We start from the raw sequence: 115,343 nt of genomic DNA, 5'->3' as shown, positions 1-115,343 counted from the left end.
TTTTTGATTAACGATTTTTGAAGTTTTGGCAGCAACTTCATTCCACACTCAAAACTAATATCGAATATCGAACGCTGAATACTGAATGCTGAAGTTTTGATTGTGACTTCGATTTCAAAAGGCAACTGCGACTGAAAACTGAGGACTGAAGACTGCCGACTGCCGACTGCCGCCTGAGTTTTTGATTAACGATTTAAGATTAACGATTTTTTATTGCTGAAGTTTTGGCAGCAACTTCATTCCACGATCAAAACTAATATCGAATATCGAACGCTGAACACTGAATGCTGAAGTTTTGATTGTGACTTCAAGTTTAAAAGGCAAGTGAGGCTGGGACTGTAAACTGCGGACGGAAGACGGAAGATGGGAGACGGAATATCGAATATCGAATTTTGAACGCTGAATGCTGAAGTTTTGATTGTGACTTCGATTTTAAGTGTAACTGTGACTATGACTGCGGACTGCAAACTGAGGACTGAGGACTGAATTTTTGATTAACGATTTAAGATTAACGATTTTTGATTTTTGAAGTTTTGGCAGCAACTTCATTCCACACTCAAAACTAATATCGAATATCGAACGCTGAACACTGAATGCTGAAGTTTTGATTGTGACTTCAAGTTTAAAAGGCAAGTGAGGCTGGGACTGTAAACTGCGGACGGAAGATGGGAGACGGAATATCGAATATCGAATTTTGAACGCTGAATGCTGAAGTTTGGATTGTGACTTCAATTGTAAAAGGCAACTGCAACTGCGACTGAAAACTGAGGACTGAAGACTGCCGACTGAATTTTTGATTAACGATTTAAGATTAACGATTTTTGATTTTTGAAGTTTTGGTAGCAACTTCATTCCATGATCAAAACTAATATCGAATATCGAATACTGAATACTGAATACTGAATACTGAAGTTTGGATTGTGACTTCAATTGTAAAAGGCAACTGTGACTTTGACTGCAAACTGAGGACTGAAGACTGCCGCCTGAGTTTTTGATTAACGATTGAAGATTAACGATTTTTGATTGTTGAAGTTTTGGTAGCAACTTCATTCCACAATCAAAACTAATATCGAATATTGAATATTGAATGCTGAAGTTTTGATTGTGACTTCAAGTTTAAAAGGCAAGTGAGGCTGGGACTGTAAACTGCGGACGGAAGACGGAAGATGGGAGACGGAATATCGAATATCGAATTTTGAACGCTGAATACTGAAGTTTTGATTGTGACTTCGATTTTAAATGCAACTGTGACTGCAAACTGAGGACTGAAGACTGCCGACTGAATTTTTGATTAACGATTTAAGATTAACGATTTTTGATTGCTGAAGTTTTGGTAGCAACTTCATTCCACACTCAAAACTAATATCGAATATCGAACGCTGAACACTGAATGCTGAAGTTTTGATTGTGACTTCAAGTTTAAAAGGCAAGTGAGGCTGGGACTGTAAACTGCGGACGGAAGACGGAAGATGGGAGACGGAATATCGAATATCGAATTTTGAACGCTGAATGCTGAAGTTTTGATTGTGACTTCGATTTCAAAAGGCAACTGCGACTGAAAACTGAGGACTGAAGACTGCCGACTGCCGCCTGCCGACTGAATTTTTGATTAACGATTTAAGATTAACGATTTTTGATTGCTGAAGTTTTGGCAGCAACTTCATTCCATGATCAAAACTAATATCGAATATCGAATACTGAATACTGAATACTGAAGTTTGGATTGTGACTTCAATTGTAAAAGGCAACTGCAAATGCGACTTTGACTGCAAACTGAGGACTAAAAACTGCCGACTAAATTTTTGATTAACGATTTAAGATTAACGATTGATGATCTCTGAAGTCTTGACTCTGCTTCGGTTCCAGATTCGATCTTGGGTTCAATTTCATCTTCAAGTTCAAGTTCAAGTTCATCTTCATCTTCATCTTCATCTTCATCTTCATCTTCATCTTCATCTTCAATTTCAAGTTCAATTTCAAGTTCAAGTTCAACGTCAACTACTCCTTCATAAACCGCTCATCCTTTAATTCCTTTAAACGTTTTTTGGCAAATTCGCTAAACATCGCGTCTTGGTGTTTCTTTAAAAAATCCTCGTACAGCTTCACTTTGGCGTCATAATCGGCGTAGTATTTATCTTTGGTAATGAGCAGGTAGAATTCCGAAGCCACATTTTCAGGGTCTTCTTTAATGGATGTTTGGAAGGCTTTTATGGCTTCCTTGAATTTATTTTGCCGGTTCAACACAAAACCCAGTTTTTGATATTCAAAATCCAAAGGCACATCCTTGAGCTTTAGGGATTGCTGGATATAGCTTTCCGCAGTGGCGAAATCCTCCAACTTTTCGTAATAAGTACCAATCACAAATAAGGCAGTGGCATCAAGCGGATTGAACTTTAGCGCCAATTTACGCTGTTCAATCGCCTTTTCGAACTCTGAGAATTCCGCGTAGACCATACTCAGTTTTTCATGGATGAATTCTGAAGATTCGCCCATTTCCAGCAGCTTCTCAAACCAGATCTGCGCATTTTTATAGTCATAATGGTAATAATAATTCTGCGCTTTTAGGCTAATGAGTTCCAAATTATTGGCATAGCTCTCCAGACCTTTGTCAATGTATTGGTTGGCAATCTCGTGCTTGCGCTTTTTTAAATAATATTTTCCGATTTTGAAAATGGCCTTTTGGTGGGTATCGTCTAATTTATAAGCGGCGATAAAACGGTCTATGGCGGTGGAATCGTCCATGCGGTCCAAGGCCAAGCCCATTTCATAATGGTAATTGGGATTGCGAAAATCGATATTCATCAAGGTATTGAACTGCGCAATGGAAGCCTCGTAATGCTTTGTTCGCGAAAGCAGTTTGGCGTACTCGTAGATGCTGAGCGCATCGTCGGGATGCGCTTCCACCCTTTGTTTGTAATAATTTAAAGCGGCATCGTAATTACCGATGGCCAGGTAGGATTTTGCAATTTTATCGGCCACCAAATCTTGGTCTTCAAGCGTTTTATAAACATAGATTGCCTTCGTGAAATTACCATGGCCATACAGGCTGTCGGCGGTGGACATGACCCCCATTTGCGCCTGGGAAGCATAACCTAGCAACAGCACTAAGAGCCTAATAAAAAATCGTTTTCTCATGGCATGAAATTGAGTTATTGCTCCACGAAAATAACTGGCAAACTGTAAGGCACTACCACTGGTTTACCCTTTTGTTTTCCAGGCATAAATCTTGGCAACATCTTGATTACCCGCTCAATTTCACGCTCTAAAATTGGGCTTTGCGCTCTGGATCTGATGCCAATCACATCTCCATTGGTATCGATCTTAAATATGACGTTGATGCGTTGCTTGCCCGTCAATCCAGCAGTTTTAGCCAGCTTTGTATTGAAGTTTTTGTTTACAAAAGCACTTATGGCATCACTGGTACAGTCTTGAACTGCTTGATTATCAAATAGATTTTCGCAGCCTTCAAAACGCGGTGCTTCCTCTACTACGGAAAAAGGGACTTCAACGAGATCACGATCTGTGTTGAACCTTATTTTTTCAACATACATAGTTTCGTTGGTATTGCTTTCTTCTGGAGCAGTATTGATATCATCAGTATTAACCTGAAAAAGTATTGGCAAGGAATAAGGCACCATAACCAGTTTTCCTTTGTGTTTCCCAGGAATGAATTGAGGCAGGGATTTAAGAACCCTAATGGCTTCTTTCTCCAAGGCTGGATGCGGCGCTCGTGCCATTACATTCACAACATCGCCTTCTGTATTGATTTTGAAGATCACGTGGATGCGCTGTCTGCCGGTTAAGCCCAATTGGGTAGCAAGGTTTATGTTGAAGTTTTTGTTCACATGACTTGCCACAAAATCTGAAAGACAATGTCGGCGGTCTTCATTACTGTTGTTGTTCTCAAAACAATCTTTGGTGGTAGGCACCTCATCGATTACTGAAAAAGGAACTTCCTCCGCGCCGTCATAATCATGATTAACTGAAATTTCTCTTTCAACCTTAGAGTTTCCAATTGGACGGAAATTCATGTAGGAAATATATGTGCTTCCATTTGGAAACATATATCCCATTTCAGTATAACCTTCTGGAACTTCGTCATCAACAGAATGCACTGAATATGAAACAACATCATCTTGTTCATCGATTTCAGCCCAACCCACATACTCCGGGTGGTTGATTAGAAAATCTTCGTAGGCGTCGTGTACCTTTTGAATCTCGGGACTCTTCTCGCCACCTTTTTCCAAAGAATAGGAATATTGACTCAAATCAAAAGCAGCGGGGTCATCATCCATCAAGGACTGTTTGCTGCAAGAGACATAAAATAGCATCCCAAAAACCAGTGGAATGAGCAGTGCGTATTTTAGCAGATTGATTTGTTTGGATTTTGATTGACTTAACATGAGAATTCGTTTTTTGATTAATGATTGCTTGAAAAACGGATTGACAAAAGAGAATTGCTGGGTCTCAAAGACCTGTGCCAGCAACTGGTCGTAATACTGTGATTTACTCTGGTGTTTCACTGCTTTGGCATCGGCAATGTATTCGTGCAAGGTGGCCACCCTGTTTTGATACATGTACACCAAAGGATTGAACCAAAATACAATGCGCAGCAACTCAAAAAATAGCAGGTCCCAAGTGTGCTTTTCTTTAACGTGTACCAACTCATGCTCCAAAATCGCACTGCGGTCTTGCTGCTGTATGCGCTCTCCCAAAAAAACATAGTTGAAAAAAGAAAAGGCTGCACTGCTATTGATTAGGTCGATAATGCGCAAATTCCCGCTCCAGCGTTTGGGATGCTTCAAGTATAGCCCCAATAATTTAACAACTTTAAATAAAAGTAGCGCTGCTGCGATACCCATGCCAACGAAAAAAATGGGGCTCCACATGGAAATCGGTTCTGGCGCTATGCTAATGCCCGCCAAATTGGCGACTTCCGGATCAATTATAGGCGCTTGCCGGGTGTTGCCGATAATGACTGCGGGCAATTGCACCACAAATTGATGGGAGACCATGGTTTTAATGCCATCAATCTTGATGAAAGGAATAACTACGGAAAGCACTGTGGTGCCCAACAGATAGGCACGGTTTCCATTGAAAAAGGTTTCCTTCCGAAGAAAAAAATCATAGATGATGAGGAAGAACAACTGAAACGCGACGACTTGTAAGATGTAATGTATCATGATCAATCTTTGTTTTTAGTGATTTCTTTGAGCATGGCCTCAACATCTTTGAGATCGACATCGTTTTTCTTCACAAAAAACGAAACCATACTTTTAAATGAGCCTTGAAAATAATTATCGACAAGCGTATTTAGGCTTTGATTGCTATACTCCTGTTTGGGCATTAAGGGAAAATACAGATGGCCCTTGCCCTGCTTTTCATAATCCACAAAACCTTTGTTTTCTAATATTCTCACGATGGTGGACACGGTGTTGTAAGCGGGTTTTGGTTTAGGCAACAGCTCCATCATCTCTTTTACTGTGGCTTTTTCCAATTGCCAGAGCACTTGCATGATTTCTTCTTCGGCCTTGGTAAGTTGTTTCATTTGTGAATAGTATTAAGTATAGCGTACTAAGTAGTAAGATTCAAATATAACTAAATTATTAGTTTGAACTAATGATTTAGTTGTTAAAATTTATAGCGATGGCGATTTCATGGCTGAATTCAATTTCGATATGTGAAAACAATGCCGGTTGGCAACGGACACCTTCCGAAGAAAACATTTAAAGAATGACCACTAAATTACATGATGGAACCTTGGAAATACCGCACAAAAAAACCCGATCATAATGAGATAATGTCGGGTTTTATTCTGCTATTAACGCAACAAAACATTTAGAGGGACTAAAAGGTTGTTGAATACTCAAATATAAGTTTAGTGATTCGATTTCATTTACGGTTTTACCGTAACAAGATTACGGTAAAACCGTAGTCTCTAGGCCTATCGATAGCTGAGCGCTGCTTGAAATCTCTGGTTTTAACTAAATTTTAACATTTTTTTAAATGAATCCTTTGGCTCGAGCTGCTTCAATAAGCGTTTCGTCCCTTGCATCGCTTACTGAAAATAACATTTTGAGCTGTTTCTTTCGTTTTTCTATCGCACTCAAGGACAAATCCAAATGTTCCACCAAATTCTTGGTCTTGACCCCTTGAGATAATAAAAAGAGAATTTTGCGATTGTGCTCGTCAATGTAGGTCTTGTCTATGACTGAAGTTTTGAGAACATTGTTAACGGTGGTACTGTAATAGGGCGGATTTGTTAGAATGACTTGAAAGGCTTCTGCCAGCTCCATTGAAGTCAAGTCACTTTTAATTAGAAATCCGTCTGGCTTGATGTCCTTTACGATACTGTAAATCCTATAAGACTCATTAAACATGGTCAATACCACCACTTTTGTATTTGGCATGAGATCGCGGCAAATCATTGCCAGATCTTCGCCCGATTTTATCTCCCCATCGGCAGAAGGTGGCAAACTGATATCGAAAAAACAGATATCGTAAGGTTTTTCTGCTGCTGCCTTTTGCAGCAGAACATTCGCAGCGTCACAATTGTTGGCCGTATCTATAATTAAAGTTTGGTCCTCATTTTTTGTAGCCATCAAGGTGTTTTGATAGCCTTCAATAATAATGGGATGGTCGTCTACCATTAAAATGTAAATGTTTTTCATTGGGTTAAGATTTATATGGGATGTTGATTATAACGTTCGTGCCTTTGCCTATATCAGCATCAAAGCGTAAACTTCCTTTCAATTCTGAAACTCTTGATTTGATGTTTTTGAGTCCGATGCCTTTCTTGCTTTTTTTGACGTCAAAGCCTTTACCGTTGTCACTGATTTGCAGGCCAACACTTTTACTTTCTAGAGTGAACCTAACTTCAACGCGCGTAGCTTCAGCGTGTTTATAGATATTTTGAAGGCTTTCCTGGATGATTCTATAGATGTTTATTTTGGTTTTGTTGGATATACTTTCCCAATCCACAGCATCGCTAAAATCGAAAAGGTACTCCAGCTTGTAAGCTTTGGATTGTTTCTCGATAAGTTCTGAAACGATGGTCATAAAGTTGGAGCCAGAGACAAAATCACTATTGAGGTCATGCGAGATTTTTCTAATATCTTCTTCAATCCCTTTTAGTTCAACAATATAATTTGCTCTTGATCTAATGGCATCCTTTCCTTCGGAAAAATTTAGACTGTCCAAGCTCAACCGCGTCCCGAAAAGCCGCCCGAGAATACCATCATGCATGTCTTGGGAAATCCTTTTTTTCTCGTTGGCTCTTGCCTCATCCACTTTATCCTGTTGCGACAGCATGAGATTATAGATTTCCTCGTTGGCCTTTTGCTGGTCTTTCTCGAATTTGAGCTGCTTATTTTTTGCACGTTGATTTACCACAATATACAATAAAAACAGCGCCAACAAAAGTGTGATGGATACAATTGATAACCAGATACGCTGCTGGGACATACGCTGATTTTCATCTTCAATTTTATCGGTTTCATAGCGAATACGTGCAAATTTGTTTCTTACAGATCTTTCGATCTTCAACAAACTATCCGAAAGTTGTATATGCTCCTCCAAATAAGATTGGCTATCTTCTCCATTGTTCAACCTTGCCAATAGGAGCATGGACTCCAAATAGAGCTCGTTTATTGGGATGTCTTTGGAGATGGTGTAGCTCTCTTTAGCAAAAGGGATGGCAAGCTGTTTTTTATCATTTGCCAAATAAAATTTAGCCACGTCTATGGCCGCTGAAAGCTTAGTGTACCTGTCATCAATACTATCTGACATTTTATAGGTCTTTAGAAACTCGGTTTCCAATTCCCTAAAATCGTAATCACCAGTCATGAATTTCGTGGTGTTGAAATTTATGATCACCAGCGCGTAGAAGGATGGGTCTTCACGAAGTATTTCAGTACGTTCGAGCATGTCTTCATAAATGGCCAATGCTTTTTTAAAGTTACCGTCGGCCCTGTAGGTTATGGCCAAGTTATTCTCTGTTTGCAAGCTCAACATGTCCTTTTCAGACAAATACTTGGTAAGGCCAGCAGCTTGCTGGTGGTATTTTATGGATTGCTCATAATTCTCTAACTTCAAGGTCACAACTCCCAAAAGGTTCAAGCAAATGTATTCGTCTTCATATAATGCTTCGCCCGTTTGATTCTGGAGCGTGTTGAGAATATTCAAGACCTCAATGGCATTTTCCTCACAGCCCAAATAGTCCTTTTCATCATATTGAATCGTTGCAATACTTGATAATGCGATTGCCTTCTGCTGTAGATCATTCAAGGCATCAAAATATTTATGTGCTCTTAGATAAAAATCGTAGGCTTTGAGATTGTCACCTTCAATTGCATAATTATACCAGCCTAAATTCTTGCTCGTGATAGCGATGGCCAATGAGTCGTTTAACTGGATCGCAAGATCCAAATTATCCTGACTCACCATTGCAAATCGGTCGAACTCGCTGTTGATTAAGTACGAATATGCCAAAATGCGGTTGCTATTCAAAACGGTTGAATCCTGATTTGTTTTGCTGGACAACTCACTGGCATTCAATGCGTTTTTCAACCGCTCTTCTGGAGACAGCGTTTTGTTGTTCGCCAATTCCCTTAGTTCAAGGATGCTGTCCAAGATGGGTTTTGATTGCTGTGCGCTCATAGCAAAACAAATGCACAAGCAAAGTGAAAAAATAAAATGAAAGTATTTCAAAGGTTCAAGTCATAAGGTACTCAAAGTTATCGTTTTTTATCGATTTAAGGTACCACATGGAAGAAATCAAAAAATAAGTCCATAACGCTTTCGAGTTATGGACTTTACATGAAATGAGTATGGAAATCCTATCCTTGTCCAGGAATCTTCACGCCCTTTTTAATGTGTGCCACAAAATCGATTTGCTTGTAAGACTCCACCTGAGGCTTCTCGGTTTTGGTAACCGCGTCACTGGTTTGTCCGGAAACAGTTAAAAATAGCATTGAAATAGAAAATAAAGTAATTTTTAGAACTTTCATAAAATGTGATTTTAGGGTTTAGTATTGGTCAGTTGTTAATATTTAGTAATTGCAAGGCACAAAAAAGCACCAATCGAGGGAAGAATGGATTATGACTATAGGGCATAAAAATGCCCCAACTATGTTAATGGTTGAGGGAAGACAGACGCCGAATGACGCGCTGTGCAAAAAATGGATTGATTAATTATCTTAACAAGTGATGCTTAGGGGCTTGCTAGGAATGTCTAAATTACAACAAATTGAGTTGAACTAAAAATTTATATCGGTTAAATGCTATATTACTTCGACGAAATGCATAAACTGGCAAGATAATTGTCCATAAGCTGTTGATAAAATTAATTTTGAGCAGTACAATTCTCGTTATAAGGGTTTGGTAGTTGCTCAACCTAAGTCTAATTTCCTCGAGAAACCGAAAATATGCATTTAGAAACAGATAATAATGGCTCTAGTTTAAACCAGGTATTATAACTGGGCATTACAATTTTAGGCATCATGTCGCCCTCTAATCCCTGTATCTATCGGGAGGGGCAAGAACCTGATGCCGAAAATTCAATTAATTTTGCCCAGACCCTAAGGTGAATAATTGAATGTTCTAGAATTGAGACAGCTCAAATATCTGGATTTAAAATTGAATTTAAAGAATCTACAGTTGATTAAACTAGAGCCATAACAATCAATACAGTATTAAAAAACATCAGCTCATTGCTTACATTATGGCAAAGAGGATAAGTCACTGATAAAACGTTTTACAAAAGAAGAAAAACCGCTGTGTATTTACCAAATCACTTCCGAAGTTATTCAGAATAATTGCCCGTATAAAAAGGCATATTTATACACTAATTTATCAAACCAATCATTGGCATTTAAGGCACCACCATGGCCTGCCCCAGGAATCTGGTACAACAAGAACAGCGATTCGGCACTGGCTTTTTCTTGAAGCGTTGCTAAAAATTTATAGGTATGAAATGGAGGCACGCGATCATCGCCATCACCTGTAATCAATAGCATATTAGGGTATTTTACATCTTCCATTATATGATGTAGTGGCGAATACGATTTTAGATTTTCATAATCCTCCTGATTAGTTACCGTACCAAATTCATTGATGTTGGTATTGACAGCGCCTACGGTATAATTGCCAAATCTAAGCATATCATAAGGGCCAGCTTCTGCCACAACCGCTTTAAAAAGGGCTGGTCTTTGCACTGCGGCTGCCGAAACCAACAGTGCGCCATGTGAGCCTCCATTAGCACCCAATTTACTGCTATTGGTGTAATTTTCTTCAATAAGATATTCTGCCGCAGCGATAAAGTCGTCGATCGTATTTTGTTTATTCAAACGGCGTCCCTGTAAACCCCAATCCAAACCTTCAGCACCTCCACCCCTAACATTTGGAACCGCTAATATACCACCCTTAAGCAACCAAAGCGCCTTAGACGCATTATAGCTGGGCTCGACAGTTATGCCGTAGCCACCGTAACCATATAATAAGGTGGGATTCTCCCCGTTCAATTCCACGTCCTTCAAACAGGTAATGTACATTGGGATTTCGGTACCATCCTTGGATGTGTAGTTCACAAATCGGGTCTCTAAAGCCTCAGGGTCGTAGGGTACCGATAAGGCTATTGTTGGTTCAAAGGTTAAATCTTCCAAAGACAATTGGTACCAAAGTTCAGGGTGGTAAAATGATGAAACGCTAAACTGCGTAGAGGTAGCAGTTTTGCTATTTTCATAGAGGTAATTTACCTTTTTGCCTTCAGGGAACTCTATTTTTCTTAGCAGCTTTCCTTCCAGATCAAATATCAGAGCCAATTCACTATTTCCGTTTTTGTAAACGCACACAAATTTATCTTTCCCAAGACGTCTGAGATATTTGAGCATCACGTCATATTCTGGAACCAATTCGACTGGTTGATTGGGCGTGTTCAAATCTGCAAGCAATACGCGGCCATTTGGAGCATTCCAGTTGGTTTTGATTAAGATCTTATCACCAAAAAGGGCTTCTACTGCAAGATCTAATGAGCGCTCATTAGGATAGATGAAAGCATTTTTAAAATCGATGGCCATGTCATCTACCGTTGCGATTGAAACAGATCGATACACAACCTGTTCATGCAGGTATGGTTTATAGAACAACAATTTGTCATTGAACTTTCCAAAAGTGAAACCATTGGTGCCGGTGTTATCAGGGTTGACATAAAGCAAATGATCATTTGATTGGGGCTTGCCAAGCTCGTGATAAAATAGTTTTTGTCCGGTCGCCATATCCAAGAGTTCTCGCCCCTCAATTGCTGCCTCATAGCGATCATAGTACATGTTCTTGTCATCCCAAACCAGGTCACCGCCTTTTCTGATGTATTTTAGGTGGTGCTCAAACTGCTCTCCATTTTGTAAATTGAAAAAGTAGAGTTCGCACCAATCGCTACCATTACGTGCTATTTTTATAGCCACTAGGTCTTCGTCCTCATTGACATTCCTACTTACGATTTCGATATTCTCATCCTTATCTGTGGTAAAATCCTTGATATCAACTAATCTTTTATAATTGCCTTGATCCCTTAATCGATACAATAGGTTTGGGGAACGGTTTAGGTTTTGGTATTTATACTTAAATTCATATTTAGATTTCTCAATTTTGTCATCGCCCGGGCTACCCTCAATATCGTCTTCCCTTACGCCGTTGTACATGGTGGTAATTTGTGTTCTTAGATCCATCACTGGCAATTTCCGTTTAACCTTTCTCACCAATTTGCTTTGAGCATCGAACCAGGCTGTCAAGCGCTCGTCATTCACATTCTCCATCCATTGGTAAGGATCATTAATTACCGTACCGAAATAAGAATCGCTGGTAGAATCTTTTAAAACAACTGGATAATCGTAGGTTTTTTGTGCGAAGGCTTTTCCTATGATTACAAAACATAGGATAGTTAGGGTAAATTTGGGCATACATTTTTAGTTTTTGTTGGCTCATTTTGTTTGAGCTTGCAAACTATCCCATTAAACGATAACATGCAAAAAGAATAGAGTACAATCGACAAGTTGCAGTAGGATTTTATGATTTTGACGCCACCTTAAAACAAAAAAGCATCCCGATTCTGTTATAAAACAGAAAAGGAAAGCCTTTCATTGGTAAGCATCCAGCTTGACTGGATATCTTACAACTACGTCCCAACTTTCATCGGAACAACACAACATCATAATATTGCTAAAAAAAAGCCCCAATTTACATTGAAGCTTTTTAGCAATTGAGCGGTCTGGACGGGACTCGAACCCGCGACCTTCGCCGTGACAGGGCGACATTCTAACCAACTGAACTACCAAACCGTTGCCTTATTGCGGTTGCAAATATACACCCCATTTTCAATACCGCAAATATTTTTACTAATAATTTGACCGATCTCTAAATAAATTTTTGCCGCTCTACCAGGTAGGTGGTTAGTATACGATCGAAGCTCTTGTTGATATCTGCCTCTACATACTTGATTTGATATTGACTACACTTTAATCTTATGGTCTTAAAATAATCTTTTACCGCAGTTTCATAACCTTCCTTAATGGTGTCTGGGTAAACGTTGATAAATTCATTGGTCTCCACATCTATAAAACGTCTGGGCCTGTTGTCAAAATCAAATTTGAGTTCCTTTTGCCCATCAAACACGTGAAACAGCACCACTTCGTGCTTATTGTGTTTTAAATGTCGCAAAGCCTCATACAATTTGGCATCGTTTGATGTGGTTTGAAGCATATCTGTAAAGTAGAAAATCAAGGATCGTTTATGGATTTTCTCAGCTATTTGATGCAGATAGGTATAAGTTTCTGTTTGTTTGTTCTCCACTTTGGTACTCGCCATTGCACTTAGCTGGGACAACAACATTTGATGGTGGCGCTCACTGCCCTTTTCGGGTGCGTAATAATCGTAGGCATCACTGTAAATACTCATCCCAACAGCATCGCGCTGCTTTTTTAAAATCTGCATCAATGCTGCGGAAGCTAAAGCGGAAAAAGCAATCTTGTTTAAATTACTGATGCTAAAGGCCTTCAAATCTGGATAATGCATAGAACTGCTGTTATCAATGATGAGATGGCACCTCAAATTGGTCTCATCGTCATAGCGCTTGGTGTACAGCTTATCGGTCTTGGCAAAAAGCTTCCAATCAATATGCCTGGTGCTTTCACCTTGATTGTAGATTTTGTGTTCAGCAAATTCCGCAGAAAACCCATGAAACGGACTCTTATGCATCCCAGCAACAAAACCCTCGACCACTTGTTTGGCAAGTAAGTCGAGGTTTTTAAATCCGCCTGTTTTATTGAGTTCTGCTTGTAAATCCATCCTCTCTAGGTCTCCCCAAAGGGGAGAAGTATTAATTTTGCTGTGAACAAGACTCTTATCGTTTTGGGACGCTTTTAGAACCAGTACTTAATGCTCTCGCTCAAAGTAAATTCTAATTATCCTAAAGTTTAAATTCAACGCTTAGTCTTTTCCTTGTATATATCGCTATGTACTATTTTCTTACGACCATAAAATTCCGGTGCAAATAAATGTATTGATCCTATTCAGCCACATTCCCCCTTTGGGGGTTAGTGGGCAATTTAGGAGGCAACACCATCCACAATCCCGTAAGCCACAGATTCTTCAGCATCCATCCAATGGTCACGGTTGAAATCTTTCATGATTTTCTCATAGGTTTGATCGCAGTTCTCTGCCAAAATCTTGGCGCTCAATTCCTTGGTTTTTAAGATTTCCTGAGCGGTAATCTCTATATCACTGGCTGGGCCACGCGCACCGCCACTTGGCTGGTGAATCATGACTTTGGCGTTGGGTTGGATAAAACGTTTCCCTTTTGCGCCTACCGACAATAAAATAGACCCCATTGATGCCGCCAAACCGGTACAAATGGTGGAAACCTCACTGTTGAGTGATTTAATACAATCATAAATTGCGAATCCCGCGGTCACATACCCACCAGGACTGTTGATGTATAAATGGATATCCTTAGTCTCTAAGCTGTCTAGATACATCAATCGGTCCACAACGTGCTTGGCCGATTTGTCATCCACTTGTCCCCAGAGAAACACCTTGCGGTCTTCCAATAATTTACCATCTATAATGTCTTGTGCTTTTACTTGCTTGCTCATGTTTAATTTGTTTGCTTTAAAAATAAAAAAAGGTTTACCATAATGGCAAACCTTTTATCATTTCTTTTGGTTTATCTACTACAATAACGCGTCAATCGCATCAGTGTACGCATTTTTAGGTGCTACGCCAACTTGACGGCCTACAACCTCTCCGTTTTGGAATACCAAAACCGTAGGGATGTTACGCACGCCATATTTGGCAGCAAACTCTTGATTTGCATCAACGTCCATCTTACCTACAATTGCTTTTCCTTCATATTCGGTGCTGATCTCATCAATGATGGGTCCAACCATTCTGCAAGGTCCACACCAAGCCGCCCAAAAGTCAACCACTACGGGCTTATCACTTTTTAATACGGTTTCCTCAAAGGTTGCATCTGTTATTTCTAATGCCATAATTATATGTTCTAAATGTTTAACTTCTGTTTAAGTCACAAAATTAGGTAAAATTTTCACTAAAACTTGTAGGCTTAACATTTGTTTTGGTTATGACTGAATTGGTGGAGTTTATGAGTGTTATTGCGTTTCTCAAATTGAATCATGACATAGCGATTAATCAAGACAACAATTCTATGGGCAACACATTTACTTTTTCCAATCTAAAACCAAATTCCTTATTGCCAAACATTCATCTCGGCAATGCATGTTAATTTTGATCTCAATTGAATTCACAAATTAGATTTCATTTGAGCGGTAGTTGTAACGGCCCTAAGGAGGATTAGTTGCGTATTTCAAGCACTAACATAGCAAATAAAAGGAACTATAAAATCCGAAAGGATTTTCAGGATTAGGACAAGCTTAAGCCATTAATTATACACGGCTTGTTGTGCGTACTTATATTGTCCGAATGCTGTTCAAATATTCTTCCGCTGTCATCACTGGAATTAAAGATTTTTTAAAATCTTTTCCGTTTCTTGTAATAATTATATCGCAATTTGAATCTACAGCACTAAAATATTGAAGTGAATCTTCAAAATCTTTAAATGGAGAATTTAAGCCTTTTTCAATTGTTTGCTCGTCTAATTTGCAGATTTCACTGATTATTTTAAATTTTCTAAGTTTTTCCTTCGCTATCTTTGAACTTTCACTTTTTGCTAGAAAATAATTTACTGTTGCAAACGAAATTGGGGAGACCAGCATTTTAACTTTTCCTTTGTCCGCTAAAGTTGCCAATTTCGCAATTGGCTCATAAAACGGATGTCTCTCTCCAAGGAAATCCAACATAATATTTGTATCGATGAAAAGTCTGTTTTTCATTTGTGTTTTTCCAATAAGTAGTCTGAATATCCTTTTTTATGGTCTAAATCAGCAGGAATGCTTGTTCCGGTTGAAATACTTTTCACAAAAGGAGAGATTTCGAAATCATCTTTTTTATTTTCAGTTGTTAAGGCTTGAAGATAAAACTCAACGATTCTAGATAGGCTTATTTTTTTATCGGAAGCATATTTTTTAGCTTTCTCGATAATTTCTTGATTTAGCTTCAATGTCAGTTTTGTATCCATAATATTTTAGTTATACGTACAAAATTAATTAAATTATCCGTATTTCTGGGTTTTGCAATGACTTTTGTTGGTAGGATAATTACGCACAACTCATTTTATATGCCACAAGGTTGGTCTTATTTTTTTGGCACATCCCCGAAGTATCGGGGACCGGGCTGTTCGCTGTATCTTTTTATTTGGTGGCTTCGACAAGCTCAGCCACCAAATAAAAAGGATGCCGCTTCCATCCCTTGCGCAAATTCGTATTTGGAATATTCAATTTTAGTAATAATTGAATGTTCGTCCTTTGGGCACCGCGAGGAGGTGAATTGCAAAAAACCAATAAACTGAAGACTATAAATCCACAATAAGATTTGTCTAGATATTTACAGCGCTAAACTCTCGATTTCGCAAGTAATATATATGATAATCTAGATGCGAAGTGCAGTGCCGATAAGTAACTTTCGGCATGTGATAAAATTATTAATTGAGTTTATAAGGAAGGTTATGTTGTTCCAGTTGATCTAAAAATGGCTGTGAAATATGCACTTTTTGCTTTCTGCTCGGCATGTTGAGTTTTATCTTTTCATCATTGTCGTACACTACAAAACTCAATGCTTTTTCGCCTTCGTGTAATTTTACAAGACGATTAATCAATTCAATATGATCTTCTCTCAAATCCCTGATGTCCAATTTTATGGAAAGCTTTTTAGCATACGTTTCCATGACATCGTGCAGCAACTGAAAACTATTGAACTGCAATCGCGGGTCGCTTTTTTTACCGGTCTCTCTATTGACCCAGCCTTCACGAATAAAGGATTTGACGTACACAAAGTTATTCTGCACCAAGAAGTGACGGTATTTTAAATATTCCTCTCCAAAAATCCTGAATTCGTAACTATCTGTATAATCTTCCACCATAAAAATGGCCCAGCCTTTACCCTGCTTGCTTACCCGATGTATCACATCGGTTACCACGCCACCAAAGGTCACTTCCCGATTCACATAGTTGCCCATCTCATTGAACATTGCCAAAGTACCACTGCAGAAGGTTTTCATTTCGGTTTTGAAATCATCTAAGGGGTGGCCAGAAATATAGACGCCCACCACTTCTTTTTCCTGCGCCAATTTTTTCATGGTGCCCCACTCTTCACAAGCTGGCACCATGGGTTCTGCGATTTGCACATCACTGGCTGCACCAAATAAACTCACTTGGGCTGAATTTTCATTCTCTTGGTGTTTGGCGCCATATTTAATGGCTTTTTCCAAAAAGGTAATTCCATCGCCTTCATCTAAAAAATATTGAGCCCGATGGGTGGTTCCAAATCCGTCGAAGCCTCCTGCGAGTGCCAAATTCTCAAAGGCTTTTTTATTGGCGGCCCGTAAATCAATACGTTTGGCCAAATCAAAAATGGATTTGTAGGCGCCTTCTTCCTTGCGATGTGCCACAATGGTTTTAACCGCACCGTGACCAACACCCTTGATGGCTCCCATCCCAAAACGGACTGCCCCGGCTTGGTTTACCGAGAACTTATAGTAAGACTCGTTCACATCTGGCCCCAAAACAGGAAGGCGCATGCGCTTGCACTCTTCCATGAAAAAGGTCACTTGCTTGATATCATTCATGTTGTTGGATAGCACCGCTGCCATATATTCCGCAGGATAATGGGCTTTTAGGTAGGCGGTTTGATAGGCAATCCAAGCGTAACAGGTGGAGTGGGATTTATTGAAGGCGTAACTTGCGAAGGCTTCCCAATCTTTCCAGATTTTCTCAAGTTTATCGGCATCGTGGCCTTTGGCAGCGGCCTGCTCAATAAACTGCGGCTTCATCTTATCCAAAACCGCAATTTGTTTTTTCCCCATGGCCTTCCGCAACACATCGGCTTCACCTTTGGTAAATCCTGCCAGCTTTTGGGAGAGTAACATCACCTGCTCTTGATAAACGGTAATCCCGTAGGTTTCCTGCAAATATTCCTCCATTGCAGGCAAATCATAGGCGATCTCTTCATCGCCATGCTTTCTGCGTACAAAACTCGGGATATATTCCATGGGTCCCGGGCGGTACAATGCATTCATCGCAATGAGATCCTCAAAAACAGTGGGTTTTAAGTCCTTGAGGTGTTTTTGCATTCCCGGCGATTCATACTGAAAAACACCTACGGTTTCTCCCTTTTGAAAGAGTTCATAGGTTTTTTCATCATCTAAGGGAAAACTGTCTGGATCCAACAAAATATCGTGCTTCGCCTTCACGATTTTCACAGTGTCTTTGATTAAAGTCAGCGTTTTTAAGCCGAGGAAATCCATCTTCAGCAACCCTGCATCTTCAACCACGGAGTTGTCAAATTGGGTCACATACAAATCGGAATCCTTTGCCAAGGCCACGGGCACAAACTTGGTAATATCATCTGGCGTAATAATCACACCGCAGGCATGGATTCCCGTATTTCTAACCGAGCCTTCCAAGATTCTGGCGAGGTTAACGGTTTCCGCATCGAGGCCGCGACCTTGAGAAATACTGATCAATTCATTGACTTTCTCGAGATCTTCAGCCCTAAATTTACTGCCCAATTCTTTTTCTGAAAAACCAAATATCTTGTTCAGCTTAGACATGGTGGGGATCAACTTTGCGATGCGATCGGCCTCAAACAATGGCAAATCCAGCACACGAGCCGTATCCCGAATACTAGACTTGGCAGCCATGGTACCGTAGGTAATGATTTGCGCCACTTGATTGGAACCGTATTTCTGGATCACGTAATCCATGACCCGGCTGCGCCCTTCATCATCAAAATCGATATCGATATCTGGCATGCTCACACGGTCTGGATTTAGAAAACGCTCAAAAAGCAAATCGTACTTTAAGGGATCAATATTGGTAATCCACAAACAATACGCCACCACCGAGCCTGCTGCCGAACCACGACCAGGTCCCACGGAAACGTCCATGTTTCGGGCTTCACGGATAAAATCTTCCACAATGAGGAAGTAACCGGGATAGCCAGTATTTTCAATGACACTAAGCTCAAAATCGAGACGCTCTTTGATGTCGTCGCTAAGATCACTGTAGCGTTTTTCGGCACCTCGATAAGTGAGATGTCGCAAATAGGCGTTCTCACCGCGTTTGCCCTTGTCCGCTAAATCGGCATGGTCCTTAAATTTATCAGGAATATCAAACGCTGGCAGGAGCACATCGCGCGCCAACTCAAAACCTTCAATTTTATCAACCACTTCCTGAATATTACTTATCGCTTCTGGCACATCCTTAAACAAGGATTTCATTTCTTCTGCCGATTTAAAGTAATACTCTTGATTTGGCAAGCCATAGCGATACCCGCGACCGCGACCAATTGGCGTGGCCTGTTTTTCGCCGTCCTTAACACATAATAAAATATCATGGGCGTTGGCATCTTCCTTTTTGCAATAATAGGTGTTGTTGGTCGCCACCAATTTCACATCGTGTTTTTTGGCGAAGTCGATGAGCACAGGATTCACGCGGTTTTCATCTTCTTGATTGTGACGCATGATCTCCATATAAAGATCTTCGCCAAATTCCTGCTTCCACCAAAGCAAGGCTTCTTCGGCTTGATTTTCACCAACATTTAATACCTTGCTTGGCACCTCGCCGTAAAGGTTTCCGGTCAATACAATGAGGTCTTCCTTATACTTTTGAATCAATTTTTTATCGATTCTTGGCAAATAGTAAAACCCATCCACAAAAGCGTGCGACGAGAGTTTTGCCAAATTGTGATAGCCATTTTTGTTCTTGGCAATGAGCACGATTTGATAGCCATTGTCCTTCCGGCTTTTATCGGTATGGTCTTCACAAACAAAAAATTCACAGCCAAGAATGCCTTTGATTTCCTTGTCTTTAGGAAGTTCACCGCGCTCCTTGGCCTCTTTATTTTTTGCGCCAACTGCCCTATTGTGGCTGTTAATGGCCTTCACAAAATGGAAAGCCCCCATCATGTTGGCATGATCGGTCAAAGCTACCGCTGGCATTTTTTGTTCTGCAGCTACAGAAACCAAATCGGCGATACTAATGGTGGATTGCAATACCGAAAACTGCGAATGGTTATGCAAATGCACAAAATCGACTTGTTTTAATTCGGAAATATTCTCCTTGATCTCTGCTTCAGAGATGCCATCATTTTGCAACTTCTGAAGCCGCGCGTTGATTTTGGCACTTTCTTTTTTAAGATTGATGTGTTTTAAACCAATGAGCTGAATTGGCTGCGGGTTCTCCTTATGGAATCGCTCAAAATAATCGGGCTGAACGTCAAGTTGTTCTTTGGTATACTTTCTTAAACGGATGAGCTCGAGGAAACATCTCGTGGTGGCTTCCACATCGGCAGTGGCATTGTGTGCTTCAGAGAAAGGCTTATGAAATAAAAATTGGTGCAGCTCGGTTAGCGTTGGCAATTTGAATTTCCCGCCTCTTCCGCCAGGGATTTGGCAAAGACTGGCCGTATGCTCGGTGCAGGTGTCTAAAACTGGTAATTGCTGAAGCTTATTTTCGATGGCTTCCCTCACAAATTCCGCTCCCATGATATTGAGGTCGAACTTGACATTCTGTCCCACCACAAATTTGGTTTTCGCTAAAGCTGTATTGAATTTTTCCAAAACCTCATGTAGCGGCAAGCCTTGTTCTTTGGCTAATTCCGTAGAAATTCCATGGATTTTCTCAGCATCATAGGGAATATTGAAACCTTCGGGTTCAACAAGATAATCCTGATGCTCGATACAGTTGCCCATCTCGTCATGCAATTGCCAAGCGATTTGGATGCATCTCGGCCAATTTTCAGTATCGGTAATGGGGGCGTCCCATCGTTTTGGTAAGCCTGTGGTTTCGGTATCGAAGATTAAATACATATTTCCCCTCTTAGTCTCCCCCAAGGGGAGAAATTAAATCGTTATAAAAAAATGTTGATTTACTTTCTGAAGAATTTTTCAAAAAAAGTAAGTTTATAAAATTACGAAGAACCGCTGTTTTTGTAAAGCCAATTCTTCAGGAGTTGTAAACAAAAAACCCGGACCGTTTGGTCTGGGCTTTCCGAAGAAAAATAGGTTATTAGTATTATTCCGCATCCAAATAATCGGGAATACCATCTCCATCACTGTCTAAGGCGTCCTCTGGATTGCCGTCCATATTAGGATCGGCATTTTCATCAATGGTTAAAATAGTATCGCCATCATCGTCATTATCTAAATAATTCACGTCGCCATCGCCATCGGTATCGGCTGGGTTGCCGTCTTCGTCCTTGGCTTCATAAAGGGTCAAAACGCCATCGCCATCATCGTCGTTATCCAAATAATTAGGCGTACCATCATTATCCAGATCGTCGTCCAATAAATCGCCATTGCCATTGAAATCCTCAAAATTATCTGGAATGCCATCTGCATCGGCATCGCCACAAGTCAAGGCATCGATTGCATTTTGAATCGCGCCATTTGCATCGCCACAAACCTCTTTTTGCTGTTGCAAATAGAACTCATAATTGGCACAGGCATCAACATATTGACCAATAGAAGCTGCATTGAATGCGGCTTCAGCGGTATTTCGGTTTACCAAAGCAAAATCACAAGGAAATGCACAGCTGTTTAAGGCCTCAATATCGGATGCGACACTGCCATCGGCATCTGAGCAAAATGTAAGTTTTCGGTTCAATGCCACGCCATAGGCCTGACAGGCATTAATAAAGGTCTCACGATCTATATAAGCCAATTCAGAAGAAAAAGAATCGAAGTAAGCTAATTTTGTACTGGAAACCGCCGCCTCTGTATCTTCACAGGTTACGATTTCAGTAGGAAAGTTGCCAGAGACCAAAGGCACCCGATAAAAAATCCCCTCGTTGTAGCCGATGGAGTTAAGCCCAGATTCATCAAAAACCAAAAACTCAAAAGTCCCGGTAAAGGTATTATTGCTGATTTCATCAATCTTCACAAATCCCAATTCAGGATATAAAGAAATACTATCTGCTGGCCTATTGTTGGTGGAATACACAGTGCCGTCCACTGTAACTACTTGGGCTTCTCTAGCATTCACTTCGCCCAGCACATAAGTACCTACTTGAACCGTTGGCACCCTTAGATTCACAGTCTCAACATTGTTGCTGCCAGTGATCGTTAAAAATCCGTTATCATCAATACTGGCGCTAAAAGCGTCTGCTCGCCATAACACATAATCCTTATTGCCTTGAAAGGCGGGGTCGTTGAATTCGGTGTCGTCGCAACTCACTAAGCTAATGGCAATTATAAAAAGTAATGCTAGTTTTTTCATTTGGTATGTTGTTTTTTCTACACTAAGAAGAGGTAAAAATTGGTTAAGACTTAGGCTATGAAGGTTCAAAAGTATGATAAAATTTCAAAACATTGTTGTTAGTTAGATACATATGAAAAATTAGAAGCGTATCTAATAAAAATAAAGTATCGCAAATTGAATTATTGTAGTACCTTTGCGCCTTATTAATAACAAAGGTCGCGAACCTTACAAATTAATTATTTATGCCAGTAAAAATCAGATTACAAAGACACGGTAAAAAAGGGAAACCTTACTACTGGATCGTAGCAGCAGATGCACGAGCAAAAAGAGACGGTAAATACCTAGAAAAAATAGGTTCTTACAATCCAAACACCAATCCAGCAACTATTGATCTCAACCTTGATAGTGCTGTAAAATGGTTACAAAACGGTGCACAACCTACAGACACAGCTAGAGGAATCCTTTCTTACAAAGGTGCCATGCTAAAAAATCACTTAGCTGGTGGCGTTAGAAAAGGGGCTTTGACTGAAGAGCAAGCAGAAGAGAAATTCAATGCTTGGTTAGACGAAAAAGGCAACAAAGTTCAAGCTAAAACCGACAATCTTTCTCAGGCCGATGCAAAAGCGAAAGCAGATGCACTTGCTGCAGAAAAAGCAGTCAATGAAGCAAGAATTGCAGCTGCGACTCCTGTAGAGGAGCCACAAGCAGAACCTGCCGCTGAAGCTGAAGAAGCAAAAGCTGAAGGCGACGCTGAAGCAACACCAGAAGCAGAAGCAACTGAAGACGCAACTGCCGAAGACAAAAAAGAACCGAAAAAAGAAGCCTAAGACCTCCTTTTTTATACTTTTAAACTCCGATACACATGTACCGGAGTTTTTTTTTGGCCTTTCGCCAAGCAATGAAACCAACTATCACTTGAGAAAACGCAAGAAAATTTTCATTCTCTTAGTCACTGTATTGATAATTGGGTTACTGATTCCGAAAAAAATCAATAACCTCGGTAAAAGCCCACGACGTATGAACTGAAAGATGTTCTTTGTATTTAGAGACAAGCCTAGGGAATAAAACCCTCAGGAGGGATTTAGGAATGCCTGTGCAAGGTGCAAACAGCTCAGATTATAACCCAAAATCCTTTTGGTTCTATCGCTGGGGGAAATCGGTCACCCATAAAGGCGTGGATATTTTTGCGAAAAAGGCAGCAAAATCAATGCATCAACAGCGGGATTGGTTTTATACGCGGGCAACATACGTATGGGTGGCAATGTGCTGCTCATATTGGGTCCCAAATGGCGCTTGCATTACTATGCACACCTGGACACTTTGCGATCAAGCGCTCTTTCGTTTGTGAATCAAGAAACTGTGATAGGCACAGTGGGTGCTACCGGCAATGCTGCTGGAAAATCGCCTCATTTGCATTATTCCATAATGACAGTGATCCCTTATGTTTGGCGAATTGACAGCGACAAACAAGGTTGGCGTAAACTGTTTTATCTCAATCCAATGTCTTACTTTTAAGTCCATTAAAAATGGCTTAGTACTCTAAACCCGCAGTTCAAACTTGAATCTAAATCATGAAAAATCGCGATTTTATCTGTTTGTATCCTCTCGGTTTGGCTTTTGCTATATAAAAGGACACCAAAGATTCCGTTGATGGCGCATAAGTCAAACAAGAAATGCAATGCGATAAAGCCAAATCAAAACGCTTTCTTAAATTTGCACCAATGCTATACGTTTTATTTAGAAACCATTTATTAGCTGTTTTCGATAGTTCGGAAATTAAAAACCATTTCACATGAACAAGAAAGATTGCTTCTTCTTAGGGAAAATCGTTAAGAAATACAGCTTTAAAGGCGAGCTGATGATCAAATTGGATACCGATGAGCCTGAGCTATACGAAGACCTGGATTCGGTTTTTGTGGACCTTCGCAATAACCTCGTTCCCTTTTTCATCGCGTCCTCACAGCTGCATAAATCGGAATTGTTGCGCGTCAAGTTTGAAGATGTCGATACCGAGGCTGATGCCGATTCACTACTCAAATGCGGACTCTATCTTCCCTTGGAATTCCTGCCGAAACTGGACGACGATAAATTTTATTTCCATGAAATCATAGGGTTTACTGTCGAAGACAAACATTTTGGAACCGTTGGCATTATTACGGCAGTCAATGACTCTACCGCACAATCCCTATTTGAAATTGATCGCGATGGCACCGAAATCCTGATCCCAATGAACGATGCTTTTATTGAAAAAGTGGATAAAAAGAACAAAACCATTTTTGTGGATACGCCAGAGGGATTGATTGATTTATATATAAGCCCATCCTAAATCCTTCCCTAAGGGAAGGACTTTCATTCCAATGAAAACAGCATTTAAATTCAAACAATTTAGTGTCAATCAAGACCAATGTGCCATGAAAATCGGTACCGACGGAGTGCTTTTGGGTGCTTGGGCAACGATTGCGCATCATCCCTTTTCTATATTGGATATTGGCGCTGGCACTGGTGTTTTGGGTTTGATGCTGGCGCAGCGAAGTGACGCTGAAATGATAGACGCGATTGAAATCGATGATGCTGCTTACGAGCAATGTGTTGATAATTTTGAAAGCTCGCCTTGGAGTGACCGCTTGTTCTGTTACCATGCCGCTTTGGAAGAATTTGCTACCGAGACTGATGACACTTACGACCTCATCATTTGCAACCCGCCATTTCATTTGGCCACCTTAGATTGCGAAGTTTCAGCAAGCGAAAAAATGTCCAAATCTCGTGAAACCGCACGCTTTCAGGACGCCATGCCTTTTGAACATTTACTGGAAAGCGTAGCAACATTACTTTCTGAAGAGGGTCGGTTTTGTGTGGTTATTCCTTATTCCGAAGAAGAAAAATTCAAGAGCTTGGCCAAGACCTTTTCACTTTTTCCGCAGAAAATAGGTCGCTTACGCGGAACGCCTTCCGCAGAAATCAAAAGAAGTCTTATTGATTTTTCGTTCGCTGAAACCTTGCCTGAAATCTCCGAACTCATCATTGAAACCACACGCCACAATTATACAGCCGATTACATTCATTTGACCAAGGATTTTTATTTGAAGATGTAGCCCTTCGCCAATGTTTGTGATATTCTTAGAAATTTTGGGCTATTTATTCGGAAAAACCCTTCCTATAAATCTGGATCGTTTCTTTTTAAATGGCTCCTATTTAAATTTATAACAAACTAAAGCTTCCGCTTTGTCAAATTTTGACGTAGTTTTATACTGTCTAACCTTTTATACCCTCGCGCTTGAACACTGAAAAAATAGATATTTCCGCAGTTAACTTGATAAAGATGCTTTTCATTATTGGCGGTCTGCTGGCATTATTTTACTACGGAAAAACCCTCATCATGCCCTTACTGGTTGCTGCCATCATTGCAATTTTGCTCGACATTCCTGTAAAAAAGCTCAAAAGCCTGGGATTGCCAAACTGGCTCTCCATAACCTTATCGGTTCTATTTATGATTGTGATCTTTTCGTTGCTATTTTGGCTTCTAAGTTCTCAAATAAATAACATGGCACAAGACTGGTCAACGATTAGAGACAAAGCGACCGAAAAACTGAACTCACTATCACAATGGGCAAACAAAAGCCTCAATTGGGATTACCAAGATTACATTGAAAATAATAAAAAGTTGGTTAAAAATGCTGAAGATTTTGCCGGTGCATTTTTATCTTCCCTGATGACCCTACTCTCGCAATCGCTCATCATTTTTGTATATATCATTCTTTTTTTAATGCAAAAGCAGCAGTTTGTGAATTTTTTCAAAAAACTGTTTTCAGATCAAAAAGCGATAAGCTCCCTGTTGAAAACTGCCGCTAAAATCACAAAAAGCTATTTCGTGGGAAAAGGAAAAATCATGTTGTTCCTTTTTGGCATTTACTATCTTGGGTTTATGCTCGGCTCCGTCCCTTACGCTTTGTTTTTAGCCTTGTTCGCAGCACTATTTTCCATAGTACCCTTCGTGGGGAACATCATTGGAGGTGGGGTTGCGGTAATTCTTTCCTACCTCTATGCAGGTTCAACGCCGGCACTCATTGTAATTGGCGTGGTTTCGGCAGCCCAGCTCGTTGAGAATTATGTGCTAACGCCTTGGATCATTGGAGACGAAATCAATTTGAACCCTTTCATGACCATCTTCGGCATCATTTTGTTCTCCGCATTGTGGGGTGTTGTAGGCGCCATAATCGCTTTGCCTTTGATAGGCGTGTTAAAAGTGATATTTGACCACACCAAAAACATGGAAGCTTATGCCTATTTATTAAAAAAAACAGACTGACACCGCGCTTTTCAAAACCAGTTTGCTTTGTGTCACTTCTAAAGTATTCACAAAAATTAAAGCCTTTCAAACTTCGGAAAAAGAAGCATTAAATTGTTAACTGCAATCGTTTTCGTTATTTTTGCAAACAAACAAATTCACGCCATAATGAAGCCAGATCTTTTTGAAGCCCCAGATTATTATAACTTGGACGATTTATTTACAGAAGAACATAAATTAGTGCGCAATGCCGCTAGGGATTGGGTAAAACGCGATGTCTCTCCCATCATAGAAGAATACGCCCAAAAAGCCGAATTCCCGAAACAGATCATTAAAGGTCTTGCGGAAATTGGTGCTTTTGGCCCGTACATTCCTGAGGAATACGGTGGCGCAGGGCTCGACCAAATTTCTTACGGCCTCATCATGCAGGAGATTGAACGTGGCGATTCTGGTGTAAGGAGTACAGCATCTGTGCAATCTTCACTCGTAATGTATCCCATTTGGAAATACGGTGACGAAGCGCAACGTAAAAAATACCTGCCAAAATTAGCATCTGGAGAATGGATGGGCTCTTTTGGTTTGACCGAACCCGATCATGGTTCCGATCCTGGTGGAATGACCACCAATTTCAAGGATATGGGCGACCATTACCTTTTAAATGGCGCAAAAATGTGGATCTCGAATTCCCCATTTTGTGATGTCGCAGTGGTTTGGGCGAAAAATGAAGAAGGTCGTATTCACGGCATCATCGTTGAACGTGGGATGGAAGGTTTTTCAACTCCCGAAACACACAACAAATGGTCGCTTCGTGCCAGTGCAACGGGTGAATTGATTTTTCAGGATGTGAAAGTGCCTAAGGAAAATCTGTTGCCCAACAAATCGGGACTGGGTGCGCCTTTGGGTTGCTTGGATTCCGCGCGCTTTGGGATTGCTTGGGGTGCTATTGGTGCTGCGATGGATTGCTACGATACTGCTTTACGCTATTCTAAAGAACGTAAACAATTTGGAAAACCCATTGGACAGTTTCAATTACAACAAAAGAAATTGGCGGAGATGATTACCGAAATCACCAAAGCCCAATTATTGGCCTACCGATTAGGGCAGTTAAAAAATGAAGGCAAGGCAACCTCAGCACAAATCTCCATGGCCAAACGCAACAATGTGGATATGGCGCTAACAGTGGCCAGAGACGCAAGACAGATGTTGGGTGGTATGGGCATCACTGGAGAATACAGCATCATGAGACACATGATGAACCTTGAAAGTGTGGTCACTTATGAAGGGACTCACGATATTCACTTATTGATAACTGGATTGGATATTACAGGCCTCAGCGCCTTCAAGTAATTCCTGCGAAGGCACGAATCTTTAAGCAAATACAGCAAGGACATTAGAGCTGAAATAATAATAAAAATACTTCCAAACTTACGGAAGTATTTTTTTGTTTCAGAAATTGAATCTTCAAAGTCATGAAAAAAAATCTTCTTATAATTTTCACAGTCGGTCTTATCAGCTCTTGCAGCAGCAGTGGCGTTGTTGTGAAAGCGCCTATTGCACCCACCGACATTAGCATTGACCTTCTGGCTTTGGGAGACAGCTACACCGTTGGAGAAAGTGTTTGCGATAGTTGTAGCTTTCCAGAACAACTTAAGGATAGTTTGCTAGCCAATATTACATCTGATCGACCGGTTAACTTACGAGTCATTGCCAAATCAGGTTATACTACAACTAAATTAAAAAACGCAATTGCTTCAGCAGAAATCGCAAATTCCTATGACATCGCAACCCTAATGATCGGTGTGAACAATCAGTATCAAGATAAGTCTCTATCCATCTATAAAAAGGAATTTTCAGATTTGGTGCAAACTGCCATTAGGGCCACAAAGGGCGATAAAGATAAGGTCATCGTGCTTTCCATACCTGATTATGGTTTTACACCTTACGGTCAAAATAGCGGTAATGCTAAAACGATATTTAAAGAACTCAATGTCTATAATACCATTGCTGAAAATTACTGTGAAGCTCAAGGGGTCACTTTCTTAAACATAACCGATATCACGCGACAAGGAATCCAAAATCCAGATTTAGTGGCTTCGGATGGTTTGCATCCTTCAAAATTGGCATACGCTAGATTTGTAGCGCGAATGATTCCAATTGTACTGCAGAAGCTTGATTAGGCCTTAGGTAGTAAGCAGTGGGTAGTGGGTAGTGGGTAGTGGGTAGTGAAAACTAATTATTAAAATTTGGAGATTTACTGAAGTGATTTTTTTTTCAGCTCGCTTTCTTGAGATAACCTGCAGGCAAGCAGGCTCATTTTATTTCGATTAAGACTCAGGCGCCAATTCTACTTCCAAACCTTCTAAATCTTTGGTAATCCGGATTTGGCAGCCAAGGCGGGAATTGTCCTTCACATAAAAAGCCTCGCTCAACATAGCCTCCTCTTCATCCTGCATTTCTGGCAGTTCGTGATTGGATCGCACATAACATTGGCAGGAGGCGCACATGGCCATCCCACCGCAAATGCCGATGCTGCCTTCTGGAGCCAATTCGTAAGAGCGAACCACTTCCATTAAGTTCATGGCCATATCGGTTGGAGCTTGAATTTGGTGTTTTATGCCTTCTCTATCTATGATAGTTATGTTTATATCTTGTTCTTCCATATTTATTACGCAGAGATTCACAGAGGTTTCGCTGAGATTGTAAGAGTTAAGTTAGTTGTTTCTAAATCTAGCTACCTGTCCTAATTGAAAGCCTGTAATTTTAGTTGTTCTCCTATTAGAGCTACCTGGCTTTTTAAACCTTGAAGGACGCTTAAACGAATCTACTAGTCATGTCTTTAATCAGAATTGATTGAAGCAAATATAATTCAGCTTTTAGTTGACTTTAAACTAAACCTACAAGGTTTTTGAAACCTTGCAGGTTGCTCAATTAAAGCAACTGCCAACTGAGACTGAGACTGAACACTAATTTAATCTATCGCCTTAACCACCGCCTTGGGCGACTCCTTTCGTGTGCCATCAAAACCATCTACACCACTTACGGTTGTGTATTTTAAGACATAGCGCTTACCAGGATTTATGATTTGATAGGCTGCTTGGCACATCAAGGTCGCTTCGTGAAAACCACAAAGAATCAGTTTCAATTTGCCAGGGTAGATGTTCACATCACCAATGGCGAAAATACCAGGGATGTTGGTTTGATAGTCCAATGAATTATTAACTTTTATGGCGTTTTTCTCAATCTCCAAGCCCCAATTGGCAATAGGCCCGAGTTTTGGAGAAAGACCGAACAAGGGGATGAAATGATCACATTCCACCTCAAATTCCTTTTCGATGTTTTTGGCTTGAGCGATTACAACCGCTTCAACTTTATGATGACCAACCACATTGGTCACTTCTGCTGGGGTAATTAGAGTGATCTTACCCTGATTTTTAAGTTCCTGAACTTTTTCAACGGAATCCAAAGCCCCACGAAATTCGTTACGTCGGTGTACCAAAGTCACACTCTTGGCGATAGCGCTTAAAAAGATACTCCAATCCAATGCGGAATCTCCTCCTCCAGCAATGACCACGCGTTTGTCTCTGTAGACTTCTGGATCCTTGATAAAATACTCGACCCCCTTATCTTCAAAGGATGCAATATTGGGAATCAATGGCTTTCTGGGCTCAAAGCTTCCCAAACCGCCAGCGATAGCGACCACAGGCGCTTGATGCTTTGTGCCTTTGTTGGTAGTCACGATGAAGCTTCCGTCCTCTTGTTTTTCAATCGTTTCGGCACGTTCCCCCATGGTAAAACCTGGTTTGAACTGCTTGCATTGCTCCATCAATTTATCGGTAAGATCGCCCGCAAGGATTTCTGGATAAGCTGGAATATCATAAATGGGTTTTTTAGGATAAATTTCCGAACATTGGCCGCCTGCTTGAGGCAGGGCATCTATTAAATGGCATTTTAACTTAAGCAAACCCGCTTCAAATACGGCAAAAAGTCCGGTGGGTCCCGCTCCAATAATAAGTATATCTGTTTTAATCATATTTTCCTGAAAAGGCAGGAATCTCAAGATTTCTACCTGAATTTTTTTTTAATTTGAACGCAATTGGCGTCCTATTCCTCTAATTTCTGCACAAGCTAAATGTAATCCTGAATTTTAATTTTAAAAATTGAAGTCCGAAATATTGGGCACTTCAGCTCAAAAGCTCCGGTTTAATTTGCATCAAAGTTAAGCGCTATTTTCATCAAGTTTTATGACTATTGTCATTTTAAACAAGTGCCTGTTCATAGATGACTAGACATTTTGATTATCTAGATGGAAATCCTGCTTGCGCAGGCCTTAAGCCTCAATATTGATGACTTGTTCAATCTGGGGTGCGTACTTTTTAATGGTCATCTCAACGCCAGATTTCAGCGTCATTTGATTGACACTGCAACCTACGCAAGCACCTTGTAGCTGGACTTTGACTATCCTGCCATCTTCAATAGACAGCAGTGAAATATCACCGCCATCACTCTGTAAAAACGGACGGATCTCATCCAGCGCTTTTTCTATATTGTTTCTTAATTCTTCTATGTTCATTATTTATAAATTTCACATTTATTCATGTTCCGAAGAAATGACCGTTGTCTTAAAATTCAAACGAATGGTTTCGTAGTCTATTTTTTATTTACCGCAGCGCAACCTGCCATGGTGGTGATTTTAATCGCTTCCGTTGGTGGCAACTTATCATTACGCCTTACCACTTCCTGAACCACATTTTGGGTTATGGTCTCAAAAGCTTTTTCTAAGGTTGTTCCTGTTTGCATTGCTGCCGGACGTCCCGCATCTCCAGATTCCCTGATACTTTGCACCAATGGCAGTCCTCCTAAAAAGGGGACTTTTAAATCGGAAGCAAGATTTTTAGCTCCCTCTTTTCCGAAGATATAATATTTGTGATCTGGCAATTCTTCTGGTGTAAAATAAGCCATATTTTCAATAATCCCCAAAACCGGAACATTGATACTCTCTTGCTGAAACATTGCCACTCCCTTTTTAGCATCGGCCAAAGCCACATTTTGAGGGGTACTCACCACCACAGCGCCCGTAATTGGCAAAGACTGCATGATGCTCAAATGGATGTCGCCAGTGCCTGGAGGCAAATCAATCAATAAGAAATCGAGCTCGCCCCATGCGGCATCAAAAATCATTTGGTTGAGTGCTTTTGCTGCCATAGGCCCACGCCATACCACCGCTTGATCCTGCTTTGTAAAAAAGCCGATGGAAAGCATTTTGACCCCATAATTTTCTACGGGTTTCATTTTTGACTTGCCGTCGATGTTGACTGCAACGGGTCGCTCCAACTCCACATCGAACATAATTGGCATGGAAGGTCCGTAGATATCTGCATCCAGAACACCCACCTTAAAGCCCATTTTGGAAAGGGTTACCGCCAAGTTAGCGGTCACCGTGGATTTACCCACGCCACCTTTACCTGAGGCAACTGCGATGATATTCTGTATGCCAGGAATTTCTTTCCCTTTGATGGTATTGGTTGCCGATTTTTCGGGCGCATCTACCTTGACATTGACCGTGATTTTGGCTTTTTCATAAACCTTATCATGAATGATTTTCATGATTTCCACTTCGGTTTTTTTCTTGGCCTGCAAACTTGGATTGTTGATCGTAATATCTACAATGACCTCATCTGCAAAAGTGACCACGTTTTTAACCGCACCGCTATCCACCATATTCTGACCTTCTCCAGGCACAGTGATGTGTTCAAGCGCTTTTAATATATCCTGTTTATTTAATTTCATGATGTATAAAGACTAATATTGATGGTTTCTTGCTACTGAAAACCCTCGTTGTTTTATTAAGATTAATTCTAAAGAACAAAGATAACTAATAAAGATTGAAGCGGAAAGAAGATGAAATTGAAATTGACGAAGATGAAGATGAAGACGAAGATGAAGATGAAGTTGAAGTTGAAGTTGAAGATGAAGATGAAGACGAAGACGAAGATGAAGTTGAAGTTGAAGTTGAAGACGAAATTTGGAATTTTATAAATTTCGCAGTTCTTCCGAAGGATTCCAAAACACCTTGTCAAATTCTTGAATCTGGTTCTCCACAACCACAATGCCTTCACTTTCCAAAAGCTGCTGCATGAGGTTAGTGCCTTCAAAGTGGTGTTTTCCTGTGAGCAAGCCTTTACGGTTAACCACGCGATGTGCAGGCACATCCTTACCGTGGGAATTATTCATGGCGTAGCCCACTAACCTGGAACTTTGTTTGGCACCCAAATAATTGGCGATTGCACCGTAACTGGTCACTTTTCCGTAAGGAATTTGACGCACCACTACATAAACGCGCTCAAAAAAACTCGGGGTTTCTGGTAACATTTAAAGTTCCATTAAGATATTTATAAATGTAACGATCGCGATAATACATGTTATAGCGCCAATCATGCGATTCATGTTCCTTTGCGAGGTGAGTTTCCTGGCTTTTATCTTATCGAAGAAAAACATATACATGTATAACATCACAAATGTTCCGGTGGTGGCACCAGAGCAATAGGTCACAATACTGGTGGTGTCAAAAACAAACCAGCCAAAAGAGGCAATGGTAATGGTCATGTAAGCTTGATAGGGAATGGGAAACACATTAATGGCCGATAGGAAAATCCCCTGAAAGAATCGGCTATGTTTGCTTCTGGCATGTGGCTCCACATCTGGTTGTGCATCACCTTTTGCAACACAAAGAAAATAAATGGTAATGAGCACAAAAATCACAAAAGCGACACGTTGCAAGATCTCAACCACATCTTGATGATTGGTCATATACCGAGCAAACATCGCCGCAATATACGTTTGTAAAAAAACCACCAAACACACACCCAAAGAGAATACTATGGCACTAGGATGCCCATCCTTTAAACTGATTTTTGCTGCCGTCATATTGAGTAAGCCCGGCGGGATCACCCCAATGAGTGCTATTAATAAACCTAGAAAAAAGATGACAGTAATGCTCAAAATCTACTTTATTTTAAACCGAATATACGTAATTGGTTTATCTTGGTTTAAATATAAAGACTCATAATAGGTTTGGATGCTGGTGACCTCGTCTGGACTTCCCTCCTGTTTGTAGACATTATGATTGGCGTACAACACTTCGTGACCTCCACCATGCAACAAGCCCAAGGTATAACCGTGCATAAACTCACTATCTGTCTTGAGATTGACCACGCCCTCAGGTTTTAGGATTTTTTTATACCGCTCTAGAAAAATAGAATTGGTCATTCTATGTTTGGTACGTTTGTATTTGATCTGTGGGTCTGGAAAAGTGATCCAAATTTCATCGACCTCGCTTTTTCCAAAAGCCTCATCCACCAATTCAATCTGGGTCCTTAAAAAGGCCACGTTGGGCAAACCCTCTTCAAGGGCAGATTTGGCGCCACGCCAAAAACGTGCTCCCTTGATGTCAATACCAATAAAATTCTTGTTCGGAAATTTCTTGGCCAATGCTGTAGTGTATTCTCCTTTGCCACAACCCAGCTCCAGCACCAAAGGGTGATCATTCTTGAACACCTTGGCATTCCATTGCCCCTGCAATTCATAAGCTGCATCTACCAGATCCTCCCGTTTTGGCTGAAACACATTGTCAAAGGTTTCATTTTCCCTGAATCTCTTAAGTTTATTTTTACTTCCCACCTTACAAATTAACGATTTTCGGTATTAGATTTAAAGCGGTAAAATTAAGGAAACATTTTTAGCTTTATATTTGTTTTGACAAAAGACTCTTCCAAAATGGCTAAGTTGTGACTTCCACCTCCCAAAAACGTATTCTTATAGCTCCCTTAAACTGGGGCTTGGGTCATGCCACGCGCTGCATCCCAATCATCAAAGCTTTGGTGTCGCAGGGTCTTACGCCTATTATTGCAAGCGATGGTGCTGCATTGGCATTGCTGCGGAAGGAATTTGAGACACTTACCTGCATCGCGTTGCCATCTTACCAGATTCGCTATTCAAAAAATGCCGGTTTCTTCAAGCTGAAAATGCTTCAGAACACACCCAAAATCTTGAGAGCCATCAAAAAGGAACACCGTTTGACTTCAGAACTGGTAAAAGCACATCAGATTGACGGAATCATTTCCGACAATCGATTTGGTGTTTACCACGAAGACATCCCTTCCGTTTTTATAACGCATCAACTTCAAGTCCTGAGCGGAAACACCACTTGGCTGAGCACGCGCATACAACATAAGCTCATCAAACGTTTTGATGCCTGTTGGGTGCCCGATGTTGAAGACAGTTCAAATTTGAGTGGTAGGCTAGGTCATGGTTCTACCTCGGGCTTGAATATCAAATATGTTGGGCCCTTGAGTCGATTTAGCAAAAAAAACACCGACTTCGTTTATGATCTTTTGATTTTGCTTTCTGGGCCTGAACCACAACGCACCCTGCTAGAGGAAAAACTATTAAAAGAACTGGCAAACCATGAGGGGCAGATTTTGCTCGTTAAAGGTAAAGTTGAGGAAGCGCAGGAGGTTTCCGAAGAAAAAAATTGGACCAGCTATAATTTTATGACCAGTTCGCAATTGGAGCAAGCCATAAATGCGAGTAAGCTGGTGGTTTCGCGATCTGGTTACACAAGCATCATGGATTTGTCAAAGCTTGATAAAAAGGCTTTTTTCATCCCCACTCCTGGGCAGTTTGAACAGGAATACCTAGCAAGACGCATGGCCAAATTAGGCTTGGCCCCATTTTGCAAACAAAGCGAATTTAATGTTGCCATGCTGGTTGAAGTTGAACGATATAAGGGCTTAAGCCATTTAGATTGTCCTACAGATTTTAAATCGCTATTTAGCCTTTTCGAGCGTGAATGAAAATTCACTCCCCACGGCCAATTCGCTTTCGAGATAGATGCGCTCATCGTGTGCTTCAATGATATGTTTCACTATGGAAAGCCCAAGACCAGAGCCTCCTTCTTTTCGAGAACCACTTTTATCCACACGGTAGAAACGCTCAAACAAGCGCGGGATATTGTTGTTTGCAATGCCCTCACCATTATCGGTTACCCGCACAATAACTTTGTTTTTGATGAGGTTTTCTATACTTATTTCGGTAGTGCCTTTTTCTTTGCCGTATTTTATGGAATTTGTGACAAGGTTAGTGAGCACTTGTTGGATGCGCTCCCGATCGGCCATGACCATGATGGGCTCTGAGTAGTCCCTATCAAAAATTAGGGAGATTTTTTTCTTGGCAGCCTTCATTTCCAAAAGCTCAATCACGCTCTGCACTAAATCTACAATATCAAACGCTTTGATGTTTAGGCTTAAATCACCCACCTCTAATTTGGTGATCATGTCTAAATCCTTGACTATATAAATGAGCCTCTCCACACCTTTGTTGGCACGCATAAGGTATTTATCTAATAAGGCTTTGTCATCCTTAGCCCCATCCAATAAGGTGGATATGTAGCCTTGTACGGTAAAGAGCGGTGTTTTTAACTCATGCGAAACATTGCCTAAGAATTCCTTACGGTATTCTTCACGTACTTTGAGGGTTTCAATCTCTATTTTTCTCTCTTTGGCATATTTATCAATTTGGCGAGTCAAGGTTGCCATATCGGTGGTTATGGGCTGCCTGCGCAGAGAGGTGGATTCTAACAAGGTGAGATCGTCGTAGATTTTTTGAACTCTTCGATAGATAAAACGCTCCACCCGATGTTGTATGGTCAAAAAGGAAACGAAATAAGTTGCAATTGCAAAGACCAGCATGTATATAATGTCAAAGGCCTGCAATAGATATAAAAAAACGCCCAAGATGAGCGTCATAAATAAAGTGAGATACAAAGACGTCTTGTATGCGAACTTATAGGTTTTTTTTAATTTCTTATTCATTAATCTACAAACTTGTAGCCAACACCTTTAATGGTTTTAAAACGTTTATCGCCAATTTTTTCTCTGAGTTTTCTAATGTGGACATCGATAGTGCGCCCGCCAACAACCACTTCATTGCCCCAAACTTTATCCAAAATAACTTCGCGTTTAAAAACTTTGTTTGGCTTTGTTGCTAGCAAAGATAGCAATTCAAATTCTTTTCTTGGCAAGATGATTTCTTTCCCTTTTAGGATGATTTTATATTCTTCCCTATTGATCACAAGGTTGCCTACTTTGATGATGTCTTCTTTAACTACATCTTCCTTTAATCTTCTAAGGAGCCCTTTAACTTTACTTACCAATACTTTTGGTTTGATGGGCTTGGTTATATAATCGTCTGCTCCAGCGTCAAATCCAGCCATTTGCGAATAGTCCTCACCCCGAGCTGTTAAAAAAGCAATAAGCGTTTCTGCTAATTCAGGTATTTTTCTAATATTCTCACAGGCTTCAATGCCATCCATCTTTGGCATCATGACATCTAAAATAATCAATTGCGGAAGCTCCGCTTTTGCCATTTTAATTGCCTCCAGACCATTTTTTGCAGTGATGACCTTATAGCCTTCATTTATTAGGTTATATCCAACAATCTCTAAAATGTCTGGTTCATCGTCGACCAAAAGGATTTTTATGTCTGTTTTTTTCATGAAATTGCGCGCATCAATATGTATGTAAAGGTAAAGGTAAATTGTAAAGTTTAGAACGAAGTCATGCTTTAATAACCTTAAGTTAACTTTAAAACCCTGATTTTTAAAATGTCTTTTTCGATGAAACACCAAATCTTTAACATTGAATTATTAGGAGCGATAGCAGTTATTCACTATTTTTATTTCAAATTAATTCTATGGAATGAAAAATTACGTCTTCATTATTTTCTTCACATTCACGCTAGGCTTTAGTTCAATTGGTTTTGCGCAATCTTCTGATTTGCAACAATCACCAAAAACTGAAACAATTGAAGGGCTATCCATCTACCCCAATCCCGTGAGCAATGGTAAACTTTACATCACTACAAAAAGCAACCTTATTAAATCTGTTGACATATTCGATGTTTTAGGTAAAAGAATCGTCAGCACTTCTCTATTTGGGAAAGAACTCAACATTTCCAAATTAACCCCTGGAGTATATATCATAAAGATTGAGGAAAACAACGTTACTGCGACTAGAAAACTGGTTGTAAGGTAACTTTAACTCAATGTTATATAATCGTAAAATCCTTTGTTTAGGCTAACTTTTCTCGCTTAAGCTCGAAAATGTATCTATATTTACGGCTCATTCAATATACTCATTTAACTAAATACTTATGAAAAAACTTTACTTTTTAGCTTTAACATTTATGATTGGTTTTGCTTCATTTGGGCAGAATCCTATCATCACTTCTATTGTAGATGGTGATTGTAGTGGTGGAAACCCGAAATTACTTGAAATCTATGCCAATGGTACTGTTGATTTTGCAGACTATAGCTTAGAGAATCAAACCAATGCCAACGTCACATGGGGGAACGCTCAAGACCTCTCAAGTTTTGGGGAAGTCACAAATGATTTTGTTTATATTAGCATTTCAAGCAGTACTGACGCCATTGCTACAGAATTTCCTTCATTGGCTTCTGCCCCAGTGTTAATTACCAATACCATGAGTGTTAACGGAGACGATAGAGTTAGAATCATCTTAACAGCCAGCACAACGGTAATTGATCAATATGGCGTTGATACAGTAGATGGTTCTGGAGAATCCTGGGAATACGCCGATTCTTATGCTAAAAGAGTAAATGGCACCGGTCCTGATAGCAGCTTTAATGCAGCCAATTGGACCTTTGGAGGCGCAGGAGCTTTGAACGGATTAGGAACATGCCAAGGTGGTGCAGATACTTTTGAAACCCTTATTGGTGGCGTTGGCACTTACACAATCACACAAAACACTGAACCTGCCATCAACATTTTATCACCTGCAAACGGCGCAACATTGGCACCTGGAACTACCACGGTTAATGTGGAATTTACAACCAACAATCTTTCAGGTACTGAGACCGTCAATATCACAGTCAATGGATCTACTACAAATGGCGTAACAAGTCCTTTTGAGATTACTGCTACTGATGGTGAGTCTTACGACGTCACTGTTGATTTGGTAGATGGCGGTATATTGGATTCTGATACAATTTCCTTTAGTGTATTATCATCAAACACGGTGGCTAACATAGCTGCTCTTAGAGCTGGGGCTTCAGGTGAAGTATATGAACTTACTGGCGAGGTCCTGTTGACTTACCAACAAAGTTTTAGAAATCAAAAATTCGTCGAAGATGCTACAGGCGCTATCTTGATTGATGACCCTTCAGGTGTTATGAGCACTGCTTATAACATTGCAGATGGGATTACTGGTATCGTAGGTACGCTTTCTGAATTTGGTGGCACGCTTCAATTTACACCAATTGAAGATTCTGCTGCAGCGAGCTCAACCGCTAATGCGCTTACACCACAAGCTGTAACTTTAGCCATGCTAAGCGCAAATGCTGAAAACTATGAGTCGGAGTTGGTTACGATTACTGCGGTTACGATGGATAACACTGAGCCTACATTTGTTACAGGTACAGAATATGAATTAACCCAAGGCCAAGGCGCAGAAACTTTCAACTTTAGAACTGCTTTCTTCTCTGCAGATTATATTGGTGCAAATGTACCAACCATGGTTACAGATATTACGGGGATCCTCACGGAAAGATCTGGTAATGCATACTACATTACGGCTAGAGATGCTGACGATTTTAGCGTGGCCGTTCTTTCTGTAAGCCAATTTGATGCGACTTCAGTCGTTGTGTATCCTAACCCAACTTCAACAGGATTCGTGAACATTACTAGTGCTAATAATGATGCCATTTCTGTCACAGTATTTGACATTTTAGGAAAAAGCGTCATCAATCAAACTTTGACTCATGATCGCTTAAATGTATCTGCTTTAAACAGTGGGATTTATATTTTAAAGATTTCTCAAAATAAGGCATCAGTAACTAAAAAGTTAGTGATTAAGTAAAGCTTGTTTTTTAAACAACAGCATAAATTCAATATTAGACCTGTGAGCTTATAAAAAGCTTTCAGGTCTTTTTTTATGACTTGTATTGACGATTTGTGAGATCCCAAAATGCTGGCATTTACGCATGAATCCCATTCTTTATGGAGGCATTATAGTGGCTTCGGAAGCTAAACATAGAACGATTAGGATGTAAAATGTATAATTCGTTGGCAAAAGAAAAAGTCAGTTCGAGTTCTTTGGTTATTTTTGTAAAGATGATTGAGCCAACCCGCATTTTTTCGATTGCTTCGGAAGCAGAATTTACACGTACTGCCTTAGACGTTTTCAAATTTCAGTTTGAGCACAATAAGGTCTACCGTTCCTTTTGTGATTTGCTATGTAAACATCCCAGTGATGTGAAAACTGTGGCAGATATTCCATTTTTGCCTATCCAGTTCTTCAAGAGCCATGAGATTAAGAGCTCAACACTCCCCATTCAAGCCACTTTTTCCAGTAGCGGAACCACAGGCAGCAGCACCAGTAAACATGGGGTTACCGATTTAACTGTATATGAGGCCAGTTTCCGTAAAGCATTTCAGCAGTTCTACGGAAACATTACCGACTACGTCATCTTGGCACTATTGCCAAGCTATTTAGAACGCCAAGGGGCGTCACTCATTTATATGGTTGACGATATGATCAAGCATTCCCAACATCCAGAAAGCGGTTTTTATTTGGATACTATCAATAAATTGAAATCAAAACTACTGGCATTGGATCGTGAAGGCAAAAAGGTATTGCTCATAGGCGTGTCCTTTGCTTTATTGGATTTGGTGGAGCAGTATCAATTCAGCTTAAAACATACCATTGTCATGGAAACAGGTGGCATGAAGGGCAGACGTAAGGAACTGGTGCGCGAAGAGTTGCATCAAATCCTAAAAAACGGATTTGGTGTTGACACCATCCATAGCGAATATGGCATGACCGAATTGCTCAGCCAGGCCTACTCCAAAGGAGATGGGATTTTTGAATGCCCCAATTGGATGCGCATTCTTACGCGAGACCCCGAAGATGCTTTAACACTGCAACAAGCAGGGAAAACCGGAGGCATTAACGTCATTGACCTTGCCAATGTGAACTCCTGCGCCTTTATTGCCACGCAAGACCTTGGTCGCGTTCATGAAGACCATAGTTTTGAAATCATCGGCCGATTTGATACCAGCGACATTAGAGGATGCAATTTGATGGTGCTTTAGCTTAAGATCAAATAGCGCCTATATCACTTGGGGTTCTGTACAAGTCGCTTCAAGACAAAATCAATTACCTCGGGGCAAGCCCACAAGGTATGAATTGAAAAATGTTCTTTGTATTTCGAGGCAAGCCTCGGGGAATAAAACCCCATGGAGGGATTAAATAAGACCTCTCTATAATTTTGCTCACGGATCATAAAATCGCATGTCATCACTTTCTATATAGGCGACCACAACTATTTCTGAATTTTTTTAGCAATACTTTAACATCTAAGTCATTAAAACGGCGAAAGTTATGAAGAAGCTTCACGACTAAGCGGGAGAAGCTATGAATTTAGAATAGTAGTTTTTTAGAGTTCTATGAAAAAGAAGGATTAGCTTCGTTATAATAGTTGATTGGTTAATGTTGAACGTCCCGCTACTTGCGGGACGTTTTTTATGTTCACTTTTTACTTGCGGCAAATGCGTTTGCAAGCCCTAAAGCCTCGGGATCACTCCTTTATTATTTTGCCATCTTACAATGCTGATGCGCACAGTACTATTATTGAAATCTATTGCTTTAGGACACCTTAATGATATAAGTATGCTTCTTCCCCTTATTTAAAATGATGTATTTATTGTTTATCAAATCGTCTTCGCTAAGCTGATAATCTTCCGTCACCTTTTCCTTGTTTACCGAAACTGCGTTTTCCTTAAGTGCCCGTCGCGCTTCACTATTGGATCCCAAGAAATTGGTTTCGGCAGCCAAAGCGCCAATCATATCCAAGGAGCTAAAAGTCTCTCGCGAAATTTCCACCAGCGGCACACCTTCAAAAACATCTAAAAAGGTCTGCTCATCCAAAGTTTTGATATCGGCTTTGAAGCTTTTGCTGAATAAGATCTGCGAAGCCTTTTCTGCATTTTCAAACTCCTCTTGAGAATGCACAAACGTAGTGACCTCTTGCGCCAAACGCTTCTGCAATAAACGCAAGTGTGGATTTTCATTATGCGTAGCAATGAAGGATTCAATGCTGTCCCTATCTAAAAAAGTAAAGATCTTGATGTATTTTTCAGCATCGGCATCACTGGCATTAAGCCAAAACTGGTAGAATTTATAAACCGAGGTCTTATCGGCAGTCAACCAAATATTTCCACCTTCGGTCTTTCCAAATTTAGAACCATCGGCTTTCGTGATCAATGGGCAAGTCATTGCATAGGCTTTGGCTTCCTCGCCAACATGCATGCGCCTTACCAACTCAGTACCTGTGGTAATGTTGCCCCATTGGTCGCTTCCGCCCATTTGCAATACACAATTATGGTGCTTGTACAAATGGTAAAAGTCATAACCCTGAATGAGCTGATAGGTAAATTCTGTGAAGGACATACCAATATTACCTTCTTCCCCACTCAATCGTTTTTTAACCGAGTCTTTAGACATCATGTAATTTACGGTTATGCGCTTCCCTACGTCCCGAGCAAAATCAATGAAACTGAAATCTTTCATCCAGTCGTAATTATTGACCAAGACTGGCGCATTTTCTGTAGTGCCATCAAAATTTAAAAACCGCGATAGAATCGCTTTTATGCCAGCAACGTTGTGGTTGAGTGTTTTTTCATCCAAAAGATTGCGCTCATCGCTTTTACCGGACGGGTCGCCAATCATCCCCGTAGCGCCACCAACCAAGGCAATAGGTTTATGGCCCGCTTTTTCAAGGTGCACCAATAAAATGATAGGCACCAAACTGCCAATATGCAGCGCATCTGAGGTGGGATCAAAGCCAATATATGCGGTGGTCATTTCCTTGTTCAATTGCTCTTCAGTGCCAGGCATGATGTCATGTAACATACCTCTCCAACGTAATTCTTCAACAAAATTGGTGTTCATAATGGGTGCTTTTTTAAACTTGAACAAAGATAGGTTTATAGGCATAACCACAAAAAATACAATCGGTAAAAAAAGCTTAAATTTAGCCCATGATTTTAGTCACAGGAGGTACAGGATTGGTAGGGTCGCATTTGTTATATGATTTGCTCAGCAAGAACGAATGCGTAAAAGCCATTTACAGGCGCGAACACACCCTTGAGCGCGTAAAAACCGTGTTTGCCTATTATAATGAAAACGTTGCCGAACTTTACAATCGCATTGAATGGATTGAAGCAGACCTCAACGACATACCCTTATTGGAACTAGCTTTTAAAGATGTCACTCATGTATATCATTGTGCAGCCTTCGTGAGTTTTGAACCTGATAAATACAACCAACTTCGTAAAATCAACATCAAGGGCACCGCTAACATTGTGAACCTTTGCATCGCCAATAACATTGAAAAGCTGTGCTACGTAAGCTCAATTGCTGCATTAGGAAATGCACCCCACCCAGAAACGCCCATCACAGAGACTAGCGACTGGAACCCAGAGCAAGACAACAGTGTTTATGCCATTACTAAATATGGCGCAGAACTTGAGGTTTGGCGTGGCACACAAGAAGGCGTGGACGCGGTTATTATAAACCCTGGAGTTATCTTAGGACCTGGTTTTTGGAAAAGTGGTGGTAGCGGGAGCTTGTTCACATCCATATATAATGGGCTTCGCTACTATCCTGAGGGCAGCACGGCTTACGTGGACGTTTGGGATGTTGTGAGTGCCATGCAACAACTTATGATGAGCAGCATTAAAAACGAAAGTTTTATTTTAATCGCTAAGAACCAAAGCATCCAAATCTTTCAAGAAACGGTTGCCGCAGCTTTAAATGTGAAAAAACCCAATAAAAAGGCGAGTCCGTTTTTGCTGGCTGTGGCTTGGCGTTTGGATTGGCTCAACCACAAAGTCTTTGGCAAACGCCGGAAACTTTCCAGACACATGGCAAATTCGATTACTAGTGAGACCCTTTATGATAATTCGAAAATCAAGGAAGCTTTGGGATTTGAGTTTACAGGTTTGGAAGACTCCATCAAAAATGTGGGATCCTATTTTCTGAAGGATTTTAAAGAAACTCATTGAGTCGTATCGGTCTTTGCTTTTACGTCGGGCTTGATCAAGGCTTGGTTCACACGGTCGCTTAACTTACGTATGGAGTCTTTTTTGCGTTGTTGACGTTTGGCTTCCTTGTCTACTTTATCCTCATAAATTTTCCTTTGGGCTTCGATCTTGGCGTTCACTTGATCTATGATTTCTTCATAAGTGGATACGTCATAACTGTAATAATCATTGCTCTGTGCAAACTGCAAGCTATCAATCTTGTGCTTTTCAAAAAGGTACTTTTGCGGATAAATACCTTCTTCTTCTAGAACATTCTTAAGGGCTCCCTTGGCCGCATTGAGAATAGCGATATCATACAACACATTGACCATTTGCTCTTTCGCGATCAAATTATCAGGCTTTTTTGGTCTAATGTCCTTAGCGCAACCCATGCCCAAACCTAATATCAAAAGTAACATTAGATATTTCATCGGTTAAAAGTTAATCGTTTTGCAGCTTTGACATCCATAAACTTAAAATTATTATAGACCAAGCTTCCATTTAAAAAGGTGTGGGTAACTCTTGATTTAAAAGTGGTGCCTTCAAAAGGAGACCAACCACATTTATAGAGTATATTTTGGCCATTCACAGACCATGGACTATTAGCATCCACTATTACCAAATCTGCAAAATAGCCAGCTTTTATAAAACCGCGTTTCTCTACCTGGAATAAAATTGCAGGATTGTGGCACATTTTTTCAACGATTTTTTCCACAGAAATTTTGCCTTTGTGGTGCATTTCCATCATGGCCACCAAAGCGTGTTGAACCAAGGGTCCTCCTGAAGGTGCATTGAGATATTTGTTGTTTTTTTCTTCTAAGGTGTGTGGTGCGTGGTCTGAAGCAATCACGTCAATTCTATTATCCAATAAGGCTTTCCAGAGTTGATCCCTGTCTTTAGGTGTCTTAACCGCAGGATTCCATTTAATGTGAGTGCCTTTCTTCTGATAATCTTCATCAGAAAACCATAAATGATGAATGCATACTTCCGAAGTGATCTTTTTATCTTTTAAAGGTAATTTATTGCTGAACAATTTGGTTTCCTTCCCAGTTGATAAATGAAACACATGCAAACGCGCTCCCGTTTTTTTAGCCAATTCAATAGCCTTGGAGGATGATATGTAGCAAGCTTCCTCACTCCTAATAATAGGATGTTTCTCAATAGGAATATCCTCACCGTACTTAGCGATATGGGCTTCGAGATTTTTCTTGATGGTGGCTTCATCTTCACAATGCACTGAAATGACCATATTGGTACTACTGAATATTTTTTCGATAACCTTAGGATCATCCACCAACATATTTCCTGTGGAAGAACCTAAAAACAATTTCAATCCCGCAACGGTTTTAGGATCCACTTTTAAAATCTCATCCAAATTATCATTCGTGCCACCAAACATGAACGAATAATTGGCAAAAGAACTCTGTGCAGCGATGGCAAATTTTTCCTCCAATTTTTCAACCGTCGTGGTTTGAGGTAAGGTGTTTGGCATCTCAATATAAGAGGTTATCCCACCAGCTATGGCTGCCTTAGACTCTGAAGCAATATCTGCCTTATGCGTTAAACCTGGCTCCCTAAAGTGTACTTGATCATCTATCACGCCTGGAAACACGTAGTTGCCTTCAGCATCTATAATAATTACTTCAGAGGATTTTGCACTTATGGAAGTTGCCACTTCCTTAATATAATCTCCTTCAATATAGATGTCGCCTTCAGTAATCTTGCCTTCGTTAACGATTTTGGCATTTTTGATAAGTATGGTCTTTCCTTCCATTTTAAGATCTAAAAAAACTATTAAATTTCATTTTTATAACACCGAATATCGCTTCGGAAATAATGCCGCCGCTCATTTTTGATTTGCCTCTAACCCGATCTGTGAAAATTACAGGCACCTCCACGATCTTGAAGTTTTTCAAATAAGCCTTAAATTTCATTTCTATTTGAAAGGCATAGCCCACAAACTTGATCTCCTTGAGATTGATAGTTTCTAAAACTTTGCGTTTGTAACATACAAAACCTGCTGTGGTATCGCAAATGTTCATGCGTGTGATAAACCTTACGTATTTTGAAGCCCCATAAGACATTAAGACTCTACTCATTGGCCAATTTACCACATTCACACCATTAACATAACGAGACCCTATGGAGAGATCTGCACCACCCACCGCACAGGCATGATATAATTTGCTGAGATCATTGGGATCATGGGAAAAATCGGCATCCATCTCAAAAATATATTGGTAATCTTTCTCCAAGCTCCATTGGAACCCCGCGATGTAGGCGGTTCCCAAACCTGTTTTTCCTGATCGTGAAAGTAGGTGCAACTGCCCCTTAAACTCATTTTGCAAAAACCGGACTCTTGCCGCGGTTTGATCGGGTGAGCTATCATCTACCACCAAAATATCGAACGCTTTTTTCTGTGAAAATACTGCTCTTACAATGGCTTCAATATTCTCAATCTCATTGTAGGTTGGTATGATCACTACAGCGTCCTTCATCAAAAAATAATCTTAGGTTTTAAGCTTGGTTTCAAGGCAAAAGTAAGCGTTTTAAATATTTATTTTATGCTAAATCTCATAAACAATGTTAATATGTGATTTGCTCAACAATTCTTCATAATTTTAGGCCATGCTAAGAGAAGTTGTTTCAAACGATTGGTTCACGATTGCCTTGACTGTGGGCTTGGTTGCAGTGGCATTGTCCAAATATTTGTTTGCGCATCGCTACAGCGATTTTATTTCTGTACTGGGCAATTCTAAATACCTCAAGATTTATTCTAGAGACCAAAAGTTCATCGATGGTTTTGATGCGCTTTATTTTGTGAATTTCATTATTTCGGTAGCAATCTTCGCTTATGTTTGTTATTCTACCTTGGTACATCCATCAGCATTTGATCTCGACCAATTTTTCAAGTTGCTGTTTGGTGTGGGCGTGCTGTTTCTAAGTAAGGTGCTTTTAGAGCGCTTAATTGGCAGCCTGTTTGAAATTGATACGATCATTGATTCTTATTTGTTTCAAAAAACAACATTTAAAAATTATACGGGATTTATACTGTTGCCCGTTAATTGTATTTTGATCTATACTTTGACTCCATCAAAATCACTAATCTATGGCATTTTAATAGTGATTGTTATAATAAATCTAGTTGGGTTTATCTCCACCTTTAAAATGTATCAAAAATTACTGCTCAACAACATATTCTATTTTATTTTGTATCTTTGCGCACTTGAAATTGGACCCTATCTAATTTTATCTAAGTTAATTATAGACAGCAACGCCTAAACTACTTCAAAGGACTATGACGAAAGTGAAAACCATTTTAGTATCTCAGCCTGAACCTAAAATAGAAAATTCGCCTTACTTCGATCTACAGGAAAAGCAAAAAGTAAAAATAGACTTTAGACCATTCATTCATGTTGAAGGCGTGGATGCTAAGGAAGTTAGACAACAAAAAGTAGATTTAAGCCATTATACCGCTATTATTTTAACCAGCAGGAATTCTGTGGATCACTTTTTTAGGGTTGCCGATGAAATGCGTTTTAAAGTACCAGACTCCTTAAAGTATTTTTGCCAATCGGAAGCTGTTGCTTACTACCTTCAGAAGTATGTGGTCTATAGAAAACGTAAAATCTACGTTGGCAAGCGCACATTTTCAGATTTGACCTCGCTAATCAAAAAGTACAAGGATGAACACTTCCTTTTGCCTACCACAGATAAGCTAAAACCTGAGGTTCCTGAGACTCTGGATGGTTTAAATGTGAAATGGAAACAAGCCGTGTTTTATAAAACAGTGATAAGTGATCTTTCCGATCTTGAGAACGTTACTTATGACATATTGGTGTTCTTTAGCCCGTCTGGGATTGAGTCGCTCTTTCATAACTTTCCTGGTTTCAAACAAAACGAAACGCGTATTGCAGTTTTTGGCAACACCACCATCAAGGCGGTTGAAGACCATGGGTTGCGAGTGGACATTGCTGCGCCAACACCTGAAACACCTTCCATGACCATGGCTTTAGACAAATACATTGATAAGATGAACAAGCGGAAGTAATGCGAGAAGTTAGAAGTTAGAAGTTAGAAGTTAGAAGTTAGAAAAAAATTACTTATAAAAAGTGCGACCTCAATGAGATCGCACTTTTTTTATAACACTATTTTTAAATTTAGAATACTAAGCTTTAGAAGGCATAACGCTGTGGGCCGCCTCTTCTTGTGGCTTCACTTGCATCGGCTTCAAACTTTTTAAAGTTTTCACGGAAGGCATTTGTTAATTTAAATGCTGTCTTGTAATAATTCTCATCGTCGTTCCAGGTTGTTCTTGGACTCAAAACTTCATCAGGAACTCCCGGACAGGTTCTTGGCTGTGCCACCCCAAAAACGGAATGGATGTGGTAGTGGTCATAATCATAAAGTCCTAATTCGCCATTGAGCACCGCATTGATCATCGCTCGGGTATATTTCAATTTCATACGCGTACCAACACCGTAAGGGCCACCGGTCCAACCCGTGTTGACCAACCAAACATTTACGCCAGATGCTTTCATTTTTTCACTCAGCATCTCTGCGTATTTTGCGGGATGCAAAGGCATGAATGGCGCTCCAAAACACGCTGAAAAGCTAGGAACGGGCTCAACAACACCAGCTTCAGTGCCTGCAACTTTAGCCGTATATCCAGAAATAAAGTGATACGCTGCTTGACTTGGCGTTAGCTTGGAGATTGGAGGTAGAACGCCAAAAGCATCGGCCGTCAAGAAAAAGATATTCTTAGGATTTTTACCAATGGAAGGTTTCCTAATGTTATCAATATGATAAATAGGGTAACTCACCCTTGTGTTTTGAGTAATCGATGTATCCTCAAAATCAACCTCTCCTTTTCCATTGAGAATCACATTCTCCAAGATGGCTCCTTTTTTTATGGCTCCGTAAATTTCCGGCTCGTGCTCCTGTGACAAATTGATCACTTTAGCATAACAGCCACCTTCAAAATTGAACACGGTATTTTCCTTGGTCCAACCATGTTCATCATCGCCAATCAAACTGCGATTGGGGTCTGTAGATAAGGTGGTTTTTCCTGTACCAGACAAACCAAAGAAAATAGCGGTATCACCATCCTTACCAACATTGGCGCTACAATGCATGGGCATGGTTTCTTTAAAAACAGGAAGGATAAAATTAAGCGCAGAGAAAATGCCTTTCTTGATTTCACCGGTGTACCCTGTACCTCCAATAAGCGCTATTTTTCTAGTAAAGTCTAAAATAGCGAAGTTGTGTTGACGCGTGCCATCCACTTCTGGATCTGCCATAAAACCCGGTGCGTTAACAACGGTCCATTCTGGCGTGAAGTTTTCCAACTCTGCTTCCGTTGGACGCAAAAACATGTTATAAGCAAACATATTACTCCAAGGATGCTCGGTAATCACTCTAATTTTTAACTTGTAATTTTCATCGGCACAAGCGAAGCTATCCCTTACGAAAACTTCCTTTTCAGATAAGTAATCCGCTACCTTGTCATATAATTTCTGAAATTTATCAGACTCAAATGGAATATTTATATTGCTCCACCAAACGCGATCTTTTGTAATATCGTCCTTAACTATAAAACGATCTTGAGGCGACCTGCCGGTAAATTCTCCAGTATTAACCGCCAGCGTTCCGGAGGCGGTTTCAACTCCTTGCCCTTTATCAACTGTGATTTTTTGAAGTTCGTCTGGCGGTAATTGATATCTTACCTTGGCATTTTTGATGCCATAGTGTTCCAGCGCAATCGTTTTCGTAGTTTGTGTATGGTCTACCATAATTTGTTGTTTTTGTTTAGGCGACAAAATTACACAATATTTTAAAGTAGCTGCTCTATTTTAGGATTTATCGGTCTTCATTTTGAGAATATTTACAAACAATATTACCCAAGCCACTATCAACAATAATCCACCTATAGGCGTAATGAAGCCGATGGCTTTAAAATCAAAACTGCTCAGATTATTTGTCGCCAAAGCATAAATTGAACCAGAAAACAAAAGCACACCAAGCGTTACCAAAATACAAATGCTGCGTTGGGATTTTGAGCTGAGTGCACCAAAACTTCCGATAAATAGTAGAAAAATCGCATGGTACATTTGATACCTAACCCCTGTTTCAAAAGTGAGTTGTGAGGCGACAGGAATCAACTCCTTTAGTCCGTGGGCACCAAATGCGCCTAATGCGATGGCAACAATTCCTAAAAAAGCAGCAATAAGGAGACAGATTTTATTCATAATATTTGCGGTTTTGGTTTTTATAACCCTGAGTATTTAGTAATTTCGTAATGAAGTTGCTCAACTTCATTACGAAATTACTCAACAAAACCCATTATGCGAAAGATTTTAATCATAGGTTCAGGGAAATCGACCTCCTACCTTCTCAAATATTTATTGGATAAATCTGAAGAAGAGGACCTCCACATCATTGTTGCCGATAAAGACATTCAAAACGCCAAAAATTTACTCAATGATCATAAAAACTCTCAAGCCATTGCTTTGGATGTTTTTGACAGATCTGCTCGAGAAAAAGCCATTGAGAATGCCGATATTGTGATTTCCATGCTTCCTGCACGCTATCACATTGAAGTGGCCAAAGACTGTATTAGCTTCGGAAAAAATATGGTCACTGCTTCATACGTGAGCAGTGAAATGGCCGATTTGGATAAGGCGGCAAAAAATAAAGGACTGGTTTTCATGAACGAAATTGGCGTGGATCCAGGACTTGATCATATGAGCGCCATGGACGTTTTGGACCGTATTCGAGAAAAAGGCGGCAAAATCATCTTGTTCGAATCCTTTGCTGGCGGCTTGGTAGCTCCAGAAAGCGACAATAACCTTTGGAACTACAAATTCACTTGGAACCCAAGAAATGTGGTGGTTGCCGGTCAAGGCAGCGCGGCAAAATTCATTCAGGAAGGCACTTATAAATACATCCCCTACCACCGTTTGTTTAGACGTACCGAGTTTTTGGAAATCGATGGCTACGGAAGATTTGAAGCCTACGCCAATCGTGATTCGCTCAAATACCAATCGATTTATGGTCTGGATAGCATCAAGACACTTTATCGCGGTTCTATGAGACGTGTGGGTTACAGTCGTGCCTGGAACATGTTTGTGCAACTGGGCTTAACCGACGATAGCTACACCATTGACGACAGCGAAAACATGAGTTACCGAGATTTTATGAATGCGTTTTTAGCTTACAGCCCAACAGATTCTGTGGAGTTGAAATTTAGAATGGCCTTAAAAATCGATCAAGACGATATTGTCTGGGACAAGTTGATAGAGCTAGACATCTTCAGTAACAAGAAAATGGTGGCACTTAAAAAAGCAACCCCTGCAGAAATCCTTCAGAAAATATTGATGGACAGCTGGCAATTGGGTCCAGACGATAAGGACATGCTGGTCATGTACCACAAATTTGGATACGAACTCGACGGCAAAGAATATCAAATCGACTCGACCATGGTCACTATTGGCGAAGATCAAACGTATACCGCCATGGCAAAAACCGTTGGCCTACCCGTTGCAATCGCCACATTGGCCATCTTGAACGAAAAAATTACCACCCCTGGTGTTCAAATCCCTATCAATAAGGAAGTGTACCAACCCATCTTAAAAGAGTTACAAGAATTTGGTATTGTGTTTACTGAAAAGGAAGTGCCTTATTTGGGGTATAATCCGTTGAATGTTTAGAATGAAGGTTGAAGATGAAGTTGAAGTTGAAATTGAAGTTGAAGTTGAAAAAAGAATATAGAGCATAGAGCATAGACTAATTGCAGTTGAAGACGAAGTAGGGGTCGGTCGCGAACGACCCAAACAGGAATGTAATCCGTTGAAAGTTTAGAATGAAGATGAAATTTTTACAATACTAATTTAGTTAATAACCGAAGATTCCTGCTTTCCTGCCTGCCGGCAGACAGGCGCGAGAACTGAGATGAAAGTAATCAATCAAAATATTCAAATTGACGGGATTGATAAAAAAATCCTACGTGCCTTGATGGAAGATGCGCGAACGCCAATTCTGGAAATTGCGCGTAACGTTGGGATTTCTGGGGCTGCCATACATCAGCGCCTGCGGAAATTGGAGAAATCGGGTTTGATCTCGGGTTCTAAATTTGTCATCAATCCGAAGATTTTGGGCTACACCACGATGGCTTTTATCGGGATTCACTTGGATAAGGCGATGAGCAACCCAGAAGCGGTCAAGCAACTTCAAAAAATCCCCGAAGTTTTGGAATGCCACTACACCACGGGTAATTGGAGTATTTTCATCAAAATACTGTGTAAAGACAATGAGCATTTGATGCAAGTGCTCAACAAGGATATTCAATCCATTACCGGCGTTTCAAGAACGGAAACATTTATTTCCTTAAACCAACAAATTGATAGGCAGATTAAGATTTAGGTTTTTTTCTGCGGAAAAAATTGTTTTATCAAATATGTTTTAGACTTCTCTTCAGAAGGCCAACGTTCTAAGAACCGTTTGAAACGGTTTAAACCAAAAAAAGCAGCCCAAAATAAGGATGCTTTTTCTATTTTTTATTTCTTCGGAAGTATTTATATTTTTTCACCATCTTACCTGATAAGGATAAGTTTCATAAATAGCATTATCCTCATTAAACGAAAATCCTTCTTCAGCGTGTTCTTTGGCTGTTTTTAATAACGCTTGGCATTCATCAAACCTACTTAAACGGTATAAGCAAAGTGCTTTATAATACTCCACATCTGAGAACATGGGCGCAATTGCTAATGACTTATTGAACTCATAAAGGGCTTCTTCCCATTTGCCTTGTTCGTATTTACTAATGCCATAATAAAACAAATCAAGATAGTGGGCTTCACCCCATTCTTCTTCCTGTTCACTAATATCTTTTTTAAAGATTGCTTCGGCTTTTTCAAATTCATTCAACTGTAGATAAGACAAAGCAATGTGAAATTGATAGGTATGGTCCATGACATAAGTATTGCCTTCCATTTCTATACAGGCCTCAAAATCTGTAATGGCGTCCTTATAGGTTTTGGCAAAAATACATTTGATAAAAGCTCTGTAGCTTAGATATCTTTTACGGTCGTACTTAACGGCCTTGTCGATATATACCATACCAACCTCATATTTTCTTGCTTTAAAATATGGCATTGCCTTTAGTTGCCAAAAATAGGCTACGGTACTGTCAACTTTTAAACCGGCATCAAGGCATTGTTGCCATTCAGGCATTTGCGACTTATAATTATAAGTTTTAGCACAATTTGTAACATATTTTTTAATGATTGAATCCTGCCGTACTCTTTTAGCTTCGGCCGTTTCTGTCGGCTCGCGATTTTGACCTGAGCATTGCATAAAAAAAAAGGGACAGTATTATTACAATTGGTTTAATCGTTTTTAGTTGCATTGTATTGTAATTTTTGATTGCCGCCTTTTTCAGTACAGCTTGAAGATGTATTTCTCATTCCACTATAAGAAAGCATTCCAGATTAGGATACCTGTGTTTTTTTCCTTCGGAAGAATTTTTTAAGAAGTCTCAATCTCTTGACATAAATATCGAAAGTACATACCAAAACAACAACATCAAAGACGCAAACAAGCCCAAGGATGCTGGAATGTATTCATCTACCGCATATTTATTGATCAAATTAGAGGTTTGGTATAAAATCGCGGCTCCCGCCAGCAAACACATCCCCACAGAAAACCAAAGCCCCAGATTAAATCCGAAGAGCGAACCAGCAACGATGAGACCAATGGCGATGAAAAAGCCAATGGTCAATCCGGTTTTTAAGAAAGAGAAGTCTCTCTTGGTCACAAAAACTACAGCGGTCAAGCCTGAAAACAAAGCCAAAGTCACAATAGCCGCTTGGTTAAGGATTTCTGGACCAGACTCCATGTAATAGGCTGCAATATATATCAAAGGCACAAAAATAAAGGCTTCCGCGAGAATGTAGAGTCCGAATGCGAGGTATTGTTTGTTCTTGTCTTTGGTTTTTAGCGCCATGCCTTCAGCATAATTGGTAATGAACATAAAGCCACCAAGCATGATGAGCCAACGCCAGCCTTGAGTCAAGGATAAGGTAAAATCGACAATGGTTTCGCTTTGCAGCAAGAGCCACTCAAAAAGAATGAATACCAAAACACCGCCTGCGACGTGGGCGTAGGTCTTTTTGTAAAAGGCAACACGGGCGTCGGTCGCTAATTGGCTTACCACTAATTTACCATCAAATTGTCCCGGTTGGTCAAATTGATTTTGATTGGTATTTTCCTTAAGTAAGTTTTAATTTGAGTGGACTAAAATAGCAAAAAAACCGAAAGCTCTATGAAATATAGGCTTTCGGTTTTAGTGAATCAAAAGTTAAAATGTATTAGTCGCGACCACCAAAAACGGCCATTGCCCAATATAGTAAAGACGCCAAGGCGCCAATGGCTGCCACGAGATAAGTTCTTGCCGCCCATTTGAGCGCATCTTCAGAGCTTTTATATTCTTCGGGCGTAAGCATATTTCCAGTTTTCAACCACGCCAAAGCGCGATTACTGGCATCGTATTCCACAGGCAATGTGATAAAGCTGAATAAAGTCGCAAACGACATAAACACCAAACCTGCCACTGCAATCCAATACCCAAAACCTGCACCCGCCGCAGCGCCCAAGATTAAACCACCAATCACCAACCATTGTGACATGCCAGAAGTTACTGAAACTACGGGCACCAAAGCCGAACGCATTTTTAAGGCGCTATAAGCTTGGGCATGTTGCACCGCATGACCGCACTCATGTGCTGCCACTGCTGCAGCGGCTGCGTTACGTTGGTTGAAAACGGATTCACTTAAGTTAACTGTTTTGTTTTTAGGATTATAATGATCGGTCAACTGTCCTTTTACCGAAATGACCTCAACGTCTGAAATGCCATTATCAGCAAGCATTTTTTCGGCAATTTCTTGTCCGCTCATGCCATTGCGCAAATGGACTTTTGAATATTTTTCAAATTTCTTTTTCAATTTGTTGCTTACCAACCAACTCACAAGAGCGATGGCACCAATTAAGATCCAATACCCAATTCCTATTCCTCCCATAATTATTTTTCTTTTTAGAATTAGTCTATAGCAAAAAACAAGCCATTCTGATTTCTAAAATATAAAACGGAAGAAGTGTCAGTCTTGGTATTATAGGCAATTAAGCAAAAGCCTCAGCGATACCATCATACACAATTTCGCCATGCACAATATTTAAACCTTTAGCCAGAGTAGCATCTGCCTCACAGGCAGCTTCCCAACCAGTATTGGCTAACTTTAAAACATAGGGCAAAGTCACATTGGTAAGGGCTAAAGTGGATGTATAAGGCACTGCTCCTGGCATGTTGGCCACACAATAATGCACGACATCATCAATAATGTAAATAGGATCTTCATGGGTTGTGGCCTTCGTTGTTTCAAAACAGCCTCCTTGATCAACAGCTACATCAACAACTACCGTTCCTGGCCGCATCAATTTGAGCATATCCCTGGTAATCAATTTTGGGGCTTTTCCACCTTTTACCAATACACCTCCAACCACGAGATCGTGGGTTTGGATGTGCTTTCTAATGTTATATTCACTAGAAAACTCTGTAGTGACGTGACTTGGCATAACGTCATTAACGTATCTGAGCCGTTTCATATTAATATCCATGATGGTGACATGTGCGCCTAATCCTGCAGCCATTTTTGCAGCTTGCACGCCAACAACACCTGCCCCAAGAATCAACACTTTCCCTGGCGGAACTCCAGGAACCCCACCCAATAAAACGCCTCGACCTTTGATTGGTTTCTCAAGGTATTTAGCGCCTTGCTGAATGGCCATACGACCTGCAACTTCAGACATTGGAGTCAACAAAGGCAAGGTACCATCTTCATCTTCAACAGTCTCATAAGCAATACAAACTGAATTACTCTTGATCATGGCCTCGGTCAAGGTTTGGCTTGATGCAAAGTGAAAATACGTAAACAGCAATTGGTTTGATTTAATCAAGGGATACTCATAAGCAATAGGCTCCTTTACCTTGACGATCATGTCGCTTTTAGCGTAAACCTCTTCAATGCTATCAACAATTACAGCACCAACCTCGGTATACAACTTATCTGGAAATCCGCTGCCCTCTCCCGCTGTACTCTGTATAAAAACACTGTGCTTTTTTTTAGTGAGTTCAAATACGCCTCCGGGAGTCATCCCGACGCGGCTTTCATTGTTTTTGATTTCTTTTGGGATGCCAATAATCATAAGGTTACAATTTTATGAGAAGTAAAGTACAATGAAAAACAGGCTTGACCAACTAAAACCGTGGGCACTGAAAATTTTTACAGAATTCGTAGAATTTAAAGCATTGATTATAGATTTATCAAAATCAATCTAGCTAAGATCATTCATTTGCCAAGGCCACACTCACAACCATGTTTTTTTCAAAAACGATGAAAAGCTGCTCGCGTTCCGGTTTGAAAAACGAAGGAGGTGTTCCCAATCGATAGCGAAAAATATCTCGATTTTTATCAATATCCGAATATGGCTCACCTAAAAGCATTAGCACCTCTTCTTTCGATTTTTCTACTAGAATTTCGGAATCAAGCAGGTCGTCAACCATTTCATGACGCTTTGATGGCGCTCTTTTCCAGTCTTCCGCGTTAAATTGCCATTCATTAAAATAAAAGAATGACGTGGAGATCACAAAAGCAGCGAAAAAGATCACACCAACTACATCATACGGTCCCCACCTTGGGATTTTGACAATTTTATCCCACGATATTGACAATTTTTCCCGGTACGACGATGACCTTTTTCGGTACACGTCCATCGAGTTGTGCTTGGGTTTTTTCATGTGCCATTACAATTTTTTCGACCTCTTCTTTGGTAAGGCTTAATGGGATCTCCAAAGTAAATCGCGTTTTCCCATTAAAGGAAATGGGATAATTCTTGCTGCTTTCTACCAAATACTGTTCTTCAAACTTAGGGAAAGGAGCTGTTGAAATACTTTCGGCATGTCCAAATTTATTCCATAATTCTTCAGCAATATGTGGCGCATAAGGCGATAGCAGAATGAGTAAAGGCTCAAGAATGTCTTTGTGATTGCATTTTTGCGCAGTGAGCTCGTTTACCGCAATCATAAAAGTAGATACTGAAGTATTGAACGAAAAGTTCTCAATATCCTCCTCTACTTTCTTGATGGTTTTGTGCAAGGTCTTAAAAGCCTCAGCTGAGACCTCCTCTAGCCCCTCCAAGGGAGGTGAACTGATGACGCTGAAGCTTGCGTTTTCGCCTTGGTGGTAAAGTTTCCAAAGTTTTTTAAGAAAACCGTGTACTCCTGTGATGCCTGCGGTATTCCATGGTTTGGCTTGTTCTAAGGGGCCGAGAAACATTTCGTAGAGACGAAGACTGTCGGCACCATATTGCTCACAAATTGCATCGGGATTAACCACGTTGTATTTGGATTTGGACATTTTTTCGACTTCGCGACCAACGATATATTTCCCATTTTCATTAGTTACAAACTGCAATGTCTTAAAATTTTCTTGCCAACTTTTAAATTTATCAATATCGAGTTCATTGGATGAGTTAACCATTGTTACATCGACATGAATAGGAACAAATGGCGACAACTCTAAGTCCCACTCAATATTTACGTTTCCAGCATCCTTATAATGACTCAAATGTTTTTCCACTAAACTTAATATAAGCTCATCATAATTGCCCTCTATTCCCTTGAGGTATGATTCTCTAGGAATAATGTAACGCTGTATTTTATTAAGAGGCACTTCCAATTTAGGATTTATATTTTTTATTCCAACGCTGAATCCATAAACAAAAGCACTAGTCCCCAAAATCATCCCTTGATTGATCAACTTTTTAAACGGCTCTTCAATGCTTACAAATTCGCGATCCTTAAGGAACTTGACCCAAAAACGAGAATACAACAAATGGCCTGTGGCATGTTCGCTTCCGCCGATGTATAAATCGACGTTTTCCCAGTAGCTCAAGGCTTCTTCACTTGCAAATGTTTCTTCACGCTTGCTTTCCCCGTCTGCCGAAAGGCCAGGTTCCATATAGCGGAAAAAATACCAAGAGCTTCCTGCCCAACCTGGCATCGTATTCAATTCTAAAGAAAAGATAGTGGTATCATTCACTTGATCATTAGAAACCACTTGATTCGTTTCGGTACACCAAGCCCAAACATCTGCTCTTCCTAAAGGCGGCTCGCCTTCTTCGGTGGGGAGGTATTTTTCAACTTCCGGTAGGCGTATGGGCAAATGTTTAGGATCAATCATTTGTGGCATCCCGTTGACGTAATAGACTGGAAACGGTTCGCCCCAATACCGTTGTCTTGAAAACACCGCGTCTCGCAATCTGTAATTGGTCTTACCTGTACCTTGACCCAGTTTTTCAAGTTCAAAAATGGCGCGTTTAGCTGCCTTTTTATAGTTCATTCCGTTAAGGAAATCACTGTTGGTAATCACTACATTATCCTTAGAGCTGTAGGCGGCTTCGGAAATATCAACCTTATCAAAGATGTTCGGTATCGGGATTCCAAAATGTTTTGCAAAATCGTAGTCACGTTGATCCCCGCAAGGCACAGACATGACTGCACCCGTACCGTAGCCGGCCAAAACATAATCGCCAATCCAAATGGGAATGGGTTCTTTTGTAAACGGATGCTCGGCATAAGCGCCTGTGAATGCCCCAGAAATGCTCTTCACATCTGCCATGCGCTCACGTTCACTGCGTTTTGCTGTAGATTTGATATAGGCGTCAACTTCGGCTTTTTGCCCTTCTGTAACAATTTGGGAAACCAAGTCGTGCTCGGGAGCGAGGGTCATAAAACTAACACCGAAGATAGTGTCTGGTCTAGTTGTAAATACAGCAATATCCCATCCTAAATCCTTCCCCAAGGGAAGGACTTGCTCACTCCAATGCTGCTCACTCTCGTGTTTTTTATCTTTTACAGATTCCAATTGTTCTAATTCTGCGATAATAGTTTTGAGAACTGCATCGGTATTACCGAGCACTTCTTCATTGGAAAATCGAACCACTTTATAAAAATCGTTTTCCAATCGCTCAGTTCTTTTCTGATCTTCTTCTATTTGATTTTCATGGATTTTTCCATCAACCTCAATAATCAAACCTTTATCCAAACACACAAAATCAACGATAAAATCGCCAATGAGATGTTGCTGTCTAAATTTAGCCTCGATTTTTTTACTTCTCAAACACTCCCATAGTGCAGCTTCAGCCTGAGTAGGGTTTGCTCGCATTTCTTTGGCACGTTCAAGTAATAAATGAGAATTATTACCACCCGTCATATATCCAGGTCGATTATCAGAGCCCGCTTTCGCTTCCCCTTGGGGGAAGGATAGGATGGGGAATTTAACCTCAGAACCCACCGATTTCCCGATCCAGTTTTTCTGACTTTCTTTTAGACTTTCGGTCCAGTCAATGGTTTCCAAACCTTGCAGCAAACGCTCAGCATAGGCCGAGATACGCATGCTCCACTGGGTCATTTTTTTTCGCACTACGGGATGTCCGCCACGTTCTGAAACCCCGTTCACGATTTCATCATTCGCCAAAACCGTTCCTAGTGCTGGACACCAGTTTACTTCGGTTTCTGCGAGATAGGTCAATCTGTATTTAAGTAAAATCTCTTGCTGTTTTTCCGAAGAAAATTGTTGCCATTCTTCCGAAGAAAAAGTAGCGATATCATCATCGCAAACTGCCTTCACATCGGCATTGCCTTCCGAAGTAAATTTTGTGATGAGCGTGTCAACCGATTCTGCTTTATCGGTTTCGAGGTTGTACCAGGATTCGAATAATTCAATAAAAATCCATTGGGTCCATTTATAATAGTTGGGGTCGCTGGTACGCACTTCCCTACTCCAATCGAAAGAAAATCCGATTTGATCCAATTGGCGACGGTAGGTCTTGATGTTGGTTTCGGTAGTGATCGCAGGATGTTGACCGGTTTGGATGGCGTATTGTTCCGCAGGCAAACCAAAACTATCGTAACCCTGCGGGTGCAACACATTGAAGCCTTTATGCCGTTTGTAACGCGCATAAATATCACTGGCAATGTAACCCAAGGGATGCCCAACGTGCAAGCCCGCACCGCTGGGGTAAGGGAACATATCGAGCACGTAATATTTAGGTTTATCGCTGTGATTGCTGGCCTTAAAGGTTTGGTTTTTGGCCCAATAGTCTTGCCATTTTTGTTCGATATTATTAAAATCGTAATTCATTTTGCTTGCTTTTGGATCCTTTTCAAATACTGGCGACGAGCGCCATATTAATTGCGTTATGCACACAGATTGATCGCGCAAATTTAAAGGTATTACAACACATTTAAAAGTTAATCGTTCTAATACTGTGGATGAACAATTTGTTTCATAATTTCTGGTTAAAATATTAGACCGCTTTGCTTATAGAACATATAATCTAGACTAAATCGCAACTAACTGACTCGCAGAGTACATGTTTTATTTGAGCTTTGCCTGTTTAAATTATCACGAGCAGTAAAAATCTAGGTCCAAATCCAAAATAATTACAAAACTCAAAATTACTCAAACCAATATCAAATTGTATGTGTTTTTGCTCAACTATACTGTTTTGTTTTTTATTTTTACAGCGTTAATCCAAATCCTTTATGGCGTCCACTTTTGACCAGTACCAAAAACGAAAGTTAATTTCCTCGTACGTTTCCGTAGTGATCAGTATCGCTTTGGTCTTGTTTTTATTAGGCTGTTTGGGGCTTTTGGTCTTAAACGCCAAAAAAGTCGCCGATCATTTCAAGGAACAGGTGGTTGTGACCATTTATCTCAACGAATCGGCCAAGGAAGTGGAAATCAACCAGCTTGAAAAGAGCCTTGCCATGGCAGAATACACAAAAAAGACTGAATATGTCTCCAAAGAAGAAGCTGCCGAGTTGATGAAAGCCGAAACCGGGGAAGATTTTATGGATTTTGTGGGTTATAATCCGCTACAGAATTCCATAGATGTTTATCTGAAGGCAGACTATGTGACCAACGAAACCTTAGACGGAATTACAGAGGAGCTAGCCAACAAGAAATTTATTGAGGAAATTCGTTACGACAACGACTTGGTAGAACTCATGAACGACAATGTCAAGAAAATCACATTTTGGGTCTTGATCCTGAGCGGACTTTTTACCTTGATTGCCGTATTGCTCATCAACAGTTCCATAAGATTGCAGGTGTATTCCAAACGTTTTATCATCAAGACCATGCAAATGGTGGGCGCCACCAAATCGTTTATTAGGAGACCATTCATTGGTAAAAGCGTACAACTGGGCGTTGTTGGTGCTATCGTCGCACTTTTGGGGATGGGCGTTGTGCTGTATTATATGGACAAAACCTTCCCAGAACTGCAATTGCTGCAGAGCCCTGTGTTAATTGCTTCGCTTTTTATAGGTATTTTGCTCTTGGGCATTTTGATCACTGGGATCAGCACCTTTATCGCTACACAGCGTTACCTTAATTTAAAAACCGACCACCTTTATTATTAATTTTCATTTTTGTCCGATTAAGCTTTTATAAACAAAGATTTTGTTAACAGCAGCAAGCTCCTAGGCAAATTTCAAATAAAATAGCTTGCTCAAACTCTAAAAGATATTTTAAGTTTTGAAGTTAAAAATGAAAATCAGATAGGCTTAATTATCAAATGTTTACGAATCAAGTCTTATGTCTTGCAGTCCCGATAGCTATCGGGACGGTCTTAAGTCTTTGACGGACAATATTGATTAATTTTATGTTTCTATGCTGAAAAAACTCGCATGTGTACTGGCTTTGGTTTCCATTTTAGGCTGTAAGCAAGACCAGAAACTTCCAAATAATTTTGACTACGGAAGCATTAGCAATGGCGTTTATACCAACGCTTATTTTGACATGCGTTTTGCATTTGACGATTCTTGGAACGTGCAAACGCCCGAAGAAATGAACGATATTGCCAATCTTGGCACTGAACTCATCACCAACGAGGGCACAAAGCAGGCTGTAAAGGCTAATGAAATCAATACCGCCAACCTGTTTGCTGCCTATCGCTATGAAATGGAAGCTGCTGTAGCCTATAATTACTCCATCATCATCGTTGCCGAAAACACGAATATGTACCCCAAAGTGAAACGCGGTCGTGACTATCTGGATGAAGCAAAAAAAATGATGCAACAAACCGTCGTTAATTACACTTTTGAAGACGACTACAGCTCAAAAAACATTGGCGGAAAAGACTTTGACGTCATGACCGTTTCTGGGAATTATATGGATGCCTCTTTCAGCCAAAAATATATGACCACCATTTACAGAGGCTTTAGCGTATCTATCATTATCTCTTACGATTCTAACGAGCAGCTGCAAACACTTGAAAATTTAATTGATCAAATTGCCTTTACAGAAGGCAGCTCAAAAAATAAACAATGAGATTGACAAAACCTTAACGGAATTGTCCCAACAAAATCGTTACTTTGCAGCGCTTTAGTAACATTTTATTACAGAAAACAAGAGAATCATGGGAGAGCAGAAACGCAAAGAAACTTTAAAAAACGATTTTATCTTCGGTGCCAAAAACTACAAGTTCATGCTTATTGGTTTGGGTTGCATCGCGCTGGGTTTTGCCCTCATGGCAGGTGGAGGCAGCGATGATCCCAACGTGTTCAATCCTGAAATATTCAATTGGAGACGTATTAGATTAGCACCAACCTTGGTCTTACTCGGTTTTGGGATTCAAGTGTATGCGATTTTGCTAAACCCGAATAAAGACGCCGATTCTAAAAAATAGTGTGACAGTTCAGCGTTTACCTCGAAATTAACCAACCTCGAAATTAGTATTTATGAATCTCATTGAAGCTATCATCCTAGCCATCATCGAGGGCATTACTGAATATTTGCCTGTATCGTCCACCGGTCACATGATCATCGCCTCTTCATTCATGGGGATCGCTACCGACGATTTTACCAAACTCTTTACCATCGTCATTCAATTGGGCGCTATTATAGCGGTCGTGGTGTTGTATTGGAAACGCTTTTTCCAAAGTCTGGATTTTTATTTTAAATTATTAGTGGCCTTTCTGCCCGCTGTGGTTTTGGGCTTATTGCTCAACGATGTCATCGACGAGCTTTTAGAAAGCCCCATAACCGTGGCCATCTCCCTAATTATTGGCGGTTTTATCCTCCTCAAAGTAGACGACTGGTTTAAGGCCAACGAAGTTGAAGACCCACAAAACCCAGAAGCACATACTCAAATTAGTTATTTGACCGCCTTGAAAATCGGCTTTTTTCAATGTTTGGCCATGATCCCAGGAACTTCGAGAAGTGGCGCCAGCATTGTTGGTGGGATGACCCAAAAATTAAATCGAAAAACCGCTGCCGAATTTTCATTCTTTTTAGCCGTGCCCACCATGTTTGGAGCAACCGCCAAAAAGGGTTACGACTATTACCAAGCAGGTTTTGTATTGACAAGCAACCAGATCAACTATCTCATTATTGGCAACGTTATCGCTTTTATCGTGGCATTGCTTGCCATCAGATCCTTTATTGACTACCTCAGCAAAAAAGGATTTAAGATTTTTGGGTATTACCGCATTGTCTTAGGAGTGGCACTTTTGATCATTCATTTTTTCATTTACAGATTGACAACGATATGAGCACGGCCGAAGACTTTCAAAACGGACAAGTTTTACTCATAGACAAACCGTTGCATTGGACCTCCTTTCAAGCGGTCAATAAATTGCGCTGGGAAATTCGCCAAGCATTCAATATCAAGAAAATCAAGGTGGGGCATGCGGGTACATTAGATCCTTTGGCCACTGGTTTGCTTATTATTTGCACCGGCAAAATGACCAAGCAAATCGATAGTTTCCAAGGCCAGGACAAGGAATATACCGGCACTTTTGTTTTGGGTAGCAGCACAGCTTCCTATGATTTGGAGACTGAAATTGACAAGACCTTTCCTACCGAGCACATTACTGAAGATAAAATTCATGCTACCACCAAAAAGTTTATTGGCGATATTGATCAATTTCCCCCCGTGTTTTCAGCCTTGAAAAAAGACGGAAAACGGCTTTACGAATACGCACGAGCTGGCGAAGCGGTTGAAATCAAATCCCGTCGCGTGCACATTTCAGCATTTGACATTACCCATATTGAAGGCAATGCAGTCGATTTTAAAGTGGTTTGCAGCAAAGGCACTTACATTCGCTCCTTGGCACATGACTTCGGAAAGGCGTTGGACTCTGGCGCTCATCTTTCAGCTTTAAGACGCACAAAGATTGGAGAATTTGATGTAAAGGATGCGGTTTTGCCGGAAGACTTTATTGCAAGACTGAAGTAGTTAGTGGGTAGTTGGTAGTTGGTAGTTGGTAGTTGGTAGTTGGTAGTTGGTAAAATATAATTACAATCTTTTTTCTGAAACTTTTGCTTGTTAAAAAAGCTTGGCTAAAAAAAATATCCAAAACTGACGATTCCTCACACGAAATTTTGAATTCTGAATTCTGAATTTAACTAATCAACCAAACCGCCTAGAATTCTTCAGATATCAACTTTTTTCTGTACATTCCCGTATATAGGTTACTAATTGAAAACTAAATTTTTTCCGCTTGAATTTTATTGAAAAACATAAGGCTATATTCATTACCGCGCTCCTAGCAGGAACGGTAGTGCTGGGCTTGTTCAGTTTTCACTTAACCAAGACCACCGCATTTCTATCAGAGAGTTTCTACAAAATGGAGCCCCAAACCGCTCAGGAACTTGAGAAAATGGAGCGCATCAAGGAACTCGAAGCCCGGGAACAGGCCAATAGTGGCACCAACGAGGCTTACAATGAGGACAAGGCTTATGAAGAGGTCATGAATAATTTCAAATCCATGTCTAATGATAGAGAAAATGTGTCACGGGAAGTTGCAATGCCTTCCGAAGCAAGTGTGGAAGATTTAAACGATGTGCAAACCTCCAACAGCGACTACAACGCCTCAAAAAGCTATGCCATAAAGGAACAAGAACGCCATTCATTCAATAAGGCCAATGATATTCTGGCGATGCATTCTTCAGAAAAAGACAAAAAAACAAGCCTTGGAAACAAAAATAGTAGTGTTTCCTTTTCACTGGTGAATCGTACGAAAGTCAAATTGCCACCCCCTGTGTATCTCTGTGAAGTGAGCGGAAAGATTGTGGTCAACATTACCGTGGATTCTGAAGGCAATGTAACCGATACTTATATCAATTCTTCTTCATCCAGCGATAACAAATGCCTTGTTGATGCTGCATTAGAATATGCCGGAAGCGCTTTGTTTTCTAAAGATGCCAATAACAACAAGCAAATTGGGTCCATCACCTATTACTTTAAGGGAAAAAATTAAGCCCCTCAACTAGGATTCTAAACGGCTTATTCCCTATTGACTAAAATTAGATCGCTTCAAGGTCTTCTTGATTAATAATAACAGTGCATTACAAATCCAATAACTCAATAATATCGCTTATCACCGCTTGCCCTTTATCCTTATTATACCAGAGTTGCAGTTCTTCCTTGAATTCTGGAGTGATGCTACCATGTTTAGTTTTATAATTGTTAACCAATTTTGTGGCTGAAGACGGACGTGGCCCAAAAGAATGCAATACTTCACCACTGTCTTTATCGATCATGATGAGTTTTGCGATGGATTTTGCGCCATTGGTCAAAAACTGGTTCATGAGCGCCTCATTTTCATCGCGAAATACCAGTTTTAAATCGATGTACTCTGAAGCTTCCGTGATTTTATTCAGCACCGGGATCACGTGGGCAGCATCGCCACACCAGCTTTCGGCAATGACCAGCCAAATTTGAGAGCTGTTAAGGCTTTTGATTTTTACCACTTGCGCTTCAGAAAGCCTTAAAGTCTTGTCCCAGCGTTTCATTCGGCTATCGTTGAGTTTTGTGTAGTTGGCCATTTCTTCGGTTTTTTCGTGTCCGGAAGTCCTTCCTGCTTCAGCCAAATCATGCACGACTCTACGGTATTCGGGATAGCCAATGGCGCGCTCTAAACTTTCAGCAATAATTGTATCTAATGTAGCGGTGTGTTTCAAAATAAGTCTGTTTTAGGTTTGCAATTTAGCTTAGTGGCAAGTTACAACAAATGACTCTTGTCATAAAGCCTTACCTTTTCGGGACAATACTCAACTAAAGACGAAAGGTTACCCTAAATCTTACTATTTTTGAATACAATAATTAGCTATGGAAAAACCGAGATGTGGCTGGTGCCAAGGTGATGCTTTATATAAAGCCTATCATGACCAGGAATGGGGCGTTCCCGTAAAGGATGATGCCACTTTTTTTGAATTTCTCGTTTTGGAAACCTTTCAAGCGGGTTTGAGCTGGATTACGATTTTGCGCAAACGCGCCCATTTTCGAGCTGCTTTTGATGGCTTCGATTATATAAAAATCGCCAAATATGATCAGGAAAAAGTGGACGCCTTACTTAAAAATGAAGGCATTGTAAGACATAAATTAAAAGTCCAGTCCGCAATTACCAACGCACAAGCCTTTATGGATATCCAAGAAGAATTTGGATCATTTACAAAGTACATTTGGGATTTTGTGGATGGATCACCGCTGAAAAATAAGTTGGAAAACCATAAAAATGCGCCTACCAATACCCCGTTGAGCGATGGCATTAGCAAAGACCTCAAGAAACGCGGATTCAAATTCGTGGGCTCCACCGTGATGTATGCATTCTTGCAAGCCACGGGTTTAATTAACGATCATGAAATAAATTGTTTTAGATATGATGAAGTTTAGACTGATCGTGCTACTGCTAGGTTGTTTTATGCTGAAGGTATCTGCACAGAAAAAAAACGAAAAAGAATCACGAATCGAGCTTTCCAATTTTCCTAAGGAAGCCCAGGTACTTTTGCAGCAGCTTCCGGAAGGCACAAAACGCATCCGTTTTTACAAGGAAACAGATGGCGATAAAACGAGCTATGAAAGTAAATTCAAATACAAAGGACATTGGTATAGTCTAGAATTCAACCCCAACGGAAAACTTGAGGACATCGAGAAGAAAATTAAACCTTCTAAAATTCAAAAGCAGCAAATGTTGGCCATAGAAGACTATCTCAAAAATAATTTTGAGAAATATGATTTCATCAAAATACAAGAACACTATAGATACAATGGCAACATGGTTGTAAAAGTCTTTATGGATAGGGTGATTTCAGAAAAACACCAATTTCAGCCCAGCTATGAAATCATTGCCTACCTTAAAACTGATAAGAAATGGCTATTGAAAGAACTAACATTTGATCCAACAGGCACATTCATCAAAGCACGCCAATTAACAGTAAAAAGCTATGAGTACATCCTGTACTAAATATATTATCGGGCTGTTATTGTTAGGTCCTCTGTTTGGTTTTTCGCAGAAGCATTTAGAAATGTTCACCGAAAATATTTTTTCTATCAACCATGATTTCAGCGATACCTACAGCACCAATTTTGAGCTAGGAACACGGGCGTTTCTGTATACCAATCAAGAAACCCTATTTAAAACGAGGCAGCTGGAACTAAGCCATTTTTCAACCCTAAGACTCAATTTGAAAAGTAGTATAAGCTTAGGTTTGAAATTGAGAAACCGCGATTGGTTTGAAGACTCCAGCAGTGAGATTCGTCTAACCCAGCAATTCAACACCAAAACCTTACTCAGCACACTCCGGTTTGGGCATCGATTTAGAAGTGAGCAGCGCTTTTATGAAGATGAAACTGTTTTTAGATACCGTTATCGCCTAGCCCTAGATGTGCCGCTGCAAGGTTTAAAATTGGATGTTGGTGAAACCTACTTCGTTTTGTACAACGAAGCTTTATGGAGCATATCCAAAATCTCAAAACCTGAATTTGAATACCGTATTTCGCCAAGTATAGGGATTTTGCTTAGCAAAGACCTTAATTTGGAATTAGGGTTGGAATACCGTTTAGACAAACTCAATATGAATACCGATCATGAGTTGTTTTTCAATACATCGTTAGATTTGAAACTTTAGATCACTTAAAATCTATTCCAAATACTTCAAAAACGCAGCTCTTGGTATGTCTTTCGCGCCCAAACTTGCGAGATGGTTGGTATAGACTTGGCAATCAATGAGCTTATACTCGCTATTTTGAATAAAACTGATAAAACCCACTTTTGAAGCATTGCTCACTTTTGCAAACATGCTCTCTCCACAAAACAGGCCATTACCAACATCAACGCCATAAAGGCCGCCAACCAATTCTCCATTTTGCCAGACCTCAACCGATTTTGCATAGCCCAATTCATGTAATTTCAGATAAGCCGCTTTCATGGTATTGGTAATCCAAGTGCCCGGTTGCCCAGCGCGCTTCATTTTGGAACAGGTGTCGATCACTTGTTCAAAATCATGATTTACACTTAGCTCAAAATTCGCATTCCGCAGCACCTGTTTCATACTTTTGGAAACTTTCAATTGCTCCGGAAACAATACAAACCGCGGATTTGGCGACCACCACAAAATAGGTTCATCACTATCAAACCAAGGGAAGATGCCGCTTTTATAAGCCAAGACTAAACGCTCGGGCGACAAATCGCCACCAATGGCAAGAATGCCTTCCGCCGAAGCCTGAGAAACATGAGGAAATGATAAGGTTTCATCTAAAAACACCATAAAATAGCAAAATTACAATGTGCTCAAAATAAGATTTAAGTTTTGAATTTGGAAAGAATCATACTAAAATCGTCGAAGCTTGAAACCATCGGCATACCATGGGAATAATTCGCGCAAAGAAATAGGCGCTCTAAATTTAGCCTAGAAAAAGGCTATTGAGGAAGAAGACAACAGTTCTAATATTCCCCTCGGTCTAAACTTTAAGGTCGCAACAGCAACTTTTTGAGTTTCCGTTGGTTTTTTGACCTCTTTATGGCGTTCCCAACCTTCGTGCTATAACCCTATTTTTTCAAATGCCGCACTAGCCATTAGTGGCCACGACCTACTCATAGAAAAGTTCATCACAAAATCATTTGAGTCAGTTTTGGTTTATCCTATTCATCATTACCAACATCACTACGAAACTAAAAAATTCGTGATCCCGATGCTGTGGGAGTATCAATCTCTGCTGCCCTCCTTTTTTCCCAAGAACCCAACGCTATTTTATCAAAAAACCTTAATTTCGCGACTTGATTAGAATCCAGTTACCATGAGCGCTAAATTTCCTGAATCTAAAGGACTTGACTTACCAAAAGTCGCAGAGAACATTCTTAAGTATTGGCAAGAGCACGACATCTTTGAGAAAAGTGTGACCTCTCGAGAAGGCCAAGAACCCTATGTCTTTTTTGAAGGCCCACCATCTGCCAACGGATTGCCAGGCGTTCACCACGTTTTGGCACGAGCCATAAAGGATATTTTTCCGAGGTATAAAACCATGAAGGGTTTTCAGGTCAAACGAAAAGCAGGTTGGGACACCCACGGTTTACCCATTGAGCTTGGTGTAGAAAAAGAATTAGGCATTACCAAGGAAGATATTGGTAAAACCATTTCTGTAGAAGACTACAATAACGCCTGCCGCAAAGCAGTGATGCGCTACACCGACGTTTGGAACGACCTTACCCAAAAAATGGGCTATTGGGTAGATATGGAAGATCCCTACATTACTTACGAGCCAAAATACATGGAGACTGTTTGGTGGCTGCTCAAGGAAATCTATAATAAAAAACTCATTTATAAAGGCTATACCATTCAGCCTTATTCACCAAAGGCAGGCACTGGCTTGAGTTCCCACGAGCTTAACCAGCCGGGAACCTATCAGGATGTGACCGATACCACAGTTGTGGCACAATTCAAAGCGAATGCAGATACTCTCCCAGACTTTCTTCAAGACGAAGGCGATATTTACTTTTTAGCATGGACCACAACGCCTTGGACGCTTCCCAGTAACACCGCTTTGACCGTTGGGCCAAAAATCGAGTATGTGTTGGTAGAAACTTATAACCAATACACTTTTGAACCTATGAACGTGGTTTTGGCAAAAAACTTAGTCAACAATCAGTTCTCTGGCAAGTTCTTCGAGGTTATGTCCAAACCGGAATTGCTGGATTATAAGCATGGCGATAAAAAAATTCCGTTTCATGTGGTGAAATCCTTTTCGGGCAAGGATTTGGTAGGCATTACTTACGAGCAATTATTGCCTTATGCCTTACCAAATGACCATGCTGAAAATGCTTTTAGAGTGATTTCAGGAGATTTCGTAACCGTAGATGATGGTACAGGAATTGTACATACGGCGCCAACTTTTGGTGCAGACGATGCCTTGGTGGCAAAACAGGCCTCCCCAGAAATCCCACCATTATTGGTCAAGGATGAGGACGGGAACTTGGTGCCTTTGGTCGATTTACAGGGACGCTTCCGAAAAGAAGTGCAAGATGAAATTTACGGTTTTGCAGGCGAATATGTGAAATCGGAATATTTATCTGAAAGCGAATTGACTTCAGAATTAAAAAAACAACAAGAGAGTTTAGAGTCTATCATTTCGAACCTAAAGAGCTACATGAGCGTTGATGAGCGTTTGGCGCTTAAACTGAAGAATGAAAACAAAGCCTTCAAGGTCGAAAAATACAAGCACAGCTACCCAAATTGCTGGCGCACCGATAAACCCATTCTCTATTACCCATTAGATTCCTGGTTCATCAAGGTAACCGATGTCAAAGAGCGCATGGTGGAACTGAACAAGACCATCAACTGGAAACCAGAATCTACCGGCACAGGGCGTTTTGGCAATTGGTTGGCCAATGCCAATGATTGGAATCTGTCACGATCCAGATATTGGGGCATCCCATTACCAATTTGGCGTACCGAAGATGGAAAGGAAGAAATATGCATCGGTTCGGTCGAGGAATTGAAGCATGAAATGCAAAAATCCGTAGAGACGGCATTCATGCCATCTGACATTTACGCAGATTTCGAAATCGGAAACAATTCCGAAGAAAATTACGCCAAGATCGATCTGCATAAAAACATCGTTGATGCCATTATTTTGGTATCACCAAGCGGTAAAAAAATGTACCGTGAAGCCGATTTGATTGACGTTTGGTTCGATTCAGGAAGTATGCCGTATGCACAATGGCATTATCCATTCCAGAATAAGGAGAAAGTTGAAAAAATCTGGAGGAAGGCCGATTTCATCGCCGAAGGTGTAGATCAAACCAGAGGTTGGTTTTACACGCTTCATGCCATAGCGACCATGATTTTTGATGATGTAGCCTACAAGAACGTCGTCTCCAACGGATTGGTGCTTGATAAAAACGGACAAAAGATGTCCAAACGTTTGGGCAATGCGGTGGACCCGTTTACAACTTTAGACACCTACGGCGCCGATGCCACGCGTTGGTACATGATTAGCAATACCAACCCTTGGGACAACCTGAAATTTGATTTGGAAGGCATTGAGGAAGTGAAGCGCAAATTCTTCGGAACACTTTACAACACCTATTCCTTCTTTACTTTATATACCAATTTAGATGGTTTCGCTTACGCGGAAGACGATATTCCGTTGAACGAGCGTCCGGAAATAGACCGATGGATCTTATCAGAGCTGCATACCTTGATCCAGAAAGTGGACGATTATTATGCCGATTACGAGCCTACCAAGGCTGCACGAGCCATTTCAGACTTTACCCAAGATTATTTGAGTAACTGGTATGTGCGTTTGAGCAGAAGGCGTTTTTGGAAAGGCGATTACCAGGCCGATAAAATCTCAGCATACCAAACGCTTTACACCTGTATGGTCACGATAGCAAAATTGGGTGCGCCTATCGCTCCGTTTTTTATGGATAAATTGTATTTGGATCTCAACTCGGTCACCAAAAAAGAAGACTTTGAAAGCGTTCATTTGGCAGAATTCCCAAAATTTGACAGCGCATTTGTTAACAAGAGCTTAGAACGGAAGATGGAAAACGCACAAATCATCTCCTCTTTGGTATTGTCTTTACGAGCAAAAGAGAAAATAAAAGTTCGCCAACCCTTGCAAAAAATCATGATCCCTTTTGATAACGACACTCAAAAAGAGGAGATTTTAGCAGTCGCAGACCTCATTAAGTCTGAAGTTAATGTAAAAGCAATCGAAGTTTTGGAGGATGAAGCAGGCATACTGGTAAAACAAATCAAACCGAATTTCAAGGTTTTAGGGCCTCGTTTTGGAGCCGATATGAAAGCTGTGGCTCAAGCTGTTAATAACTTTGGCGCCAAAGAAATCAAAATTATCGAGCAAAACGGTAGTTTAGAAGTCCAAATCAACGGAAAAAGCATTATATTGGAACGCGGTGATGTAGAGATTACCTCACAAGATATTGAAGGTTGGCTCGTGGCAAGTTCAGGGCGATTGACCGTTGCATTGGATGTGACGTTGACTGAAGCATTGAGAAAAGAAGGCATCGCTAGAGAATTGGTAAATCGCATACAAAATCTTCGGAAGGATTCGGGATTTGAATTGACCGATCGCATTTCAGTAAAATTTAAAACAGACGAACATATTATTAATGCAATAGACAGCAACTTAGAATATATAAAAACCGAAACATTAACCGATTCACTTGAAGTTTTAGAACAGCTTGACGAAGGCATAGAAATCGCTTTTGATGAGGTAAATACTAAATTGTTTATTGAAAAAATCTAACACCATGACACAAGAAAATACAGAACGCTATTCCGATAATAATTTAGGCGAATTCAAACTATTGATCCAAGATAAAATAGTAAAAGCGCAACGTGATTTGGACCTTATCAAAAGTGCCTATATGAACGATGGCGACAACGGAACAGATGATACCTCCCCAACTTTCAAGGCTTTTGATGAAGGCAGTGCGGTTTCCAGCAAGGAGTCTAACTCCCAATTGGCGATTAGACAAGAGAAATTTATTCGTGATCTCAAAAATGCCTTAATCCGCATTGAGAACAAGACTTATGGCATTTGCAGAGTCACAGGCAAATTGATCAATAAAGAGCGTTTAAAGCTCGTGCCTCACGCTACCTTAAGTATCGAAGCTAAAAACATGCAATAATAAAATAGCCTAAAAGATTGAAATCTTAGGATTACCATTGAGAACATGGGATTACAAAACTTTATATCACAATCGCTTTAATGTAAATTAAGGCGATTGTTTTTTTAGATACCACTCGCACAATTATGTCACTTAAAAAAGCCACGATTTTAATCTTCGTTATTTTGCTGATCGACCAAATAAGCAAATTCTACATCAAGACCCATTTTGCACTGCATGACAAAATTGTGGTTTTTAATTGGTTTCAAATCTTATTTGTCGAGAATGAAGGCATGGCCTGGGGCACTAAGATTAGTGATTTTATACCGGGTATTAGTGATAGGACCGCGAAGGTCTGTTTGACGGTGTTTCGTATTTTTGCGGTGTTTGGTATTGGGTATTGGTTGGTGAGATCGGTTAAAAACCAGAGCAGTCGTATCTTAATTTTTGCCATCGCACTAATCTTGGCAGGAGCCTTGGGCAATATCATCGACTCGGCATTCTACGGCATCATCTTCGATTCCAGTCAAGGCCAAATTGCCACATTTTTACCAGCACATGGTTATGACACGCTATTTCATGGCAAAGTGGTAGACATGCTGCACTTTCCCATGTGGAGTGGCTTTTTACCCGAGTGGATACCCCTTTTCGGCGGAAAGTATTTTACGTTTTTTGAGCCTGTGTTCAATGTTGCCGACATGGCGATAAGCTCTGGCATTGGGATATTGATCTTTTTTAATAGGAAGGCATTTCAAGAAGATGAAGAAGAAGCAGTGAAACAACCCAACGTTGCCCCAAAATAAATCCCCGCCGCAGTCAAGGCCAGAGTGCATTGAAATCGCTAAAACCGATACACCTCCTCTGGCGTCACACAATAATCCAACTTGATATCGGTATCAAAAACCTCTTCAATCTGCGCTTCAGCCCTGAAAAAGGAAAGCCCGATCTTGATGGTTTCTGGTCTGCATTGGCTCAAGAACCTATCGTAAAACCCTTTGCCATAACCAATGCGGTGTCCGCTGTTATCAAACGCCAATAGGGGCACAAAAACCACATCAATTTTTGAAGTGTCAATGGCAATGCCATCAATAGGTTCTGGGATGTTGTGTTTGTTTTTTTTGATTCGGGTGCCATCGGTCAATAAAAAGTGCTGCATCTCTTGGGTTTCAAAATCGCTTTTAGAGAGAACAATGTGTTTGTCCTTGCCAGAAAGAATGTTGAGGATATAATCCGTATTGATCTCGTTGAATTCTACGATGCTCAAGAAAATATGATAGAAGTCGTGAGACCAAACCTCAAGCCTTAGCAATTGATTGGCAATTTTGAGACTGAGTTCTTCGACGTCTTCAGGTGAGAGTGACTTCCGAAGCACTTTATAGGTTTTCCGTAATTCTAATTTGGTCATTGTTGACGTCTAATGATAGGTGAAAAATGGCATCGCCCTGGTAAATGATGGGAGACTCATTGATATTGAACACATAGCCAGCATTTGGCGCTTTTACAAAATGGTTGAAACTGCCATAGGGATCGGTAATGTTACCCAAAACATCGCCCTTCTCTACGTACGAATTGATGAGCACCGAGGATTTGAACATGCCCGAGAATTTCGCCCGTACCCATTTGCTTTCCTTAATCTTGATACACGGATTTTTAGGCGCAGACACCTTGAACTTTGCACCCAGCATGCCCAGATGGTTCAAGACCCGCTTGGCACCATTAACGCCAGTATTGGTAATGGAATTATCGATGTTAAAGGATTTTCCGCCTTCAAAAAGCAAAATAGGAATACCCAGTTTTTGACAGGTATTTCTGAAAGATTTACTAAGGTTGTTGGAATACAGAATAAAGGGCGCGCCGAAAACATTGGCCAATTCCTCAAGTTTGGGGTCGTCTTGCACAATCCTAACCTGTGAGGCGTTGAATCGTCCAGCACCACCAGTATGGAAATCCATTACCAAATCGGCATGCGGTAAGATCTCGGTCACCAATTGAAACGCCACGCGACTTGCCAAAGACCCACCTTGAATCCCAGGGAACACGCGGTTAAGGTCGCGACCATCGGGAAACTCACGATCCATGTGAATAAATCCAAACACATTGATCACGGGAATACAGATGATGGTTCCAATCTTAGGTTTATTGATCCCCTTGGCAATGATTTGTCTCACAATCTCCACCCCATTGATCTCATCGCCGTGAATGCCCGCTGTGATCAAAACCGTAGGTCCAGGTTTTCTGGAGCGCGCAATGATTATAGGCACATCAATACGGTTCTGGGTATGCAATTTGGCCACATTGAAACTTAAGGTTGCACTGCTGCCCTTAGCGACTTTCACGCCTAAAATATCAAGTGCGTCTTCTAGTTTGGCCTCTTTTTTACCCATGTATTTTTTATATTCTTAATTAGTCCTATTCAAGTAATCTTCGATCGCAGTCGCAGTATTCAGTCCTCAGTTACCAGTTCACAGTCTTCAGTTTCCCTAAAAGCCACATTCAGAAAAAACGAGAATTCTATTACATAGCGTCTATAGTCTATGCTCTATTTTCTTTTTTTCTAAGCTCTAGCCTCTTTTTTCAAACGTTCCGCTCAATAAAACGAATGATGGTTTTCGCAATATCTTTTTTGGTAGCGGCTTCAATGCCTTCCAAACCCGGGGAGGAGTTCACTTCCAAAATAAGTGGCCCACGTGCCGATTGCAGCATGTCTACCCCACAAATGCCCAATCCCAAGGACTTGGCGGCCTTTAAGGCTGCATTTTCCTCCTCATCAGTCAGTTGAATGATGTTTGCGCTTCCGCCTCTGTGTAAATTGGATCTAAATTCGCCTTCCTTACCTTGACGCTTCATGGCACCCACCACATTGCCATCTACCACAAATGCTCTAATATCGGCACCTTTAGATTCCTTGATGAATTCTTGCACAATCACACGAGCGTGTAAACCGTTAAAAGCTTCCAAGACTGATTCGGCTGCGTTATTGGTTTCAGCCAAAACGACACCTAAGCCCTGCGTACCTTCTAACAATTTAATGACCAAAGGAGCACCACCCACGTATTTGATCACTTCGGCAACATCTTTTGTGTAATTTGAAAACACGGTTTTTGGCATTCCCAATCCGGCTCTTGAGAGCACTTGCAAGCTTCTCAACTTATCACGCGATCTTACCAATGCCTGGGACTCTACCGTAGAAAAGACTTTCATCATTTCAAATTGACGCACCACAGCGGTGCCATAGAATGTAACGGAGGCACCAATCCTTGGGATTATGGCATCAACACCCTCCAAAGGTTTTCCTTTGTACAACACTGCGGGATTTTTCTTTTCGATGATGATTTCACACTTTAAGGGGTCAATGACTTCTACCGTATGCTTGCGCTGTTTTGCAGCTTCCACCAAACGTTTGGTAGAATATAAATGAGGGTTCCTAGACAGGATAACGATGTTCATAATGGATGGTGTTTGATGGATTTATTTTTCTAATTTTTTAGTCTTCTCTTTATGGGATAAATGCTTAAGATCAACATCTACCATGAACTTTTTCAACAAAAATTTACGCCCGATTAAGATAGGGTATTTCATGTCATCACGATCACTCAAGGTCAAATAGATACGGTATTTTTTGTCGAACAAAATGACCGAGGTCTTTACTTTGTAACGCTGTTGCACAATACCATTGCTGCTTTTTACTTTGGTGGTGGTAAAATTTCTGAAAACGATTTTCTTACCATTGTATAAGGGGTGTTTCTTGTCGTAAAACAAGCATTTGAGCGCGCCATCCTCCTCATAAAACTTATGGCAGTGTATGGATGAGGTATAAGCTCCAGTATCAATTTTTATGTCGATGTCAAATAGATCCAGCGTAGGGAAATCGGCTTTGTCTATTCTTCCAATTATTTTTTTGGGCATAATGATGCATAAAGTAGTGCCGCAAGTTAGTGAAAATGAATTTCGACGAGGTATTTAGCAGTCATTTTTTTCGATTAAAAACTGCTATTTTAAATTTTTAAATAGTCCTTTTGAGAATTTTGATTTTATCGTGATGGTCTTTTGTGCGAAGCTAAAATTTGGGTAAAGACAGTGCTATTGAAATATAGATTTTTAATGAGAATTAAGGACGTTTTTTTAGAAACGATATTCCAATTTTAGAAGTACAAATCTTGGCAAAAGCCTGTACTCGGTCGTTGATGAGCCAATGTCACTTATGGAGAAGGTTTTAAATCGTGCTGTATTGAACAGGTTTTTGCCCGATAAACCAATAGTAACTTTATTTTCAATGAGTTTACAACGAGCGTCGAAATCTAAAAAATAATAGCTTTTATCTGTCTGTAAATTTCCAAAATAATAACGTTCGGTCTGTAGCTTAATGTCAAGCCTCTTGTTAAATACAAAAGACAGATCCAGAAAACTGATGTTATCGGTAAACTTATTATGGATTGTTGTTTGAATTTTAGTTGTTGTCCATTTTGTACCAACATGATAATTGAATAGGCCTTTAAAGCCAGAGCGCAGTTCAAGACCATACTTGTAGTTATTTGATGTTATTTCTCTTAAACCTGAATTGTTAACAAGGTTTTTGAAGTCACTTTGAGTATATCCCAAATCCAGTTTTAGGTTTGAGGATAAAAATTTAAAGTAGTAGTCTAGTTTTGAGTTGATGCTGATGAATTCCCGATCTTTGATCAGTATTTTTTCTGACTGAATATAATTTTGCGCAATCTGAGTATTGGTTGAAAAGAAATCGTGGTTTTTGCTATAAATTAAAAACGTATTGGCAAAAAACCGATCGCTCCAGTTGCCCAATTGGTAATTAAAAATTAGACTTGAGGCGTCCAATTGATTGAAGCCGCCAGTGCCTTTTGAAAAGGAACGAAATCCCGTCAAGACAAAATCGCTGTAAACATCCAAAATTTTGGCATTGGTAGTGTTGTAGGCATAAGACGATATAATTTTGTTCTTGTTGTTTATTGTCCAGTCTAAGCCAATACTTGGGTTTATGAAAAATGGATTTTGACTTGCAGTGCTTTCATTGTTTTGCAATTGGTTAAAAAACTGGTGTAGATCTAATTTAGCGGTTAGACCAATATTTTTAACTTCAAGACGATACTTACTTTTAAAGTATAAATCATTGACTTGATAATTCGTTTGGTTTTGATACCTTTCAGGCTGATTTAAAACGGTGCCATCTTCCAAAAGTGAAAAGCGGGTTAACAACCTATCTTTTCTATAGGTATTGCCCACTTGCAACTCCAGCAAATTACCATTTTCCTTACGATCCAACAGGTGCGCATTTATACCCGCAAATTGCATTTGGATATTGCTAACTTGGGCAACTTTATTGGCATCTAAATTTTCAGGAAACAACTCTTGGTAAAAAAATTGGTTTAGCTCATACTGCTGCGGTGCACTTTCATCAATAAAGCGTCCTGTGATTAAGAACGCTTTTTTAGCCTTAAACTTGTTGGTATAGCTTATTTTTTGGTCAAATAATTTATTTTGATGCTCAAGATTTTCTAATGTTGAGCTGCCGTTGAAGATCAGATTGGAATTATCATCAAAATTACCTCTATTAAACTTTGTGGTGGCTTCAAGCATTTTGGTTTTGGAAATGTTGTAAGTTAGGTCTAGCTTTCCAAAGGCTATGCGTTTTTTATTTCGCAGTTTAAAGTCTTCGGTATTTGTAAAATTTGCGCCGCTCACTTTTACATTATCAATACTATTTCTAAAAAAATCGTTCTCGTCCCAATTGAAAAAACCTAATGTTTTTATCTTCAATTTTTCGGTAGGATTAAAAATGGCATTTAATGAAAGCAATTCGGCATTATTGAAATTTGTTCTGCTTTCTTTAAAATTGAGTTGGTTTGGCGATAAATTTAAAAGTGAGCTCAAAGTCTGGTCGTCGCCGAGGCTTGCAGGGGCGTTTGATCTATAAGGTCTAATTAAACTCTCGATGTCACCCGTGGCATCGTAACCAGTACTGTTTAAATTGGTTAAAAAATAGTATTTGTTCTTTTTGCCAAAGTTCATTAAGTTGCCTTTAAGCTCATAAAAGCTATCGTTACCAACTCCAAGTTGAAGATTTCCAAACCAGATGCGTTTGGACTTTTCGTCTAACTTTAAATTTAAAGCTACTTTGTTGCTTTCCTCAACACCTTTGAGAAAGCGGTTATTGGAGTAGTTTTTAAGAATTTCGACGGCCTCTATGGGGTAGGCCGGCATGTTTTTTGATAGAATTTTATAGCCTTTTTCAAAGAGATCATCGCCATCAACCATGAGTTTTTCAATTTCCTGGTTGCCTATTTTGATGGTGCCTTCGCTATCAATCTGAACTCCAGGTATTTTTTTTAGTAAATCTTCTATTGTTTGCTCGCTACCTTGCCTGTAAAATTTGGTCTTAAAAGTAATCGTATCCTTTTTTATAGACATCGGTACGTTCGCATTTATGATTACTTCCTTTAGATTAGTCGTTCTCTCTATCAAAACGACATCAATTTCAATCTTACTTTGTTTCGGCTTCAACATTACAGGAATGATTTTAGTTTCATGTCCAAGCGATGTAAATACTAAATTGAATTGACCGTATCTGTCTGCTTTTAATTGATAATTCCCATTATCGTCAGAGTAGGTATAAGCAACTATTGACTTTGAGATGCTATCTTTTAAGATAATGTTGACGGAATATAGATGGTCGTTATGGTCGCTGATATGACCAGAAATATTTATCTGAGCGAAGCATAAGTTTTGAACAGTAAAAAATACCACTAATGAGAAAACATGAATTTCCTTTCGATTATTCCCATTCATATTTAAGTTCAAATCCTTCTCTTTCATATGGCGCAACATTTTGAATATTTGCTTCTCTGCCCAATTTTGCCATTGCGTATTTAAGCATAAGAACATTCTCGTCTTGTTTTTTCTCAACATACGCTTCAATCGAGAGTGATTTCCCTATAAACGCTTTGGAATTAATAATGTTTTCAATATTTAAGTCGGATGTCAATTCCACTTTTAAGGCTATTGATTTAATTTGTCCCGTCTTGTCTTGAAACTCCAAAATTGCGCCAGGCAATCCGCTTAGTTTCCAAGGCCCAAATCTTGTTGGAATATCTTCGGTAAACCAAACAATATAACTTCTACCTCTAAAGTAGCCTACCGCTTTTTGACAATTAAAATTTTTTATCTTTTTCTTTTCTTCTGTTAGCTTCCATTCTATTTTCGGAAGTATTTCAACAACCTTATAGGGTTCAGCTGCTATTATTTGTTGTGATTTTAAAGATTGTGTTTTAGATGAGGCAACATAGAATTCATCAATATCAACATTTATCACAAGCTCATCAGATTTATTTGATGTTTTCTCGCTTTTTTCTTTAAAGTCTGGTGTAAGGCTATTTGTCTCAAAACTATTTGTTTCCAAGTAAATGGACTGATTGTCATCAAAATATAAAGACCAATGCCTTTCAACGGGATCGCCTAAATTGAGTGTTTCTTTGTATTTTATGACACCTGAAATATTTTGACCAAAAGCACAAAATGTTGATAATAAGAAAATTAAACTAAACTTTTCCATAGCTGAATCTTTTAAAATACTATCTCAAAAAATCAGATTTTTTGAGATAGCTAAAATATTATTGTTCGTTGATTGTTAGTACCGCTGTACCGCTACACCCGGGTTCTGCGGTATAAACGCTCCCGTGTAAGGTACGAGTTCCATCTTTGTGTTTCGTTTGAACGATAATAAAACAAGGCCCTTCGGCGGCTTTGGCATCAACCAAATTCTTTTTTTCATTATTTTCAGATGATTCTTCTAATTTATCTTTACTATTGATAGACGTTTCTTCACAAAAATCATTAGCAAAAGCAAAAGTTCCAACTAGCATAAAAGCCAGCGCAAAAAATAAATTTTTCATGTGTTTAGATTTTGTGACCTACTTATAGTAGGTCGAATAAAATTAAATTAAGAGAAACTTAGAATATTGAGAAACTAAAAAAAACGAGAAACATAAGTAATAAAAAAAACAGGCACCTGTTCATATTGCAATACTATGTTGTCCATTTAAGAATTGAACAGTTTCTCAGGTGTCCAATCCGTTTATATCCAACAATTCAAAGATATATAAGTGGGGGGGGATATTCCAAGTTTTCATATTAAATAAAAATCGCTTCGCAACCCTCGTCAAACTTAGACAGTACGGTAAAACCGTAATTTGAATCTGTTTTTCAGTAAAACTTTAACATTTTATGTTAAATTTTGTAGGAATAAGCTTTCAATCTCTTATATACGAGCCTTACAGAATACTATATAAATGTCTTATCAACATATCTGTTTGTGTAGAAATGATTAAATACAAGGTTTAAAGTCCATTTTCTGATAAAAAAAATTTAAGGTCATCAATGCCATGGTTTTTGGCGACGCTATACAACTACAAAGTCGCAACAATTTTTTAAATTATACAATAAGTCTAACCATTGAAATGCTACCTTTGGGATTGTGCAAAAACCCACTTTAGACATACAGATCAAAACCCTGCCACACCAACCTGGCGTCTATCAATACTTTGATACCGAGGATAAACTAATCTATGTGGGCAAGGCCAAAGACATCAAAAAAAGGGTGAGTTCTTATTTTACAAAGACCCACGACAATGGCAAAACACGGGTACTTGTAAGAAAAATTGCCAGCATCAAACACATTGTCGTCGAGACCGAAACAGATGCTCTTCTACTGGAAAACAACCTCATTAAAAATTACAAACCCAAGTATAACGTTTTACTTAAGGACGATAAATCCTACCCTTGGATCTGTATTAAAAAAGAACGATTCCCAAGAGTGTTCCCAACCCGCAGGATATTTAAGGATGGGTCTGAATATTACGGCCCCTACACCAGCATGAAAACGGTGCGAACATTATTAGACTTGATCAAGGGCCTTTATCCACTGCGCACTTGTAACTACAATCTTTCCGAAGAAAAAATTGAAACGGGCAAATATAAGGTCTGTTTGGAGTACCATTTAGGCAATTGCAAAGGACCTTGTGAGGATTTGCAAACTGAAAAAGATTACAACGATAGCATCAAGGCCATTCGCGAGATCATCAAAGGGAATTTTAAGGATTCCTTGTCTCAATTTAAGACCCAAATGAAAGACCTCGCTGCCAACATGCAGTTTGAAGACGCCCAGCATATCAAAGATAAAATTGAGGTGCTCGAAAATTATCAGGCCAAATCCACCGTGGTTAACCCAAAAATAAGCAATGTGGATGTCTTCAGCATCATGAGCGACGAGGGCTATGCCTATGTAAACTTTTTACAATTATCCTACGGAAGTATCATTAGGTCACACACTTTGGAAATCAAGAAAAAACTCGACGAATCCGATAAACAATTACTGAAACTGGCCATTACCGAAATCAGACAACGCTTCAATTCCAACTCCAAGGAAGTCTATGTGCCCTTTAAAATGGATTTGGGCGAAGACCTAAAAGTGACCGTGCCTCAACTAGGCGACAAAAAGAAAATCCTGGACCTCTCACTTCGGAACGCCAAATATTACCGCATGGAACGTTTCAAACAAGTCAAGATTGTGGATCCAGACCGCCATGCCAATCGCATCATGGCACAGATGAAGAAGGACCTACGCCTTAGGGAAGAGCCGCGGCACATCGAATGTTTTGACAACTCCAACATTCAAGGCACCAACCCTGTGGCGGCTTGCGTGGTATTCAAGGATGGGAAGCCCAGCAAAAAGGAATACCGACATTTCAATATCAAGACAGTTGTAGGCCCAGATGACTTTGCCTCTATGGAAGAAGTGGTCTATCGCAGGTACAAACGCCTGTTGGAAGAAGAGCAGCCCTTGCCTCAGGTCATTATAATTGACGGCGGAAAAGGGCAGCTCTCTTCCGCATTAAAAAGTATTGATATGCTTGGGCTCCGCAACAAGATTGTCGTAATCGGGATTGCCAAGCGTTTGGAAGAATTATTCTATCCAGATGATCCAATTCCCTTATATTTGGATAAAAAGAGCGAGACGCTCAAGGTCATCCAGCATTTGCGTAACGAAGCCCACCGTTTTGGGATCGAGCATCATAGAAACCGCCGTAGCAAGGGCGCTTTGACCACCGAGTTGGAAACCATTGAGGGCATTGGCGAGCAAACGGTTGTGGCTTTAATGAAAAAATTCAAATCACTGAAACGCATTAAGGAAGCACCAAAAAAAGACTTAGAAGCGGTCGTGGGACTTTCAAGAGCTCAAAAAATAAGAGCCTTTTATGACAAGACATGAAAAGAACCCTCCTAATACTAACTTTACTCTTTAGTGCTGCACTCTCAGCACAAGACCTTGAGCAGCCAAACCCGAAAAAAATAGGTTTGGTGCTTAGTGGCGGCGGCGCCAAGGGTTTTGCGCATATTGGCGTACTCAAGGTCATCGATAGTTTAGGCATCAAGGTTGATTACATTGCTGGTACCAGTATGGGCGCCATTGTGGGCTCTTTATATGCTTCAGGCTATTCAGGCAAACAATTGGACTCCATTTTCAATTCTGTCAATTTTGACAATGTCATCAATGATATCATACCGCGATCTTCACGAACCCTGTATGAGCGGGACAATACCGAAAAATATGCGATTGTATTGCCCTTTGATCGGTTTAAACTCAAACTGCCCTCTTCCCTTTCTCGAGGTCAAAATGTTTTCAATCTACTCTCCAAGCTCACACTTCACGTAAGCGAGATCCACGATTTTGATAAATTGCCAATTCCTTTCTTTTGTGTGGCCACCAATGTGGAAACAGGAAACGCAGTGATTTTGGATTCTGGCAACCTGGCATTGAGCGTTACAGCAAGTGGTGCATTTCCCACCTTATTCCAACCTGTCGAGATTGATGGAGCACTGCTTATTGACGGTGGCGTGATCAATAATTACCCCATTGAGGAGCTTAGGGCGAAGGGAATTGATATCATTATTGGTGTAGATGTTCAAGATGGTTTAGCCACTCGCAAAGACATGACCTCTGCACCAGATGTACTCTTGCAGATCAACAATTTCAGGACCATAAAAGACATGATCCCGAAACGCGAAAAAACCGATATCTATATCAATCCCGATATCAAGGGTTTTACAGTCATTGATTTCAGCCAAGGCCGAAAAATCATTGAAAGCGGGGCCAAGGCAGCCCTGGATAAATTGGACGAGCTGGAGACGCTTACCAAATATGGGTCTGGAGTCATTAGCGAAAAAATGGACCTGCGCTCTAAAGACAGTATTCGCATCAATAGCATTAACATCAAGGGGAATGATCGCTATACCAAAGCCTATATCATGGGAAAACTGAAACTTAAAGGTAATGAAACGGTAGACTATGACCTTTTTGACCGAGGTGTCAATAATTTAATTGCCACTAATAATTTCAACAGCTTCATTTATGCCTTTAAAAGATCTAAAGGCGAAGAAGGCTATGACCTCGAAGCCAATTTAAAGGAAAGCAAGATCTCGACCTTCATTAAGTTTGGCCTGCATTACGATGACGTCTATAAAAGTGCAGCCTTATTGAACTTGACCAAAAAACGCTTGTTGTTCAAAAATGATTTTGCGAGCTTAGACATCATTCTGGGTGATAATGTGCGTTACAATTTTGAGTATTTAATCGATAAGGGATTTTATTGGAGTATTGGCATTAGGTCACGATACAATCAATTCCAGAAAAGCATCAATGCTGAATTGTTTTTAGATGACTCTCAAATTGCAGGAACCGGCATCAATAAAATCGATGTAAAGTTGAGAGATCAAACCAATCAGTTTTATATACAAACCTTGTTTAGAAAGGATTTTGCGATTAGTTTGGGGGCGGAACATAAACGTTTAAACGTAAAATCGGAAACCATAACAATTGCCGATCAAACCGGCGATTTTGTATTTGAGAACACCGATTATTTTAGTGTTTTCGGGAGTTTGAAATTAGACACTTATGACAACCCCTACTATCCCTCAAGCGGCTTATATTTTAGTGGTTATTTCCACACGTATTTACTGGCCTCGGGTTTTAACACCAATTTTACTGAGTTTTCTATTGCCAAGGCAGAGGCAGGTTATGCATTTAGTGTAAGCAACCGATTATCCTTTAATTTTAAGACTTCTGGGGGCTTTAAGGTTGGAGAAGACAATACGCAAAGCCTAAATTTTGCCTTGGGCGGGTATGGCAATAAATTTATCAATAATTTCATCCCATTTTTGGGCTATGACTATATCTCCTTGATTGGTGATAGCTACGTAAAAGGTTACGTGGGTATGGATTACAAATTGTTCCAAAAGCACCACCTTACCTTAGAGGCCAATATTGCCAACGTTGACAATAATATTTTTGAAACTGGTGAATGGTTCACGCTTCCCGATTACAGAGGGTATGCCTTGGGCTATGGAATCGAATCTTTTTTGGGGCCCATTCAAGTGAAGTACAGCTACGCACCAGAATTAAAGGAAAGTACTTGGTATTTTAATTTGGGGTTTTGGTTTTGAGAGGCCTTGCCCTACTTAGAATACTAGGCTGTGAATGCAGTTTTAGTCATAAATTGTTTTCCTCATCTTGACGATGACAGCGCCCTTGGAGCACAATGGCAAACGCTTGCCAAAACTTGTGATTTGGGTGTGGCTTTCAATATGGTCATTTAAAGAAAAGTAACACTATCAAAAATTGTTGGTGTTTCCACCAAAAATCACCCGATTTTTGTTTCAATACTCCGCGCAAAAATCATTATAATAATAAGCCATTTCGAGACTATCACCCCTTCCATAGGCTCTGTTTTTGATGCGCTTGAGCAACACAGGACAATCCTCAAAAAATTCTAATGCTGCTTTTTTGAAATTTAAGACAGCTTCTAAGTTTGAAGCTTTTTTATCTTTAGTTCTCAATAAAAAGATGTCAATTTCTTGACGAATGGTTGATCCAGTAGCAGGGAAGCCTGGCATGTTTGGATTCCCTCCCATACCAGCACTTTTATAAACCAAGGTCTCTTCAATAAATATAGAAATACTGCCTATCTCAATTACTTCAAGCAAACTAGGTCTTGATTTGTGCATTACAGATACGTAGTTATAATCAACATCACGTGAATTCCTGTGCATGGTAATACCTTTAACCATACCCTCACCCCAATTGCTTACCTCGCCATCCAAGCGTACCTTAAACTTGATTTTATAGATTTGAAAGTGCTGATGATTTTCCCATAACCTCGCACCGAGGCACCATCTAAAAAATGAATTGTGGCATCTTCATAGTTATCGTAATTTTTGCGAGTCTCATTCTTTTCAACTGAAGCAGACCCAAGGTTTGCTGCAAGAAAAAATAGTATGATAACCAGGTTTCTCATTTTAATATTACTTTTTAAACGCAGTCTTAAATCGCTTCGCCTTATTGATCAGTAATTTCGTTTCGGCATCTGAGGCATTCTTTTTCATTAGTAACTCAAAACCTTTGGTGTAGATGGCCTTTTCTGCTGCGCTTGACTCTAAAGTCTCAATAAAATAGAGGTCGTTGTCTTTGAAATAATAGGTTTCGGTAAGCGTCACATCGGTCATTTCAATATTTTCGATGCGGTAAAGCGCTTTGGATGTTTCATCATAATACACCGAGTATTTGAATTTCCCAATGTCATTGTAACCATCTTTATCGGTTAGAGCACCTTCAGTGGTTTCCTTTTTGAGTGTTTTGTTGGCTTTATTCTTAGCAACTAAAATTTCGGTGGTTTGGGCAATTTCGTCGTTTGACATTTTCTTTATTCCGCAGGAAAATAGAACTGTGCCAATTAAAATTGCGTATAAAATTTTTCGTGTCATAATTTGTGTGTTCATGGTGATTATTGCTATTTATGCTTCTTATGGTCTATGGGTTTACCGTTTTTTATTTGTGTTGAATTGAGCTCGAAATTGCGGTTTTGAAGTACCAAGCTTTTCTCGGTTAAAATTACATTAGTAATATTCAGCAAGCCATTTAATCTCAACGTTTATAATTCAGACTAAAATTCCGACCAAATCCTCAACCTTGGAAATGAGATGAATTTTTATAGCGGTCTTTTTTAAGCTGATCTTATTGTATTTAGAGACAAAAATAGTTGAAAACCCTAGTTTTTCGGCCTCCAATATGCGTTGTTCCACACGTTGCACTGGACGTATTTCTCCGGAAAGGCCTACTTCTGCAGCGAAACAAAAATCCCGTTTCAGTGCCACATCCTCGTTAGAAGAAAGAATGGCCGCCACTACCGCCAAATCAATGGCGGGGTCATCAACACTAATGCCTCCCGTAATATTCAAAAACACATCCTTTGCGCCCAATCTAAACCCGGCGCGCTTCTCCAAAACTGCCAACAACATATTGAGTCGCTTGGCATTAAAGCCGGTGGCACTGCGTTGTGGGGTGCCATAAACTGCTGTGCTTACCAAGGCCTGCACCTCAATCATCAACGGTCGCATGCCTTCAAGCGTCGCTGCAATGGCATTGCCAGAAAGCTCTTCATCTTTTTGTGAAATCAATACTTCGGAAGGATTTGTAACTTCTCTCAAACCAGAGCCTTGCATCTCATAAATACCCAGTTCATTGGTAGAACCGAATCGGTTTTTATTCGCCCTCAAAATACGAAACACATGGTTGCGATCGCCCTCAAACTGAAGCACGGTATCTACCATGTGCTCCAAAATCTTAGGGCCTGCAATGTTGCCATCTTTGGTAATGTGGCCAATCAAAATAACCGGTGTTGAGGTTTCCTTGGCAAATTTGATAAGTTCGGTAGTGCATTCCTTGATTTGTGAAATGCTGCCGCTGGAAGATTCTATATAATCACTGTGCAAGGTTTGTATGGAATCGATAACCACGATGTCTGGCTCCAGCGCCTCGATTTGCTTGAAGATGTTCTGGGTTTTGGTTTCGGTAAGGATATAGCAGTTACTCGGACTTGGATTGATGCGCTCGGCACGCATTTTCACTTGCTTCTGACTTTCCTCACCCGATACGTACAAGGTTTTGTAAGGCAATTTCAACGACACCTGAAGCAACAGCGTACTTTTGCCAATTCCAGGCTCACCACCCAAAAGCGTTAAGGATCCAGGCACGAGACCTCCACCCAAAACCCGGTTGAATTCTTGATCGGCAGTATCCAATCGCGCTTCCTGTGACGTATCAATATCGTTGATCTTGAGCGGTTGTGAAGCACGTTTGGATGCCGAGGAAGGCATTTTCCAATCGCTTTTTTCAGGTTTCTGAAGGACTTCTTCGGTAATGGTGTTCCATTCCTTGCAAGCTGTGCATTGCCCTTGCCATTTGGAATATTGGGCACCACAGTTTTGACAGAAAAAGGTCGTTTTTAATTTAGCCATAGTTGCTTCAGTTTATAAGGATTTCCTTAATTGAAACTTTCGGCTAAATTAGCTATTTTAATTGATTTCCTTGAACCAAGCCATTAGAGATAATAGCTTGATCGCTGCCAATTTTAGTGGCATATTGATCAATACGTTGCTTTTGACCTTTAGGTACAACCACTCGAAAAAGTAATCTGTGGATACTATGGATATTTTATTCTTCGCCATCTTCTTCGTCTATTTCGGTGTCATCTTCAACTACTTTAAGTCCCTCAATATGTGTCATGATAAATTCCTTATCAATGTGGGACATGTCTTCTAAAACCAGCGCGGACTCATAAAGTTTAACTGCTTTTTTGGTCTTGCCGTTTTTCTCAGCATATTGGGCCATGTAATAGGTGCCAAAGGCAGAGTTTGGATTTTGGGCATTGGCCAATTTGCCAATCTTATAAACAGACTCTAAGTCTTCCCTTCTATTTGCGATTTCGATGAGCTTTTCAAATTCCTCTTCAGAAATAGGTTTGAAAATACCAAATAAATCATCGATCCTGTTGTAGCGATCTGTAATGTAATCGTCAAGAGTACCTTCATAAGGCATTATCTTTTCCTCTATTTCCTTATCATCCAACGGCTTGTACAATTCAAAAATCTTATCCATCGCTTTAGAAAGCGCCCCAGTCACAAGTGTGTAATGGGAATCCCCTTTCAACTCATCAAAATAATAAGTCAAGGCTTTATTGTCAACCGCTTTTATTGCAGTGTTGGTTTCATGGATGCTGGCGTTGATATGGCTAATATCGCCATCTGAAGTCGCCAGGTAATAGAAGATCTCGTTGTCAAGAAAAGCCAATCTTTTCGCCACATTCACACCCATGCTACCCTTGAAATCTGGGCTTAAATTAATATAGGAATCAAAAACGGGCTCTTTGCTAAATAAAAAGGCGTTAATGAAATTACCCATAAGGTTATGGCCCACCGCGACTTTAAATTTGCTCGTATTGTACTTAGCGTCTAGGTAAGGAATCAATTCCTCTGCTACAAAATCGTAGAAGCGTTTCCCAGATTCTATTGGCAAACCTGTGACCTCATCAAAATACGAATCATAAAAGCGTTCCTTCCCTTGGATGATGCCCACGATAATGGATTCTGGCATTTCATCAAAATGGGTTTGAAAACTCACTTGACCACTCACGGGCTCAAACAGATATTCGCCATCAAAGACAATGATGACCGGATGTTTCAAATCAGACTCGGGATCGTAGTTATCTGGAAGTTGGATTTTAAGCTCACGTGTGGCGTTGAGCTTTCGGGATTCAAATTGCTCGCGCTTCATTTGTGATAACACTGTACCACAAAACAGCAAGGCACAAGTAAAAAGTAGAACTCTTTTCATTGTCAAGTAGGTTTAGATTTGGGATTGTAAACATACCTAAAAATAAGTTTAAGTGCTAATTTTTTCGACGAACTGCGCTTTCGGACTATTTTTTATCTTGAAGCTCATAAATTTTATCCAAAAGCATGTCTTTGGTTATGAACTGGGATTCTGTGAGCAATAAGCCTGACTGGTAATTTTGAAGTGCTTTTTTGGTATTGCCATCCATCTCGTAATAAAGACCCGTGTAGTAAGCGCTTATCATGGATTTAGAATATTCTCTGCTCGCCAGTTTAGACAAATCCTTCATGGCGTCTAAGTCTCCCTTTTTTCTAGCTGCAGCGGCCACAGCACGTATGTCGTTTTCCACCACTTTCTTCTCGAAGCCATAAAAGAATTCAATGTCCTCATACTTTTTCATGAGGTACTCGTAAGGACTACCTTCATAGGTAAGCATTTTTTCGTCATATTCCTTTCTATTGATGGGCTTGAAGAGACCGAAGATCTCGTTGATGGCTTTAGGGATGCCGAGGCCTACCAAAGAATAGTGATCGGCATCTTCAAAATTATCGAACCTGTAATGCAGTTTTGGATTTTCGACGCTTTTAAGACTGTTGTCCAACTGTAAAATTTTTTGCTTTAATTCATTGACATCGTTGGTTCCTGTTGCCAAGTAATAGAACGTGTCTTCTGTTTGGGTCTTTAAGCGCTCACTCAATCTGGTTTCCATTTCTGGAGAAAGTTCAGGACTAAATGCAATGTAACCCCGAAATAAGGGCTCCTCCTTGAAGAGATAAAAATTTAAGAAATTGGCGCTCAAATCATGGCCAATAATGATCCTGAATTCAGAGGTTAAATACTTACTATTGATATATGGAATAAGTTCCATACCAATGAATTCAAAAAAACGTGAGCCTTCATCTGAAGGAAAGTAGGTTTCAGCACTATAAGACAAATCCTCATTTCGTGTTTCTCTTTGATTGATCCCTACCACAATACTTTTTGGCATATCTCCCCAATAAGAGTGGTAGTCTATATTCCCGACAACTGGCTCAAACAAATAATCGCCATCCATCACAATAATCAATGGGTAAAGCACATCACTCTCTGGATCATAACCGCGCGGCAATTGGATTTTTATATCTCGGGATTCCCCCAATTTTGAAGATTCCAAAGATTCATAGATGACTTGTGACGCGACTAAGTTGAAACTTAGCACACAAACAAAAAAGAATAGAACTTTAGTCATAATCAAGAAACTTTTAGTTGAATGCAGCAAGGTAAAGATTTATTTAATTTTATTATATATAGGCAAATAAATTAACGAAAGCCCACCAAGAACAATGACCATAAGCGTTTGCGATGACCACATGATCCAACCAAAGGCTATGGCAGGTTCTTCCGCAATACCAAATATGGAAAAAGCCGCAAAAATGGCAACGGGATAGGAGCCTATCCCTCCATTGGTGGCTGCAATGCTAAAGCTTCCTGAAATGAAACCAATCAAAATGGCCGCTAAAGGCAGGTTTGAAGTTTCTGGAATGGCGAAGGTGGTCACATAAAACATGAGCACATACATGAGCCAGATGAACAGTGTATGGGCAATAAAAGCCCACTTCTTCTTCATCTTGAAAATGGCTAGCGCACCTTCTATCAAACCCGATACAAAGGCACGTATCTTAATCGCTAATTTAGACCCGCTTTTTTTGATGAATAAAAATAAGCCCACTGCAACACAAACGAATATCAAAATCGCTATTAATAGCTTGTAAGCATCAAAACGTTGCATGAAAAAATCATAAATGAAGTTGAATTCCAAAAACAAGGTCAAGGCGATAATTGCAAGAAGCACGAACATATCGGCAATACGTTCTGCAACAATGGTGCCTAGGGTTTTCTCAAAAGGAACGCCCTCATAATTGGTTATAATGGTGGCTCTCGTAATTTCGCCTGCTCTCGGGATCGTGTAGTTGACCAAATAGGTCGCAAAAACAGCCATGATACTATTGGCATATCTCAGGGTATACCCTAAGGGTTCAATCATGAATTTCCAACGGTAAGCTCTCGACAAGTGACTCAGCAGTCCGCAGATTAAACCAATTATAATGTAGAGGTAATCTGCATTTTTGAAATAGCGCAGTAATTCTTCCGTAGAAATTTTTGACAATGAATACCACACCAGCGCCACTCCTAATAATAAAGGGAGTGTTATTTTTAGGAATTTGGCAGTCGATTTATTCAAGGTCTTAGTTCAAAAGATTGGTTGCTTCATCAGGAAAGACCAGAGAAGGCTTAAAGGTTTTAGCCACCTCCAAATCCATAAAGGCATAGGTAATCAAGATGAGCGTATCCCCCACTGCCACTTTTCTAGCGGCTGCACCATTTAGGGTAATCTCGCCCGACTTACGAGGTCCAGGAATGCAATAGGTTTCTAGACGTTCACCATTATCGTTGTTCACGATTTGAACTTTTTCGCCTTGAATGATGTTTGCAGCGTCCATGAGATCCTCATCAATGGTGATGCTCCCAATGTAATTGAGCTCTGCTCCTGTACATTTGACCCTGTGTATTTTAGATTTTACAACTTGTATTTGCATGCGGCAAAGATAATTAATTTAAAGCGATATTGTCTATGAGTCGCACACCATCGGCATACACCGCAATAAAGGCACGAAAAGACGATTCAGTGGTCTTATTTTCAATGGATTTGAGGGTTTCGGCGTTGGCAATAATAAAATATTCCAGCTCCAGCAATTCATTATTCTCAAATTGTAGATTGACCCAATCTATGATATGCTGCGCGCTATCTGTAGCGAACTTGGTTTTAGCAGCTTGAAGCATTTTATAGATAAATGGTGCAGCCTCCCTGTATTCTGGTGCAAGTCGCATATTGCGGGAACTCATGGCCAAACCATCGTTGGCTCTGTATATGTCACAGCCCACCACATCCACCGGTAATTTTTCAATAGCTACCAGTTTTTTTATGATCATCAACTGCTGAAAGTCCTTTTCACCAAAATAGGCTTTTTGGGGTTTCACAATTTCAAACAAACGCTTGACAATAGTACCAACGCCGTCAAAATGGCCATTTCTAAATCGACCTTCCATTTCATGCTCTAAGCCATCATAATCAAAGTGTTGAGAAGCGACCGTGGTTCCATAAATATCGGCGACACTTGGTGCGAATACGAGGATTGTTTCTTCGGAAACGGTTTTCAAAAGCGCAATATCACTAGCTAATGTTCTTGGATATTTGATAAGATCCTCTTCTTTGTCAAACTGAGTAGGATTCACAAAAATACTTACCACAACCAAGTCGTTATCGGCCAATCCTTTTGAAATCAAGGAGACATGACCTTCATGCAATGCACCCATGGTAGGTACAAGACCAACCGCCAATCCCTTGTTTTTTTTGGCGTCCAAAAAAACAGTTAAATCCTCTTTATTTTCAAAAATTTTCATGTACTAACAAAAGTTTAACAGCCTGCAAACTTAATATTTTAAGGACAATATGCATAAATTTTTGTAATTTTGCATGTTTTTTATTTTGTGTCCATAAATAAGAATCAAGATTGCAAATCGATATTAAAGATTGGTTTCACAACCAATTTTGTTTTTTAGATTGCTCTTAAAACCCCTAGTAATAGAATAAACCATAATCGAATGAAAGATAAGAGAATATTGTATGTGTCGTCTGAAGTAGTACCCTATTTGCCAGAAACTGAAATTTCTTCAATGTCATTTGAAGCACCAAAAATGGTAAATAAGCAAGGCGGACAGATACGAATTTTTATGCCTCGTTATGGTAACATCAATGAAAGAAGACACCAACTTCATGAGGTCATTCGCTTATCTGGTATCAATCTCGTGATCAATGATCTCGATATGCCATTGATCATTAAGGTAGCATCTATCCCTAAAGAACGCATCCAGGTTTATTTTATTGATAATGAAGAGTATTTTAAACGAAAAGCGACCTTGACCGATGAGAATGGCCAGTTATTTAAAGATAATGATGAGCGTGCCATTTTCTTTGCTAAAGGCGTTATTGAAACCGTCAAGAAACTCAACTGGGCGCCAGACATTATTCATGTCAATGGTTGGTTGGCGTCACTTTTACCTTTATATCTCAAAGAATTTTATAAGACAGAACCTTTATTTACTGAAAGTAAAATTGTGACCTCTGTGTACAATCAAAGCTTTGAAGGGACGTTAGATAAGAACATGATTAAGAAAATCAGGTTTGACAATCTCGATGAAAACAGCATCAAAGCTTTGGAAAACCCAACTTACAACAACCTCATGAAAGTGGCCATAGATAATTCCGACGCCATAATTAGAGGTTCTCAGGAACTTCCGGAAGAACTGGAAGCCCACCTCAAATCTATAGAACAACCGGTTCTGGATTATTATCCAATCGAAGATTTTTCAGATCAATATTCTGAATTCTATAACACCAAAGTACTTAATAATTAAGTAAAGCGTACATGAAAACGACATCAATTGCCTCCAAATACCTATTCGTAATCGGCTTAGTATCTACTTGCTTCATCGCTTGTGAAAGAGATTTTGCCGATTTAGAATCTGACATCATTAATAACGACAATGCCTCCCACTTTGGCACCGACTCAAACAAATATGATGTCATCGCCTTTACCAAGGCGGTAAATCCAGTGCAGACCAATAATTTACCCATAAATATCCTCGGAGTTTATAATGATCCCAATTACGGCACTACCACAGCAAGTTTTGTGACCCAAATGCGGCCATCTACATTCAATCCTACGTTTGGCGAAAATGTTGAAGTAACCTCTGTAGTGCTTACCATTCCATATTTTAGCACGCCTACCGAAATTAATGCCGAAGGCGAGACAATCTATAGATTGGATTCGCTCTATGGCAGCGGCGCTGTGAATTTAAAGATTTTTGAGAATAATTACTTTTTACGCGACTTTAAACCCAATTCTACTACCAATGAATCGCAAAACTATTACTCCAACCGAGACACTGGGTTGGATATGATCAATAGTGGCCAATTGGAGAACCAGCTTCTTTACGAAATCGAAAATTTTGTTCCAGACCCAAGTCAAATCACAATTGAGGAAGATGGTGAGGATGCTTCTAAATTAGCTCCCTCATTACGCATTGTATTGCCCGAAGCCTTTTGGGTTGATAAAATCATTGCGAAGCAAGGTGAGCCTGAATTAGAAAATGCGAGTAATTTCAATAATTATTTTAGAGGACTTTATTTCAAGGTAGAGCAAATTGGCAATACTGGGAGCATGGTCTTATTAAACTTGGCCTCTACCAATGCCAATATCACGATTAATTACACCAGACCAGCACAAGATGCAGATGCAGACCCTTTAGAATTTGAATATGCCATCAATTTTGGCCCAAACCGGGCCAACTTTCTATCAAACGATTTTTCAATACCTAATGGCAACGCCACTACCGGCGACGAAAATCTCTATCTCAAAGGAGGAGCAGGGTCTGTAGCTGAAATAAATTTATTCAACGGTGAGGATTTAGACGATACCGCTGGAGAGAATAGCTTTGAAGCCTTTAAAAAAGACTTTGTGGAAACTGATGCCAACGGAAAATTTATAAGCCAAACAAAGCTCGTCAACGAAGCCAACCTGATATTTCATGTCAATCAAAACTTAGTGAATGGCCAAGAACCTTTTCGTCTTTATTTGTATGATATGAAAAACAATAGACCCTTGGTGGATTATTTCTTTGACCAAGCCAATAGCACTATACCAAGGTTTTCAAGACCAGGCCATCTGGGAGTTTTAGAGCGTGTAGGCAATGAACCAAACGGCGAGGGAATTAAATACAGAATGCGAATTACAGAGCACATCAACAATTTGCTGTTGAGAGATTCCACCAATGTCAAATTGGGCATTGCAGTCTCCACAAATGTTAATTTAGAGAGCAACGCTATGCAATCTGATGTACTTACCACTGATGATTCTGATTTGAAAGCGCCAATCAGTTCAGTGCTATCACCAAATGGCACGGTGCTTTATGGCAATAACACTACCAATGAAGCCAAGAAGCTTTATTTGGAGATTTTTTATACAGAACCTAATAACTAAAATTTTATGTGCGGAATTGTTGGCTACATTGGCCATAGAGAAGCTTACCCAATCATTTTGAAGGGTCTAAAACGGCTTGAATATAGAGGTTATGATAGCGCAGGTATTGCACTTTATGACGGCGATGATATTGTATTATGCAAGACCAAAGGCAAGGTTGCCGACCTAGAACATAAAATTGAAAGTGAAATTTCAACGAAAGGCAACTTAGGCATTGGCCATACACGATGGGCGACACATGGTGTGCCAAACGATGTGAATTCACACCCACATTATTCCAACTCTGGAAATTTAGTGATCATCCATAACGGGATCATTGAAAACTACGATTCCCTGCGAAAAGAACTTATTAAAAGGGGCTATACCTTCAAATCTGAAACAGATACCGAAGTCCTTGTCAACCTTATAGAAGACGTTCAAAAAAATGATAATCTCAAATTGGGAAAAGCAGTTCAAATTGCTTTGAACCAAGTTGTTGGCGCTTATGCCATCGCGGTTTTTGACAAAAACAAACCTAATGAAATCGTCGTCGCAAAACTAGGAAGCCCCTTGGCCATTGGTGTTGGTGACGATGAATACTTTATAGCCAGTGATGCGTCTCCTTTTATTGAATATACCAAAAGTGCCATCTACCTCGAAGACGAAGAAATGGCCGTTATAAGACGTCATAAAGGTGTGAAGATTAGAAAAATAAAGGACGACACCTTGGTAGATCCTTATATCCAAGAACTACAACTCAATTTGGAGCAGATTGAAAAAGGCGGCTATGATCATTTTATGCTCAAGGAAATCCATGAGCAACCTAGTGCCATTTTCGACACTTTTAGAGGACGCTTGTTGAGCGACAAAGGCATCATTAAAATGAGCGGGGTTGAAGATAACATGAAGCGTTTTCTCAATGCCGATCGCATCATCATTGTCGCATGTGGCACGTCTTGGCATGCCGGCTTGGTAGCAGAATATATTTTTGAGGATTTGGCAAGAATCCCAGTTGAAGTGGAATATGCTTCAGAGTTTAGATACCGAAACCCCGTCATTTACGAAAAAGACGTGGTAATTGCCATCTCCCAATCTGGTGAAACAGCAGATACTTTGGCTGCCATCAAACTAGCAAAATCTAAAGGCGCCTTCGTCTTTGGTGTTTGCAATGTGGTAGGGTCTACTATTGCGCGGGAAACAGATGCAGGTGCTTACACCCATGCTGGCCCAGAAATTGGTGTGGCCTCAACAAAAGCATTCACTACCCAAATTACAGTGCTTACTTTAATTGCGCTAAGATTGGCGCGCGCCAAAGGGACTATTTCAAGTTCAGATTATAGACTTCAATTGCTAGAATTGGAGTTGATCCCTGACAAAGTTAAAAAAGCATTGGAATCAGACGATCTGGTAAAATCGATTGCTGCAATTTATAAGGATGCACCAAATATGCTGTACCTCGGAAGAGGTTTCAATTTTCCCGTAGCTTTGGAAGGTGCACTTAAACTAAAAGAAATCTCCTATATACATGCCGAAGGTTATCCTGCTGCCGAAATGAAACATGGCCCGATCGCATTGATTGATGAGAACATGCCTATAATCGTGATTGCCACCAAAAAAGGCCATTACGAAAAGGTAGTGAGCAACATCCAAGAAATCAAGTCTAGAAAAGGTAAAATCATTGGTATCGTCACTGAAGGCGATGAACAAGTAAGAGCATTGGCAGACCACGTTATCGAGGTGCCAGAATCTTTGGAGTCTTTGTCTCCTCTACTTACCACGATCCCATTACAACTATTGTCTTACCACATCGCCTTAATGTTGGGAAGAAACGTAGACCAGCCTAGAAATTTGGCAAAAGCAGTTACTGTAGAGTAGGCTAAAAACAAATCAATACCCTAAAGCCGAATGTGAAATGTTTCATATTCGGCTTTTATTTTGTCATATTATCAGATATCTTAGCCGTATTTTGTTAAAAACTATTATGCACGCATAATTATTTGAACATTTTTGATGGCTATCTCATTAAATTATTTATATTGCTCTACTAAAATTAACCAAATAACTAAATCCCTAAAATGAAAACAATTCTGAAAACTATGATGCTGTTGTGTTGTGCGCTAACTTTCGCACAGACTACAGTAAAAGGTAAAGTCACAGATAATACTGGCCAACCCTTACCAGGTGCCAATATTATCGTAGTGGGCACATCATCTGGGACCATTTCCGATTTTGATGGAAATTACACGCTTACAATCAATCAGCAACCGCCATTTTCAATTCAAGTGAGTAGCGTTGGTTTTGAAACCATAACTAAAGAAGTCACACAAAACGGTCAAACCATCGATTTCTCAATGGCTGAAGGTACGTCTTTAGATGAGGTAATCATCTCTGCCTCTAGAACTCCTGAGCGTATTTTTGAATCGCCCGTTACTGTAGAACGTTTTGGTTTGAAGGATATCAAGAGTGCATCTTCACCATCATTCTTTGATAGTATAGAAAATCTCAAAGGCGTTGACATGAATACGAGCAGTTTAACCTTTAAGTCTGTGAACACTAGAGGCTTTGCTTCTTTCGCAAACACTAGATTTATGCAATTGGTTGATGGTATGGACAACTCGTCTCCTGCCTTAAATTTCGCTTTAGGAAACTTTTTGGGAATGTCTGAACTTGATATTAACAGCGTTGAACTCTTACCTGGTGCATCTTCTGCCTTATATGGAGCGAATGCATTCAACGGTATCATGTTCATGACCAGTAAAAATCCTTTTGATCATCAAGGGGTCAGTTTCTACGCGAAAACAGGAATAACTTCTAGTGATAATGCAGGAGATAATAATTTTGTAGATGCAGGCATAAGAGTAGCAAAGGCATTCTCTGATAAATTTGCAGCCAAGGCGTCTGTATCCTTTCTTAACGGTACAGAGTGGTTCGCCACAGACTATAGAGACTTTAACGATCCTGGCCAAACAAGGTTGGATCCTTCTTTTGATGGATTAAATATTTATGGTGATGAGGTGTCTACACCTTTAGATTTCGATGAAATAGCAGCTGGTGCATTACCGATTCCTGTATTGACCAATTATGGCGCAGCTACTGTAAGTAGAACAGGGTATGAAGAACGCGACCTTATGGATTATAATGCCGAAAGCTTAAAAGCCGATTTCTCTTTGCATTTTAAGCCTTGGGCGAACGATTTTGAAATCATTTTGAATTCTAAAATAGGTAGAGGGAGTACAATTTATCAAGGGGCTAATAGATATTCTATCAAAGACTTCTTTATGCAGCAGCATAAATTGGAAGTAAGAAACAAGAATTTCTTTGCAAGAATTTACACCACAGCAGAAAAATCAGGTAATTCGTACGATTCGCGATTTACAGGAATAAATATTAACAGAGCATGGAAAGCAGACAGGCAGTGGTTTACAGAATACGCCGGTGCCTTTATTGGCAATTTGGCAGGCCAAGGCATTTTCGCAAATCCCACTGAAGGCCAAATCGATGCAGCACACTTAGCAGCTAGAGCTGCAGCAGACACAGGACGACTTTTGCCTGGAACCGCCGAGTTTGAAGAAACTTTTGATAGAATAACTTCAGATGGCGATTTAACAACAGGTTCTAAATTTACCGATAACTCAAAAATTTATCATGGAGATGTCAATTACAATCTTGGCCATGTCATAGATTTCGCAGACATTCAAGTAGGAGGGTCTTGGAGACAATACTCGCTCAATTCAGGAGGAACCATTTATACAGATTTTGATGGTCCTATTGAATACATTGAATATGGTGCATATACCCAAATTCAGAAAAAATTAGTGGATGACCGCTTAAAACTAACAGGATCTATTAGATATGACAAGTCTGAATTTTTTGATGGTTTTTTATCCCCTAGATTATCTTTTAATTATACTGCCGATCAAAACGACAACCATAACATACGTGGCTCTTTCCAAACAGGTTTTAGAAACCCAACAACACAAGATTTATTTATAGGTCTCAACGCTGGACGTGCCATATTAGTTGGTTCTGCTCTTGATAACTTAGATCGTTATACCGCTACTAGTTCTCAATTAAGTGCTTCAGGACAAAATATTGTTGGAGCAAACACGGTTCAACTAAATGGTGGAGATGCATACTCCAACGCATTTAGCAGAGCCTCAATAGCAGCCGGAAACCCACAAGCTGCCAACGTGAATTTGGTAAAACCAGAAAAAGTCACGGCCTATGAAGTTGGGTATAGGGGTAAAGTCAACAGATTTGTAATTGACATGAGTGTGTACTATAACGCATACGAAGATTTTATCTCCAATAGAACAGTGATAACACCTTTGTATGGAGAGGTTGGAGATAACACATTGTCATTATTGGCATTACAGAATGGAGATTTTCAAGCCTATCAAACGTATACAAACTCAGATGCAGAAATTAATTCTTACGGTGGCTCTATAGGTGTAGAAACCAGTGTCTTAAATGGTTTTGACTTTGGAGTGAGTTATACCTATGCTAAATTAGATTTCGATCAGTCCCAAGATCCTGATTTTGAAACTAGTTTCAATACGCCTGAGCACAAAGTAAAAGCATCTTTTGGTAAAACCGATTTGCTGAAAAACTTCGGATTCAATGTCAACTGGAGATGGAATGATAATTATTTATGGCAATCTACATTTGCTGATGGTATTTTACCAGCACGAAACATTATAGATGCGCAAGTAAACTTCGCTGTACCTTCAATTAAATCAATGTTTAAGGTTGGTGGTGCAAATATTCTTTCGCATGACTACGTGAGTGCGCCAGGTGCTGGACAAGTGGGAGCACAATACTTTGTATCATGGACAATCAATCAATAAAAAATACAACTATGAAATTAAATAATATATGGCTCTTAGCCATCCTTTTAATAGGATTTACAGCATGTGAAAGTGACGACGATTCACTTTCTGACCCACTAATCCCAGAAACCCAAACGGCGCCTTCCCCAGTTTATACTAGCGGAACAGCAGATTTCACAACTTTTGTTGCCGTAGGAAACTCTTTAACAGCAGGATTCTCTGATGGTACTTTATTCATGAGAGGTCAAGAAGCGTCTTTTCCCAATATTTTAGCGCAGCAATTCGCTTTAGCAGGTGGAGGTAATTTTACACAACCATTAATTAATGATAATGTAGGAGGACTATTATTAGCAGGAACACAAATTGCAGGGCCTCGACTCATATTTAATCCAGCAAGTCAAACACCCGGCCCCGTAAGTGGAACTCCAACAACAGACATAACCAATGTTATTTCTGGCCCATTTAATAACATGGGAGTTCCAGGAGCAAAAAGTTCTGATTTATTAGAAACAGGATATGGAAACATAGCTAATTTAGTCTCAGAAACTGCAAATCCATACTTTATTAGAATGGCGTCAACGCCAAACGCATCAGTGTTACAAGATGCATTGGCTCAAAACCCAACATTCTTTTCATTATGGATAGGTAATAATGATGTGTTAGGCTATGCTGCATCAGGCGGAGAAAGCAATATTGATTCTCCTGATTATGACCCAATAACAGATCAGGCCACATTTGATGGTGCTATGAACGCAATAGTTGCCTCATTAGCAACAAATACCCCAAATGGAATTATTGCCAATATCCCAAATGTCACAGATGCACCTTATTTTACAACGGTACCATTCGCTCCATTAAGTCCTGCTGATCCAGATTTTGGACCGCAAATCCCGACTTTGAATGGCATCTTCGGCCAATTAAACCAGGTATTTGCTTTTCTAGAAAGTCAAGGCATTCCTAATGCTACAGATCGCCAAATCGTTTTTTCTCAAACAGCTGCTAGTGCAGTAGTAATAAAAGATGAAAGTTTAATGGACTTATCTGCTCAAATTGAAGCGGTCTTAAACGCTAGCCCAACGTTCCCTGCATTCGTACAATCTTTTGGATTGCCAGCTGCTGCAGCGCCTATTGTAGCTAATTTATTTGGAGCTGTCTATGGCCAAGCAAGGCAAGCTAATGCTAATGATCTATTAGTATTACCTAGTTCGTCAATAATTGGTACAGTTAACGAAGCACAAGCAGATTTCCTACAAGCTTCAGGTTTACCAGAGGCCTTAGCAAATCAATTTGCAGTAGAAGGTGTGTCACTACCTTTGGCAGATAAATGGGTTGTTATTCCTACAGAACTCACTGAAATTCAAAATGCAACAGCTGCTTTCAATCAAACAATAAACAATTTAGCAACACAATATGACTTAGCATTCTTTGACGTGAATACGTTTTTTGGTGGTGTTGCTTCAAATGGATTCCAAGCGGGAAGTGCATTCTTGACTGCCGATTATGTAACAGGAGGCACATTCTCTTTAGACGGCGTCCATCCATCACCTAGAGGATACGCTGTAATTGCAAATCAAATGATAGGGCTCATTAACACAAAGTACGGTTCAAATTTACCAACTGTAAACCCTATTGATTATACTGGTTTATACATAAATTGAATCTGATTATTATCAATACAAAGCACCATCTTTCTATAGTAATGAAAGATGGTGCTTTTGTGCTTGAAAAAGCCAAAATATAAACTTTCATTTTAAATTAAAACGTCTATCTTTGCAGCGCGAAAAACGTGTGTAATCAGTTCCCTCTGAAACGCATTTTATTCCGAAGAAATATCTAAACATTAAACACATAAGTAATGTCAAAAGTTACAGGTAAAGTTGCTAGAATAGTTGGCCCAGTAATCGATGTTGAATTCGAAGCTGGTGTAGAACTCCCAAAAATCTACGATTCTTTAGAGATCAAAAATCAAGATGATTCCTTATTGGTATTGGAGGTACAATCGCATATTGGCGAGAATACCGTTCGTACCATTGCCATGGACTCTTCCGATGGTTTAAGCAGAGGTACTGAAGTATTTGCAACTGGTTCACCAATTCAAATGCCAATTGGCGAAGCCGTTTACGGACGTTTATTCAACGTTATTGGAGATGCCATTGACGGCATTGGGAACTTACCAAAATCTGGAGACAAAGGCTTGCCTATCCACAGAAAGGCACCAAAATTTGAGGACCTTTCCACATCCTCAGAAGTATTGTTTACCGGTATCAAAGTTATCGATTTGATTGAACCTTATGCAAAAGGTGGTAAAATTGGTCTTTTTGGTGGTGCTGGTGTTGGTAAAACAGTATTGATACAAGAATTGATCAACAACATTGCCAAAGGTCACGGTGGACTTTCGGTTTTTGCCGGTGTTGGTGAACGTACTCGTGAGGGTAACGATTTACTTCGTGAGATGTTAGAATCTGGCATTATCAAATATGGTGACGATTTCATGCATTCCATGGAAGAAGGCGGATGGGATTTATCTGTGGTCGATAAAACCGCATTGAAGGAGTCTAAAGCGACTTTCGTATTTGGTCAAATGAACGAACCACCTGGAGCCCGTGCTCGTGTGGCCCTTTCAGGATTGACCATTGCAGAGTATTTTCGTGACGGTACTGGCGAAGGCCAAGGGAAAGATGTATTATTCTTCGTAGATAATATCTTCCGTTTTACACAAGCAGGTTCTGAGGTATCGGCACTTTTGGGTCGTATGCCATCTGCGGTAGGTTACCAACCAACATTGGCAACAGAAATGGGTGCCATGCAAGAGCGTATTACCTCAACAAAACGTGGTTCTATTACCTCTGTACAAGCGGTTTACGTACCTGCAGATGATTTAACAGATCCAGCTCCTGCAACTACTTTTGCCCACTTAGATGCTACAACCGTATTGTCTCGTAAAATCGCCGAGCTAGGTATTTATCCAGCGGTAGATCCTTTGGATTCTACATCACGTATCTTAACTGCCGATATTTTAGGAAAAGAACATTACGATTGTGCACAACGCGTCAAAGAGTTGTTACAACGTTATAAAGAATTACAAGACATCATCGCGATTCTTGGTATGGAAGAACTTTCTGAAGAAGATAAGCAAGCCGTATATCGCGCAAGACGTGTGCAACGTTTCTTATCGCAACCTTTCCACGTGGCAGAACAGTTTACAGGATTGAAAGGCGTTTTGGTGGATATCAAAGAAACCATCAAAGGATTTACCATGATCATGAATGGTGAATTGGACCACTTACCAGAAGCTGCCTTTAACCTTAAAGGGACTATCGAGGAAGCTATAGAAGCTGGTGATAAGATGTTGGCGGAAGTATAAATATCTGTCTTCAATCCACAGTCTGCAGTTCGCAGGACTCAAGATTGAAGACTGCAAACTGAAGACTTAAAAAATATGTATTTAGAAATCGTTTCTCCAGAAGCCACTTTATTGAGCAGCGACGTGGAGTCTGTAATCGTTCCCGGTATAGATGGTGAGTTTCAACTATTGAACAATCACGCCGCCATTGTTGCCACTTTAGCTGAAGGCACTATCAAAATCAAGTTGAGCAATGCATCCGCCATTGATATGGAAGAGTTACACGCATTGGTCATTCCAAGCACCACAGATGCCAAGACCCTAACGGTCAAAATTCATTCTGGCACTATCGAAATGAAAGATAATAAAGTGATTCTCTTAGTAGATTAAGCGCAATCCCAACACAAAAATAAAAAACGTCGCGCCTAATAAGTGTGACGTTTTTTTTATAGGAGTTTTCTGTTTTAGAACATAGCCTAAAGACTGCCCAACTGATAGGATTTATTGGTTTCTTATTCTGAAGTTTCTCAGTTCGTCACAAAAGCGTCTAGTCTCTAGACTCTAGCCTCTAAACTCTAGCCTCTATTTTCTCTTGTCTAAATTCTTAATACTTAATACTCTGTACTATTCAGACTGCTTCAACCACGCCCCTCTGCCCTGCTCCATTTTTTTAGTGAATGCCTTGTCTGTGCTTGGGATCAATGAAAGTGCGTAAGTGCGTTCGGTTTGCACGGTCAAATTGGTTTTTTTTTCTTTTCCGAAGCGTTTATAGCGTATAGCGATTACATCGCCCACTTTAAACGTGCTCAATACGGAATTAAGGCTAACGCTTCCATCCAAACGAATCGCATCCAATTGCAACAAGGTGTCGCCTTTTTGAAATCCGGAGCTATAGGCCGATGTCCCCATTTTCGGATTGCTCAGGATCACTTGATCCCGCACATAGGCTCCAAAACCAATCTCATCTTTAGTTTCCAATACAACGCCAACCTGCTTCAGTAAAGCTTCATAATCTGGCATCCCGCTTTTATAAATAGAGTTGCTGAAAAATGCGTCTCCAAAATCCGTGCCTGCGTAAGTGTTTAGCGTTTGGTGTAAATCTTCGATTGTGTAGAATGTGTTTGTCTTACCGAAGTCTTGCCACATCCGTTTCATATAATCATCCAGGTTCAAGCCTTCCGCCCGAAGCGATAAATCCAATGCCAATCCCAAACTGCTTCCGTAGGAATAATAGGAAATAAAGGTGTTTTCCCGATTGGTCTCATCAACCGATTTTGCAGCATCCACAAAAGGCGCCTGATAACTCATCTCAATCGGATTGAAAAACTGGCGCCCGGGCGACGTCCACACATAGTTGAATGTGCCTACCAAACCTTGGATGTAGGCTTCTGGCGTAATCACGCCTGAGCGAACCATTGACAAATCATCGTAATAACTGGTAAAGCCTTCCGCAAACCAAAGTTCGCCACTCATATTGGCTCTTGAAAAATCAAAAGGTTCCAAAGATTGTGGTCTGAGCCGCTCCACATTCCAACAGTGAAAAAACTCGTGCGCCACGGTTCCAATGTTGTCTTTAATGCCACCATTTGCCAAACTCGTGGTGCTGGTGACTATTGTGGAATTTCGGTGCTCCATACCATCGCCAGTCGCATTGGGCATGTAACAAGCGAGAAAGGTGTACTCGCCATAATCGTAAGCGGGTAATTCACCAAAAACCTTCCTCTGTTCCAGCACAATTTTTTTAAGGTCCTCAAAATAGGAGTCCACTTGCGCTTCAGAAGCTTCTTCGTCATGCAACACCAAATTTATGTTTTGATCGCCCACCTTAAAGCTTCGTTTTTTATAGTTGGCCAATATCGTTGGGCTATCGAAAAAATACTGCAAGTCTCTGGCATAATACCTATTTCCCTGTTGCTGTTTCAATTGGGTGGCAATCTTCCAATTGAGATCCTCTCGAGGCTCAAAAGTAACTTCTATCTCTTGATTTGAAAGTTCAGGAACATACATAAATACCACAGGCATGTTGAGATGTGCATGGGTTTCATCGACCTGCGCATAAGTGCCGTCACCATGATTGGCAAATACGGTATAGCTTAGGTTGATGCTTCCGTTGTGACCGGTGACTTGCCAAGAATAAGGATTCGGACGGGTAGTTGTTAATGTGTCGCCATTGGCATTGGTCACTTTCACGTCGTAAACATTCTTGGCAAACTCGTGCAATGCATAACGGCCAGGTGAGGAGCGACTCATGGACAAGGTCACCGTATCGGACTTCAAATTTGAATACTCCGCTTTTACCTGTGCCTCGTGCTGAACAGCATTCTCAAAGGAAATCGTGTAATTTGAAGCCACTTGGGCTTGGAGCTTAAGCGTGAATACAATAAATACCAAACCGAAAAAATAGCGCATCATAGCATAAGATTTTAAGCTTCCAAGATACAACGATTTTTAGGTTTAGTAATCCATAAGCTCGGGGCAAACCCATGAGGTACGCATTGAAAGCTGTTCTTTGTATTTCGAGGGAGGCCCGGGGAATAAAACCCTCTGGAGGGATTTAGGATTCAGGTCTATTGATAACCACAAATTCATGGGTGCTCGTGAAACTCCAAAATATCTGCAGGTTGGCAATCCAAGGCTTTGCAAATGGCTTCCAAGGTTGAAAAACGTATGGCTTTGGCTTTTCCGGTTTTCAAAATCGAAAGGTTGGCCGCTGTAATGCCAACGAGGTCTGCCAATTCATTGCTTTGCATTTTTCGCTTGGCGAGCATGACGTCAAGATTGATGAGGATTGGCATGGCTATACGGTTAGTTCGTTTTCTTCTTTAGCCGTTTTGGCAATTTTAAACACCTCGCTCAAGACCAAAAAGAATAATCCTAAACACACGATCCCCAAATAGGGTGTAACACCTAAACTAATTTCAAATTTAGCTTTAAAAACCAACTTGTAACTAAAAACTAAAAGCGAGAATGAAATTCCAGAAATTACCAATAATTTTCCAATGGTATTGAAATTATCAATAACTGCAGTCGAGAATGGCTTGCGTTGTTGAAAGGTTCTCAGTGTTTTTCTGAATAGGTACACACAATAAATAACCACATAAATTAGAACAAAAAGTAATATCAAAAACACCTTCGTCCACACTGAGGAAAAATCCATAGCCCCATCACCCGAATTGATAAACAATGAGATGGCTTCATCATTGATGAAGATGTAAACTGCAAAAAACAGCAATATCGGGATCAAGGGGATGCAGGTTATAATCCATATAAAGTCTACCAAACTTTTTAAAATCGTTAATTTTCTCATGATTAAATGGTTAGTTCGTTTTCGGTTTTTAGACTGCTTCCGTTAACGATAATGTCGGCAACGATGTTGAGTATAATTCCAATAAATAAGATGAGCACATCCTGCCCCAGATATCCGAAACCGACTACTCCCTTTAAATTCAAAAATAAAATGCTATCGAAAATTAAACCGAAAACTCCTGTTATGAATAGTAGTGTTGATGCAATTTTAAACCGTTTTGCACTTTTGATGTTGAATAGATTATCCTTCAAAATTGTCATAAGCCCTCGTTGGATATAAAGTAGAGCAACCAAAATAGGCACATAGAAAAGCAGATATAAGTAAGGCGTCCATTGGCCAAATACAACTTGATCGTATGATCCTTTTAAGGTTTTTCCAAAATTTGAAATCTCACCTATATATAGGTTAACGAGAATAATTAGTACAAATAAAGCCATCAAGCCTATCACAAAGCCATTCAAAAATTTAAGTTTCTTCATGATTATATCGTTAATTCGTTTTCAGTTTGAATATCAATCCCTCGTTTAAATAAAACAGCAACAATGTAAATAAGTCCAGCCATAAACACGTATTCTGAGGCGCCCCAATTGAATTGAAATACTGCACCTCTTTTTAAGATGTCCTTGCTATACCCTTCAGCAATCAAGGCGACAATCCCCATGGAAAAAGCAAAATACCCGATTTTAGACACCAGCCTTGTCACTTTCAAATCAAAAGGCCTGTCTAGACTTAGTATTGAAAAGACTTTGATGACCAAATAAAAAATAGAGGTCTTCAACAACCAAATCGCCAAGACAACAGCTTCATCACACTAAATATTTGTTTACTACTCATGACTGTAATTATTGTTTCTCGATAACAAATATATTAATTATTATTGATAAACAATAATTAATTGTCTTTAATTGATAATTTACCGAAAAAAATTCGATGAAGCTTAAACCAGGAGAGACAGCAATTGGCATCTGGAATTTGGAATTTGGAATTTGGAATTTGGAATTTTAAAAAACTCTGAATTTTTCACTAAATTCACAAAATGACCAAAATAATAGCCTACACCCAAAAACTACCTATTTGGCATATTGCACTAGGCATTCTTTTTATCGCAGGCGCACTTATCGCATTTGCAGATCTCAATATCTTCGGAATTGTGTCTCTAATCTTTGCCTACATGCTTCTAAAAACCGAAGGCTCAGAAATTGATTTAGAATCTAAAACCTATCGGAAAATTATTTCGGTCTTAGGCGTTAAAATTGGAAAATGGCAACCATTGGACCAGCCAGAATACATTTCGGTGTTCAATACCACGGAACATATCACCGTTAGAATCGTTACCGCTGAAACCACCAATTCCCAACCAGTCATTCTGCTCAATCTCTTTTTGCAAAACAATCAAAAAATAACGGTCCACAGAACCGAAGACGCCAAAGAGGCCTTCGATGTGGCCTCACACATAGCAGATGCCTTGAATATAAATCTCTTGGATGCCACGGAAAAAGGCAACTTCCAATGGGTAGACAAAGACAACTACCGCACCCACGGGCAAATTTTGCATGTGAATTAATAGTATAGATTCAATATGGTATTAGCTGGAAGTCAAAATAAGACTTCAGGCATTTTGTACTTTTTAAGACCATAATTTTGGTCTAGATTCTTGGTTCTAACAGCGCAGCGGTCTAGGTTCTTTTTTATCTTTGCACATGTTTCCTAAAAAACTTCAAGACAAACTCGATCAAAGAACTGCAGAAAGTTCCTTTAGACATTTGGGACAGCCCAATACGCTAATTGATTTCTCCTCCAATGACTATTTGGGATTTTCAAGAGAGAAAAGCATTTTTGACCAAGCACATCGCTATCTTTTAGAACATGAGCTTAATCAAAACGGAGCCACAGGTTCACGTTTGCTTTCTGGCAATCACAAACTCTATGAAGACGTTGAAGCAATACTGAGCGATTTCCATAAGTCGGAAAGCGCTCTAATCTTCAATTCGGGTTACGATGCCAATCTGGGTTTTTTCACTGCTGTACCGCAGCGAAACGACCTTATTTTTTACGACGAATTCTGCCATGCCTCCATTCGCGATGGCATTGGGATGAGTCAAGCCAAGGCCAATAAGTTCAAGCATAATGACATCGCAGATTTAGAACAAAAATTAAAAAGGCAATTTAACAAAGCATTCGAAACTAATACACTCTATGTGGTTACAGAATCGGTGTTTTCCATGGATGGCGACACGCCAGATTTATTGAGACTTTCTGCCCTTTGCGACGCTTACAACGCACTATTGGTTGTGGACGAAGCGCATGCCATTGGTGTTTTTGGCGTAAATGGAAATGGCATCATCCCCCAACTTGAGTTGGAAGCCCAGGTTTTTGCAAGAATCATCACTTTCGGAAAAGCCTTGGGCTGCCATGGCGCAGCAGTTTTGGGAAGCAAAAAGCTTCAGGACTATCTCATCAATTTTTGCCGCGCTTTTATTTATACCACAGCGCTTCCGCCGCACAGTTTAGCGACCTTAAAATTTGCTTATACCGCATTGTCAAACCCACCCGCAAACCCTTCCGCGAAAGCGCAATTAGCGGAAAACATCCATTTTTTTAAAGCGGAATTGAAACGTCTAAAACTTGAGCAGCAGTTTTTAGACAGTGACTCGGCAATTCAATCTTGTGTGGTTCCTGGAAATGAGAAGGTCAAAAAGCTGGCGCAACAGCTTCAGCAAAACGGTTTCGATGTGAAGCCCATTCTCTCTCCCACCGTGCCCAAAGGCCAGGAACGTTTGCGATTTTGCATTCACGCCTATAATTCTCGCGATGCGATTAGCAAAGTACTGCAGTTACTCGCTATCTTTACAAGTGCATAACCATTAGTGCGATACCCATGAGTGACGCTTTTAAAACCATAGCGACCTTTCAATATTCTTCGGAAGCCCAAATTATCAAAGGCAGATTGGAGGCAGATGACATTGAGGTCTTTTTACAGGATCGCTTTACCATCGATACCGACCCGCTGGTAAGCAACGCCATTGGTGGCGTCAAATTGCGGGTCAAGGCTAAAGATGCCATGAAAGCCCAATATATTTTGAGCAGCATCAAGCAATATGCACTTGACGATGATGGCAACGCGCTTCACTGCCCAAACTGTCACAGTGAGAAAATCGAAATCTACTCCACCATTGACAGTCTAAAATCATTATTGGCTTTTGTTATTGGTTTGGTGTCGGGCACTTTGCCCTTCCACACGCTCTACAAATACGAATGTGATGCCTGCGGAAAGGAATTTTCGGTGGAAGATGTGAAGCCGAAATCGGCTTGATGGGCATAGATGAAATTAGATGCAAGGCTGAGGTAAGAAATAACACCTAATTTTTCGTAAATTTGATTAAACGCATTTTATTATGAAATCTATAAACCTCCAAATAACTGATTTTGAATTCAACCAATTGGGTTTGAACAAAAACACGCTAACATTTTCAGAACTCATTGAGATTATCGGAAAGAAAATAACAAAACAAACCCTTGAAAAAAGTATCAAACTGGCAGATAAATCTGGGCTTTCTAAAATCTCTATGGAGGAAATCAACGATGAGATAAAAGCCCATAGAAATGCAAAAAGTAATTCTTGACACCAACGTTATCGTTTCTGCCTTAATTCAAAAAAATTATCCCTATCTCATTCTAGATTATTGCATCGAGGGAAATGCAACTATTTGTATTTCAAATGCGATGCTTCAAGAATATATTGAAGTACTGAGGAGACCAAAATTCGCCGGTTTTATTGATTTTAAAACAAATGCCGATTTCCTAATCGCAAGGATAAGCGAAATGGCTGAAACATACGAACCAACCCATAAATTAAATATAATCGCGGACGAACCAGACAACCGACTGTTGGAACTGGCAAAAATCTCGAATGCGAATTTTATTATAACCGGAAACACTAATGACTTTACTATGAAGGTTTTTGAACAAACCAAAATAGTAAGTCCAAAAAAGTATTGGGAAGACTACAGGTAATGTATAAAAGTAGCAACAAGATTTTAAAATAGTCAACTGATAGGAAAACCTATAAATCGTCGCATTAATGCTAATTAAAACCCAAAAAGTCGGTTATTTTCAAAAAGCTTATCATCACCATTTAAACCCACCTGCTTTCGCGGTTTGGCAAACAATAAATAATTAATTATGAACACCTATTTTATCACAGGCATCGGCACCGATGTTGGCAAAACCATCGTTTCCGCAATAATTACGGAAGCACTACAGGCCGATTACTGGAAACCCATACAAGCGGGCGACCTTGATAATGGCGACACCCAGAAAGTGCAGCGCCTCATTTCTAACAAGAAATCGAAATTCCATCCAAACGCTTATGCGCTCAATACGCCCATGAGTCCGCATGCTGCTGCCGATATTGATGGGGTTACCATAGATTTAGAACAAATCAAAGCACCAAAAACAAAGAACCATCTCGTGATTGAAGGTGCTGGTGGATTATTGGTGCCCATCAATAAAACGCAAACCATTCTCGACCTCATCCAACCCGATTATAAGGTCATTGTGGTTTCGAGACATTATCTGGGCAGTATCAATCACAGCTTGTTGACCTTGGATTTACTGAAACAGAAAGGGCTGGATGCCTCTATTATTTTCTGCGGAAATGAAAACACTTCCACAGAAGATATCATAACAAGCATGAGTAAAGTCCCAGTGATTGGAAGAATTGAGGAAGAACCTTATTTTGACCAAAACGTGATTTTAGAATATGCTGAAAAATTAAAAGCAAGCATCACAAAATAGTTATTTTTGTAGTGGCCTAAACAAGACATGACCTGAAGCTTCATTTCATTGAAAACAAAATGAGGTCTGCTCAAAATTTAATATAACAACCTAAAGATTCCCGCTTTCCTGTCTGCCGACAGGCAGGCGTGGCACAATGATATGACTCTAAAAGAACGCGATAAAAAACACCTTTGGCACCCCTTGACGCAACACAAGCTGCATCCCCACACCATTGCCATTAGCAAAGCCAAAGGCTGCACCCTTACCGATGAAGATGGCAACAACTATATCGACGCTATTGCCTCGTGGTACACCTCCATGTACGGGCACTGCAACCCCTACATTACCAATCGTGTTGCTGAGCAAATGCAGGTCTTGGACCAAGTGGTATTTACCGGGTTTACGCACGAGCCCGCGATAAAACTCTCTGAAGCCCTCTGTAAAATTCTTCCTGAAAACCAAACCAAGCTGTTTTTTAGCGACAATGGGTCAACAGCCGTTGAGATTGGAATAAAAATGGCACTGCAATACCACTCCAATAAGAGTCAAAAACGCAATGTGCTGGTCGCTTTTGAACATGGTTTTCATGGCGATACCTTGGGAGCGATGAGTGTGAGCGGACTCTCGGTCTATAACGGTCCTTTTGCAGAATTTCTTATGGACGTCAAGCGCATCCCAACCCCAGATGACACCAACCATGACATGGTCTTAGACCATTTGCGCAAATTAGCATTGGAATTTGACATCGCAGCCTTTGTTTATGAACCCTTGGTTCAAGGTGCCGCAGCGATGAAAATGCATGATGCGGAAGGATTAGACCAAATCTTGAAATTTTGCAATGAGTTTGGCATCATCACCGTTGCCGATGAAGTGATGACCGGTTTTGGCAAAACAGGCAAGTACTTTGCTTCCGATTATATGGAGACCAAACCAGATATCATCTGCCTCAGCAAGGCATTGACCGGCGGCTTGATGCCCATGGCGATAACCAGTTGCAGCCAAAAAATTTACGACGCGTTCTATAGTGATGAGATGGATAAAGGGCTGTTTCACGGGCACACCTATTCCGCAAATCCATTGGCCTGCACCGCTGCTTTAGCTTGTATAGAATTATTGACTTCGGAAGACATTCAAACCAATATCAAACACATTACTGAACGTCATCAGGACTTTGGTGAGCGCATCAAAAGCCACCCAAAAGTGGCATCGATTCGTCAAAAAGGAATCATTTTCGCTATGGAATTAGACGTCGAAAACGAACGCTACGGCAACCTTCGTGACACCCTATATAACCACTTTATGGAACATGGCGTGTATTTGCGCCCTTTAGGAAATACCATTTACATACAAGCTGCCTATGTGATAAGCGATGCCGAACTCGATAAAGTTTATGAAGTGATTGAAGGGGCTTTGGAAATTGTTTAATTTTTAAGACCTAACAGGTTTAAGATCTCACAGATTGTGAAAACCTCTGAAGTTTTAATTCTAGGAAATTTGACAGGTCAAAAATTGGAGCGGAAGTTCATGAAATTATTTGTTCATCATCTACAAATTCAAATTAATTCATAAATTTAACAAACCCTGAGAACCATGGAAACCCTTAGCATTAATATCTTAAATCCGAAAGCCAAAAAATTATTGAAAGATTTGGCTGATTTGAAATTGATTAAAATCAATAATGTCTCTAAGAAATCCGATTTCTCAAAGCTCCTTGAAAAACTAAGGACAAAATCTGAAGAAAGCTTATCAATCGCAGAAATCACCAAAGAAGTTGAGGCAATAAGAACTTCAAGATATGAAAAATAAAAAGCTGATCTTAGATACAAATCTATGGATTGTTTTTTGATTTCTAAAAAATTCAAGAAAATTGACGACCTACTAGAAACCGGAATGGTAACCCTGGTTTTTTCCACGGAATTAATTGAAGAGTTTATTGCTGTAGTTAATCGACCAAAATTTAAGGTCTATTTTTCGAAACAAGATATTGAGAAAATATTGGCATATTTAGACCAATTTGGGGTGCTAGTAGAAGTAGAATCCAGTATTGCGATATGCAGAGATAAAAAAGACAACTTTTTATTAAACCTTGCAGTAGACGCAAAAGCAGATTATTTAATAACGGGAGACAAAGACTTACTGATTTTAAAAGCCATTGAAAAAACAAAAATCATGACGCTTAGTGATTTCTTAGTTTTGTAGCGTCTTTGTTTAAATAAATTTCATTTAAAAGGTTTTTGGCCCTTCTTTTTTAAAATTGTTATTACTAACATCCATCTCCCCAAACTCCTCCCAAATCAATATCTTTGCCCAAAACCAACTTCATTGCAACAGCCAATTTCAATAACTGCATTATCCTCTATTTCCCCTTTGGGAAGCACACCCGAAGCCATTTGGGATTCCTATTTGAATGACCAACATTGCTTTACTGAAAAAGCTGGTGTTTTGGTGGCACAACTTCCGAAAGCCTTACAACAAGAAATAGAGGCACTCAAACATTCCGATTCCAAATACAAATCTTTGGACGACTCGGTGCTTTTTGCCATTTTCGCCTCAAGGCAGGCGGTAAAAAATGCCAAGTGGAACCCCAGCGCTAATTTTGGAATCAACATTGGTTCTTCGCGCGGTGCCACCGCACTTTTTGAGAAATACCACGAGGCATTTCTCAAAAACAAGAAAGCGGAAACCTTAAGCTCGCCCACCACGACGCTGGGAAATATTTCCTCTTGGGTGGCGCATGATTTGCAAACCCAAGGTCCAGAAATCTCCCATTCCATTACCTGCTCCACCGCTCTGCACGCCATACTCAATGGCATCGCTTGGCTGAACGCAGGCATGTGCGGCAAGTTTTTAGTGGGTGGTAGTGAAGCGCCATTAACCCCTTTTACAATTGCGCAGATGCAGGCACTCAAGATTTATTCTAGAGCAAACCCCAAGCTTGAGAGTTCTAATTTCCCCAACCAGGCATTAAATCCCGAAAAGACCGAAAACAGTATGGTTCTGGGTGAAGCTGCAGCCGTAATCTGTTTGGAAAAAGGCGAAGCTTCAAATGCTTTGGCTCACATCATCGGTATCGGCTACGCTACAGAACTCCTAGAACACAATGTGTCTTTATCTACCAATGCCGATTGTTTTCAACGTTCCATGAGCATGGCTTTAGGCGATCTCAAGCCAGAAGACATAGATGTGATTGTGACCCACACGCCAGGTACCATCAAAGGCGATCAAGCGGAACTAAACGCCATAAAAACCCTTTTTTACAACAGCATGCCAGTGTTGACTACCAATAAATGGAAGATTGGCCACAGCCTTGGCGCTTCTGGTTTACTGAGCATTGAAATGGCGCTGCTCATGTTACAACATCAAAAATGTATTGCCGTGCCTTATCTAGCGTCTGAAAAACCTGAAAAAATCAATCGTATTATGATTAATGCCGTAGGCTTTGGTGGTAATGCAGTGAGTATTTTGCTTTCAAGACCACAAAGTGCGGTTTAGACTTAAGACCCTGCCTACCGGCAGTCAGGCGCTTCGCTTCGAGACATAAGATTCGAGACTTGATTATAACTAACTGATAAGCAATGTGATTGTATTTTGACTTTTATAAAATTAGAACTGTTCAATCATAACAAATTACAGGACTCACAGTCTAAAAAACCGCAAATAGCCTAAAAAAATCGAATTAAAACCACCTCGTAGATTTCTTTAACGGTCAATAATGTTGAAAGAATTAATAAGTGAGCATAACAAAAATCTGCTTATCTTTAAGCATTAATCCCTAAATCCCAAATCCCTATGGAATGGTTTTCCTGTTTTCGACAATTTTAAAAGTCAATATTCATAAGTTATTTATATTCAAATAGTTGTGATTTTTTTTAGTTAAAAATGGGTGTCCCAGAGCGCTATTTTTCTATTTTTAGCGCATGTTTGTTAG

General features: G+C 40.0%; 105 protein-coding genes, 1 tRNA gene and 1 pseudogene. 47 read left to right on the top strand and 60 right to left on the bottom strand.

What is annotated here, in order from left to right:
• Positions 1 to 1,998: 1,998 nt before the first annotated feature.
• The 15 genes and pseudogenes from ESY88_RS13310 to ESY88_RS13245 form a co-directional block, all read right to left on the bottom strand.
• Entirely contained in the window at positions 1,999 to 3,135 is a 1,137-nt protein-coding gene (locus ESY88_RS13310; RefSeq protein ID WP_147087244.1) for a tetratricopeptide repeat protein, read from the bottom strand.
• A 14-nt stretch (positions 3,136 to 3,149) separates the two neighbouring features.
• Positions 3,150 to 5,183 (bottom strand): energy transducer TonB, encoded by a 2,034-nt coding sequence (locus ESY88_RS13305; RefSeq protein ID WP_147087243.1) that lies wholly within the window; start codon positions 5,181 to 5,183, stop codon positions 3,150 to 3,152.
• Positions 5,184 to 5,185: 2 nt separating this feature from the next.
• On the bottom strand, positions 5,186 to 5,548 hold the full coding sequence (locus tag ESY88_RS13300) for a BlaI/MecI/CopY family transcriptional regulator (protein ID WP_147087242.1): 363 nt from the start codon (positions 5,546 to 5,548) through the stop codon (positions 5,186 to 5,188).
• A gap of 454 nt (positions 5,549 to 6,002) precedes the next feature.
• Positions 6,003 to 6,671 (bottom strand): response regulator, encoded by a 669-nt coding sequence (locus ESY88_RS13295; RefSeq protein ID WP_147087241.1) that lies wholly within the window; start codon positions 6,669 to 6,671, stop codon positions 6,003 to 6,005.
• 4 nt (positions 6,672 to 6,675) lie between these two features.
• Complete coding sequence (locus ESY88_RS13290; protein ID WP_147087240.1) at positions 6,676 to 8,658, bottom strand: ATP-binding protein; 1,983 nt, start codon at positions 8,656 to 8,658, stop codon at positions 6,676 to 6,678.
• 179 nt (positions 8,659 to 8,837) lie between these two features.
• A complete protein-coding gene (locus ESY88_RS21090; protein ID WP_189702604.1) occupies positions 8,838 to 9,008 on the bottom strand; it encodes a hypothetical protein in 171 nt (56 codons plus the stop codon).
• A gap of 798 nt (positions 9,009 to 9,806) precedes the next feature.
• Complete coding sequence (locus ESY88_RS13285) at positions 9,807 to 11,954, bottom strand: prolyl oligopeptidase family serine peptidase (RefSeq protein ID WP_147087239.1); 2,148 nt, start codon at positions 11,952 to 11,954, stop codon at positions 9,807 to 9,809.
• Between the two features lie 304 nt (positions 11,955 to 12,258).
• Positions 12,259 to 12,332 (bottom strand) — tRNA-Asp (locus tag ESY88_RS13280).
• A gap of 76 nt (positions 12,333 to 12,408) precedes the next feature.
• On the bottom strand, positions 12,409 to 13,338 hold the full coding sequence (locus tag ESY88_RS13275) for a DUF58 domain-containing protein (protein WP_147087238.1): 930 nt from the start codon (positions 13,336 to 13,338) through the stop codon (positions 12,409 to 12,411).
• A 260-nt stretch (positions 13,339 to 13,598) separates the two neighbouring features.
• Positions 13,599 to 14,144 (bottom strand): ClpP family protease, encoded by a 546-nt coding sequence (locus ESY88_RS13270; RefSeq protein ID WP_147087237.1) that lies wholly within the window; start codon positions 14,142 to 14,144, stop codon positions 13,599 to 13,601.
• A 78-nt stretch (positions 14,145 to 14,222) separates the two neighbouring features.
• A pseudogene (gene trxA, locus ESY88_RS13265) lies at positions 14,223 to 14,549 on the bottom strand (thioredoxin); the annotation flags it as partial.
• A gap of 429 nt (positions 14,550 to 14,978) precedes the next feature.
• Entirely contained in the window at positions 14,979 to 15,401 is a 423-nt protein-coding gene (locus tag ESY88_RS13260; RefSeq protein ID WP_147087235.1) for a type II toxin-antitoxin system VapC family toxin, read from the bottom strand.
• Entirely contained in the window at positions 15,398 to 15,646 is a 249-nt protein-coding gene (locus tag ESY88_RS13255; protein ID WP_147087234.1) for a DUF6364 family protein, read from the bottom strand. Before ESY88_RS13255 ends, ESY88_RS13260 begins: the two co-directional genes overlap by 4 nt.
• Before the next feature lie 462 nt (positions 15,647 to 16,108).
• Entirely contained in the window at positions 16,109 to 20,494 is a 4,386-nt protein-coding gene (gene dnaE, locus ESY88_RS13250; RefSeq protein WP_147087233.1) for a DNA polymerase III subunit alpha, read from the bottom strand.
• A 205-nt stretch (positions 20,495 to 20,699) separates the two neighbouring features.
• On the bottom strand, positions 20,700 to 21,902 hold the full coding sequence (locus ESY88_RS13245) for a DUF6252 family protein (protein ID WP_147087232.1): 1,203 nt from the start codon (positions 21,900 to 21,902) through the stop codon (positions 20,700 to 20,702).
• A 224-nt stretch (positions 21,903 to 22,126) separates the two neighbouring features.
• Between ESY88_RS13245 and ESY88_RS13240 the strand changes: the two genes are divergently transcribed.
• The 7 genes from ESY88_RS13240 to ESY88_RS13210 all read left to right on the top strand — a co-directional run bounded on the left by ESY88_RS13240 (position 22,127) and on the right by ESY88_RS13210 (position 28,346).
• Entirely contained in the window at positions 22,127 to 22,711 is a 585-nt protein-coding gene (locus ESY88_RS13240) for a 30S ribosomal protein S16 (protein ID WP_147087231.1), read from the top strand.
• 397 nt (positions 22,712 to 23,108) lie between these two features.
• Entirely contained in the window at positions 23,109 to 23,399 is a 291-nt protein-coding gene (locus ESY88_RS13235) for a M23 family metallopeptidase (protein WP_262713103.1), read from the top strand.
• Positions 23,400 to 23,676: 277 nt separating this feature from the next.
• Positions 23,677 to 24,210, top strand: a complete 534-nt coding sequence (gene rimM / locus ESY88_RS13230) for a ribosome maturation factor RimM (RefSeq protein ID WP_147087230.1) — start codon at positions 23,677 to 23,679, stop codon at positions 24,208 to 24,210.
• 31 nt (positions 24,211 to 24,241) lie between these two features.
• Complete coding sequence (locus ESY88_RS13225) at positions 24,242 to 24,976, top strand: tRNA1(Val) (adenine(37)-N6)-methyltransferase (protein WP_147087229.1); 735 nt, start codon at positions 24,242 to 24,244, stop codon at positions 24,974 to 24,976.
• Positions 24,977 to 25,158: 182 nt separating this feature from the next.
• Positions 25,159 to 26,190: an AI-2E family transporter gene (locus ESY88_RS13220; protein ID WP_147087228.1), complete on the top strand. Its 1,032-nt coding sequence runs from the start codon at positions 25,159 to 25,161 to the stop codon at positions 26,188 to 26,190.
• A gap of 147 nt (positions 26,191 to 26,337) precedes the next feature.
• The gene (locus tag ESY88_RS13215) at positions 26,338 to 27,516 is read left to right on the top strand and encodes an acyl-CoA dehydrogenase family protein (RefSeq protein WP_147087227.1); all 1,179 of its coding nucleotides are present in this window, start codon (positions 26,338 to 26,340) and stop codon (positions 27,514 to 27,516) included.
• 122 nt (positions 27,517 to 27,638) lie between these two features.
• On the top strand, positions 27,639 to 28,346 hold the full coding sequence (locus ESY88_RS13210) for an SGNH/GDSL hydrolase family protein (protein WP_147087226.1): 708 nt from the start codon (positions 27,639 to 27,641) through the stop codon (positions 28,344 to 28,346).
• Between the two features lie 147 nt (positions 28,347 to 28,493).
• Here ESY88_RS13210 and ESY88_RS13205 read toward each other — a convergent pair whose 3' ends face one another.
• The 7 genes from ESY88_RS13205 to trmB all read right to left on the bottom strand — a co-directional run bounded on the left by ESY88_RS13205 (position 28,494) and on the right by trmB (position 33,846).
• Positions 28,494 to 28,829 (bottom strand): 2Fe-2S iron-sulfur cluster-binding family protein, encoded by a 336-nt coding sequence (locus ESY88_RS13205; protein WP_147087225.1) that lies wholly within the window; start codon positions 28,827 to 28,829, stop codon positions 28,494 to 28,496.
• A 308-nt stretch (positions 28,830 to 29,137) separates the two neighbouring features.
• Complete coding sequence (locus tag ESY88_RS13200) at positions 29,138 to 30,199, bottom strand: NAD(P)/FAD-dependent oxidoreductase (RefSeq protein ID WP_147087224.1); 1,062 nt, start codon at positions 30,197 to 30,199, stop codon at positions 29,138 to 29,140.
• A 297-nt stretch (positions 30,200 to 30,496) separates the two neighbouring features.
• Positions 30,497 to 30,739: a NifU family protein gene (locus ESY88_RS13195; RefSeq protein ID WP_147087223.1), complete on the bottom strand. Its 243-nt coding sequence runs from the start codon at positions 30,737 to 30,739 to the stop codon at positions 30,497 to 30,499.
• A gap of 77 nt (positions 30,740 to 30,816) precedes the next feature.
• On the bottom strand, positions 30,817 to 31,956 hold the full coding sequence (locus ESY88_RS13190; protein ID WP_147087222.1) for an Mrp/NBP35 family ATP-binding protein: 1,140 nt from the start codon (positions 31,954 to 31,956) through the stop codon (positions 30,817 to 30,819).
• Positions 31,957 to 32,199: 243 nt separating this feature from the next.
• Positions 32,200 to 32,538: an MGMT family protein gene (locus ESY88_RS13180; RefSeq protein WP_147087220.1), complete on the bottom strand. Its 339-nt coding sequence runs from the start codon at positions 32,536 to 32,538 to the stop codon at positions 32,200 to 32,202.
• Positions 32,539 to 33,168 (bottom strand): LysE family transporter, encoded by a 630-nt coding sequence (locus tag ESY88_RS13175; protein WP_147087219.1) that lies wholly within the window; start codon positions 33,166 to 33,168, stop codon positions 32,539 to 32,541.
• Between the two features lie 3 nt (positions 33,169 to 33,171).
• The gene (trmB, locus tag ESY88_RS13170) at positions 33,172 to 33,846 is read right to left on the bottom strand and encodes a tRNA (guanosine(46)-N7)-methyltransferase TrmB (RefSeq protein WP_147087218.1); all 675 of its coding nucleotides are present in this window, start codon (positions 33,844 to 33,846) and stop codon (positions 33,172 to 33,174) included.
• Positions 33,847 to 33,953: 107 nt separating this feature from the next.
• Between trmB and ESY88_RS13165 the strand changes: the two genes are divergently transcribed.
• Positions 33,954 to 35,021 carry a glycosyltransferase gene (locus ESY88_RS13165; RefSeq protein WP_147087217.1) on the top strand — a complete coding sequence of 356 codons (1,068 nt, stop codon included), beginning with the start codon at positions 33,954 to 33,956 and terminating at the stop codon, positions 35,019 to 35,021.
• Here the strand turns inward: ESY88_RS13165 and ESY88_RS13160 are convergent.
• The gene (locus ESY88_RS13160) at positions 34,995 to 36,038 is read right to left on the bottom strand and encodes a sensor histidine kinase (protein ID WP_147087216.1); all 1,044 of its coding nucleotides are present in this window, start codon (positions 36,036 to 36,038) and stop codon (positions 34,995 to 34,997) included. The two genes, ESY88_RS13165 and ESY88_RS13160, sit on opposite strands and share 27 nt — an antisense overlap.
• On the bottom strand, positions 36,038 to 36,721 hold the full coding sequence (locus ESY88_RS13155; protein ID WP_147087215.1) for a response regulator transcription factor: 684 nt from the start codon (positions 36,719 to 36,721) through the stop codon (positions 36,038 to 36,040). The genes ESY88_RS13160 and ESY88_RS13155 overlap by 1 nt, the downstream gene beginning before the upstream one ends.
• Positions 36,722 to 36,923: 202 nt before the next feature.
• Between ESY88_RS13155 and ESY88_RS13150 the strand changes: the two genes are divergently transcribed.
• From ESY88_RS13150 to ESY88_RS13140, 3 genes are all read left to right on the top strand, one after another.
• Complete coding sequence (locus tag ESY88_RS13150) at positions 36,924 to 37,259, top strand: T9SS type A sorting domain-containing protein (RefSeq protein ID WP_147087214.1); 336 nt, start codon at positions 36,924 to 36,926, stop codon at positions 37,257 to 37,259.
• 118 nt (positions 37,260 to 37,377) lie between these two features.
• On the top strand, positions 37,378 to 39,102 hold the full coding sequence (locus ESY88_RS13145) for a T9SS type A sorting domain-containing protein (protein ID WP_147087213.1): 1,725 nt from the start codon (positions 37,378 to 37,380) through the stop codon (positions 39,100 to 39,102).
• A gap of 206 nt (positions 39,103 to 39,308) precedes the next feature.
• Complete coding sequence (locus tag ESY88_RS13140; protein WP_394343960.1) at positions 39,309 to 40,337, top strand: LuxE/PaaK family acyltransferase; 1,029 nt, start codon at positions 39,309 to 39,311, stop codon at positions 40,335 to 40,337.
• A 553-nt stretch (positions 40,338 to 40,890) separates the two neighbouring features.
• Here ESY88_RS13140 and tyrS read toward each other — a convergent pair.
• Positions 40,891 to 42,195: a tyrosine--tRNA ligase gene (gene tyrS / locus ESY88_RS13135; RefSeq protein ID WP_147087212.1), complete on the bottom strand. Its 1,305-nt coding sequence runs from the start codon at positions 42,193 to 42,195 to the stop codon at positions 40,891 to 40,893.
• Positions 42,196 to 42,284: 89 nt separating this feature from the next.
• Here tyrS and ESY88_RS13130 point away from each other — a divergent pair, with 89 nt between their 5' ends.
• Positions 42,285 to 43,310: an NAD-dependent epimerase/dehydratase family protein gene (locus tag ESY88_RS13130; RefSeq protein WP_147087211.1), complete on the top strand. Its 1,026-nt coding sequence runs from the start codon at positions 42,285 to 42,287 to the stop codon at positions 43,308 to 43,310.
• Here the strand turns inward: ESY88_RS13130 and ESY88_RS13125 are convergent.
• Genes ESY88_RS13125 through ESY88_RS13115 form a run of 3 tightly spaced genes read right to left on the bottom strand, consistent with a single transcriptional unit; the run spans position 43,304 to position 45,826 of the window.
• Positions 43,304 to 43,759 (bottom strand): DUF4296 domain-containing protein, encoded by a 456-nt coding sequence (locus ESY88_RS13125; protein WP_147087210.1) that lies wholly within the window; start codon positions 43,757 to 43,759, stop codon positions 43,304 to 43,306. The two genes, ESY88_RS13130 and ESY88_RS13125, sit on opposite strands and share 7 nt — an antisense overlap.
• Positions 43,756 to 45,102 carry a dihydroorotase gene (locus ESY88_RS13120; protein ID WP_147087209.1) on the bottom strand — a complete coding sequence of 449 codons (1,347 nt, stop codon included), beginning with the start codon at positions 45,100 to 45,102 and terminating at the stop codon, positions 43,756 to 43,758. The genes ESY88_RS13125 and ESY88_RS13120 overlap by 4 nt, the downstream gene beginning before the upstream one ends.
• Before the next feature lies 1 nt (position 45,103).
• Positions 45,104 to 45,826: a polyprenol monophosphomannose synthase gene (locus ESY88_RS13115; RefSeq protein ID WP_147087208.1), complete on the bottom strand. Its 723-nt coding sequence runs from the start codon at positions 45,824 to 45,826 to the stop codon at positions 45,104 to 45,106.
• A 130-nt stretch (positions 45,827 to 45,956) separates the two neighbouring features.
• Between ESY88_RS13115 and ESY88_RS13110 the strand changes: the two genes are divergently transcribed.
• Together ESY88_RS13110 and ESY88_RS13105 are read left to right on the top strand one after the other, a co-directional pair.
• A complete protein-coding gene (locus tag ESY88_RS13110; protein ID WP_147087207.1) occupies positions 45,957 to 46,610 on the top strand; it encodes a DUF4271 domain-containing protein in 654 nt (217 codons plus the stop codon).
• A 16-nt stretch (positions 46,611 to 46,626) separates the two neighbouring features.
• Complete coding sequence (locus ESY88_RS13105) at positions 46,627 to 47,379, top strand: uroporphyrinogen-III synthase (protein ID WP_147087206.1); 753 nt, start codon at positions 46,627 to 46,629, stop codon at positions 47,377 to 47,379.
• 124 nt (positions 47,380 to 47,503) lie between these two features.
• Here the strand turns inward: ESY88_RS13105 and pckA are convergent, their stop codons facing one another.
• A complete protein-coding gene (gene pckA, locus ESY88_RS13100) occupies positions 47,504 to 49,120 on the bottom strand; it encodes a phosphoenolpyruvate carboxykinase (ATP) (RefSeq protein WP_147087205.1) in 1,617 nt (538 codons plus the stop codon).
• A 60-nt stretch (positions 49,121 to 49,180) separates the two neighbouring features.
• Positions 49,181 to 49,576 (bottom strand): DUF423 domain-containing protein, encoded by a 396-nt coding sequence (locus tag ESY88_RS13095; protein WP_147087204.1) that lies wholly within the window; start codon positions 49,574 to 49,576, stop codon positions 49,181 to 49,183.
• Positions 49,577 to 49,672: 96 nt separating this feature from the next.
• Between ESY88_RS13095 and ESY88_RS13090 the strand changes: the two genes are divergently transcribed.
• Entirely contained in the window at positions 49,673 to 51,037 is a 1,365-nt protein-coding gene (locus tag ESY88_RS13090; protein ID WP_147087203.1) for a saccharopine dehydrogenase family protein, read from the top strand.
• Between the two features lie 241 nt (positions 51,038 to 51,278).
• The gene (locus ESY88_RS13085; protein ID WP_147087202.1) at positions 51,279 to 51,749 is read left to right on the top strand and encodes an Lrp/AsnC ligand binding domain-containing protein; all 471 of its coding nucleotides are present in this window, start codon (positions 51,279 to 51,281) and stop codon (positions 51,747 to 51,749) included.
• Between the two features lie 162 nt (positions 51,750 to 51,911).
• On the opposite strand, the gene ESY88_RS13080 is transcribed toward ESY88_RS13085, so the two are convergent.
• From ESY88_RS13080 to ESY88_RS13055, 6 genes are all read right to left on the bottom strand, one after another.
• Positions 51,912 to 52,481 carry a tetratricopeptide repeat protein gene (locus tag ESY88_RS13080; protein ID WP_223270823.1) on the bottom strand — a complete coding sequence of 190 codons (570 nt, stop codon included), beginning with the start codon at positions 52,479 to 52,481 and terminating at the stop codon, positions 51,912 to 51,914.
• 382 nt (positions 52,482 to 52,863) lie between these two features.
• Positions 52,864 to 53,541: a Bax inhibitor-1/YccA family protein gene (locus ESY88_RS13075; protein WP_147087200.1), complete on the bottom strand. Its 678-nt coding sequence runs from the start codon at positions 53,539 to 53,541 to the stop codon at positions 52,864 to 52,866.
• A 154-nt stretch (positions 53,542 to 53,695) separates the two neighbouring features.
• The gene (locus ESY88_RS13070; RefSeq protein ID WP_147087199.1) at positions 53,696 to 54,403 is read right to left on the bottom strand and encodes a zinc metallopeptidase; all 708 of its coding nucleotides are present in this window, start codon (positions 54,401 to 54,403) and stop codon (positions 53,696 to 53,698) included.
• A 100-nt stretch (positions 54,404 to 54,503) separates the two neighbouring features.
• Complete coding sequence (gene ald, locus ESY88_RS13065) at positions 54,504 to 55,586, bottom strand: alanine dehydrogenase (protein ID WP_147087198.1); 1,083 nt, start codon at positions 55,584 to 55,586, stop codon at positions 54,504 to 54,506.
• 139 nt (positions 55,587 to 55,725) lie between these two features.
• Entirely contained in the window at positions 55,726 to 56,112 is a 387-nt protein-coding gene (locus ESY88_RS13060) for a hypothetical protein (RefSeq protein ID WP_147087197.1), read from the bottom strand.
• Positions 56,093 to 59,584 carry a leucine--tRNA ligase gene (locus tag ESY88_RS13055; protein WP_147087196.1) on the bottom strand — a complete coding sequence of 1,164 codons (3,492 nt, stop codon included), beginning with the start codon at positions 59,582 to 59,584 and terminating at the stop codon, positions 56,093 to 56,095. The genes ESY88_RS13060 and ESY88_RS13055 overlap by 20 nt, the downstream gene beginning before the upstream one ends.
• Before the next feature lie 404 nt (positions 59,585 to 59,988).
• Between ESY88_RS13055 and ESY88_RS13050 the strand changes: the two genes are divergently transcribed.
• The 6 genes from ESY88_RS13050 to ESY88_RS13025 all read left to right on the top strand — a co-directional run bounded on the left by ESY88_RS13050 (position 59,989) and on the right by ESY88_RS13025 (position 64,710).
• On the top strand, positions 59,989 to 60,867 hold the full coding sequence (locus ESY88_RS13050) for a cell division protein FtsX (protein ID WP_147087195.1): 879 nt from the start codon (positions 59,989 to 59,991) through the stop codon (positions 60,865 to 60,867).
• 250 nt (positions 60,868 to 61,117) lie between these two features.
• The gene (locus ESY88_RS13045) at positions 61,118 to 61,777 is read left to right on the top strand and encodes a hypothetical protein (protein ID WP_147087194.1); all 660 of its coding nucleotides are present in this window, start codon (positions 61,118 to 61,120) and stop codon (positions 61,775 to 61,777) included.
• Positions 61,778 to 61,865: 88 nt separating this feature from the next.
• Positions 61,866 to 62,135 carry a DUF3098 domain-containing protein gene (locus tag ESY88_RS13040; protein ID WP_147087193.1) on the top strand — a complete coding sequence of 90 codons (270 nt, stop codon included), beginning with the start codon at positions 61,866 to 61,868 and terminating at the stop codon, positions 62,133 to 62,135.
• Positions 62,136 to 62,187: 52 nt separating this feature from the next.
• Positions 62,188 to 63,000: an undecaprenyl-diphosphate phosphatase gene (locus ESY88_RS13035; RefSeq protein WP_147087192.1), complete on the top strand. Its 813-nt coding sequence runs from the start codon at positions 62,188 to 62,190 to the stop codon at positions 62,998 to 63,000.
• Positions 62,997 to 63,686 carry a tRNA pseudouridine(55) synthase TruB gene (gene truB / locus ESY88_RS13030; protein WP_147087191.1) on the top strand — a complete coding sequence of 230 codons (690 nt, stop codon included), beginning with the start codon at positions 62,997 to 62,999 and terminating at the stop codon, positions 63,684 to 63,686. Before ESY88_RS13035 ends, truB begins: the two co-directional genes overlap by 4 nt.
• Before the next feature lie 265 nt (positions 63,687 to 63,951).
• The gene (locus tag ESY88_RS13025; protein ID WP_147087190.1) at positions 63,952 to 64,710 is read left to right on the top strand and encodes an energy transducer TonB; all 759 of its coding nucleotides are present in this window, start codon (positions 63,952 to 63,954) and stop codon (positions 64,708 to 64,710) included.
• 88 nt (positions 64,711 to 64,798) lie between these two features.
• On the opposite strand, the gene ESY88_RS13020 is transcribed toward ESY88_RS13025, so the two are convergent.
• Complete coding sequence (locus ESY88_RS13020) at positions 64,799 to 65,413, bottom strand: thioredoxin family protein (RefSeq protein WP_147087189.1); 615 nt, start codon at positions 65,411 to 65,413, stop codon at positions 64,799 to 64,801.
• A 148-nt stretch (positions 65,414 to 65,561) separates the two neighbouring features.
• Here ESY88_RS13020 and ESY88_RS13015 point away from each other — a divergent pair, with 148 nt between their 5' ends.
• The 3 genes from ESY88_RS13015 (at position 65,562) to ESY88_RS13005 (ending at position 67,360) form a co-directional block, all read left to right on the top strand.
• The gene (locus tag ESY88_RS13015; RefSeq protein ID WP_147087188.1) at positions 65,562 to 66,125 is read left to right on the top strand and encodes a DNA-3-methyladenine glycosylase I; all 564 of its coding nucleotides are present in this window, start codon (positions 65,562 to 65,564) and stop codon (positions 66,123 to 66,125) included.
• Complete coding sequence (locus tag ESY88_RS13010; RefSeq protein ID WP_147087187.1) at positions 66,112 to 66,696, top strand: hypothetical protein; 585 nt, start codon at positions 66,112 to 66,114, stop codon at positions 66,694 to 66,696. The genes ESY88_RS13015 and ESY88_RS13010 overlap by 14 nt, the downstream gene beginning before the upstream one ends.
• Before the next feature lie 61 nt (positions 66,697 to 66,757).
• A complete protein-coding gene (locus tag ESY88_RS13005) occupies positions 66,758 to 67,360 on the top strand; it encodes a DUF2490 domain-containing protein (RefSeq protein WP_147087186.1) in 603 nt (200 codons plus the stop codon).
• Between the two features lie 12 nt (positions 67,361 to 67,372).
• On the opposite strand, the gene aat is transcribed toward ESY88_RS13005, so the two are convergent.
• A complete protein-coding gene (gene aat, locus ESY88_RS13000; protein WP_147087185.1) occupies positions 67,373 to 67,999 on the bottom strand; it encodes a leucyl/phenylalanyl-tRNA--protein transferase in 627 nt (208 codons plus the stop codon).
• A gap of 529 nt (positions 68,000 to 68,528) precedes the next feature.
• On the opposite strand from aat, the gene ileS reads away from it, so the two are divergent.
• The 3 genes from ileS to ESY88_RS12985 all read left to right on the top strand — a co-directional run bounded on the left by ileS (position 68,529) and on the right by ESY88_RS12985 (position 73,166).
• Positions 68,529 to 71,999 (top strand): isoleucine--tRNA ligase, encoded by a 3,471-nt coding sequence (ileS, locus tag ESY88_RS12995; RefSeq protein WP_147087184.1) that lies wholly within the window; start codon positions 68,529 to 68,531, stop codon positions 71,997 to 71,999.
• 4 nt (positions 72,000 to 72,003) lie between these two features.
• Positions 72,004 to 72,384 (top strand): TraR/DksA family transcriptional regulator, encoded by a 381-nt coding sequence (locus ESY88_RS12990; RefSeq protein WP_147087183.1) that lies wholly within the window; start codon positions 72,004 to 72,006, stop codon positions 72,382 to 72,384.
• Positions 72,385 to 72,509: 125 nt separating this feature from the next.
• The gene (locus tag ESY88_RS12985) at positions 72,510 to 73,166 is read left to right on the top strand and encodes a lipoprotein signal peptidase (protein WP_147087182.1); all 657 of its coding nucleotides are present in this window, start codon (positions 72,510 to 72,512) and stop codon (positions 73,164 to 73,166) included.
• Between the two features lie 38 nt (positions 73,167 to 73,204).
• Here the strand turns inward: ESY88_RS12985 and ESY88_RS12980 are convergent, their stop codons facing one another.
• The 7 genes from ESY88_RS12980 to ESY88_RS12950 form a co-directional block, all read right to left on the bottom strand.
• Positions 73,205 to 73,768 carry a 5-formyltetrahydrofolate cyclo-ligase gene (locus ESY88_RS12980; RefSeq protein ID WP_147087181.1) on the bottom strand — a complete coding sequence of 188 codons (564 nt, stop codon included), beginning with the start codon at positions 73,766 to 73,768 and terminating at the stop codon, positions 73,205 to 73,207.
• On the bottom strand, positions 73,737 to 74,747 hold the full coding sequence (locus ESY88_RS12975; protein ID WP_147087180.1) for a succinylglutamate desuccinylase/aspartoacylase family protein: 1,011 nt from the start codon (positions 74,745 to 74,747) through the stop codon (positions 73,737 to 73,739). The genes ESY88_RS12980 and ESY88_RS12975 overlap by 32 nt, the downstream gene beginning before the upstream one ends.
• 190 nt (positions 74,748 to 74,937) lie before the next feature.
• Positions 74,938 to 75,810 carry a 30S ribosomal protein S6--L-glutamate ligase gene (gene rimK, locus ESY88_RS12970; protein ID WP_147087179.1) on the bottom strand — a complete coding sequence of 291 codons (873 nt, stop codon included), beginning with the start codon at positions 75,808 to 75,810 and terminating at the stop codon, positions 74,938 to 74,940.
• A 21-nt stretch (positions 75,811 to 75,831) separates the two neighbouring features.
• The gene (locus tag ESY88_RS12965) at positions 75,832 to 76,269 is read right to left on the bottom strand and encodes an ATP-dependent zinc protease family protein (RefSeq protein ID WP_147087178.1); all 438 of its coding nucleotides are present in this window, start codon (positions 76,267 to 76,269) and stop codon (positions 75,832 to 75,834) included.
• A gap of 216 nt (positions 76,270 to 76,485) precedes the next feature.
• Entirely contained in the window at positions 76,486 to 79,191 is a 2,706-nt protein-coding gene (locus tag ESY88_RS12960) for a carboxypeptidase-like regulatory domain-containing protein (protein ID WP_223270822.1), read from the bottom strand.
• A complete protein-coding gene (locus ESY88_RS12955) occupies positions 79,151 to 79,927 on the bottom strand; it encodes a GLPGLI family protein (RefSeq protein ID WP_147087176.1) in 777 nt (258 codons plus the stop codon). Before ESY88_RS12955 ends, ESY88_RS12960 begins: the two co-directional genes overlap by 41 nt.
• A gap of 58 nt (positions 79,928 to 79,985) precedes the next feature.
• A complete protein-coding gene (locus ESY88_RS12950) occupies positions 79,986 to 80,267 on the bottom strand; it encodes a hypothetical protein (protein WP_147087175.1) in 282 nt (93 codons plus the stop codon).
• A 581-nt stretch (positions 80,268 to 80,848) separates the two neighbouring features.
• Here ESY88_RS12950 and uvrC point away from each other — a divergent pair.
• Complete coding sequence (uvrC, locus tag ESY88_RS12945) at positions 80,849 to 82,642, top strand: excinuclease ABC subunit UvrC (protein WP_147087174.1); 1,794 nt, start codon at positions 80,849 to 80,851, stop codon at positions 82,640 to 82,642.
• A complete protein-coding gene (locus tag ESY88_RS12940; RefSeq protein ID WP_147087173.1) occupies positions 82,639 to 84,873 on the top strand; it encodes a patatin-like phospholipase family protein in 2,235 nt (744 codons plus the stop codon). Before uvrC ends, ESY88_RS12940 begins: the two co-directional genes overlap by 4 nt.
• Positions 84,874 to 85,086: 213 nt before the next feature.
• Here ESY88_RS12940 and ESY88_RS12935 read toward each other — a convergent pair whose 3' ends face one another.
• The 10 genes from ESY88_RS12935 to panC all read right to left on the bottom strand — a co-directional run bounded on the left by ESY88_RS12935 (position 85,087) and on the right by panC (position 92,539).
• A complete protein-coding gene (locus tag ESY88_RS12935) occupies positions 85,087 to 85,479 on the bottom strand; it encodes a hypothetical protein (protein ID WP_147087172.1) in 393 nt (130 codons plus the stop codon).
• A gap of 35 nt (positions 85,480 to 85,514) precedes the next feature.
• Positions 85,515 to 85,724 (bottom strand): hypothetical protein, encoded by a 210-nt coding sequence (locus ESY88_RS12930; protein ID WP_147087171.1) that lies wholly within the window; start codon positions 85,722 to 85,724, stop codon positions 85,515 to 85,517.
• 7 nt (positions 85,725 to 85,731) lie between these two features.
• On the bottom strand, positions 85,732 to 86,190 hold the full coding sequence (locus ESY88_RS12925) for a hypothetical protein (RefSeq protein ID WP_147089863.1): 459 nt from the start codon (positions 86,188 to 86,190) through the stop codon (positions 85,732 to 85,734).
• Between the two features lie 174 nt (positions 86,191 to 86,364).
• Positions 86,365 to 87,723 carry a DNA repair protein RadA gene (radA, locus tag ESY88_RS12920; RefSeq protein ID WP_147087169.1) on the bottom strand — a complete coding sequence of 453 codons (1,359 nt, stop codon included), beginning with the start codon at positions 87,721 to 87,723 and terminating at the stop codon, positions 86,365 to 86,367.
• A gap of 57 nt (positions 87,724 to 87,780) precedes the next feature.
• Positions 87,781 to 87,933 (bottom strand): hypothetical protein, encoded by a 153-nt coding sequence (locus ESY88_RS21085; RefSeq protein WP_189702603.1) that lies wholly within the window; start codon positions 87,931 to 87,933, stop codon positions 87,781 to 87,783.
• Positions 87,920 to 89,098 carry an alpha/beta hydrolase-fold protein gene (locus ESY88_RS12915; protein ID WP_147087168.1) on the bottom strand — a complete coding sequence of 393 codons (1,179 nt, stop codon included), beginning with the start codon at positions 89,096 to 89,098 and terminating at the stop codon, positions 87,920 to 87,922. Before ESY88_RS12915 ends, ESY88_RS21085 begins: the two co-directional genes overlap by 14 nt.
• An 85-nt stretch (positions 89,099 to 89,183) precedes the next feature.
• On the bottom strand, positions 89,184 to 90,326 hold the full coding sequence (locus ESY88_RS12910; protein ID WP_147087167.1) for an alpha/beta hydrolase: 1,143 nt from the start codon (positions 90,324 to 90,326) through the stop codon (positions 89,184 to 89,186).
• Between the two features lie 39 nt (positions 90,327 to 90,365).
• Positions 90,366 to 91,319 carry a lysylphosphatidylglycerol synthase transmembrane domain-containing protein gene (locus ESY88_RS12905; RefSeq protein ID WP_147087166.1) on the bottom strand — a complete coding sequence of 318 codons (954 nt, stop codon included), beginning with the start codon at positions 91,317 to 91,319 and terminating at the stop codon, positions 90,366 to 90,368.
• A gap of 4 nt (positions 91,320 to 91,323) precedes the next feature.
• Positions 91,324 to 91,674, bottom strand: coding sequence for an aspartate 1-decarboxylase (gene panD / locus ESY88_RS12900; protein ID WP_147087165.1), 351 nt, complete (start codon positions 91,672 to 91,674; stop codon positions 91,324 to 91,326).
• Positions 91,675 to 91,687: 13 nt separating this feature from the next.
• Positions 91,688 to 92,539, bottom strand: a complete 852-nt coding sequence (gene panC / locus ESY88_RS12895; RefSeq protein WP_147087164.1) for a pantoate--beta-alanine ligase — start codon at positions 92,537 to 92,539, stop codon at positions 91,688 to 91,690.
• A gap of 201 nt (positions 92,540 to 92,740) precedes the next feature.
• Between panC and ESY88_RS12890 the strand changes: the two genes are divergently transcribed.
• The 7 genes from ESY88_RS12890 to ESY88_RS12860 all read left to right on the top strand — a co-directional run bounded on the left by ESY88_RS12890 (position 92,741) and on the right by ESY88_RS12860 (position 103,719).
• Positions 92,741 to 93,553, top strand: a complete 813-nt coding sequence (locus ESY88_RS12890; protein ID WP_147087163.1) for a glycogen/starch synthase — start codon at positions 92,741 to 92,743, stop codon at positions 93,551 to 93,553.
• A gap of 11 nt (positions 93,554 to 93,564) precedes the next feature.
• Positions 93,565 to 95,178, top strand: coding sequence for a DUF4270 domain-containing protein (locus tag ESY88_RS12885; RefSeq protein WP_147087162.1), 1,614 nt, complete (start codon positions 93,565 to 93,567; stop codon positions 95,176 to 95,178).
• A 6-nt stretch (positions 95,179 to 95,184) separates the two neighbouring features.
• Positions 95,185 to 97,032 carry a glutamine--fructose-6-phosphate transaminase (isomerizing) gene (gene glmS / locus ESY88_RS12880; protein WP_147087161.1) on the top strand — a complete coding sequence of 616 codons (1,848 nt, stop codon included), beginning with the start codon at positions 95,185 to 95,187 and terminating at the stop codon, positions 97,030 to 97,032.
• A gap of 200 nt (positions 97,033 to 97,232) precedes the next feature.
• Positions 97,233 to 100,004: a TonB-dependent receptor gene (locus tag ESY88_RS12875; protein ID WP_147087160.1), complete on the top strand. Its 2,772-nt coding sequence runs from the start codon at positions 97,233 to 97,235 to the stop codon at positions 100,002 to 100,004.
• A complete protein-coding gene (locus ESY88_RS12870; RefSeq protein WP_223270821.1) occupies positions 99,986 to 101,644 on the top strand; it encodes an SGNH/GDSL hydrolase family protein in 1,659 nt (552 codons plus the stop codon). Before ESY88_RS12875 ends, ESY88_RS12870 begins: the two co-directional genes overlap by 19 nt.
• Positions 101,645 to 101,841: 197 nt before the next feature.
• Entirely contained in the window at positions 101,842 to 103,350 is a 1,509-nt protein-coding gene (gene atpD, locus ESY88_RS12865; RefSeq protein WP_147087159.1) for a F0F1 ATP synthase subunit beta, read from the top strand.
• A 75-nt stretch (positions 103,351 to 103,425) separates the two neighbouring features.
• Positions 103,426 to 103,719 (top strand): F0F1 ATP synthase subunit epsilon, encoded by a 294-nt coding sequence (locus tag ESY88_RS12860; protein WP_147087158.1) that lies wholly within the window; start codon positions 103,426 to 103,428, stop codon positions 103,717 to 103,719.
• A 234-nt stretch (positions 103,720 to 103,953) separates the two neighbouring features.
• On the opposite strand, the gene ESY88_RS12855 is transcribed toward ESY88_RS12860, so the two are convergent.
• The 5 genes from ESY88_RS12855 to ESY88_RS12835 all read right to left on the bottom strand — a co-directional run bounded on the left by ESY88_RS12855 (position 103,954) and on the right by ESY88_RS12835 (position 107,429).
• Positions 103,954 to 105,741, bottom strand: coding sequence for a M61 family metallopeptidase (locus ESY88_RS12855; protein ID WP_317128683.1), 1,788 nt, complete (start codon positions 105,739 to 105,741; stop codon positions 103,954 to 103,956).
• A 173-nt stretch (positions 105,742 to 105,914) separates the two neighbouring features.
• The gene (locus tag ESY88_RS12850) at positions 105,915 to 106,124 is read right to left on the bottom strand and encodes a helix-turn-helix domain-containing protein (RefSeq protein WP_147087157.1); all 210 of its coding nucleotides are present in this window, start codon (positions 106,122 to 106,124) and stop codon (positions 105,915 to 105,917) included.
• 2 nt (positions 106,125 to 106,126) lie between these two features.
• Entirely contained in the window at positions 106,127 to 106,636 is a 510-nt protein-coding gene (locus ESY88_RS12845; RefSeq protein ID WP_147087156.1) for a DUF2975 domain-containing protein, read from the bottom strand.
• A gap of 2 nt (positions 106,637 to 106,638) precedes the next feature.
• On the bottom strand, positions 106,639 to 107,115 hold the full coding sequence (locus ESY88_RS12840; RefSeq protein ID WP_147087155.1) for a DUF2975 domain-containing protein: 477 nt from the start codon (positions 107,113 to 107,115) through the stop codon (positions 106,639 to 106,641).
• A gap of 2 nt (positions 107,116 to 107,117) precedes the next feature.
• Positions 107,118 to 107,429, bottom strand: coding sequence for a DUF2975 domain-containing protein (locus ESY88_RS12835; RefSeq protein ID WP_147087154.1), 312 nt, complete (start codon positions 107,427 to 107,429; stop codon positions 107,118 to 107,120).
• 243 nt (positions 107,430 to 107,672) lie between these two features.
• Here ESY88_RS12835 and ESY88_RS12830 point away from each other — a divergent pair, with 243 nt between their 5' ends.
• The 10 genes from ESY88_RS12830 to ESY88_RS12785 all read left to right on the top strand — a co-directional run bounded on the left by ESY88_RS12830 (position 107,673) and on the right by ESY88_RS12785 (position 114,907).
• Complete coding sequence (locus tag ESY88_RS12830) at positions 107,673 to 108,200, top strand: hypothetical protein (RefSeq protein ID WP_147087153.1); 528 nt, start codon at positions 107,673 to 107,675, stop codon at positions 108,198 to 108,200.
• 136 nt (positions 108,201 to 108,336) lie between these two features.
• The gene (locus tag ESY88_RS12825; protein WP_147087152.1) at positions 108,337 to 109,497 is read left to right on the top strand and encodes an aminotransferase class I/II-fold pyridoxal phosphate-dependent enzyme; all 1,161 of its coding nucleotides are present in this window, start codon (positions 108,337 to 108,339) and stop codon (positions 109,495 to 109,497) included.
• 17 nt (positions 109,498 to 109,514) lie between these two features.
• The gene (locus tag ESY88_RS12820; RefSeq protein WP_147087151.1) at positions 109,515 to 109,949 is read left to right on the top strand and encodes a putative signal transducing protein; all 435 of its coding nucleotides are present in this window, start codon (positions 109,515 to 109,517) and stop codon (positions 109,947 to 109,949) included.
• A gap of 82 nt (positions 109,950 to 110,031) precedes the next feature.
• A complete protein-coding gene (locus tag ESY88_RS12815; protein WP_147087150.1) occupies positions 110,032 to 110,259 on the top strand; it encodes a hypothetical protein in 228 nt (75 codons plus the stop codon).
• On the top strand, positions 110,240 to 110,650 hold the full coding sequence (locus tag ESY88_RS12810) for a putative toxin-antitoxin system toxin component, PIN family (protein WP_147087149.1): 411 nt from the start codon (positions 110,240 to 110,242) through the stop codon (positions 110,648 to 110,650). The genes ESY88_RS12815 and ESY88_RS12810 overlap by 20 nt, the downstream gene beginning before the upstream one ends.
• Positions 110,651 to 110,818: 168 nt before the next feature.
• On the top strand, positions 110,819 to 111,433 hold the full coding sequence (gene bioD, locus ESY88_RS12805) for a dethiobiotin synthase (protein ID WP_147087148.1): 615 nt from the start codon (positions 110,819 to 110,821) through the stop codon (positions 111,431 to 111,433).
• Positions 111,434 to 111,574: 141 nt separating this feature from the next.
• Complete coding sequence (bioA, locus tag ESY88_RS12800; RefSeq protein ID WP_147087147.1) at positions 111,575 to 112,840, top strand: adenosylmethionine--8-amino-7-oxononanoate transaminase; 1,266 nt, start codon at positions 111,575 to 111,577, stop codon at positions 112,838 to 112,840.
• Positions 112,841 to 113,005: 165 nt separating this feature from the next.
• Complete coding sequence (locus tag ESY88_RS12795; protein ID WP_147087146.1) at positions 113,006 to 113,221, top strand: hypothetical protein; 216 nt, start codon at positions 113,006 to 113,008, stop codon at positions 113,219 to 113,221.
• A gap of 36 nt (positions 113,222 to 113,257) precedes the next feature.
• The gene (locus ESY88_RS12790; protein ID WP_262713102.1) at positions 113,258 to 113,614 is read left to right on the top strand and encodes a putative toxin-antitoxin system toxin component, PIN family; all 357 of its coding nucleotides are present in this window, start codon (positions 113,258 to 113,260) and stop codon (positions 113,612 to 113,614) included.
• A 123-nt stretch (positions 113,615 to 113,737) separates the two neighbouring features.
• On the top strand, positions 113,738 to 114,907 hold the full coding sequence (locus tag ESY88_RS12785; RefSeq protein WP_147087145.1) for a beta-ketoacyl synthase N-terminal-like domain-containing protein: 1,170 nt from the start codon (positions 113,738 to 113,740) through the stop codon (positions 114,905 to 114,907).
• The last annotated feature ends 436 nt before the right edge of the window (positions 114,908 to 115,343 follow it).

The sequence above is a fragment of the Subsaximicrobium wynnwilliamsii genome (assembly GCF_007997225.1).
Classification (GTDB): Bacteria; Bacteroidota; Bacteroidia; order Flavobacteriales; family Flavobacteriaceae; genus Psychroserpens; species Psychroserpens wynnwilliamsii.
The sequence above is the reverse complement of the archived record's forward strand: the minus strand, read 5'-3'. Positions and strand labels throughout refer to the sequence as shown.

Excerpts from the sequence above, each read along its gene's own strand:
- ESY88_RS13310 (WP_147087244.1), bottom strand. The coding sequence starts at position 3,135 with ATGAGAAAACGATTTTTTATTAGGCTCTTAGTGCTGTTGCTAGGTTAT.
- ESY88_RS13305 (WP_147087243.1), bottom strand. The coding sequence starts at position 5,183 with ATGATACATTACATCTTACAAGTCGTCGCGTTTCAGTTGTTCTTCCTC.
- ESY88_RS13300 (WP_147087242.1), bottom strand. The coding sequence starts at position 5,548 with ATGAAACAACTTACCAAGGCCGAAGAAGAAATCATGCAAGTGCTCTGG.
- ESY88_RS13295 (WP_147087241.1), bottom strand. The coding sequence starts at position 6,671 with ATGAAAAACATTTACATTTTAATGGTAGACGACCATCCCATTATTATT.
- ESY88_RS13290 (WP_147087240.1), bottom strand. The coding sequence starts at position 8,658 with ATGAGCGCACAGCAATCAAAACCCATCTTGGACAGCATCCTTGAACTA.
- ESY88_RS21090 (WP_189702604.1), bottom strand. The coding sequence starts at position 9,008 with ATGAAAGTTCTAAAAATTACTTTATTTTCTATTTCAATGCTATTTTTA.
- ESY88_RS13285 (WP_147087239.1), bottom strand. The coding sequence starts at position 11,954 with ATGCCCAAATTTACCCTAACTATCCTATGTTTTGTAATCATAGGAAAA.
- ESY88_RS13275 (WP_147087238.1), bottom strand. The coding sequence starts at position 13,338 with ATGGATTTACAAGCAGAACTCAATAAAACAGGCGGATTTAAAAACCTC.
- ESY88_RS13270 (WP_147087237.1), bottom strand. The coding sequence starts at position 14,144 with ATGAGCAAGCAAGTAAAAGCACAAGACATTATAGATGGTAAATTATTG.
- ESY88_RS13260 (WP_147087235.1), bottom strand. The coding sequence starts at position 15,401 with ATGAAAAACAGACTTTTCATCGATACAAATATTATGTTGGATTTCCTT.
- ESY88_RS13255 (WP_147087234.1), bottom strand. The coding sequence starts at position 15,646 with ATGGATACAAAACTGACATTGAAGCTAAATCAAGAAATTATCGAGAAA.
- dnaE (WP_147087233.1), bottom strand. The coding sequence starts at position 20,494 with ATGTATTTAATCTTCGATACCGAAACCACAGGCTTACCAAAACGATGG.
- ESY88_RS13245 (WP_147087232.1), bottom strand. The coding sequence starts at position 21,902 with ATGAAAAAACTAGCATTACTTTTTATAATTGCCATTAGCTTAGTGAGT.
- ESY88_RS13240 (WP_147087231.1), top strand. The coding sequence starts at position 22,127 with ATGCCAGTAAAAATCAGATTACAAAGACACGGTAAAAAAGGGAAACCT.
- rimM (WP_147087230.1), top strand. The coding sequence starts at position 23,677 with ATGAACAAGAAAGATTGCTTCTTCTTAGGGAAAATCGTTAAGAAATAC.
- ESY88_RS13225 (WP_147087229.1), top strand. The coding sequence starts at position 24,242 with ATGAAAACAGCATTTAAATTCAAACAATTTAGTGTCAATCAAGACCAA.
- ESY88_RS13215 (WP_147087227.1), top strand. The coding sequence starts at position 26,338 with ATGAAGCCAGATCTTTTTGAAGCCCCAGATTATTATAACTTGGACGAT.
- ESY88_RS13210 (WP_147087226.1), top strand. The coding sequence starts at position 27,639 with ATGAAAAAAAATCTTCTTATAATTTTCACAGTCGGTCTTATCAGCTCT.
- ESY88_RS13205 (WP_147087225.1), bottom strand. The coding sequence starts at position 28,829 with ATGGAAGAACAAGATATAAACATAACTATCATAGATAGAGAAGGCATA.
- ESY88_RS13200 (WP_147087224.1), bottom strand. The coding sequence starts at position 30,199 with ATGATTAAAACAGATATACTTATTATTGGAGCGGGACCCACCGGACTT.
- ESY88_RS13195 (WP_147087223.1), bottom strand. The coding sequence starts at position 30,739 with ATGAACATAGAAGAATTAAGAAACAATATAGAAAAAGCGCTGGATGAG.
- ESY88_RS13190 (WP_147087222.1), bottom strand. The coding sequence starts at position 31,956 with ATGAAATTAAATAAACAGGATATATTAAAAGCGCTTGAACACATCACT.
- ESY88_RS13180 (WP_147087220.1), bottom strand. The coding sequence starts at position 32,538 with ATGTTACCAGAAACCCCGAGTTTTTTTGAGCGCGTTTATGTAGTGGTG.
- ESY88_RS13160 (WP_147087216.1), bottom strand. The coding sequence starts at position 36,038 with ATGAATAAGAAATTAAAAAAAACCTATAAGTTCGCATACAAGACGTCT.
- ESY88_RS13155 (WP_147087215.1), bottom strand. The coding sequence starts at position 36,721 with ATGAAAAAAACAGACATAAAAATCCTTTTGGTCGACGATGAACCAGAC.
- ESY88_RS13150 (WP_147087214.1), top strand. The coding sequence starts at position 36,924 with ATGAAAAATTACGTCTTCATTATTTTCTTCACATTCACGCTAGGCTTT.
- ESY88_RS13145 (WP_147087213.1), top strand. The coding sequence starts at position 37,378 with ATGAAAAAACTTTACTTTTTAGCTTTAACATTTATGATTGGTTTTGCT.
- tyrS (WP_147087212.1), bottom strand. The coding sequence starts at position 42,195 with ATGAACACCAATTTTGTTGAAGAATTACGTTGGAGAGGTATGTTACAT.
- ESY88_RS13130 (WP_147087211.1), top strand. The coding sequence starts at position 42,285 with ATGATTTTAGTCACAGGAGGTACAGGATTGGTAGGGTCGCATTTGTTA.
- ESY88_RS13125 (WP_147087210.1), bottom strand. The coding sequence starts at position 43,759 with ATGAAATATCTAATGTTACTTTTGATATTAGGTTTGGGCATGGGTTGC.
- ESY88_RS13120 (WP_147087209.1), bottom strand. The coding sequence starts at position 45,102 with ATGGAAGGAAAGACCATACTTATCAAAAATGCCAAAATCGTTAACGAA.
- ESY88_RS13115 (WP_147087208.1), bottom strand. The coding sequence starts at position 45,826 with ATGAAGGACGCTGTAGTGATCATACCAACCTACAATGAGATTGAGAAT.
- ESY88_RS13110 (WP_147087207.1), top strand. The coding sequence starts at position 45,957 with ATGCTAAGAGAAGTTGTTTCAAACGATTGGTTCACGATTGCCTTGACT.
- ESY88_RS13105 (WP_147087206.1), top strand. The coding sequence starts at position 46,627 with ATGACGAAAGTGAAAACCATTTTAGTATCTCAGCCTGAACCTAAAATA.
- pckA (WP_147087205.1), bottom strand. The coding sequence starts at position 49,120 with ATGGTAGACCATACACAAACTACGAAAACGATTGCGCTGGAACACTAT.
- ESY88_RS13095 (WP_147087204.1), bottom strand. The coding sequence starts at position 49,576 with ATGAATAAAATCTGTCTCCTTATTGCTGCTTTTTTAGGAATTGTTGCC.
- ESY88_RS13090 (WP_147087203.1), top strand. The coding sequence starts at position 49,673 with ATGCGAAAGATTTTAATCATAGGTTCAGGGAAATCGACCTCCTACCTT.
- ESY88_RS13085 (WP_147087202.1), top strand. The coding sequence starts at position 51,279 with ATGAAAGTAATCAATCAAAATATTCAAATTGACGGGATTGATAAAAAA.
- ESY88_RS13080 (WP_223270823.1), bottom strand. The coding sequence starts at position 52,481 with ATGCCATATTTTAAAGCAAGAAAATATGAGGTTGGTATGGTATATATC.
- ESY88_RS13070 (WP_147087199.1), bottom strand. The coding sequence starts at position 54,403 with ATGGGAGGAATAGGAATTGGGTATTGGATCTTAATTGGTGCCATCGCT.
- ald (WP_147087198.1), bottom strand. The coding sequence starts at position 55,586 with ATGATTATTGGCATCCCAAAAGAAATCAAAAACAATGAAAGCCGCGTC.
- ESY88_RS13055 (WP_147087196.1), bottom strand. The coding sequence starts at position 59,584 with ATGAATTACGATTTTAATAATATCGAACAAAAATGGCAAGACTATTGG.
- ESY88_RS13050 (WP_147087195.1), top strand. The coding sequence starts at position 59,989 with ATGGCGTCCACTTTTGACCAGTACCAAAAACGAAAGTTAATTTCCTCG.
- ESY88_RS13045 (WP_147087194.1), top strand. The coding sequence starts at position 61,118 with ATGCTGAAAAAACTCGCATGTGTACTGGCTTTGGTTTCCATTTTAGGC.
- ESY88_RS13040 (WP_147087193.1), top strand. The coding sequence starts at position 61,866 with ATGGGAGAGCAGAAACGCAAAGAAACTTTAAAAAACGATTTTATCTTC.
- ESY88_RS13035 (WP_147087192.1), top strand. The coding sequence starts at position 62,188 with ATGAATCTCATTGAAGCTATCATCCTAGCCATCATCGAGGGCATTACT.
- truB (WP_147087191.1), top strand. The coding sequence starts at position 62,997 with ATGAGCACGGCCGAAGACTTTCAAAACGGACAAGTTTTACTCATAGAC.
- ESY88_RS13015 (WP_147087188.1), top strand. The coding sequence starts at position 65,562 with ATGGAAAAACCGAGATGTGGCTGGTGCCAAGGTGATGCTTTATATAAA.
- ESY88_RS13010 (WP_147087187.1), top strand. The coding sequence starts at position 66,112 with ATGATGAAGTTTAGACTGATCGTGCTACTGCTAGGTTGTTTTATGCTG.
- ESY88_RS13005 (WP_147087186.1), top strand. The coding sequence starts at position 66,758 with ATGTTCACCGAAAATATTTTTTCTATCAACCATGATTTCAGCGATACC.
- aat (WP_147087185.1), bottom strand. The coding sequence starts at position 67,999 with ATGGTGTTTTTAGATGAAACCTTATCATTTCCTCATGTTTCTCAGGCT.
- ileS (WP_147087184.1), top strand. The coding sequence starts at position 68,529 with ATGAGCGCTAAATTTCCTGAATCTAAAGGACTTGACTTACCAAAAGTC.
- ESY88_RS12990 (WP_147087183.1), top strand. The coding sequence starts at position 72,004 with ATGACACAAGAAAATACAGAACGCTATTCCGATAATAATTTAGGCGAA.
- ESY88_RS12985 (WP_147087182.1), top strand. The coding sequence starts at position 72,510 with ATGTCACTTAAAAAAGCCACGATTTTAATCTTCGTTATTTTGCTGATC.
- ESY88_RS12980 (WP_147087181.1), bottom strand. The coding sequence starts at position 73,768 with ATGACCAAATTAGAATTACGGAAAACCTATAAAGTGCTTCGGAAGTCA.
- ESY88_RS12975 (WP_147087180.1), bottom strand. The coding sequence starts at position 74,747 with ATGGGTAAAAAAGAGGCCAAACTAGAAGACGCACTTGATATTTTAGGC.
- rimK (WP_147087179.1), bottom strand. The coding sequence starts at position 75,810 with ATGAACATCGTTATCCTGTCTAGGAACCCTCATTTATATTCTACCAAA.
- ESY88_RS12965 (WP_147087178.1), bottom strand. The coding sequence starts at position 76,269 with ATGCCCAAAAAAATAATTGGAAGAATAGACAAAGCCGATTTCCCTACG.
- ESY88_RS12960 (WP_223270822.1), bottom strand. The coding sequence starts at position 79,191 with ATGAAAGAGAAGGATTTGAACTTAAATATGAATGGGAATAATCGAAAG.
- ESY88_RS12955 (WP_147087176.1), bottom strand. The coding sequence starts at position 79,927 with ATGGAAAAGTTTAGTTTAATTTTCTTATTATCAACATTTTGTGCTTTT.
- ESY88_RS12950 (WP_147087175.1), bottom strand. The coding sequence starts at position 80,267 with ATGAAAAATTTATTTTTTGCGCTGGCTTTTATGCTAGTTGGAACTTTT.
- ESY88_RS12940 (WP_147087173.1), top strand. The coding sequence starts at position 82,639 with ATGAAAAGAACCCTCCTAATACTAACTTTACTCTTTAGTGCTGCACTC.
- ESY88_RS12935 (WP_147087172.1), bottom strand. The coding sequence starts at position 85,479 with ATGCACAGGAATTCACGTGATGTTGATTATAACTACGTATCTGTAATG.
- ESY88_RS12930 (WP_147087171.1), bottom strand. The coding sequence starts at position 85,724 with ATGAGAAACCTGGTTATCATACTATTTTTTCTTGCAGCAAACCTTGGG.
- ESY88_RS12925 (WP_147089863.1), bottom strand. The coding sequence starts at position 86,190 with ATGACACGAAAAATTTTATACGCAATTTTAATTGGCACAGTTCTATTT.
- radA (WP_147087169.1), bottom strand. The coding sequence starts at position 87,723 with ATGGCTAAATTAAAAACGACCTTTTTCTGTCAAAACTGTGGTGCCCAA.
- ESY88_RS21085 (WP_189702603.1), bottom strand. The coding sequence starts at position 87,933 with ATGGCGAAGAATAAAATATCCATAGTATCCACAGATTACTTTTTCGAG.
- ESY88_RS12915 (WP_147087168.1), bottom strand. The coding sequence starts at position 89,098 with ATGAAAAGAGTTCTACTTTTTACTTGTGCCTTGCTGTTTTGTGGTACA.
- ESY88_RS12910 (WP_147087167.1), bottom strand. The coding sequence starts at position 90,326 with ATGACTAAAGTTCTATTCTTTTTTGTTTGTGTGCTAAGTTTCAACTTA.
- panD (WP_147087165.1), bottom strand. The coding sequence starts at position 91,674 with ATGCAAATACAAGTTGTAAAATCTAAAATACACAGGGTCAAATGTACA.
- panC (WP_147087164.1), bottom strand. The coding sequence starts at position 92,539 with ATGAAAATTTTTGAAAATAAAGAGGATTTAACTGTTTTTTTGGACGCC.
- ESY88_RS12890 (WP_147087163.1), top strand. The coding sequence starts at position 92,741 with ATGAAAGATAAGAGAATATTGTATGTGTCGTCTGAAGTAGTACCCTAT.
- ESY88_RS12885 (WP_147087162.1), top strand. The coding sequence starts at position 93,565 with ATGAAAACGACATCAATTGCCTCCAAATACCTATTCGTAATCGGCTTA.
- glmS (WP_147087161.1), top strand. The coding sequence starts at position 95,185 with ATGTGCGGAATTGTTGGCTACATTGGCCATAGAGAAGCTTACCCAATC.
- ESY88_RS12875 (WP_147087160.1), top strand. The coding sequence starts at position 97,233 with ATGAAAACAATTCTGAAAACTATGATGCTGTTGTGTTGTGCGCTAACT.
- ESY88_RS12870 (WP_223270821.1), top strand. The coding sequence starts at position 99,986 with ATGGACAATCAATCAATAAAAAATACAACTATGAAATTAAATAATATA.
- atpD (WP_147087159.1), top strand. The coding sequence starts at position 101,842 with ATGTCAAAAGTTACAGGTAAAGTTGCTAGAATAGTTGGCCCAGTAATC.
- ESY88_RS12860 (WP_147087158.1), top strand. The coding sequence starts at position 103,426 with ATGTATTTAGAAATCGTTTCTCCAGAAGCCACTTTATTGAGCAGCGAC.
- ESY88_RS12855 (WP_317128683.1), bottom strand. The coding sequence starts at position 105,741 with ATGATGCGCTATTTTTTCGGTTTGGTATTTATTGTATTCACGCTTAAG.
- ESY88_RS12850 (WP_147087157.1), bottom strand. The coding sequence starts at position 106,124 with ATGCCAATCCTCATCAATCTTGACGTCATGCTCGCCAAGCGAAAAATG.
- ESY88_RS12845 (WP_147087156.1), bottom strand. The coding sequence starts at position 106,636 with ATGAGAAAATTAACGATTTTAAAAAGTTTGGTAGACTTTATATGGATT.
- ESY88_RS12840 (WP_147087155.1), bottom strand. The coding sequence starts at position 107,115 with ATGAAGAAACTTAAATTTTTGAATGGCTTTGTGATAGGCTTGATGGCT.
- ESY88_RS12830 (WP_147087153.1), top strand. The coding sequence starts at position 107,673 with ATGACCAAAATAATAGCCTACACCCAAAAACTACCTATTTGGCATATT.
- ESY88_RS12825 (WP_147087152.1), top strand. The coding sequence starts at position 108,337 with ATGTTTCCTAAAAAACTTCAAGACAAACTCGATCAAAGAACTGCAGAA.
- ESY88_RS12820 (WP_147087151.1), top strand. The coding sequence starts at position 109,515 with ATGAGTGACGCTTTTAAAACCATAGCGACCTTTCAATATTCTTCGGAA.
- ESY88_RS12815 (WP_147087150.1), top strand. The coding sequence starts at position 110,032 with ATGAAATCTATAAACCTCCAAATAACTGATTTTGAATTCAACCAATTG.
- ESY88_RS12810 (WP_147087149.1), top strand. The coding sequence starts at position 110,240 with ATGCAAAAAGTAATTCTTGACACCAACGTTATCGTTTCTGCCTTAATT.
- bioD (WP_147087148.1), top strand. The coding sequence starts at position 110,819 with ATGAACACCTATTTTATCACAGGCATCGGCACCGATGTTGGCAAAACC.
- bioA (WP_147087147.1), top strand. The coding sequence starts at position 111,575 with ATGACTCTAAAAGAACGCGATAAAAAACACCTTTGGCACCCCTTGACG.
- ESY88_RS12795 (WP_147087146.1), top strand. The coding sequence starts at position 113,006 with ATGGAAACCCTTAGCATTAATATCTTAAATCCGAAAGCCAAAAAATTA.